The sequence below is a fragment of the Tsukamurella ocularis genome (genome assembly GCF_024807615.1).
Taxonomy (GTDB): Bacteria; Actinomycetota; Actinomycetes; order Mycobacteriales; family Mycobacteriaceae; genus Tsukamurella; species Tsukamurella ocularis.
Window position 1 is genome coordinate 1102508 of sequence record NZ_JANUCJ010000001.1, and the last position, 111807, is coordinate 1214314.

106 protein-coding genes and 2 pseudogenes (2 of these 108 only partly in view) are annotated in these 111807 nt (G+C 70.2%); 53 read left to right on the top strand and 55 right to left on the bottom strand.

What is annotated here, in order from left to right; translation table 11 throughout:
- The 5 genes from HNP44_RS05435 to HNP44_RS05455 all read right to left on the bottom strand — a co-directional run.
- Positions 1 to 190: the beginning of an MMPL/RND family transporter gene (locus tag HNP44_RS05435; RefSeq protein WP_259142229.1), read on the bottom strand. Its footprint begins 2687 nt before the window's first position; 190 of the gene's 2877 nt are visible here — the first part of the coding sequence; the start codon lies at positions 188 to 190; its stop codon lies beyond the left edge, outside the window.
- A gap of 65 nt (positions 191 to 255) precedes the next feature.
- Complete coding sequence (locus HNP44_RS05440) at positions 256 to 729, bottom strand: MmpS family protein (protein WP_259142228.1); 474 nt, start codon at positions 727 to 729, stop codon at positions 256 to 258.
- 360 nt (positions 730 to 1089) lie between these two features.
- Positions 1090 to 1419, bottom strand: a complete 330-nt coding sequence (locus tag HNP44_RS05445) for a hypothetical protein (protein WP_259142227.1) — start codon at positions 1417 to 1419, stop codon at positions 1090 to 1092.
- A 142-nt stretch (positions 1420 to 1561) separates the two neighbouring features.
- Positions 1562 to 2593 carry a hypothetical protein gene (locus HNP44_RS05450; RefSeq protein ID WP_259142226.1) on the bottom strand — a complete coding sequence of 344 codons (1032 nt, stop codon included), beginning with the start codon at positions 2591 to 2593 and terminating at the stop codon, positions 1562 to 1564.
- A 586-nt stretch (positions 2594 to 3179) separates the two neighbouring features.
- Positions 3180 to 3731, bottom strand: a complete 552-nt coding sequence (locus tag HNP44_RS05455) for a MaoC family dehydratase N-terminal domain-containing protein (protein ID WP_259142225.1) — start codon at positions 3729 to 3731, stop codon at positions 3180 to 3182.
- Between the two features lie 158 nt (positions 3732 to 3889).
- On the opposite strand from HNP44_RS05455, the gene HNP44_RS05460 reads away from it, so the two are divergent.
- The 5 genes from HNP44_RS05460 (at position 3890) to HNP44_RS05480 (ending at position 8589) form a co-directional block, all read left to right on the top strand.
- Complete coding sequence (locus tag HNP44_RS05460; RefSeq protein WP_259142224.1) at positions 3890 to 4852, top strand: cyclopropane mycolic acid synthase family methyltransferase; 963 nt, start codon at positions 3890 to 3892, stop codon at positions 4850 to 4852.
- Positions 4853 to 4947: 95 nt separating this feature from the next.
- The gene (gene metK / locus HNP44_RS05465; RefSeq protein ID WP_259142223.1) at positions 4948 to 6156 is read left to right on the top strand and encodes a methionine adenosyltransferase; all 1209 of its coding nucleotides are present in this window, start codon (positions 4948 to 4950) and stop codon (positions 6154 to 6156) included.
- A gap of 238 nt (positions 6157 to 6394) precedes the next feature.
- Positions 6395 to 7342: an SDR family NAD(P)-dependent oxidoreductase gene (locus tag HNP44_RS05470; protein ID WP_259142222.1), complete on the top strand. Its 948-nt coding sequence runs from the start codon at positions 6395 to 6397 to the stop codon at positions 7340 to 7342.
- 52 nt (positions 7343 to 7394) lie between these two features.
- Positions 7395 to 7829, top strand: coding sequence for an SRPBCC family protein (locus HNP44_RS05475; RefSeq protein ID WP_259142221.1), 435 nt, complete (start codon positions 7395 to 7397; stop codon positions 7827 to 7829).
- Between the two features lie 175 nt (positions 7830 to 8004).
- On the top strand, positions 8005 to 8589 hold the full coding sequence (locus HNP44_RS05480; protein WP_259142220.1) for a TetR/AcrR family transcriptional regulator: 585 nt from the start codon (positions 8005 to 8007) through the stop codon (positions 8587 to 8589).
- Between the two features lie 29 nt (positions 8590 to 8618).
- Here the strand turns inward: HNP44_RS05480 and HNP44_RS05485 are convergent, their stop codons facing one another.
- The gene (locus tag HNP44_RS05485; RefSeq protein ID WP_259142219.1) at positions 8619 to 9593 is read right to left on the bottom strand and encodes an alpha/beta hydrolase; all 975 of its coding nucleotides are present in this window, start codon (positions 9591 to 9593) and stop codon (positions 8619 to 8621) included.
- A gap of 402 nt (positions 9594 to 9995) precedes the next feature.
- Here HNP44_RS05485 and HNP44_RS05490 point away from each other — a divergent pair, with 402 nt between their 5' ends.
- From HNP44_RS05490 to HNP44_RS05500, 3 genes are all read left to right on the top strand, one after another.
- Positions 9996 to 10301 carry a hypothetical protein gene (locus HNP44_RS05490; RefSeq protein WP_259142218.1) on the top strand — a complete coding sequence of 102 codons (306 nt, stop codon included), beginning with the start codon at positions 9996 to 9998 and terminating at the stop codon, positions 10299 to 10301.
- A 97-nt stretch (positions 10302 to 10398) separates the two neighbouring features.
- Positions 10399 to 11313, top strand: a complete 915-nt coding sequence (locus HNP44_RS05495) for a metal-dependent hydrolase (RefSeq protein WP_259142217.1) — start codon at positions 10399 to 10401, stop codon at positions 11311 to 11313.
- Positions 11314 to 11393: 80 nt separating this feature from the next.
- The gene (locus HNP44_RS05500; protein ID WP_259142216.1) at positions 11394 to 12374 is read left to right on the top strand and encodes an NAD(P)H-dependent flavin oxidoreductase; all 981 of its coding nucleotides are present in this window, start codon (positions 11394 to 11396) and stop codon (positions 12372 to 12374) included.
- Positions 12375 to 12435: 61 nt separating this feature from the next.
- Here the strand turns inward: HNP44_RS05500 and HNP44_RS05505 are convergent, their stop codons facing one another.
- Together HNP44_RS05505 and HNP44_RS05510 are read right to left on the bottom strand one after the other, a co-directional pair.
- The gene (locus tag HNP44_RS05505) at positions 12436 to 14058 is read right to left on the bottom strand and encodes a hypothetical protein (protein ID WP_259142215.1); all 1623 of its coding nucleotides are present in this window, start codon (positions 14056 to 14058) and stop codon (positions 12436 to 12438) included.
- Positions 14055 to 15053: a hypothetical protein gene (locus tag HNP44_RS05510; protein ID WP_259142214.1), complete on the bottom strand. Its 999-nt coding sequence runs from the start codon at positions 15051 to 15053 to the stop codon at positions 14055 to 14057. The genes HNP44_RS05505 and HNP44_RS05510 overlap by 4 nt, the downstream gene beginning before the upstream one ends.
- Before the next feature lie 104 nt (positions 15054 to 15157).
- Between HNP44_RS05510 and HNP44_RS05515 the strand changes: the two genes are divergently transcribed.
- Entirely contained in the window at positions 15158 to 15796 is a 639-nt protein-coding gene (locus HNP44_RS05515) for a hypothetical protein (protein ID WP_259142213.1), read from the top strand.
- The gene (locus HNP44_RS05520) at positions 15793 to 16590 is read left to right on the top strand and encodes a WecB/TagA/CpsF family glycosyltransferase (RefSeq protein ID WP_259142212.1); all 798 of its coding nucleotides are present in this window, start codon (positions 15793 to 15795) and stop codon (positions 16588 to 16590) included. Before HNP44_RS05515 ends, HNP44_RS05520 begins: the two co-directional genes overlap by 4 nt.
- On the opposite strand, the gene HNP44_RS05525 is transcribed toward HNP44_RS05520, so the two are convergent.
- Positions 16550 to 17428, bottom strand: a complete 879-nt coding sequence (locus tag HNP44_RS05525) for a glycosyltransferase family 4 protein (protein WP_259256838.1) — start codon at positions 17426 to 17428, stop codon at positions 16550 to 16552. The two genes, HNP44_RS05520 and HNP44_RS05525, sit on opposite strands and share 41 nt — an antisense overlap.
- A gap of 257 nt (positions 17429 to 17685) precedes the next feature.
- On the opposite strand from HNP44_RS05525, the gene HNP44_RS05530 reads away from it, so the two are divergent.
- Genes HNP44_RS05530 through HNP44_RS05540 form a run of 3 tightly spaced genes read left to right on the top strand, consistent with a single transcriptional unit; the run spans position 17686 to position 22102 of the window.
- Positions 17686 to 19086 carry a flippase gene (locus tag HNP44_RS05530; protein WP_259142210.1) on the top strand — a complete coding sequence of 467 codons (1401 nt, stop codon included), beginning with the start codon at positions 17686 to 17688 and terminating at the stop codon, positions 19084 to 19086.
- Positions 19083 to 21065, top strand: coding sequence for a glycosyltransferase (locus tag HNP44_RS05535; RefSeq protein ID WP_259142209.1), 1983 nt, complete (start codon positions 19083 to 19085; stop codon positions 21063 to 21065). Before HNP44_RS05530 ends, HNP44_RS05535 begins: the two co-directional genes overlap by 4 nt.
- 8 nt (positions 21066 to 21073) lie before the next feature.
- On the top strand, positions 21074 to 22102 hold the full coding sequence (locus tag HNP44_RS05540; RefSeq protein WP_259142260.1) for a glycosyltransferase family 4 protein: 1029 nt from the start codon (positions 21074 to 21076) through the stop codon (positions 22100 to 22102).
- Here the strand turns inward: HNP44_RS05540 and HNP44_RS05545 are convergent.
- The gene (locus tag HNP44_RS05545; protein ID WP_259142208.1) at positions 22068 to 23147 is read right to left on the bottom strand and encodes a glycosyltransferase family 4 protein; all 1080 of its coding nucleotides are present in this window, start codon (positions 23145 to 23147) and stop codon (positions 22068 to 22070) included. The genes HNP44_RS05540 and HNP44_RS05545 overlap by 35 nt on opposite strands.
- 17 nt (positions 23148 to 23164) lie before the next feature.
- Between HNP44_RS05545 and HNP44_RS05550 the strand changes: the two genes are divergently transcribed.
- The gene (locus tag HNP44_RS05550; protein ID WP_259142207.1) at positions 23165 to 23731 is read left to right on the top strand and encodes a hypothetical protein; all 567 of its coding nucleotides are present in this window, start codon (positions 23165 to 23167) and stop codon (positions 23729 to 23731) included.
- Positions 23732 to 23749: 18 nt separating this feature from the next.
- On the opposite strand, the gene HNP44_RS05555 is transcribed toward HNP44_RS05550, so the two are convergent.
- Entirely contained in the window at positions 23750 to 25090 is a 1341-nt protein-coding gene (locus tag HNP44_RS05555) for a glutamate-1-semialdehyde 2,1-aminomutase (RefSeq protein WP_259142206.1), read from the bottom strand.
- Entirely contained in the window at positions 25087 to 26190 is a 1104-nt protein-coding gene (locus tag HNP44_RS05560; RefSeq protein WP_259142205.1) for a class I SAM-dependent methyltransferase, read from the bottom strand. Before HNP44_RS05560 ends, HNP44_RS05555 begins: the two co-directional genes overlap by 4 nt.
- Before the next feature lie 14 nt (positions 26191 to 26204).
- Between HNP44_RS05560 and HNP44_RS05565 the strand changes: the two genes are divergently transcribed.
- Entirely contained in the window at positions 26205 to 26759 is a 555-nt protein-coding gene (locus tag HNP44_RS05565) for a dTDP-4-dehydrorhamnose 3,5-epimerase family protein (protein WP_259142204.1), read from the top strand.
- 5 nt (positions 26760 to 26764) lie between these two features.
- Here the strand turns inward: HNP44_RS05565 and HNP44_RS05570 are convergent, their stop codons facing one another.
- From HNP44_RS05570 to HNP44_RS05585, 4 genes are read right to left on the bottom strand one after another with little or no spacing between them, the layout of a single operon-like run.
- A complete protein-coding gene (locus tag HNP44_RS05570) occupies positions 26765 to 27781 on the bottom strand; it encodes an NAD-dependent epimerase/dehydratase family protein (RefSeq protein WP_259142203.1) in 1017 nt (338 codons plus the stop codon).
- Positions 27778 to 28431, bottom strand: coding sequence for a PIG-L deacetylase family protein (locus tag HNP44_RS05575; RefSeq protein ID WP_259142202.1), 654 nt, complete (start codon positions 28429 to 28431; stop codon positions 27778 to 27780). Before HNP44_RS05575 ends, HNP44_RS05570 begins: the two co-directional genes overlap by 4 nt.
- On the bottom strand, positions 28428 to 29210 hold the full coding sequence (locus tag HNP44_RS05580) for a glucose-1-phosphate cytidylyltransferase (protein WP_259142201.1): 783 nt from the start codon (positions 29208 to 29210) through the stop codon (positions 28428 to 28430). Before HNP44_RS05580 ends, HNP44_RS05575 begins: the two co-directional genes overlap by 4 nt.
- Before the next feature lie 3 nt (positions 29211 to 29213).
- Positions 29214 to 30461: a class I SAM-dependent methyltransferase gene (locus HNP44_RS05585; RefSeq protein ID WP_259142200.1), complete on the bottom strand. Its 1248-nt coding sequence runs from the start codon at positions 30459 to 30461 to the stop codon at positions 29214 to 29216.
- A 439-nt stretch (positions 30462 to 30900) separates the two neighbouring features.
- Between HNP44_RS05585 and HNP44_RS05590 the strand changes: the two genes are divergently transcribed.
- From HNP44_RS05590 to HNP44_RS05600, 3 genes are read left to right on the top strand one after another with little or no spacing between them, the layout of a single operon-like run.
- Positions 30901 to 32442, top strand: a complete 1542-nt coding sequence (locus tag HNP44_RS05590; RefSeq protein WP_259142199.1) for a sugar transferase — start codon at positions 30901 to 30903, stop codon at positions 32440 to 32442.
- Between the two features lie 20 nt (positions 32443 to 32462).
- Entirely contained in the window at positions 32463 to 32876 is a 414-nt protein-coding gene (locus tag HNP44_RS05595; protein ID WP_259142198.1) for a hypothetical protein, read from the top strand.
- Entirely contained in the window at positions 32873 to 33232 is a 360-nt protein-coding gene (locus tag HNP44_RS05600) for a hypothetical protein (protein WP_259142197.1), read from the top strand. The genes HNP44_RS05595 and HNP44_RS05600 overlap by 4 nt, the downstream gene beginning before the upstream one ends.
- On the opposite strand, the gene HNP44_RS05605 is transcribed toward HNP44_RS05600, so the two are convergent.
- From HNP44_RS05605 to HNP44_RS05655, 11 genes are all read right to left on the bottom strand, one after another.
- Positions 33210 to 34274 (bottom strand): threonine aldolase family protein, encoded by a 1065-nt coding sequence (locus tag HNP44_RS05605; RefSeq protein ID WP_259142196.1) that lies wholly within the window; start codon positions 34272 to 34274, stop codon positions 33210 to 33212. The genes HNP44_RS05600 and HNP44_RS05605 overlap by 23 nt on opposite strands.
- Before the next feature lie 87 nt (positions 34275 to 34361).
- The gene (locus HNP44_RS05610; protein ID WP_259256839.1) at positions 34362 to 34946 is read right to left on the bottom strand and encodes an SDR family NAD(P)-dependent oxidoreductase; all 585 of its coding nucleotides are present in this window, start codon (positions 34944 to 34946) and stop codon (positions 34362 to 34364) included.
- The gene (locus tag HNP44_RS05615) at positions 34943 to 37039 is read right to left on the bottom strand and encodes a DUF6421 family protein (protein WP_259256840.1); all 2097 of its coding nucleotides are present in this window, start codon (positions 37037 to 37039) and stop codon (positions 34943 to 34945) included. Before HNP44_RS05615 ends, HNP44_RS05610 begins: the two co-directional genes overlap by 4 nt.
- A gap of 118 nt (positions 37040 to 37157) precedes the next feature.
- Positions 37158 to 37718, bottom strand: a complete 561-nt coding sequence (locus tag HNP44_RS05620) for a YdcF family protein (protein ID WP_259142193.1) — start codon at positions 37716 to 37718, stop codon at positions 37158 to 37160.
- Between the two features lie 105 nt (positions 37719 to 37823).
- Positions 37824 to 38945 carry a four-carbon acid sugar kinase family protein gene (locus HNP44_RS05625; RefSeq protein WP_259142192.1) on the bottom strand — a complete coding sequence of 374 codons (1122 nt, stop codon included), beginning with the start codon at positions 38943 to 38945 and terminating at the stop codon, positions 37824 to 37826.
- 366 nt (positions 38946 to 39311) lie between these two features.
- Positions 39312 to 40769 carry an NAD-dependent succinate-semialdehyde dehydrogenase gene (locus tag HNP44_RS05630; protein ID WP_259142190.1) on the bottom strand — a complete coding sequence of 486 codons (1458 nt, stop codon included), beginning with the start codon at positions 40767 to 40769 and terminating at the stop codon, positions 39312 to 39314.
- Complete coding sequence (gene gabT, locus HNP44_RS05635) at positions 40766 to 42130, bottom strand: 4-aminobutyrate--2-oxoglutarate transaminase (protein WP_259142189.1); 1365 nt, start codon at positions 42128 to 42130, stop codon at positions 40766 to 40768. The genes HNP44_RS05630 and gabT overlap by 4 nt, the downstream gene beginning before the upstream one ends.
- Positions 42127 to 43701 (bottom strand): APC family permease, encoded by a 1575-nt coding sequence (locus HNP44_RS05640; RefSeq protein WP_259142187.1) that lies wholly within the window; start codon positions 43699 to 43701, stop codon positions 42127 to 42129. Before HNP44_RS05640 ends, gabT begins: the two co-directional genes overlap by 4 nt.
- The gene (locus tag HNP44_RS05645; RefSeq protein WP_259142185.1) at positions 43698 to 44564 is read right to left on the bottom strand and encodes a universal stress protein; all 867 of its coding nucleotides are present in this window, start codon (positions 44562 to 44564) and stop codon (positions 43698 to 43700) included. Before HNP44_RS05645 ends, HNP44_RS05640 begins: the two co-directional genes overlap by 4 nt.
- Entirely contained in the window at positions 44561 to 46549 is a 1989-nt protein-coding gene (locus HNP44_RS05650) for a primary-amine oxidase (RefSeq protein ID WP_259142184.1), read from the bottom strand. Before HNP44_RS05650 ends, HNP44_RS05645 begins: the two co-directional genes overlap by 4 nt.
- Before the next feature lie 46 nt (positions 46550 to 46595).
- The gene (locus HNP44_RS05655; protein ID WP_259142183.1) at positions 46596 to 48023 is read right to left on the bottom strand and encodes an aminobutyraldehyde dehydrogenase; all 1428 of its coding nucleotides are present in this window, start codon (positions 48021 to 48023) and stop codon (positions 46596 to 46598) included.
- A gap of 114 nt (positions 48024 to 48137) precedes the next feature.
- Between HNP44_RS05655 and HNP44_RS05660 the strand changes: the two are divergent.
- Both HNP44_RS05660 and HNP44_RS05665 read left to right on the top strand, forming a co-directional pair.
- Positions 48138 to 48500: pseudogene (locus tag HNP44_RS05660) on the top strand (PucR family transcriptional regulator ligand-binding domain-containing protein); the annotation flags it as partial.
- A gap of 586 nt (positions 48501 to 49086) precedes the next feature.
- A complete protein-coding gene (locus HNP44_RS05665; protein ID WP_259142259.1) occupies positions 49087 to 49662 on the top strand; it encodes a helix-turn-helix domain-containing protein in 576 nt (191 codons plus the stop codon).
- Here HNP44_RS05665 and HNP44_RS05670 read toward each other — a convergent pair.
- On the bottom strand, positions 49633 to 50274 hold the full coding sequence (locus tag HNP44_RS05670) for a TetR/AcrR family transcriptional regulator C-terminal domain-containing protein (protein WP_259142182.1): 642 nt from the start codon (positions 50272 to 50274) through the stop codon (positions 49633 to 49635). The genes HNP44_RS05665 and HNP44_RS05670 overlap by 30 nt on opposite strands.
- Before the next feature lie 120 nt (positions 50275 to 50394).
- Here HNP44_RS05670 and HNP44_RS05675 point away from each other — a divergent pair, with 120 nt between their 5' ends.
- The 3 genes from HNP44_RS05675 to HNP44_RS05685 are packed head-to-tail and all read left to right on the top strand — an operon-like array spanning position 50395 to position 53174.
- Complete coding sequence (locus tag HNP44_RS05675; protein ID WP_259142181.1) at positions 50395 to 51372, top strand: nitrilase-related carbon-nitrogen hydrolase; 978 nt, start codon at positions 50395 to 50397, stop codon at positions 51370 to 51372.
- Positions 51369 to 52388, top strand: a complete 1020-nt coding sequence (locus HNP44_RS05680; protein WP_259142180.1) for an agmatine deiminase family protein — start codon at positions 51369 to 51371, stop codon at positions 52386 to 52388. Before HNP44_RS05675 ends, HNP44_RS05680 begins: the two co-directional genes overlap by 4 nt.
- A 42-nt stretch (positions 52389 to 52430) precedes the next feature.
- The gene (locus tag HNP44_RS05685) at positions 52431 to 53174 is read left to right on the top strand and encodes a sulfite exporter TauE/SafE family protein (protein ID WP_259142179.1); all 744 of its coding nucleotides are present in this window, start codon (positions 52431 to 52433) and stop codon (positions 53172 to 53174) included.
- Here HNP44_RS05685 and HNP44_RS05690 read toward each other — a convergent pair.
- The 9 genes from HNP44_RS05690 to HNP44_RS05730 form a co-directional block, all read right to left on the bottom strand.
- Positions 53171 to 53800, bottom strand: coding sequence for a TetR/AcrR family transcriptional regulator (locus HNP44_RS05690; RefSeq protein ID WP_259142178.1), 630 nt, complete (start codon positions 53798 to 53800; stop codon positions 53171 to 53173). The two genes, HNP44_RS05685 and HNP44_RS05690, sit on opposite strands and share 4 nt — an antisense overlap.
- A complete protein-coding gene (locus HNP44_RS05695) occupies positions 53797 to 54597 on the bottom strand; it encodes an MBL fold metallo-hydrolase (RefSeq protein ID WP_259142176.1) in 801 nt (266 codons plus the stop codon). Before HNP44_RS05695 ends, HNP44_RS05690 begins: the two co-directional genes overlap by 4 nt.
- Entirely contained in the window at positions 54594 to 55319 is a 726-nt protein-coding gene (locus HNP44_RS05700) for a dienelactone hydrolase family protein (protein ID WP_259142175.1), read from the bottom strand. The genes HNP44_RS05695 and HNP44_RS05700 overlap by 4 nt, the downstream gene beginning before the upstream one ends.
- Positions 55316 to 56095 carry an MBL fold metallo-hydrolase gene (locus HNP44_RS05705; RefSeq protein WP_259142174.1) on the bottom strand — a complete coding sequence of 260 codons (780 nt, stop codon included), beginning with the start codon at positions 56093 to 56095 and terminating at the stop codon, positions 55316 to 55318. The genes HNP44_RS05700 and HNP44_RS05705 overlap by 4 nt, the downstream gene beginning before the upstream one ends.
- Positions 56092 to 57657 (bottom strand): AMP-binding protein, encoded by a 1566-nt coding sequence (locus HNP44_RS05710; protein WP_259142173.1) that lies wholly within the window; start codon positions 57655 to 57657, stop codon positions 56092 to 56094. Before HNP44_RS05710 ends, HNP44_RS05705 begins: the two co-directional genes overlap by 4 nt.
- Positions 57654 to 58538, bottom strand: coding sequence for an SDR family NAD(P)-dependent oxidoreductase (locus tag HNP44_RS05715; protein WP_259142172.1), 885 nt, complete (start codon positions 58536 to 58538; stop codon positions 57654 to 57656). The genes HNP44_RS05710 and HNP44_RS05715 overlap by 4 nt, the downstream gene beginning before the upstream one ends.
- 219 nt (positions 58539 to 58757) lie before the next feature.
- Entirely contained in the window at positions 58758 to 60224 is a 1467-nt protein-coding gene (locus tag HNP44_RS05720) for a flavin-containing monooxygenase (protein ID WP_259142171.1), read from the bottom strand.
- A complete protein-coding gene (locus tag HNP44_RS05725) occupies positions 60221 to 61138 on the bottom strand; it encodes a patatin-like phospholipase family protein (protein WP_259142170.1) in 918 nt (305 codons plus the stop codon). The genes HNP44_RS05720 and HNP44_RS05725 overlap by 4 nt, the downstream gene beginning before the upstream one ends.
- A complete protein-coding gene (locus HNP44_RS05730) occupies positions 61135 to 62028 on the bottom strand; it encodes an SDR family oxidoreductase (protein WP_259142169.1) in 894 nt (297 codons plus the stop codon). Before HNP44_RS05730 ends, HNP44_RS05725 begins: the two co-directional genes overlap by 4 nt.
- An 81-nt stretch (positions 62029 to 62109) precedes the next feature.
- Here HNP44_RS05730 and HNP44_RS05735 point away from each other — a divergent pair, with 81 nt between their 5' ends.
- Entirely contained in the window at positions 62110 to 62733 is a 624-nt protein-coding gene (locus tag HNP44_RS05735; protein ID WP_259142168.1) for a TetR/AcrR family transcriptional regulator, read from the top strand.
- A gap of 35 nt (positions 62734 to 62768) precedes the next feature.
- On the opposite strand, the gene HNP44_RS05740 is transcribed toward HNP44_RS05735, so the two are convergent.
- Positions 62769 to 62912, bottom strand: a complete 144-nt coding sequence (locus HNP44_RS05740) for a hypothetical protein (protein ID WP_224644871.1) — start codon at positions 62910 to 62912, stop codon at positions 62769 to 62771.
- Between the two features lie 223 nt (positions 62913 to 63135).
- On the opposite strand from HNP44_RS05740, the gene HNP44_RS05745 reads away from it, so the two are divergent.
- The 8 genes from HNP44_RS05745 to HNP44_RS05780 all read left to right on the top strand — a co-directional run bounded on the left by HNP44_RS05745 (position 63136) and on the right by HNP44_RS05780 (position 71739).
- Positions 63136 to 64434, top strand: a complete 1299-nt coding sequence (locus tag HNP44_RS05745; RefSeq protein WP_259142167.1) for a lipase family protein — start codon at positions 63136 to 63138, stop codon at positions 64432 to 64434.
- 277 nt (positions 64435 to 64711) lie between these two features.
- A complete protein-coding gene (locus HNP44_RS05750; protein ID WP_259142166.1) occupies positions 64712 to 65401 on the top strand; it encodes a hypothetical protein in 690 nt (229 codons plus the stop codon).
- Between the two features lie 107 nt (positions 65402 to 65508).
- Complete coding sequence (locus HNP44_RS05755; protein ID WP_259142165.1) at positions 65509 to 66225, top strand: hypothetical protein; 717 nt, start codon at positions 65509 to 65511, stop codon at positions 66223 to 66225.
- Positions 66222 to 67571: an O-antigen ligase family protein gene (locus HNP44_RS05760; RefSeq protein ID WP_259142164.1), complete on the top strand. Its 1350-nt coding sequence runs from the start codon at positions 66222 to 66224 to the stop codon at positions 67569 to 67571. Before HNP44_RS05755 ends, HNP44_RS05760 begins: the two co-directional genes overlap by 4 nt.
- A gap of 10 nt (positions 67572 to 67581) precedes the next feature.
- Positions 67582 to 68037: a hypothetical protein gene (locus HNP44_RS05765; protein ID WP_259142163.1), complete on the top strand. Its 456-nt coding sequence runs from the start codon at positions 67582 to 67584 to the stop codon at positions 68035 to 68037.
- Positions 68038 to 68069: 32 nt separating this feature from the next.
- Positions 68070 to 68792 (top strand): hypothetical protein, encoded by a 723-nt coding sequence (locus HNP44_RS05770; protein ID WP_259142162.1) that lies wholly within the window; start codon positions 68070 to 68072, stop codon positions 68790 to 68792.
- 10 nt (positions 68793 to 68802) lie between these two features.
- Positions 68803 to 70635 carry a cytochrome c oxidase assembly protein gene (locus HNP44_RS05775; protein ID WP_259142161.1) on the top strand — a complete coding sequence of 611 codons (1833 nt, stop codon included), beginning with the start codon at positions 68803 to 68805 and terminating at the stop codon, positions 70633 to 70635.
- 78 nt (positions 70636 to 70713) lie between these two features.
- Complete coding sequence (locus HNP44_RS05780; protein WP_259142160.1) at positions 70714 to 71739, top strand: TPM domain-containing protein; 1026 nt, start codon at positions 70714 to 70716, stop codon at positions 71737 to 71739.
- On the opposite strand, the gene HNP44_RS05785 is transcribed toward HNP44_RS05780, so the two are convergent.
- The 3 genes from HNP44_RS05785 to HNP44_RS05795 form a co-directional block, all read right to left on the bottom strand.
- Positions 71736 to 73973 (bottom strand): heavy metal translocating P-type ATPase, encoded by a 2238-nt coding sequence (locus HNP44_RS05785; RefSeq protein ID WP_259142159.1) that lies wholly within the window; start codon positions 73971 to 73973, stop codon positions 71736 to 71738. The genes HNP44_RS05780 and HNP44_RS05785 overlap by 4 nt on opposite strands.
- Before the next feature lie 236 nt (positions 73974 to 74209).
- The gene (locus tag HNP44_RS05790; RefSeq protein WP_259142158.1) at positions 74210 to 75289 is read right to left on the bottom strand and encodes an alpha/beta hydrolase; all 1080 of its coding nucleotides are present in this window, start codon (positions 75287 to 75289) and stop codon (positions 74210 to 74212) included.
- Between the two features lie 46 nt (positions 75290 to 75335).
- Positions 75336 to 75743, bottom strand: a complete 408-nt coding sequence (locus HNP44_RS05795; RefSeq protein ID WP_259142157.1) for a DUF5313 domain-containing protein — start codon at positions 75741 to 75743, stop codon at positions 75336 to 75338.
- Between the two features lie 36 nt (positions 75744 to 75779).
- On the opposite strand from HNP44_RS05795, the gene HNP44_RS05800 reads away from it, so the two are divergent.
- Genes HNP44_RS05800 through HNP44_RS05815 form a run of 4 tightly spaced genes read left to right on the top strand, consistent with a single transcriptional unit; the run spans position 75780 to position 78918 of the window.
- Positions 75780 to 76391 (top strand): TetR/AcrR family transcriptional regulator, encoded by a 612-nt coding sequence (locus HNP44_RS05800; RefSeq protein WP_259142156.1) that lies wholly within the window; start codon positions 75780 to 75782, stop codon positions 76389 to 76391.
- Positions 76388 to 76903, top strand: a complete 516-nt coding sequence (locus tag HNP44_RS05805; RefSeq protein ID WP_259142155.1) for a GNAT family N-acetyltransferase — start codon at positions 76388 to 76390, stop codon at positions 76901 to 76903. The genes HNP44_RS05800 and HNP44_RS05805 overlap by 4 nt, the downstream gene beginning before the upstream one ends.
- On the top strand, positions 76903 to 77544 hold the full coding sequence (gene bluB / locus HNP44_RS05810) for a 5,6-dimethylbenzimidazole synthase (protein ID WP_259142154.1): 642 nt from the start codon (positions 76903 to 76905) through the stop codon (positions 77542 to 77544). Before HNP44_RS05805 ends, bluB begins: the two co-directional genes overlap by 1 nt.
- 36 nt (positions 77545 to 77580) lie before the next feature.
- Positions 77581 to 78918, top strand: coding sequence for a L,D-transpeptidase (locus HNP44_RS05815; protein WP_259142258.1), 1338 nt, complete (start codon positions 77581 to 77583; stop codon positions 78916 to 78918).
- A gap of 253 nt (positions 78919 to 79171) precedes the next feature.
- Here the strand turns inward: HNP44_RS05815 and HNP44_RS05820 are convergent, their stop codons facing one another.
- Positions 79172 to 80389 (bottom strand): MFS transporter, encoded by a 1218-nt coding sequence (locus HNP44_RS05820; protein ID WP_259142153.1) that lies wholly within the window; start codon positions 80387 to 80389, stop codon positions 79172 to 79174.
- 176 nt (positions 80390 to 80565) lie between these two features.
- Here HNP44_RS05820 and HNP44_RS20895 point away from each other — a divergent pair.
- Positions 80566 to 80625 (top strand): annotated as a pseudogene (locus HNP44_RS20895) (ArsR family transcriptional regulator); the annotation flags it as partial.
- Positions 80626 to 80677: 52 nt separating this feature from the next.
- Here HNP44_RS20895 and HNP44_RS05830 read toward each other — a convergent pair.
- Together HNP44_RS05830 and HNP44_RS05835 are read right to left on the bottom strand one after the other, a co-directional pair.
- Entirely contained in the window at positions 80678 to 81436 is a 759-nt protein-coding gene (locus tag HNP44_RS05830) for a DUF998 domain-containing protein (RefSeq protein ID WP_310437657.1), read from the bottom strand.
- Between the two features lie 9 nt (positions 81437 to 81445).
- Entirely contained in the window at positions 81446 to 82330 is an 885-nt protein-coding gene (locus HNP44_RS05835; protein ID WP_259142256.1) for a cytochrome c oxidase assembly protein, read from the bottom strand.
- 68 nt (positions 82331 to 82398) lie between these two features.
- Here HNP44_RS05835 and HNP44_RS05840 point away from each other — a divergent pair, with 68 nt between their 5' ends.
- From HNP44_RS05840 to HNP44_RS05850, 3 genes are all read left to right on the top strand, one after another.
- Positions 82399 to 83088, top strand: coding sequence for a response regulator transcription factor (locus HNP44_RS05840; protein WP_259142152.1), 690 nt, complete (start codon positions 82399 to 82401; stop codon positions 83086 to 83088).
- 5 nt (positions 83089 to 83093) lie between these two features.
- Positions 83094 to 84140, top strand: coding sequence for a sensor histidine kinase (locus HNP44_RS05845; RefSeq protein ID WP_259142151.1), 1047 nt, complete (start codon positions 83094 to 83096; stop codon positions 84138 to 84140).
- A gap of 69 nt (positions 84141 to 84209) precedes the next feature.
- The gene (locus HNP44_RS05850) at positions 84210 to 86360 is read left to right on the top strand and encodes a bifunctional SulP family inorganic anion transporter/carbonic anhydrase (protein WP_259142149.1); all 2151 of its coding nucleotides are present in this window, start codon (positions 84210 to 84212) and stop codon (positions 86358 to 86360) included.
- Between the two features lie 64 nt (positions 86361 to 86424).
- Here HNP44_RS05850 and HNP44_RS05855 read toward each other — a convergent pair whose 3' ends face one another.
- Positions 86425 to 86832, bottom strand: coding sequence for a MerR family transcriptional regulator (locus HNP44_RS05855; RefSeq protein WP_259142147.1), 408 nt, complete (start codon positions 86830 to 86832; stop codon positions 86425 to 86427).
- A 9-nt stretch (positions 86833 to 86841) separates the two neighbouring features.
- Positions 86842 to 88347, bottom strand: coding sequence for a SulP family inorganic anion transporter (locus HNP44_RS05860; RefSeq protein ID WP_259142145.1), 1506 nt, complete (start codon positions 88345 to 88347; stop codon positions 86842 to 86844).
- Positions 88348 to 88571: 224 nt separating this feature from the next.
- Here HNP44_RS05860 and HNP44_RS05865 point away from each other — a divergent pair, with 224 nt between their 5' ends.
- From HNP44_RS05865 to HNP44_RS05880, 4 genes are read left to right on the top strand one after another with little or no spacing between them, the layout of a single operon-like run.
- Entirely contained in the window at positions 88572 to 89222 is a 651-nt protein-coding gene (locus tag HNP44_RS05865) for a phosphatase PAP2 family protein (RefSeq protein WP_259142143.1), read from the top strand.
- Positions 89194 to 89895, top strand: a complete 702-nt coding sequence (locus HNP44_RS05870; protein ID WP_259142141.1) for a response regulator transcription factor — start codon at positions 89194 to 89196, stop codon at positions 89893 to 89895. The genes HNP44_RS05865 and HNP44_RS05870 overlap by 29 nt, the downstream gene beginning before the upstream one ends.
- Entirely contained in the window at positions 89892 to 91280 is a 1389-nt protein-coding gene (locus tag HNP44_RS05875; RefSeq protein ID WP_259142140.1) for a sensor histidine kinase, read from the top strand. The genes HNP44_RS05870 and HNP44_RS05875 overlap by 4 nt, the downstream gene beginning before the upstream one ends.
- 9 nt (positions 91281 to 91289) lie before the next feature.
- Positions 91290 to 92087 (top strand): glutamate racemase, encoded by a 798-nt coding sequence (locus HNP44_RS05880; protein WP_259142139.1) that lies wholly within the window; start codon positions 91290 to 91292, stop codon positions 92085 to 92087.
- Between the two features lie 159 nt (positions 92088 to 92246).
- On the opposite strand, the gene HNP44_RS05885 is transcribed toward HNP44_RS05880, so the two are convergent.
- The 3 genes from HNP44_RS05885 to HNP44_RS05895 form a co-directional block, all read right to left on the bottom strand.
- The gene (locus tag HNP44_RS05885; RefSeq protein WP_259142138.1) at positions 92247 to 92750 is read right to left on the bottom strand and encodes a hypothetical protein; all 504 of its coding nucleotides are present in this window, start codon (positions 92748 to 92750) and stop codon (positions 92247 to 92249) included.
- Positions 92751 to 93104: 354 nt separating this feature from the next.
- The gene (locus HNP44_RS05890) at positions 93105 to 94685 is read right to left on the bottom strand and encodes an ABC transporter permease (protein WP_259142137.1); all 1581 of its coding nucleotides are present in this window, start codon (positions 94683 to 94685) and stop codon (positions 93105 to 93107) included.
- A complete protein-coding gene (locus HNP44_RS05895) occupies positions 94682 to 95578 on the bottom strand; it encodes an ABC transporter ATP-binding protein (protein WP_259142136.1) in 897 nt (298 codons plus the stop codon). The genes HNP44_RS05890 and HNP44_RS05895 overlap by 4 nt, the downstream gene beginning before the upstream one ends.
- Before the next feature lie 65 nt (positions 95579 to 95643).
- Between HNP44_RS05895 and HNP44_RS05900 the strand changes: the two genes are divergently transcribed.
- The 4 genes from HNP44_RS05900 to HNP44_RS05915 all read left to right on the top strand — a co-directional run bounded on the left by HNP44_RS05900 (position 95644) and on the right by HNP44_RS05915 (position 103487).
- On the top strand, positions 95644 to 96105 hold the full coding sequence (locus HNP44_RS05900; protein WP_259142135.1) for a GbsR/MarR family transcriptional regulator: 462 nt from the start codon (positions 95644 to 95646) through the stop codon (positions 96103 to 96105).
- A gap of 31 nt (positions 96106 to 96136) precedes the next feature.
- Complete coding sequence (locus HNP44_RS05905) at positions 96137 to 97009, top strand: aldo/keto reductase family oxidoreductase (RefSeq protein WP_310437658.1); 873 nt, start codon at positions 96137 to 96139, stop codon at positions 97007 to 97009.
- A gap of 411 nt (positions 97010 to 97420) precedes the next feature.
- Positions 97421 to 102028: a glutamate synthase large subunit gene (gene gltB, locus HNP44_RS05910; protein WP_259172192.1), complete on the top strand. Its 4608-nt coding sequence runs from the start codon at positions 97421 to 97423 to the stop codon at positions 102026 to 102028.
- Positions 102021 to 103487 (top strand): glutamate synthase subunit beta, encoded by a 1467-nt coding sequence (locus HNP44_RS05915; protein WP_259142133.1) that lies wholly within the window; start codon positions 102021 to 102023, stop codon positions 103485 to 103487. The genes gltB and HNP44_RS05915 overlap by 8 nt, the downstream gene beginning before the upstream one ends.
- Positions 103488 to 103548: 61 nt before the next feature.
- Here the strand turns inward: HNP44_RS05915 and HNP44_RS05920 are convergent, their stop codons facing one another.
- A complete protein-coding gene (locus HNP44_RS05920) occupies positions 103549 to 104070 on the bottom strand; it encodes a DUF937 domain-containing protein (protein ID WP_259142131.1) in 522 nt (173 codons plus the stop codon).
- A 198-nt stretch (positions 104071 to 104268) separates the two neighbouring features.
- On the opposite strand from HNP44_RS05920, the gene HNP44_RS05925 reads away from it, so the two are divergent.
- Positions 104269 to 104409 (top strand): hypothetical protein, encoded by a 141-nt coding sequence (locus tag HNP44_RS05925; RefSeq protein WP_259142129.1) that lies wholly within the window; start codon positions 104269 to 104271, stop codon positions 104407 to 104409.
- On the opposite strand, the gene HNP44_RS05930 is transcribed toward HNP44_RS05925, so the two are convergent.
- On the bottom strand, positions 104372 to 105232 hold the full coding sequence (locus HNP44_RS05930; protein ID WP_259142127.1) for an alpha/beta fold hydrolase: 861 nt from the start codon (positions 105230 to 105232) through the stop codon (positions 104372 to 104374). The two genes, HNP44_RS05925 and HNP44_RS05930, sit on opposite strands and share 38 nt — an antisense overlap.
- 47 nt (positions 105233 to 105279) lie before the next feature.
- Here HNP44_RS05930 and HNP44_RS05935 point away from each other — a divergent pair, with 47 nt between their 5' ends.
- Both HNP44_RS05935 and HNP44_RS05940 read left to right on the top strand, forming a co-directional pair.
- Positions 105280 to 106101 (top strand): hypothetical protein, encoded by an 822-nt coding sequence (locus HNP44_RS05935; RefSeq protein WP_259142126.1) that lies wholly within the window; start codon positions 105280 to 105282, stop codon positions 106099 to 106101.
- Positions 106102 to 106108: 7 nt separating this feature from the next.
- A complete protein-coding gene (locus HNP44_RS05940) occupies positions 106109 to 106327 on the top strand; it encodes an RNA-binding S4 domain-containing protein (RefSeq protein WP_259142125.1) in 219 nt (72 codons plus the stop codon).
- Positions 106328 to 106331: 4 nt separating this feature from the next.
- Here HNP44_RS05940 and HNP44_RS05945 read toward each other — a convergent pair whose 3' ends face one another.
- From HNP44_RS05945 to HNP44_RS05955, 3 genes are all read right to left on the bottom strand, one after another.
- Positions 106332 to 107054, bottom strand: coding sequence for a MerR family transcriptional regulator (locus HNP44_RS05945; protein ID WP_259142124.1), 723 nt, complete (start codon positions 107052 to 107054; stop codon positions 106332 to 106334).
- A 64-nt stretch (positions 107055 to 107118) separates the two neighbouring features.
- Positions 107119 to 107610, bottom strand: coding sequence for a ribonuclease E activity regulator RraA (gene rraA / locus HNP44_RS05950; RefSeq protein WP_259142123.1), 492 nt, complete (start codon positions 107608 to 107610; stop codon positions 107119 to 107121).
- Positions 107607 to 108554 carry an endonuclease domain-containing protein gene (locus tag HNP44_RS05955; RefSeq protein WP_259142122.1) on the bottom strand — a complete coding sequence of 316 codons (948 nt, stop codon included), beginning with the start codon at positions 108552 to 108554 and terminating at the stop codon, positions 107607 to 107609. The genes rraA and HNP44_RS05955 overlap by 4 nt, the downstream gene beginning before the upstream one ends.
- 223 nt (positions 108555 to 108777) lie before the next feature.
- On the opposite strand from HNP44_RS05955, the gene HNP44_RS05960 reads away from it, so the two are divergent.
- Complete coding sequence (locus tag HNP44_RS05960) at positions 108778 to 110328, top strand: succinic semialdehyde dehydrogenase (protein WP_259142121.1); 1551 nt, start codon at positions 108778 to 108780, stop codon at positions 110326 to 110328.
- Positions 110329 to 110398: 70 nt separating this feature from the next.
- Here HNP44_RS05960 and HNP44_RS05965 read toward each other — a convergent pair whose 3' ends face one another.
- Positions 110399 to 111322 carry an SGNH/GDSL hydrolase family protein gene (locus HNP44_RS05965; RefSeq protein WP_259142119.1) on the bottom strand — a complete coding sequence of 308 codons (924 nt, stop codon included), beginning with the start codon at positions 111320 to 111322 and terminating at the stop codon, positions 110399 to 110401.
- A gap of 86 nt (positions 111323 to 111408) precedes the next feature.
- Between HNP44_RS05965 and HNP44_RS05970 the strand changes: the two genes are divergently transcribed.
- Positions 111409 to 111807 carry the 5' portion of a hypothetical protein gene (locus HNP44_RS05970; RefSeq protein ID WP_259142117.1) on the top strand. Its footprint extends 93 nt past the window's final position, so 399 of the gene's 492 nt are visible here — the first part of the coding sequence; the start codon lies at positions 111409 to 111411; its stop codon lies off the right edge, out of view.

Below are 111807 nucleotides of genomic sequence, written 5' to 3' on the forward strand. Positions count from 1 at the left end.
AGGACTGGGCATGCTTGGTGACCGTCGACTCCAATTGCGGGATAGACAGGTTCATCACCCCTGCGAGCACCAACCAGAAGCCGATCACAGGCACAGAACATGCATACAAGAACCTGGCGAACCGTGACCTACCAGCAGCGGGGCGCCTCAGAGTATCGCGCCGCACCGGATGAAGGAGCTCGTCGCTCATCCCCTTCACAATCTGGGAAACATTGTGTCGCAAAATTGCTGGCGATTTCATCGTGATGACCCCATCTATGCCACCGGCACAGCACAGTTGACCGCAGCGGTTCCCTCAGAACCTCTGCCGCGTTCGGACGCTCGCTCGACACCGTTCACCCGAACCGCGCACGAGACTGAGTTCGACCCCGAAGTCTGCGCCAGAACGCCGGCGGTGGCCGTGAATTCGTGCGAGGTCACAACCTTCCGCCACGGGAGCCTGACCAGTTCGTCCTGAGCACGGCCCGCCGATCCTAGGTACGACACCCGAGCCGATGTTCCTGCCGGGCCGGACACCACATACTCGATCGACTTCTGCCGCGGCACACCTGCTTCGGGCGCAGGCGATGAATGGCCGATAGCTCGATCCGGAATCTCACTCAGACGAAGCCTGCCGACATACGTTCCGGAGGTCACCATCACGACGACAACCGTGATGGTGATCCACCGCCAGCCGGGTTTACGGCGGTTCGTGTGCGAGGTTCCTGAAGTCACACCGTGCCTTGTCATTTCGCCACCTTCTGGTGAGTTGACGCCACGTAGGCACCGTAGTACACCAATTGGTCTAGCACCCTAACGGGAGATAGGATTACGTGCAAGTCCTATCACTTCTCGCGCGTTTGTCGAGGCGGCATGCGTCAGGGGCGAGGCGTTTGATGCCGCCGGATCGGTCGGTGCTGATGTAGTCGACCGGGCGGGTATGGGACAGATTCGGACTCGGACTCGGTGTCTGTCTGGGCCATGGTTGTACTCGCGATCGCATAACGGCTCGGCGTGGCGGGTGGCCCCTAGGAGAGCGGATCATCGCCCCGAGCCGGTCCAACGCCGACCACGGCTCCGCGAGTACCCGTTCCTCCACTCACCGCCGAGTCAGTCGGCGTTGAGCGTTCCCCCGGCCGCGGTTGACGCGGCTGCCCACAGCTTGCGCCACTGTGTCCTAGGCCATCCGGTCACGTTCTGGCAGTCCTGCCGCCTCGGGGTAGCGCAGGCTGTGGCCGCGGCCGCGACCTGGAGGTAGGCGATGAGGGGTTCGAGTTCCTTGAAGGTTGCGGGCAGGCTCGTGCCCGCTCGCCATTCATGGATCTGGTGCTCGGTGATGCCGATACCCGACTGCGCGACTTCGGTGGACGGTGGGGCGCCGGCTTCGGCGAAGGCTCGCTGTAGTGCGGACGCCAGGGCTGCCTGCGCGACGCTCACCATGCGGTCGCCACTTTGTCGCCGGTGTGAACCTCCGCTGAGTTCGTAGCATCGTCGGACTCGATCGCGTCGAACTGCGATGTCACACACTTCGACACGTCATGCTCCTGCTGACTGTGTAGAGGTTTCATCGCCGGCATCGCTTCTATTTCAGAGTGGGTAGGGGCACTCCGGCTTGGGCGAGTGCGACGACGCCGTCTGTGGTGACAGGGGACCAGTCTGACGGGCCGGGTGTGATCGTGGGGTTACCGCCGAGTGTTCCGACGTATTGGGTCTGCATCTCGTACTGGAACTGGTATCGGACGAGGGTTTCGGTGTCGCCGAGTGTGGTGGTGACGGGTCGTGTGCCGATCGGGGTTGCTTTGACTACGCGGAGGCGGACCATGCGTTCGACGCCGATCTCGGGGAGGCGTCCGCCCTTGCCGGGGACGCGTAGTTCACCGGGGGCGGTGGGGATCCGGATCGTTTCGGAGCGGCCGCCGCCGGGGCCGGGGAGGGCCCCGCCGGATTTGCCGAGTGCGTTGGGGACGATGAGATTCCCGGACCAACCTGCGGTTGCGCCGGCGTTGGCGCTGGGGTCGATCGTGCGTGGTGCGGTGCGTGGGTCTCCACCGGGGAACGGTCCGGCTGTGCCGGGGGGAATGGAGAAGACGCGATCGGTTCCCAGGTGGTAGGGGGATCGAGACGCCTGACCACCGGCGGGCAGTGTCTCGTTGAGGACGGCTGAGCCCGGCAGGTCCGGGGTGCCGCCCGTGCTGCCGATCTGCACGGTTGAGGTCGTGGGCGACGGAGCGGTCGGCGTCGCGGAGTTCGGTGGTTGCGGGGAATCCCCGGACGGTTCGGTGGCGGCGGGGTTGTCGTCGGAGCCGGAGTTCGGGTCGGGGAACTCCGGAATCGCGGTCGCGCTCGTGGAAGGTTGCTGCGGTTGTGTCGACGGTGGTGAAGGTTCGGCGGTCGACGTGGCGCTGGTGGAGCTCGTTGGCTTCGGGCCATCGGAGCCGCGATCACGATTCGGTCGATCGCGATCCTTGTCCTTGTTTTTGTTGTCGCCGGGTTTGCTCGAGTCATGAGAACCCGAGCCGCCACCCCCGGGGTCACCGTGCGCAACGGCGACGGGACCAGCCCCGACCGTCAGTACTACAGCTGCGGCCGCGATGAACGTGATCGTGCGCGACATAACGATCCCCAATCAGATCCGCCAATGTGGATGATGAATTCGACAGTAGGCGGAGTCAGTGAGGGGTGTCGCGGCGAAGCGTCGACAACGTGTCGGACATCACAGTGTAACCGGTACCCTCATTAAGCGCGCCCACCATATCGGGGCGTCAACGGCGCTCTGCAGGTCGCCGCTGGTAGATCAACGATCGCACCAGGTGCGGGGCGTGGGCCTGTCTCCATCGGCGTCCGCCTGAGGGACGGGGTTGCTCGCGTGTGCCGAGCAGAGGCAAGGCCCGGTTGATACGTTAGAGACAATCTGATTCATGCTCAGAAATCCGAGATGGATTATGAAACATGCCTTATGCAAGGACCCTTTTCGTCACAACGCCGACTGGATGGGATCGCCAGACGGTGCGCGAGTACGCCGAGCATCGGATCCGCCGAGACGACGCTGTGCAGGCTGATTGCAGAGTCACGTTACGTCTAGAACTCGACGCAGAGCAGCCGAATCGCACGACCCGCTGGCGTGTCACATACGTCGTCCATCAGCAGTGACGGATGCCCGCGACGATCCCCACCCGCCACAGCGAATGTTCTGGTTACCTTTACCGAGACTCGGTGTAGCTGTTGCTATCTGATGGTCCGGTTCCTGTGAGCATGATCTGGTCGGCGATGGTGTCGAGGTCGACTGCTGGGCCGGCGGTCATGGAGTGGGCGATGGTGAGGACTGCTGCTAGTCGCGGGGTGCCCTCGGCGTAGGCGGTGGTGTCGATGGTGATGATGTCCGTTCCTGCCTTGACGACGTGTGAGGACAGACGTGCGCCGATGCTGATGCGCTGGCCGATGCGCAGAGTGTTCAAAGCGGTGAACTGTTGTGCGGCATGGACGATGCGGGACAGATTGCAGTTCGGGATCTGTTGGCTGACGAGGGCTGCTGCGGCGTCGAACATGGGGGCGGCGAGCAGGGTGATCGGCACAGGGGCGTTCGGGTCGAGGATGCCGCGCCCCGCATAGACGACGTAAGGATCGCGGGTGGCCCGGGCGAAAGCCCTGACGGTCTCAGAACTGACTTCGTAGGCGTCTGGGTACCAGAGGTCCCAGGCGACGTTCTGCGGGGAATCTGCGGCGACGTGCTGGAGGCTGTTCGGTGAGTGCACGGGTTTGTTTGTACTAGATCTGGTGGACGATGTCGCGCGAAGCATTTATGTACACCGAAATCTAATTGTTGGTGCTGCGGCACGGAGCGCTCTGCGCTACTTTCGGCTGGTGTTCGTGCTGTACCTACGAACTTCCGGTGGTCGAACGAAAGGTTTTCATGACTAAGCTGGACCCACACTTCGAGGATGTGCAGGCGCATTACGACCTTTCGGACGATTTCTTCCGACTTTTCCTCGATCCGACCCAGACGTACTCGTGTGCCTACTTCGAGCGTGAGGACATGACGCTCGAGGAGGCTCAGCTGGCGAAGGTCGACCTGTCGCTCGGCAAGCTCGATCTCAAGCCCGGGCAGACCCTGCTTGATGTGGGATGTGGTTGGGGAACGACGTTGATCCGCGCGGTCGAGAAGTACGACGTCAACGTCGTGGGTCTGACGCTGTCGAAGAACCAGTACGAGACCGTCAACCGCCGCCTGGCCGGCCTGAAGTCCGATCGTTCCGCTGAGGTGCGGCTGCAGGGGTGGGAGGAGTTCGATGCGCCGGTGGATGCGATCGTCAGCATCGGGGCCTTCGAGCACTTCACTCATGAGCGCCATCTCGCGTTTTTCGACCGCGCTTTCGACATTCTCCCCGATGGTGGCAGGGCGATGATTCACACCATCATGACCTTCGGTATGGACACGTTCCGCGGCGATAGCAAAGTCACCCGCGCTGATTTCGATTTCTTTAGGTTCATCCGCACCGAAATTTTCCCGGGTGGAGAACTTCCTATTACCAAGTACTTCCCCCTTCTTGCGGAAATGGGTGGCTTCGATGTTGCGCAGGTGCAGAGCCTGCAGCCGCACTACGCGAAGACCCTCGACATCTGGGCGGCGAACCTGGAGGCAGCGCGCGTACAGGCTCTGCAGATTCACCCGGAGGGTGTGTACGACACGTACATCAAGTATCTAACGGGCTGCGCGGATGCATTCCGCCGCGGTCTGATCGACGTCCGGCAACACACGCTGGTCAAGCCAGCCCAGGGCGGTCGGCAGCGGTCGCTCGAGGAGGTGCTGGCGCTCCACCCTGAAGTCGACTCGGCTGCGGGTACCACCGCTGCACGGTTCATTCCAACACGGTAGTAGATCATTCTGGACAGAGGACCGTCTATCGCAGTCGTTCCGTCGTCGGCGTGGTGCCAAGTCCGCGTCTCGTCGCTTGAGGTGAGGTTAGTTGGATGAGTTCTGTCAGGCGGTTGTTCACCAGCGAGTCGGTCACCGAGGGCCACCCGGACAAGATCTGTGATGCGATCTCGGATTCGATCCTCGATGCCCTCCTGGCGGAGGATCCGACGTCGCGCGTTGCGGTGGAGACGCTGGTCACTACGGGTCAGGTGCATGTCGCGGGTGAGGTGACGACCTCCGCGTACGCCGACATCCCGCACATTGTGCGCGACAAGGTGTTGGAGATCGGTTACGACAGCTCCGCGAAGGGTTTCGACGGCAATTCGTGTGGTGTGAATATCGCGATCGGCGCGCAGAGTCCCGAGATCGCGCAGGGCGTGGATCGGGCTTACGAGCACCGTGTGGACGGCGCGCAGGACGAGATCGACGCGCAGGGCGCGGGCGATCAGGGTTTGATGTTCGGTTACGCCTGCTCGGACACGCCGGAGCTGATGCCGCTGCCGATCTCGTTGGCGCACCGGCTCTCGCGCCGGCTGACCGAGGTGCGGAAGAACGGCACGCTGCCGTATCTGCGTCCGGACGGCAAGACTCAGGTGACCATCGAGTATGCGGGTGAGCAGCCTGTTCGTCTGGATACCGTGGTGATCTCCAGTCAGCACGCCGCTGATATCGACATCGACGGCATGCTCGCCCCGGATCTGCGCACTCATGTGCTGAACACGGTGATCGCGGATCTGAACCTGCCGAGCTTGGATACCTCTGCGGTGCGGCTGCTGGTGAATCCGACGGGTAAGTTCGTGCTGGGTGGGCCGATGGGTGATGCGGGTCTGACGGGCCGCAAGATCATCGTCGACACCTACGGCGGTATGGCGCGGCACGGTGGTGGTGCGTTCTCGGGTAAGGATCCGTCGAAGGTGGACCGGTCGGCCGCGTACGCGATGCGCTGGGTGGCGAAGAACGCCGTCGCCGCGGGCCTTGCGGAGCGGATCGAGGTGCAGGTCGCCTACGCCATCGGTAAGGCCTCGCCGGTCGGCCTGTTCGTCGAGACCTTCGGCACCGAGCAGCTCGACCCGATCAAGATCCAGCAGGCCATCGCTCAGGTCTTCGACTTGCGTCCCCGCGCGATCATCAACGACCTCGACCTGCTCCGGCCGATCTATGCGCCCACCGCGGCGTACGGCCACTTCGGGCGTACTGATGTCGACCTGCCGTGGGAGCGCACCGACCGCGTGGACGCGTTGCGCTCCGCAGCCGGCCTCTGACCCCCGCCGCGTGCATGCCGCTTAGGCCTATGAGGCTGTGACCGTTGGCCCGCATCGTCAAGCGTCAACCAGCGTTCCAATCCGGATCGCCCCCTGCGTCGAATACCTCATGTCCAGGTACAGCTAGACCGTCTTCGTACGACGGCTGGCGTGCCGAGGCGGCTGCGCGTGTACCCCGCGGGTGGCCGTCCCCGGCCCTGGTGCGCGGCACCAGGGCGAGGAAAGGAAGGCCAGGAGAATGAGTCTGGTGGATGCGGCGCTGGATCGGTCGATCGCTTTCGGTTACTCGAACATCGGCTTCGCACTGCGCAAAGCGCGATGGGACGGCCGCGATCCGCGCGCCGAATCACTGGCGGGGTGCACCGTCGTCGTCACGGGAGCCACCTCAGGCATCGGGGCGGCGATCGCCGAGCAGGTCGTGGACCTGGGCGCGACGGTCGTCATCGTCGGGCGCAACAGTGGGCGCGCGACCGCGGTGCGAGACGGGATCCTCCGCCGCCAGCCGAACGCCTCCGTCATCGTCGAGCTCGGCGACGTCTCCGATCTCGATGCGCTCCCCGAGTTGGCCGCTCGCCTCGCGAAGCACGGCGTGGACGTGATCGTGCACAACGCCGGTGTGATGCCGCCGGAGTGGACGGCCGCCGGCAACGGCCACGAACTCTCTCTCGCCACCCACGTACTGGGGCCGGTGCTCCTGACCGATCTGCTGCTGCCGCAGTTGGCCGACAGTGCGGACGCCCGGGTGATCTTCATGTCGTCGGGAGGCATGTACACCGCGGAACTCCCCGTCGACGATCTCGACTACCGCGAGGGGGAGTACAAGGGGGCCAGCGCGTACGCGCGGAGCAAACGCGTCCAGGTCGCGATGGTGCCGGTCCTGGCGCGGCGCTGGCAGTCGGCGCAGGTGACCGTCGCGGGAATGCATCCCGGATGGGTGGCCACCCCGGGCATAGCCGACTCCCTACCCGGTTTCACGAAACTGGCGGGCTCGCTGCTGCGGAACGCGGACCAGGGTGCGGACACGGCGGTCTGGCTAGCGGCGACGACGCCGAAGCCGGAGAGCGGCAAATTCTGGCACGATCGTGCCGAACGCCCCGAGCATTACCTGCGGCGCACGGAGTTCAGCGACAGCGATCGTCGCGCGGTATGGCGCCAGGTGTGCTCCTTCGCGGGCATCACACCCTGATCCGGGGGCCCCGCGCCCCGAGCCACTTCGCCCAACTCCGGAAGGACAGACAGTGATCACCAAGCAGCAGACCGTGCGCACCGCGGCGCCCGTGGAAGTCGTGTTCGCCTACCTGGCGGACTTCACCCATGCGCAGCAGTGGGATCCCAACGCGGTCGCGGTCACCTGCCTGGCCGGTGACGGCGGCGTGGGCTCGACCTACCAGGTTACGAGCATGTTCGCCGGTGTACGCACCGATCTCGACTACGAACTGACCGACCTTGAGCCCGCCTCATTGATCCGGTTGCGGGGGCACAAGAGCTCGCTGACCGCAGTCGACACCATCACCATCGCGCCTGACGGGGCCGGGAGCGCGGTGACCTACGCGGTGGAGTTCAGCTTCCACGGCGCGTTCCGCCTCTTCGAGCCAGTCCTCACCCTCGCCGTGAACAAGCTCTTCACGGACGGGGCCCGCGGGCTCTCGGCGCACCTGGACGCGCTCGCCTGAACTTCGAACGAGCTGCCCTGGCATCAGAACCCCAGCGAGCCTTCGCCGGAGCCGGCGACCCGTCGGTCGTTTCCATCCGCGGCGGCGTCGGCTCCGAATGATCGGTGACCATGTTTCCGATCAGGAGGCGCCTCACCGTATGGATACGACGGCCCGCCAAGGTAGACCACCCCGCATGAGCCGGGACAAGATCGTCGCGACGGCGATCGAGATCCTCACGCACGAGGGCTACGCGAACTTCTCCATGCGCCGCCTTGCTGCCCGGCTCGGCTCGAGCCCCATGGGGATCTACTACTACTTCGACTCGAAGGACGAACTCCTCGACTACCTGTTCAACCGGCACGGCGGCGTGGCCGACCACCAGCGCGATCGTCCGTCGGACGATCCCTTCGAGCGCGTCGTGGAGTCCTCGGTGGCGGTGGTGCGTTTCCTCGAGGCCCGGCCCTGGGCGCTCGTGGGGATCCTGGACGGCTACATCGGGGTGGAGGAGTTCACCCGGGTCCACCTCCGGGACCTGGCCGACGGCGTGCGCGGCCTCGGTTTCGACGAGGAGGACGTAGCGGAGACAGTGCGCGGGATCTGGCGGATCGCGATCGGCGAGGCCGTGGTCGGCGCCTCGTCGACGCGGACTGCGCGCTCGCACGTCCCGTGCGCGGAGACGATCGAGAGCTACCTGGTGGGAAGGCTCAGCCGCGGCCGGCTCTCCGACCGGTTGGAGCTCTCCAACCGGATGAACGACTCCGTGCGGAGCGGTTCATGACTGCCCCGGTGGGCCTCCCGGACGCCCCCTCACGCGCGCTCCGCGAGGTGTTTTCCGGCGGAGCCGATCGCGGCGCGGGTGAACGCCCGCATCGATGTCGCGCGGGCGGCCAGGATGTCAGCGGCGTGGTACATCCCCGGCTCCACGAGCAGCTCCACCGGCGCTCCGGCGGCCTCCAGCCGACGCGCGTAGTCGACGTCCTCGTCGTGGAAGAGGTCCAGCTCGCCGACGCCGATCCACGCGGGCGGCAGGCCGGAGAGGTCGGTGCGACGGGCGGGCGCGGCGTAGGCGGGGACGTCCCGATCGGCGTGCCCGGCGCCGAGGTAGGCGTCCCAGGCGAAGGCGTTGGAGCGGCGAGTCCACACGAGGGCGCCGCGGTGATCGGCCGGCCGGGTCGGGGTGCGATCGTCGAGCATCGGGTAGACCAGTAGTTGGAAAGCCACGGGCAGGCCCTCGTCGACGGCGCGCTGCACTACGCCCGCGGCGAGTCCGCCGCCCGCGCTGGCTCCGCCCACGCCGATCCGTGTGGCGTCGATTCCGCGCTCGGCGGCACGGTGGTGCAGCCAGCGCAGTGCCGCGAAGCAGTCGTTGTGCCCCGCAGGGAACGGGTGCTCGGGCGCCAGCCGGTACCGGGTGCTGACGACGATCGTGCCCGTGTCCCGCGCGATCCGCACGCACCGCTGATGGTCGATCTCGGGCGCCCCGACGATGGTGCCGCCGCCGTGGATCCACAGCAGCGCACCTCCGTTCGGGACCGCGGGCGTGTAGACGTAGACATCCTGCCCGCCGTCGACGTTGTGCCTCCCCACAGTGACGCCGCCCCGCGTCGGCATGCCCGACGGTCCGCGCGCCGCCCGGACCGCCTTCAGCGTGACCGGCCCGACCGAGGGGATCATCGCCGCGGCGGGGTGCCGCAGTCCGGGCGCCGCTCCGCGGAGGGCGAGGGCTCTCCCGGCGGCCGATCCCGCGGCGGTACCCACCGCTCCGAGCACGGGTAGGAGCATCCATCGAGCCTTCATCGTCGCCTCCGTCGTCCATGCGGTCCGGTTCCGTAGGCACAACCCGGACAGCCCCCGTCGATCATCGCGCATTCCGGCGCCGCTCACCGGGGAGTCGGCGGACCTGCGTTATCGCAGTATGTGCAGAACGCCGGTGGGTGGTGATGCCCGAATTCGGGCGAAATTCGGGCGAAATTCGGGCGATTTCGCGTCAGCGTTGGTGTACGAGGTCCCGCCAACGCGTGGAGTGTGCTTATCCTCTCCTCACGAGATTGCGCAGAAGATCGCCATCGGCGACTGATGGCTGCACGATCGATATTCCGTCGAGCAGCCGGCGGGGAGCACGCGGACCATCGGCACCGGGTACGACACCCGGGCCGAGTAGCCCCCAGGGAAGGCACGAACGCCATGCGCAGGTCGAAGACCGAGACGGTCACCCCCGATCCCGAGGCTGCGGTGGACGCGGCAGCGAGCGCCCCGGCGAGGGTCGATCCAGCGCTCGCGATCGGCACGGAGGTCGTCGCTTTCGCCGGTTCGGACCGCGAGTCCGCGGGTCGGATCGTCGACGACTTCGGCGACTTCACCCCCGTCGCCACGGAGTACGACGGGGAGCGCATCGCCGAACCCGCCCGACGATGGGCCGTCCTCACGACGAGCGGTGACCTGCTCTTCGCCGACTCCGCCGACCTCACTGCCGAGCCGACGGCAAAATGATAGAAATCGGCGCTTGACATATCACCGAGCGCGCACCAGACTTCGGATCAGTTCCTACATCGTTGTACGAATCTCTCCGACAGGGCTGGAGTCGAGCATGGTGTCCCTCAGCAACAAGGCCGGTGTCGCCGCGTCCGCGGCGACCGAACCCGTCGGCGTGGAGATCCACGCCCGCAACGTCGAATTCGACTGGGAGAATGTCCCGCTGGAGTGGATTCCGGGACAGCCGGTGGCCAGCGACATCGTCAGCAGCATCCTGCACGTGATCCTGCCCGAGGGTGAGCGCTGGTTCTGCGAGGTCTACACCGAGGCGCTGCCGTATGTGAAGGACGAGGACCTCGCGCGCACGATGCGCGGCTTCATCGGCCAGGAGGCCATGCACGCCGAGTCGCACGACCGCGCCCTCGCCGAGTACCTGGAGCGCTGCGGCATCGACACCGCGCCCCTCGCTCGGCAAATGGAGTACACCTTCCGCAAGATCCTCGCCCCGCGCCGCTACCGCTCGGACCGCGCGCAGTACAACGACATGGTGCAGCGGCTCTGGCTCATCGCCGGCATCGAGCATTACACCGCGATCCTGGGCGTCTTCGCACTCAACAATGCGTGGGACGACTACGACGTCAACCCCGTGATGGCCGACATCTGTCGCTGGCACGGCGCCGAGGAGGTCGAGCACCGGTCCGTCGCGCACGACGTGGCGAACTACTTCGACCCCGGTTACCTGCACCGCGTACGGGCGATGCTCACCATCGTCTTCTTCCTGGGGGTCACGCTGCACCGCTCCTCCGGATTCCTGCTCCGCAAGGACCCGCATTTCAGCTACTCCTACCCGCGGCTGTGGTGGGAGTACCTCAAAGCCTCGCACAAGGGGCTGCTGCCGAAGATCCGCAGCGTCATCAAGTACACGCTGCTCTACTTCAAGCCGAGCTTCGATCCCGCGTCGATCGGGTCGACCGCGCAGGCTGTCGCCTACCTCGCCACGTCGCCTGCCGCCCGCGCCGCCGAGTCCTGACGACGAACCATGGCGCGCGCCACCCGTTTCGTCCAGACTGTGAGGGTTCACCGGCCACTTCGAGAGGACCACGACCGAGCATGATCAGCACCCGCATCACGGAGATGTTCGGCATCGACCACCCGGTGGTCTGCGGCGGTATGACGGGCCTGGGCACCGCCCCGCTCATCTCGGCCGTCGCCAACGCCGGCGCGCTGGGTTTCCTCACCGCGCTGACCCAGCCGAGCCCCGAGGCGCTGGCCGCGGAGATCAAGCGCACGCAGGACCTGACGGACAAGCCTTTCGGCGTGAACCTGACGATCCTGCCGACGATCAACCCCGTGCCCTACGACGAGTACCGCGCGGTCATCGTCGAGTCCGGCGTGAAGATCGTCGAGACCGCCGGGTCGAGCCCCGCGCCGCACCTGCCCGACTTCCAGGCTGCCGGCGTCAAGGTCATTCACAAGGCCACCAGCGTGCGGCACGCCCTCTCTGCCGAGCGTAAGGGCGTCGACGTCATCAGCATCGACGGCTTCGAGTGCGCCGGTCACCCGGGCGAGGACGATGTGCCCGGGCTCATCCTCATCCCCGCCGCCGTGCGGCAGTTGCGCATCCCCGTCATCGCCTCGGGCGGCATCGCCACCGGCAGCGGCCTCGCCGCCGCGCTGGCACTGGGCGCCGACGCCGTCAACATGGGTACCCGCTTCATGGCGACGGTCGAGGCCCCTATTCACGAGAACGTCAAGAACCAGATCGTCGCGAACTCCGAGCGCGACACCGTGCTCGTCTTCCGGAACTTCCACAACACGGCCCGGGTCGTGCGGAACTCGATCTCCGAGCAGATCGTCGCGATCGGCGAGCGGCCGGGCGCCGTCTTCGACGATGTCGCCGAGCTCGCGTCCGGTGCCCGTGGCCGCACCAACGTCCTCGCGGAAGGGCGCATGGAGGACGGCATGTGGTGGGCCGGCCAGACGCAGGGCCTCGTCGAGGAGGTCGACACCGTCGCCGCCGTCGTCGACAAGGTGGTCGCCGATGCCGAGGAGATCATGACCCGCCGCCTGCCGGGCCTCGTCCGCAACTGACCGATCCCCGGGCCCCGAGGTGCCAGGTGTCGTCGCGCGTGGAAGCGACCTCTGCGGGGCCTCAGTCCACCTGGAACCAGCCGGCAGAGTAGCCGCCGTCGTTGCCTCGCCCGTCCATCGCCAGCGCCATCGGCGGCAATGTCGTGCGGTGCGTGCCGCCGGGCTTGTGTTCGTCCCAGGTCACCATGACCCGCAGCATGTACCGGCCCGGCTTGAGCCGGGGCAGCACGACGGTGTCGGTCGACACCGACACCGGGGGTGCGGCAGTGAGGTCCTGGTACGGCTGGGTCGAAACCATGGACTTCAGGTCGGGTGAGCCGTCGACCTGTGCGACCTTGCGGCCGGACTCGGTGACCACCTGGTACGAGACTCTCCAGCGATCGTAGGTCGGCGCCGAGCCACGGTTGACCCAATGCACTGCCGCGCTCGGGCCCGAGCCGCCGGCGGTGACGTCCACCCGCTCCACCGCGTATCGGTAGCCGGCGAACTTCGTCGCCCGCTCCCACAGCGTGTACTGCTCGTCGGTCATCCGCTCCGGTCGGCTCTGTGCGGGGAATCCGGTGCTGGAGACGAGCGAGACATGGCCGTTCACCACATCGCGCAGGCCCCGACGGTAGTAGTCCAGCACGGTGCCGCCGGAGAGCAGCTGCGGCGGCCATTCCGTGATGACCGGCGCAGTACGGAACCGCGTGGCGAGCACGCCGATGAGGGGATCACGGTTCTTGACGTACTCCGACCAGCGGTTCTCCGCCCAGGTCGGGAGGATAGGCATGGCGCCGAGCGAGTCCGAACGGATGCCGACAGGGCGCCGCAAGGTCTTCACCTCGGGGCTGTCGCGGAGCAGGAGTCCGGCGATCGCGGGATTCCCCATCGTCGAGACGATCTGGGTCGACGGGAAGGCGCGCAAGGTCGCGCCCACCAGCCGCTGCGCCGACGCGTAGGTGAGGTACTGGTCGCGGTACTGGCTGTAATAGCCGAGGTCGGCCCGGCTCGACTCGGGGGATGGTGCGGGCACCTTCAGCGTATCCCGTGCGAAGGCGACGTGGTTCTCGCTGAAGTCGCCGTAGCCCGACATCTCGTACATCGCGACCCGCTCGTCACGGTCGTAGCGTCGGCCCAGCGCGGTGATCAGGGCTGCGAATCGGTCGAGGTAGGCGGCGCTGTTCCACTCCGGTAGGACGTAGTCCACGCCCTCTGCGCTGCGGGTGGTCGTGGCGCCCGGGATCGAGCGAAACCAGTCCGGCACCATCGATACCGTCTGGCCCTTCGTCGTCGCGTCGCAGCACGAGTCGAATGCGGTGATCCGGAACCCGAATTGCCGTCCCTGCGATGCCGCGCTTGCGATCTCCTTGTCCAGCGCGCTGAAGTCGTAACGCTCCGTGTCGGGTGCGCTCGCGGCCACACGGGCCGGATCTCTCGGTTGCAGCACGCGCCACGGAATCCGGACGCTCTCGAAACGTGTGCCGGGCCATGCGGGTCGGTCCCGATTCGGATCGCTCGATTGCGGGAACAGGGGTGTGAGGATGTTCTCGTACTGGCCGCGCATCGGATTGACGAGGTCCGGGCCGTCGAAGTCGACGGTGCCGGGTTCCGTTGGGCGCGAGGTGCATCCGCCGACGACGGCGAGGGTGAGCGCGAGTGCGACGACGCGCTTCGGTACGACGCCGGAACGCGCCTGTGTCACCCCGAAGTGCCGAGGCGGCGAGAGTCCTCGTCGTCGCCATCGATCGTGGGGAGCGGGAACTCGGATTCCTCGGAGATGACCTCGACGTGATCGCGCCACCGCGTCATCGCGCGCTGCTGCGCGCGGCCGGCGGGACGGGCCGGGCGCGGAGGGGCGGGGCGGGAGGCTCCCCCGTCGTCCTCTTCGCGCGGACGCGCTACCTCGAGGCGTGCCGCCGGAACGAGCACGGGTCCGGTGGGAAGCTTCGGCTTGGTGGTTTTCGTCGCAGCGGCGGACGGATCGATCGCGTCCGGGGCGGTCGACGTCGCAACCCCGCTGAGCGGACTCGACTCCTGGACCTCGGCCTCGCCGGCCGTGCGCCGCTTGCGCCGCGCGTCGAGACCGGCCGCGACGAGCAGGCTGATGAGGAGCCCGGCGAGACCGGCGCCCATGGCGAGCCCGCCGGCGTTGCTCATGGCAGTGCTGCCGACCTCGGTGCCGGTCGTGGGCTCCGTGGTCGTGCGGAGATCCGCGTAGACGCCCGGGGTGACGCCCGCGTCCTTCTGGATGGAGCGCAGTTGGTCTCGCATGAAGCCGATCAGCGCCGCAGCGCCGGCCTTCGCGGCGTCGGGATCAGCAGCCGGCACCGTGATCGTGACCTGCGGGGACAGCTGGGAAAAGCTGGAGTCACCGGCGACGGACCCGATCGTGTAGTCCGGCGAAGCGCCGACGCGGGCGACCAGCTCACGTGCCTGCACCGATTGAGCAGAGCTCGCCAGGACCCACGCGAGCTGCGTCGTGCTTCCGGAAAGATTGGTGAACGGGTTGAGCATGGCGTCGGAGGCCCCGGGCGTCGCTGGGATCGACGGAGGAACCACCAGAACCGCGGCGCGGGTCTCGTACTGGACCGTCGCGGTGCGGTAGCCGACCAGGCCGCCGCTGATGGCGCACACGACAACGACCACGATGACGAGTGGTTTCGTGAGCACCCAGCGGAGGAACGCCGCGACATTCATCCGTCCGACCCCGTTTCGTATCGTCGGCTGGGCAGTCATGTCCAACCTAGTAATGTGTGGAGTTGCATTCACAGCAGTCCGAGGCTTCATCATACTATGGCATGGTGAGTATCTTGAATCGTCGCGGGAGCCGTGCATCGGTGCAGCTGCCGGGGGCCTGTCATGCGGTCGACGACCATCGCTACGCTCTCCGCCGACCACGGCTCGGGGACTTCCCCACCTGGCGCGATGCGCGAATCGCCCATGCGTCACGGCTGGCGCCGGCCTTCGGAAAGTCGGGGCTGCAATGGGCCGTCGACAGTAGCGCGGAGGCCTGGGTGGAAGCGTTCGGGCGCTCGAGGGCGGCGGCGAGAAGCGGGCTAGCGCTCCCGGGAATCGTCACGGAACTGCATCCTGATCGCGGAGAGCGCGTGGTAGGCGAGGTGGGGATCTGCGCGGTCGATCCGGTGACGGCCACAGGGGAGATATCGGTGTGGTCGGTAGCGCGGCCGGCGAGCGTGGTGCCGTGGGCCGCCAGCGCGATCGTTCTCGCAGGATTCGATTTGCTCGGCCTCGCCCGGGTGGTCGCTCCCGTCGCCGTCGTCAACCGTGGGCCGCTGCGTGCGCTGGGGAGGATGGACTGGGTGCGCGCGGCGAATAGACGGTCGTTACGTGAGTACGAAGGCGTCCCGCGCGAGCACGGCATCTGGGTCCTCGAGAACACACCGGCGGTTCGTCGGCGGCTCGTAGGGCTGGCGACGTGAGTACGCGCACCGCGATGGTGGTCGACGACCAGCAGGTGGTGTGTGCCACCGACGCCGATGTGCTCAGCAGGATAGGGCTGAGGATCGCGATGGGTGGATCCCGGCCGCTCGCGATCTGCTCCGCCAACGTCGACCACTTCCACCACTTCGGGCGCGGACGGCGCAGGCTCGGTCGGGATGTGGACTGGCTCTCCGTGGCCGACGGTGCGCCCGTCGCGCGCCGGGGCGCGGCGCTCGCGCGTCATTCGTGGCCGCGGGTCACCGGTGCGGATCTCCTGCCCTCGGTGATCGCGATGGCAGAGGAGCGTTGCTGGAGCATCGGGTTCGTGGGCGGCACGCCCGCGATGCACGACAGGTTGGCCGGCGTCCTCGCCGAGCGGTATCCGGCGCTCGATGTCGCAGGTTACTGGGCCCCGGAACGCACCGAACTCGACGACCCCGCCGCATCCGCTTTGCTGGTGAACGAGATCCGGGAGGCGCGGCCCACCGTGCTCATCGTCGGTCTCGGCAAGCCGCGGCAGGAGCAGTGGATCGATGAGGCCGGGCCCGGGACCGGGGCGGAGGTGCTGCTGCCCTTCGGGGCGGCGGCGGACTTCATGGCGGGAATGGTGGTGCGGGCGCCGGCGGTCTGGCAGCGCGCCGGGGCGGAGTGGCTCTACCGGCTGTGGCAGGAACCGCGCCGGCTGGGACGCAGGTATCTCGTCCAGGGGCCGCGGGCGCTGCTCAGGCTGCGACGGGCCAGCCTCGAGCTGGTCACATGGCCCGAACCATCTCGGCCAGGTGGCGCACCATGACCGCGGTCGTGAACTGTTGTCGTGCGACCGCCGCCGCTCGTCGACCCATGTCGATCCGCATGTCCTCGTCGATCAGCAATGCGCCGATCGCCCGCGCCATGGCGTCGGTGTCGCCGGGCGGCACGAGGAGTCCGGTCTCGCCGTGCTGAACGTAGTCGGAGACTCCGGGATTGTCGGTCACTACGAGGGGGCGGCCGCTGGCCATCGCCTCGAGGACCACGGTCAAGCCGGAGCCCGTCACTGTGGGATGCAGGGCGATCGCGACCACAGCGGCACGGCGGTAGAGGTCCCGAATGCGGCCGTTGAGGCGTTCCGTGTGCACTGTGACGAGGCCCGCCGGCGCGTGGACGGGAAGGCTGGAAGCCAGTTCCAACGTCGCGGTCGGCACCGAGCGGCGGACCTGCTCGACCGCCCCGACGAGCGTCGAGTGGTCGCGGAAGCGGTCCTCGCCGGCGCTCATCACGACGTCTCCCACTCCGGGGACCGGCTGCTCGGCGTAGAAGTCCGTGTCGATCCCCAGGGGGATGAAGTGCAGGCGGTCCGGCGCGATCTTCCACTCGTTCCCGATCACGGGCAGAACGGCGGAGCTTTGCGCCCATACTGCGGCGGCTCGTGGCAGCGCGCGTGCGGCGAGCGCTCCGTGCACGCGCCCGGCGCACGCACGGGTGGTCAGCCAGCCGATGCCCGCCGCCACCGGTGCATCGCCGCGCAGCAGCGCGGGCACGCCGGTCCGCTCGTCGTAGGCGAGCACGGCGTCGGCGTCGTCGGTCGACGGCGCGCCCACGAATTCGTATCCGTCGGTGCGGTGGCGCACGGAGCGCGCGATTCGCTGCAGCATGCGCGAACGGTCATCGATTCCCGACGAGGCGAAGCGCACGTCGAGGCCGTGGTCGGCCAGCTGATGGAGGCCGTACGGTGAACGATCCGGAACCTCACCGGCCTCATGCCGGACCGACCAATCGGCCGGGGACAGTCCCCCCGCCAGCGGAATCACTACGCGCATCCGAACCTCCTCACGGCGATGAGATTAACGCCGAGGCCGAACCCTCGTTGCGCGGGCGTGCTTCCGGCGGGCGGATCGCGCGAGCGTTCAGCATGCAGTTCGTTGCCCGGATCCTCGGGCTCGTGGCGTCGATCGGCACCGTCGCCCTGACAACGCGGTCGCTCGGACCGGGCCCCTACGGGCAGCTCTCCGCGGCGATCATGTTCATCGGACTCTGGAGCAGTCTCACCGAACTGGGCATCGGCGCGGTGATCGTGCGCCGCGTGACTGGCGGCTCCGGAGATCTGTCGCGCCTGGTGCGGGTGAACGCCGGCTTCTCGTTGACGTACTGCGTCCCGCTCGGCGCGGCGGCTGCGCTTACCGGCTGGCTCATCTACCGCGACGATCCGCTGGTCGTCGCCATGATCGCGATCATCAGCTGCAGCCTCGTGCTCACGACGCTCAGCAGCTGTGTGCAACCGGTCTTCGTCACCGATGTCCGCTTCGGCGCGGTCGCGTTGTCGGACCTCGTCGGTCGACTCATGTCCTTCGGCCTGACCTTCGTCCTCGTCCACGTCGGGGCCGACCTGTACTGGTACGCCGTGGTCCAGTTGGTCCCGCCGCTGGTGGTGCTGCTGATCCAAGGCGGCGTCGCTCGCCGGATCATCGACATCCGGCCGATCTTCTCGCTCCGCGAGAGCTGGGAACTGGTCCGCGAGAGCCTTCCCCAGACCGGCGTCCTCGTCATCGCGGCGCTGTATTGGCGCTCGGACGGCGTCTTGCTGTCGGTCCTGAGCACCAAGGAGGAGACGGGCGCGTACAACCTCGCGTATACGGTCGCCTTCAACGCGACCGTGATCTCGAGCGTCTTCCTCTGGTCGACGCTGTCGACCATGACCAACCTTTTCGCCACCGATCGCGACGGGTTCGCCCGGTTCACGGAGCGCAGTATCCAGGTCATGCTGTTCGTGGCCGCGCCCCTCGCCGTAGCGGGCACGCTGCTCGCGCCCGAGCTGGTCAGACTGCTCGGCTCGGAGGAGTTCGTCGCTGCTGGCGGCAGCACCCTGGCGCTGCTGTTCGTCGCGGTCGCGATCCGGCTGGTCACGGGCACGTTGAGCCAGGGGCTGTTCGCGGCCCACGATCAGGTCTTCCTCCTGCGGCTCAATGTCGTGAGTCTGTTGGTCAACGTCGGCCTGAACCTCGTGCTGATCCCGCAGTTCGGTGCGAAGGGCGCCGCGGCGTCGCTCGTCGTGAGCGAACTGCTCGGCTTGGCGGTCGCGACGTGGCGGCTGACCGGCCGAACGCCGTACCGAACGCCGTGGATGTTCCTCGTACGTCTGGCCCCGCCCGTCGCGGCCGCAGCGGGCGTCTGCGTGGTCGGGCACTCCCTGCCGGTCCTGCTGGTGGGTGCCCTAGCCGCCGCGGCCTACCTGATCGTGAATCTGCTGCTCGGGCCCGTGCGCCTGCACGACGCCCGCGGCCTGCTCCGTTCCGAGGGAGGAAGCGACGAATGACCGCTGAACGCGTCCAACTGGCGGGCGGACTCCGGCAGGGCCCTCCGCCATCGGAACCCACGCAGCGCGACCTGGCCGTCCTGATCGTCGCCTACCGCGTCCCCCGCGACGTGGCGACCTGCCTCGACGCCGTGGCCGCCCACCTTCCCGGCGCGCCCGTCCTCGTCTGGGACAACTCCGGTCCCGAGTACCCGGGCATGGACGAGGTGCGGGAGGCGTATCCCACGGTCGAATGGCACGGCGACGGCCGCAATCTCGGCTTCGCCGCGGCGGTCAACAGATTGGCCGACCTCGTTCCGGGCCATGACCTCCTCCTTCTCAACCCCGATGCCGTGCTCTGCGGCGGGCTCGACGCGACCCGCAGCGCGCTGCGCCGACACGGCGTCGCGGCAGCGGCCCCCGAGGTCCACGATGCGGAGGACGCGGGTGGCCGGCGCCGCGGGTGGGACGTCGCCCACCGTCGGCGGGGCGTGCTGCGGGGTCTCGTCTCGCGGGCCGGGTACGCCGAGGTATTGCGCCGGACTCCCTTCTCGGACCTGTACGCGGAACCTCCGGAGCGCGTCGAGGGATACCTGACGGGAGCGTGCCTGGCGATCAGCCGGGACGCCTGGGATGCGCTGGGGCCGTTCGATGAGGAGTTCTTCCTCTACGGCGAGGAGACGGACTGGCAGCGGCGGGCGGTCGACGCGGGGTGGTCGCTGGAGTTGACCGATGATGCGGGCGTGGAGCATTCGGGCCACGGCACGGTCCGGGACGATGCCGTCGCCTGGCGCCGTTCCGCCGATCTGCTGCGCGCGAACATGGCCTTGAACATCGAGCACGCAGCGGGCGCCCGCGCCGCCGGTGCCTTTCTGCTCGGTGACTCGTTGCTCGACCGGTTGCAGCGCAGCAAGCGCGCGAGCCGCGGTGCCGTGGCGCGCGGGGACCTGCCGAACGTGGTCTTCACGGTGAACAGGCTGGTGTTCGGTGGCGCCGAGCGCCACCACCTCGTTCTCGCGGGAGAACTGCAGCGACGCGGCTATCCGGTGACGGTGGTCTGCCTGCAGCGTTTCGGGCCTCTGATCGCCGAGGCGCCGGACGGGGTGCGGGTGGTGCGCCAGCCGTGGTGGGGACCGCTGCTGGACCTGCCAGCGGGCCCCGCGATCCTGATCAGCGGCGATACCAACACCGAGACGGGCTTCGCGACCCTCTGGCGCGCAGGTGGGCGGGGCCGGAGGTGGCTCGTCGGCGCGCACATACCGCCGGAGACCGACGGCCCGACCTATTCGGCCCCGCTCGCCGCAGCGATGCGCCGCTCCGACGGTTTCGTCGCGCTCTCACCGGCGCACCGCGATAGCGTGTCGGCGCACCAGCGCGTGGCACGCGGCTTCTCCGTCGCGCCCAACGGGGTCGCGCGGCGCGCAGATCTCAAGGAGGTTCCCGCGCGCCGTCCGGTGGACCGCGCTCCGCGTCTGGTCATGCTGTCGCGGATCGTCGAGCACAAGAACCCACACCTGCTGGTTCAGGCGCTCGCGGGCCTCACGGAGTACGCCTGGGAGTTGGACATCTTCGGTGACGGACCCGACCGCGCCCGACTCGAGGCACTCACTCCGCCGGAGCTGGCGGGGCGGGTTCGGTGGCGCGGCTGGTCCCCCGGGCCCGAGCACGCCTTCGCCGACGCCGACCTCGTGTGCGTCCCGAGCGGGTCCGAGGCGTTCCCGATGGTGATCCTGGAGGCGATGGCCCGGCGTGTGCCCGTGGCCGCGTCCGCGGTCTGCGCGGTCCCGGACATGCTCGACGACGGGGCTGCGGGCGCCTTGGTGCACGACGTCACCGTGGCGGGCTGGCGGGAGGCCCTACGTGACCTGCTTTCCCGCCCCGAGGACTGGGCCGAGCTGGGCGAGCGTGGCTTCGCGCGTATGCGCGAGCACTACACCGTCGAATCCATGGCGGATGCGTACGAGGCGGCGTTCGCCGAAGCCATGGCGGTGCGTTCGTGACGGGACGGGTGCTGTGGCTCTCGCCGTGGATGCGGCCGCTGGCGCGGGTGTACTGCGAGCGATTGATCGCGGAGGGGTGGGAGGTCGTGCTGGTCACCTCCGATCGACATCCCGAATCCGACGCGGCGCGCCCCTTCGAATGGGTCCTGGACCCCCGGCCCAAGACGCCGGGAACCTGGCCGGAGTTTGCGCGGGCCCTGCGCCGGGCGCGCGGCTTCCGACCCGATGTGGTGGTCACCGAGATCGTGCGCGATCCGCGCTGGATCGCACTGGCGGGCACGGCGCCGCGGGTGAACATGGTCCACGACGACCGCCCGCACGGGGCGGACGAGGAGCTTCCCCGCTGGGAGCGCGCGCTGTTCGGCCGGTGGAATGCGGGGGCGGCGTCGACGGTCGCGTTCAGCGAGTACGTCGCGGACGCGGTGGGCGCGTCGGCCGTCGCGCCCCTGACCAGCGATCTCGATGAGTCCCTTGTGCCTGCCCTCGTCCCGGCGGCGGACCGCCGTGACTTCCTCGCCGTCGGCAGGCTGTCTGCCTACAAGAATCTCGACGTCACGCTCGCGGCCTGGGAGCGGCACGTCGCCGGGCCGAGGTGGCGGGGCGACGAGTTGGTTCTGATCGGCGATGGACCGGACCGGGAGCTCGGTACTGCGGTCCGGTGGCGCCGCGGGCCGTACTCGTACTCGGACGTGATGGCAGAGCTCGCCGGCGCGAAGGGCTCCGTGGCCCATTACCGGCGCGCGACGCAGAGCGGTGTGCAGGTCCTCGCGATGCAGCTCGGGGTGGTTCCGATCGTCTCCGACTCCGGGGCGCTTCCCGAATTCCAGCCGCCCGGCGAGCACGCGATAGCCGTCGACGACGTGGACGGGCTCGTCCGGGCCTTCGATTCGCTCGCAGACCCCGAAGCCGCCTATCGGCGCGGACGTGCGGCCCGCGAGCACTACTTGCGGAGCTGTGCGGCGAAGGTCTCCGCAAGTGCCCTCGGTGCGGAATTGGAGCGTGTCATCGCCGCGCGAGCGACGTCCAGAGCGCGGTGAGCCGGGCGTGCCACGCCGCGATGTCGAAGTCGGCGGCGCGGGCGCGGGCACCGTCGGACAGGCGGTGGCGCAGAGCGGGGTCCGTGACCAGGCGGGTGAGTGCCGCGGTCAGTGCGGGTACGTCTCCGGGCGGCACCAACAGGCCGTCGGCTCCGTCGGTGACGGCCTCGGGGATGCCGCCGACCGGCGTGGTGAGCGGCACGAGCCCGGCACCCATCGCCTCGAGCAGAGCCATGGGGAGGCCCTCGTCGTAGCTCGGCAGCGCGAAGATCTCCGCACTGGCGAGTAGTGCGTCGCGTTCGGCCGGGGCCAGCCAGTCGTGCACGGTGATCGTCCCGCCGAGCGCAGCCGCCGCTGCCCGGACCTCGGCGACTTCACCGTCGCCGGCCACCGTGACGTGCAGCCGGTCTCGCACGTCCGCGGGCAGGGCCGCGACCGCGGAGATCAGATCGTAGCTCCCCTTGCGTACGCCGAGCCGGCCGAGCGCCACCGCCGCCACCCGGGCATCGTCGCGCGCGGGGAACGGCACGGCGCGCACCGTGGCGGGTACCGGGTTGTAGAGCACTTCCACCCGCGCCGGGTCCAGCCGCAGTGCGTGGGTGTATTCGACGGCGAGCCCCGCTCCCAGCACCAGCCAACGGTCTGCGGGGAGGGCCGCCCGCACCAGCGACCGCGCGGGGGCGGGCAGCCGTGCCATCCATCCGCCGAAGTCGAAGCTGTGCCCGTGCACCACTGCAGGTATGCCGCGCAATCGTGCCGCCCAGAGCAGCGGCGACTTGCGCGCCACACTGCCGCCGTGTGATAGGTGCACGTGCACGACATCCACCTCACGGCGAGCCACGGCGAGGGTGCCCCGCGCCATACCAGCGAGGCCCGTGCGGATCCGCTGCGCGGCCGGAGCATCGATGTAGGTCGTCACGAGGCGAATTTCGACGCGGGGGTCCGTGGTCGCGGCCATGTGTCCGATCACCGTGGCCATGCCGCCGCGGCTCGTCGGACCGGGCGGGGCCGGACCGACCACGAGCACGCGCGTCTTTGCAGTCACACATCTACACTATCGGGGTGACTCGACTGCGACTCGACGACGTCCTCCGGCTGGCCGCCGCCGCCGTGCGGCTCGGGATGCGCGAGGTGCGCACTGCGGTGCGGCGCACCGAGATCGCACCGCCATTCGCACCCGGAGGTCGGATCGATGCGGGCGATGGCGCGGGGACCGTGCGCATCGCCGATCGGGCCGGCACCGACGCGATGGCCAGGGGCCTCGGGATGACAGGCGCGCAAGCCGCGCGCGCCTGGGCGGACGGCGTTCTCGTGGGGCTCACAGCCGTACCGGCGGCGAGCGTCCCGGTGGCCTTCCTCTGCAGGATCGACCGAGGGACGGCCAGCGCTGAGCTGCACTTCAGCCCGCGGGGAGCGATGCCCGACGGTTCCCATGCCGCGCTTCCGGTCGCGCGGGTCGGGGCGTGCCTGCTCGACCGAGTTCCTGAGCTGCGGCGAGTCGGTGTCACGATCCCTGACGGGCACCCGTTGGGCGCCGCTCTGGTCGGGGAGGGGTTCGTCGACGAAGGGTGGGCACCTCCTGTCCGCGGGACCGGTGACGCGCGGATGTTCACGCTGCTGCGTGAGTGACGGCTTCGCTGCGACGTCCTATCCGAGCAGTCGCCGCGGCGCGGCGGTCGCGCGCAGAGCGGGGGCCACGGGCCGGCCCTCCAGCAGTCCGTCGACGGTGCCCGCCTCCAACGCCTTCCGATAGGGCGCGAGTGCCTGCCCGACGGCGTCGACGGTGTGATTGACGTCGGCGTCGGTGTGCGCGGCGGAGATCACGAAGGACTGCCCGAGTACGCCGTGCCGCAGCAGCTCCTGTAGGAACAGCGTGCGGTACGCCTGCGATGGTGCACCGTCGGCGTCGCGGGTGGTGAACACGAGGCACGAGGGCCTGCCGACGGCGCGCACCGCATCGCCGACTCCCGCGGCCTCGACGGCGGCGTTCACGCCGTCGGCCAGACGGCGCCCGGCCCGCTCCATCGCCCCTACCGGGTCGCCCTCCCGGTAAGCCCGGGCCACCGCCCGGAACGCGGTGAGCGAGACCGACTCCGGGCCGTGCGTGGTGGAGAGGAGAAAGACGCGCTCGGCGTCCGTGTTCAGGCCGCCCAGCTCCATGAACTCGCGCTTGCCCGCGAGCGCGGAGATCGGGAAGCCGTTGCCCATGGCCTTGCCCCAGCAGGAGAGGTCGGGTGTCACGCCGTACACGGACTGCGCGCCGTGCGGCGACCAGCGGAAGCCGGTGATCATCTCGTCGAAGACCAGCAGTGCGCCGTGCTCGTCGCACAGGGCGCGGACGGTTTCGAGGAAACCGGGCTCCGGCTCGGCGAGCGAGGTGGCCGCCTCGAGGAAGACGGCGGCGATGCGGCCGGGGTGCTCGGCGAACCGGGCCCGCAGCGAGTCGGCATCGTTGTAGCCGAAGCGGACCGTGAGATCGCTGATCCCGGAGGGGATCCCGGCTGCCATGTCGGTGGCGCCGATGAACCAGTCGTCGACCGAGAAGAAGGGCTGCTCGCACACTGCCACGAGATCGCGGCCGGTGGCGGCGCGGGCGAGGCGCAGCGCCGCCGTGGTGGCGTCGGAGCCGTTCTTGCCGAATTTCACCATGTCCGCGGTGGGCACCAGCTCGAGGAAGTCCTCGGCGGCGTCGAGCTCGGTCGTCGTGGGCCGGCTGAAACTGAGGCCGTCGGTGAGGCAGGCGCGCACGGCGTCCACAACGGGCGGGTACGCGTGCCCCAGGGTCACGGCGCGCAATCCCATTCCGTATTCGACGTATTCGTTGCCGTCCGCGTCCCACACCCGCGCGCCGCGGCCGCGGGTGAGCACAGGCGGCATGAATTCGGGGTACTGGTCGGCACCGCGGGCGTAGGTGTGCGCGCCGCCGGGCACCAGCCGGTGCAGGCGGTCCTGCAGCGCGCGGGACCGGGCGAATCCGGGGTCGGTCATGGTTGGTTCACCAGTCTTCCGCGGAGTGTCGGCCAAGCCTCGAGCACCTCGTCATGCAGGTCGGGCAGGGTCAGCAGGACTGGGCCGTCGAGGGCGGTCAGGTGTTCGGGCGCGACGATCGGGATGTCGGTGCCGGGCATGCGGCGTCCCTGCTTCGACGGTGACGCGTCGGCCACGCAGGTCACGAGGGTCGCGTCGAGCCCCGCGAGCGCGAACAGAGCCACGGCACGCGAGGCGGCGCCGTACGCCGCGACGGTGCGGCCGGCGGCGGCGTGCCCCTGCGCCCACTCCCGCAGCGCGCGAGCCTGGTCGGCGGGCGCGGCGCTGAGGGTGCGCAGGCCCGCGGGGGTGTCGAGGCCGGCATCGGCCTCGGTGGCGAGGATCCGGCGGATGACGGGGTCCGCGGCGCCCGCGCCGGGCACGACGTCGACCGCGCCGCAGTGCCGCACCGCGAGGAGGACGGTGCCGCCGTAGAGGTCGAATTCGAAGGCGCGCGCCGGCTCGAGGCCTGCGGCGGCGAGCAGCCGAAGGAGAGCCGTCAGCGTGTAGTAGCCGAAGTGCCCGTGCCGCAGGGCGGTCCATTGCTGCTGGTCGACGATGCCGCCGAGCGGCTGGTACTGCAGGAGCAGCACTCCGCCGGGCGCGACGGCCGAGGCGCGCGCGGCGAAGGCGGCCCGCTGGTCGGGCTCGTGCATGATCCCGAAGCTGTCGAGCACGACGTCGGCAGGGCCGTCGGTCTCGTGGAAACCGCGGTCCGCGAGCAGCGGTACCCAGGTGCCGCCGTGCGGGCTGCCGAACTCGCGCACCGTCGAACCGGGGAGGAGGCCGGCGTCGGCGACCCTCGCCACCGCGTCGGCGGCCTGCTCGCGCAGGGCGCGCGGCTCCACGCCGCGCGGCTCGTCCGTCACGGTGTCGTCATCGGCGAGCTGCGCGAGGCCGCACGCCGCGCACAAGTCCATCGCGAGCGGGTGGGCGGATTCGCCGGGGTCCACCGGGGATCCGGCGGGCGGAAAGTGGTCCGCCGCGGGGACGCGGCCCAGGTCCAGCACCCGGGTGAGCTTGAGCGAGCCGCAGGCGCGGCACGCGCGGGCGTGTCTCATGGCAGCATGTCCTCATGCGCATCGAGCAGACCGACCTGGCCGACGTCCTGCTGCTGGTTCCCACTCCGCACGCCGACGACCGGGGGCTGTTCACCCGCACCTTCGATGCGGAGATCTTCGACGAGTACCTCGGGGAGCCCGGCGCCGCAGCGCGATTCGTGCAGGATTCGCAGTCCCGCTCCGTGCGGGGCGTGATCCGCGGAATGCACGGCCGATCCGGCCGCGGGGAGGCCAAGCTGGTGCGCTGCGCGCACGGCGCAGTGCACGACGTCCTGGTGGACGCGCGACCGTATTCGCCCACCTTCGGCCGGAGCCAGGCTTTCCGTCTGGACGACGAGGCCTTCCGCACGTTGTACGTGCCGCCGGGCTTCCTGCACGGCTTCCAGGCGCTGACCGATGTGGCTGACGTCTGCTACCGGATCGACCGGCCGCACGACCTCTCCGAGGATCTCGCGGTGCACCACGCCGATCCGGAGCTGGCGCTGCAGTGGCCGCTGGCCGCGTCGATCGTCTCGCCGCGGGACCGCGCGGCGGGCACGTGGGCCGACCTGCGTGCGCGCCTGGGCTGAGCCGGTCATCGCCGGCGCATCGACGCGTCGATCGCGCCCCCGGACTGCAGGTCCTTGAGGACGGCGAGCCGGGTGAAGTCGTCGTGGAAGGCGCGCTCGGTGAGCCCGTACTCGGTGTAGGCCTTGTGCAGCTCGGCTGCGCCGTCCGCCACCGCCCACTGCGCCTCGAAGCCGAGTTCGTCGCGGGCACGGGAGAAGTCGACGCGGTACGAGCGGGGGTCGTTGCCGGCCTCGCCGGTGATCCGGACCGTGGCTGCGGGCACCACGTCGACCACGGCCTGCGCGATCTCGGAGACGGTCACGTTGTTGCGCTCGGTCCCGATGTTGTAGGCGCGCGCCGAGATCGTCTCCTTCGGCGCGGTGAGGCACGTGGCGAAGGCGCGGGCGATGTCCTGCGCGTGCACCAGCGGGCGCCACGGCGTCCCGTCGGAGAGCACCAGCACCTCGCCGGTGAGCACCGCGTAGCCCATCAGGTTGTTCAGCACGATGTCGGCGCGCAGCCGCGGCGAGAAGCCGAAGGCCGTGGCGTTGCGCAGGAAGACGGGGGTGAAGTCGGCGTCCGCCAGGGCCGCGGCGTCGTCCTCGACCCGCACCTTGCTGATCGCGTACGGCGTGATCGGGTTGAGCGGGGCCTCCTCGTCGACGAGGCCGTCGCCCGCGGCGCCGTACACGGAACACGTGGAGGCGTAGAGGAACCGGGACACTCCCGCGTCCTTGGCCAGCCGCGCGAGCCGGCTCGACGCGGCGTGATTGATGTCGTAGGTGATCTCGGGTGCCAGCGAGCCCAGGGGATCGTTGGAGAGGGCCGCGAGGTGGATCACCGCATCGAAACCCTGCAACTCGTCGACGGTCACGTCGCGCAGGTCGGTGGTGATCGTGAGCGGGTCAGCCACCGCGGGCCCGAGGACGCGGTCGGCGAAGAGCCCGGAGTCGAGGCCGGTGACCTCGTGGCCCTCCGCGCGCAGGATCGGTGCCATCACCGTTCCCAGGTATCCCTGGCTGCCCGTGAGCAGGACCTTCATCGATTGCCTCCGAGTTCTACGATCGCTTTTTCCAGCATGAAACCCTCGGCGTAGGTCGCGCGACATTGGATGCCGCGCAGGCGCGCCAGGCCGAGGAAGGACTCATCGTCGAACCAGTCGTGGGAGACCTGCGAGGGATAGTGCTCCGTGAGCAGCCGCGCCTTCGCCATCGCGGCGTACGCTGAGAGCGGGTTGAAGACGGTGGGCCGCGGGGTATCGGTCTCCCACTTGAGGATCTCGTAGCCGAGGATCAGGTGGTCCCGGAACTCCTGGGGCACCAGCTCCGCGAGCTGGCGGTGGTCCTGGTGCGCGTCGCCCCGGTGGGGCGCGAAGACGATGTCGGGCGACGCCGATCGTTTGAACTGCGCCAGTAGGGATTTCTCGCGCTGCCAGTGCGCGGGCGCGCGCCCGTCGGGCACGTCCTGCACGGTGATGTGCAGTTCCGCCTCGGGCGCGAAGGCGGCGAGTGCCGCCCGTTCCTCCGCCTCCCGTGGGGTGCCCGCCCCGCTGGCCACGAAGACCCTTACGCGCAGACCGGGATTGGCCTCCGCCAACTGGAGCAGGGTACCGCCCATGCCGATCGCGATGTCGTCGCAGTGCGCGCCGAGGACCGCGATCTCCGAGATCCGTCCGGCGGAGAGACCGATCATCCGACCTGGTCCTTCCACACCATCCAGGGGCGGTCGCCGCGGGCGTAACCGGCGTCCAGATCGGCCCGTTCCTTGAACGTGTCGGCGGGCTTCCAGAAGCCGCGGTGCTTGTAGCCCAAGAGCTTCCCCTCCTTGGCCAGCGCGGTACACGAGTCCGCCACCAGGTCGCCGCCGGGCGGCAGGTGGTCGAAGACCTCCTGGGTCAGCACGAAGTAGCCGCCGTTCTCCCAGATCGGGAACTCGGAGACCGGGGTGATGCCGGTGACCTTGTCGTCGCCATCGACGTCCACGCAATGGAACGAGGACTGGGGCGGCACGAGCAGCATCGACGCGGCGGAGCCGGTCGCCCTGACCTGGTCGATGATGGTGTTCATCGGGGCGTCGCTGAGCACGTCGGCGTAGTTGGCGAGGAAGTACTCGTCACCGTCCAGGTAGGGCCGTGCTCGCCGGAGGCGTTCGCCGATGGCCGATTCCAGGCCGGTGTCGACGAAGGTGATCGTCCAGTCCCGCATGTCGGCGCCGAGCAGCTCCACCTCGCCGCCGCGGATCACGAAGTCGTTCGACTCGGTCTCACGGTAGTTGAGGAAGTAGTTCTTGATGTGCTGCGCGCCGTAGCCCAGGCACAGCACGAACTCGGTGTGGCCGAAGTGGGCGTAGTACCGCATCACGTGCCAGATCAGTGGCCGTGGGCCCACGAGCTGCATGGGCTTGGGCACCATATCGTCTGCAGTGTTGCGCATGCGCATGCCGTAGCCGCCGCAGAACAGGACAACCTTCATCGCTCAGACCTCCGTGGTGACGGCGACCGGCCGCGCGGCGTGCAACTGGGGCATGGGGTAGACCACCTCGGTGCCCTGGTCGATCAGAGGGCGCAGCTGCTCGGTGATCTCGGTCTCGAGGTTCCACGGCAACACGACGACCACGTCCGGCCGGTCGGCGTCAAGCCGCTCGGGCTCGTGGATGGGGATGCGCGTGCCGGGGGTGAACCGGCCGTGCTTGTAGGGGTTGCGGTCCACCGTGTATTCGAGTAGGTCGGGCCGGATGCCGCAGTAGTTGAGCAGCGTGTTGCCCTTGCCGGGGGCGCCGTAGCCGGCCACCCGCCTGCCGGCGGCGCGGCAGTCGAGCAGGAAGCGGAGCAGGTCCTGGCGGGCGCGGTCGGCCTGCGCCTGCATGCCGGTGTAGCCGGCGATCGTGTGCAGTCCAGCCTCCTCCTCGATTCGCAGCACCTCGCGGACCCGGTCCGACGGTGCCTGCGCGACCCCGTCGGGCCGCGCCCAGACGCGGATGGAGCCGCCGTGGGTGGAGATGGTCTCGACGTCGACCACCGTGAGGCCAGCCGTCGCGAGCGCGCGCTGGGCGGTCAGGACCGTGTAGTACTGGAAGTGCTCGTGGTAGATCGTGTCGAACTGGCCCTCGGCGACGAGCGCGAGCGCGTGATGCACCTCGATGCTCAGCCAGCCGTCGTCCGCGAGCAGGCCACGCAGGCCCTGGGTGAAACCCAGCAGGTCGGGGATGTGCGCGTAGACGTTGTTCGCGACCACCAGATCGGCGGGACCGTGCTCGGCGCGGACCTGCGCGGCGGTCTCCGGGCCGAGGAAGGCGGTCACCGTCGGGACGCCCTTGTCGCGGGCGGCCTGCCCGACGTTGACCGAGGGCTCGATGCCGAGGCAGGGCACGCCGGCAGCGACCGCGTGCTGCAACAGGTATCCGTCGTTGCTCGCGACCTCGACGATGAGGCCGTTATCGTCCAGTTCGAGGCGGCGGATCGAGTCGTCGACGAAGCGGCGTGCGTGGTCGACCCAACTCGCCGAGAACGAGGAGAAGTACGCGTACTCCGAGAAGGTTTCCTCGGGGAGGATCAGCGCGGGGATCTGGAGGAGCAGGCACTCCTCGCAGATCCGGAGGTGCAGGGGGTAGGTGGGCTCGGGCCCGTCCAGTTCCGCTGTCGTGAGGAACATTTCACAAGGTGGTGTGGCACCGAGGTCGACCACGCTCCGCAGCTGTGACGACCCGCACAGTCGGCATTTCATGATGACTTCCGTAACTCTCGGGGGCGCTTCGGTGATTGAGCATAGCGCTCACATCTTTTCTGGTTGCAAACGGTCAATACAGCTTGCGATTGCAATGTCGACCGTCTACGGTAGCAACCGACAGTCGCTCGCGTCCGCCGCGCGAGGCTCTCGGAAGTGAGGGAGTGTTTGCGAGTCGGATCGAGATCGGACGGTGAGAGTAAGGCCTGTGAACTGTATGAACGGTGTTTCACGCGCTACGCTCCGCGACGGTCTCGAGGGATGGCCCTAGGCGTCGTCACGGCTCCGAGGTGCAGCGAAGCGCCTGAGGGGCGAGATGCATGAGACGAGGCTCACCAGATTGAGAATTCGCAACTGCAATATGTAGATTGGCGATTCTGATCCGGGCGAAACGTCGCAGTCCGCGTCCGTCGCGGTGAATGGATGTGAGGAGCGGGATATGTCGATCGACACCTGGGCAGCGACCTCTGTCGCCCCGGCGGAGCCCTTGCCCGTCACCGTGATCGCGGCTGAGCCCGTCCGGACTCCCGCCGGCGAGGCGCCGGCCCTCGAGGTCGCCCGCCAGCGGCTGCCGGCGCGCGCCGTCGCTGGGGCGCACCGGAACCGTCTCGCCCGCCGGATCGTCGTTGCGGACGCCGTCGTGGCGACCGTCGCCTCGGTGGCGGGATGTGTCGTCGGCTACGCCGAGGGCGACAGCGTTCCCGAATTGGCGGCCCTCGTGATCGGAGTGAACCTGTTCTGGTTCCTCCGTCTCTGGCGCTCCCGGCCGATGGTCGTACCCCTCCTCCAGCTGGGTTCGCCCGAACTGCGTCGCGTGCTCGTCACCGCCCAGCTCGTCTATGGCCCGCTGATTCTCGTCGAGTTGCTCTTCCCCCAGATGCTTCCGCACGCGCTGTTCATCGCCTCGGCACCCGTCGCCCTGGCCGGCGCGCTCCTCGTTCGCGTCCGATTCCGGGGCCGCGCGGCCGCCGTGGCGCCGGTGCCTACCCTGGTGGTCGGCGGTTTCGCCTCGGCTACCGCGTCGGCTCGGAGCCTGCTCCAGGCGGACACCGCGGGCGTGGAGGTCGTGGGCGTGTGCCTCCCCGCGAACGATGCCGTCGTGGTCGACGCGATCGAGCTCTCCGGCAGGCGGATCCCCGTCGTGGGTACCGACCGCACGGTGATCGAGTCGGTGCGCGAGACCGGCGCGGCGATGGTGGTGCTCACCGCCACGGACTCGCTCGGACCCGATGACATCCGCGAGCTGATGTGGCAGCTCGCCGCGGAGGGCGTCGAACTGGTGGTCACGGCAGGCCTGCCGGATGTCGCGCGTGCCCGCCTCGTGAGCGGCTCCGTCGGGCGTACCCCGATGACGTACGTCGTCGCGCCGCAGCCCACGCGCTCCTACGGCCTCGGCAAGCGCCTCCTCGACCTCACGGTCGCCGGCGCCGGTGTCCTCGCCGCGGCGCCCGTGATGCTCGTGATCGCCGCCGCGGTCAAGGCGGACAGTCGTGGTCCCGTCCTCTACCGCGCCCAGCGCGTCGGCGCGGGCGGAGAGTTGTTCGACATGATCAAGTTCCGCAGCATGTACGTCGATGCTGATGTCCGGCGCGACGTCTTGGCGGACGAGAACATGGGCGCCGGCCCGCTGTTCAAGGTCAAGGACGATCCGCGTGTCACCAGGGTGGGCCGGTTCATCCGCCGGTACAGCCTCGACGAGCTGCCGCAGTTCTTCAACGTGCTCGGCGGGTCGATGTCCGTGGTCGGACCGCGCCCGGCGCTCGCACACGAAGTCGAGCAGTACCCGCCGGCCATGCTGCGCCGGATGCTGGTCAAGCCCGGCGTCACCGGTGCTTGGCAGGTCAGCGGCCGGTCGAATCTCAGTTGGGACGAGTCGATCCGGCTGGATGTGGGCTACGTCGAGAACTGGTCGCTAGGGCGGGACGTCGGCATCATCGCGCGGACCGTGCGGACGGTGCTCGCGTCCGACGGCGCGTACTGACGGGACGTATCGTCGTCGGAGTGCAGGAGATCCCTCCCCCTCCGACGGTGCCCGACGGTGTACGGCTGCCCACCGACCGCCGCACTCTGGCGTGCGTCGCGCTCGGCGGCGCTCTCGCCGCCGTGGCCGCGAGTCGGCTCTCGTCCGCGCCCACGTGGCGAGCGCTGGAGTTCGACGTCCGGATCGCGGGACTCGCGGTGCTCTCGCTCCTGACCGGGTTGCTATTCGCTCTCCGCGACGTGATCGGCGACCGCTGGTTCGCCTTCCTCGTCTTCGGGGTTCTGGCGGGCTTCGGCTCGGTGGGCGTCTACGGCCTGGTTTCCCTGCTCGCCATGCCCCCGTCGGCAGGGGTGCGCTTCCTCTTCGCGGCCCCCGTCGTCGCAGCTCTGGGGATCGCGGCGGGGCGGGCGACCGTGCGGAGGATGCGGCGATGACGCTGCTCGTCGCGCTCGCCGGCGCGATCGGGTCGGTGCTCGGCTACCGGCTCCTTGCGCGCGGGCCCCGTTGGACGCGGATGCTGTGCGTCACCATCGCGGTCTCGGTCGTGCTGGGCGGCACCGCGCGCTTGGTGCGTATCGTCGGCGACACGGGTTTCGCCGCGCTGCCCGTCGCGCTGTTCGGTCCGATCGTCACCTTCCTGGGGATCGGTTGGTGGCTCACCGAGGCGCCGCGCCGCGACGCCTGGCGGGCCGCCCTCGTGGTGGGCGGCGGCGTCGCCGCGGCGATCCTCGGCTACCTCTCGATCGACCTCATGGGCCTGGCCTACATCAAATTCCCGCGGTTCGGCTGAGCTCCTCGGCGACGAGGGCGGCGAAGCCGCGGACGTCGTCCGCCGTGGTGTCCCACGCGCACATCCAGCGGACCTCGCCGCGGATCTCGTCCCAGAAGTAGAACGGCACCCGCTCCATGAGCGCCTCGGCGGCGGCGTGCGGGAGCTCGGCGAAGACGGCGTTGGATTGCACCGGCTGGGTGATCGTCACCCCGTCGATCCCGCCGGTCAGGTCGGCGAGGAGCCGCGCCATCGCGTTCGCGTGCCCGGCGACGCGCAGGTACCGGTCGCCCGAGAAGAGGGCGAGGAACTGCGCGGCCAGGAAGCGCTGCTTCGAGGCGAGCTGCATCGACAGCTTGCGCACGTACTCGATCCCGGGCGCGGTGGCCGCGTCGAGCACGACCACTAGCTCCGCGCCGAGCAGGCCGCTCTTGGTTCCGCCGACGCTCACGATGTCGGCGCCGACGTCGGTGGTGATCGCGCGTAGGTCCGTGCCGAGGCTCGCCGCGGCGTTGGCGAGGCGCGAGCCGTCGATGTGCAGCAGCCAGCCGCGTTCGTGGGCGTACGCGGCCAGGGACCGCAGCTCGTCCGGGGTGTAGACGGTTCCGAGTTCGGTGGACTGCGCCACGGAGAGCACGCGCGGCTGCGCCCAGTGCACGTCGCCCGCGCGGTCGGGTACGGCGGCGGTGATCGCCTCGGGGGTCAGCTTGCCCTCGATGGTGGGCACGACGAAGAGCTTGAGCCCGGCGAGCTTCTCCGGGGCGCCGCCCTCGTCGACGTGGATGTGGCCGGTATCGGCGCAGACCACCGCGGACCAGCGGTCGGAGACGGCCGACAGGGCGACGACGTTGGCGCCGGTGCCATTGAAGACGGGGAAGGCCCGCGCCCCGTCGCCGAAGATCTCGACGATCCGCTCCCCGAGCGCCGCGGTGTAGTCGTCGGCGCCGTAGGCGCCCTGGTGCCCGAGGTTGGCCTCGGCGATCGCCTCCAGCACCTCCGGTAGTACGCCGGCATAGTTGTCGCTCGCGAATCCGCGCTTGGCGGGATCGTGCAGGCGAGTCATGCGGTCACCTCCGGTACCAGGGTGTCGACGGTGCCGTTGAGCTCGGCCGCGGGCGCGTCCCACAGCGCGACGAGACGGTCGGCCACGTCACCGATGGGCGTCGGCCTTCATCTGCGGCGTGAGTAGCGCCAGCACTCGCAGGACCGTCGCGGCCGCACCGGTGCCGGCGAAGCCGTCGGCGAGCGCGAGTGTCCACGCCTCGGCGGCCGCCTTGGCGGAGGCGTACATCGCGTTCTTTGCGGTCGGCTTCGCCACGGAGACCGAGGAGATCACCGCGACCCGAGCGTCTTCGCTTGCGGCGAGTGCCGGGAACAGGGGCTGCGAGACGTTCTGCAGACTGCGGATCAGGCCTGTCTCGAGGAAGTCCCAGTCAGCGGGGTCGGCCTCGTCGATCGGCGTGCCGCCGCGCCAGCCGCCCACCAGGTGCAGAAGGCCGTCGGCGCCCTCGTGCTCAGCGACGATGCGCTCGACGGCCGTGGCTGTGGCCGCCCGGTCGGACAGGTCCGCGCGGTAGGCGCTGACGCCCTCGAGGTTCGCGATCTCCTCCGCGGGCGCGCCGCGCGTGATCACCGCGGCCTTCGCCCCGGCGGCGACCAGTCGCCGAACCACCTCCTGCCCCAGTGCCCCGTTCGCGCCCGTCACTACGACGGTGCGCCCCGCCACTCCGCTCATGCCGGTACCTCCGTCGTTGTGGCCGCCGTGATGCCCTTCGCGCTCTCGATCACGGGACCCATCTTGCGCCGCAGCGCCTCGTAGAACATGTTGAGGGGGAACTCGTCGGCGAGGACGAGATCCACCAGGGCCTTCGGCGGACCGTCGAGTGGCAGGGCCGACGGGCCCTTCGCCCAGGTCGACCCGGGCCCGGGCGCGACGTAGCCGGAGACGAATTCGTAGCTCGCGAGCCACTGGCCCACCTTGGAGCGGTCGATGCCGGTGCGGTAGAGCTCCTCGATCTCCTCGGTGAGCCGGATCACCTGGAGCGGCAGCGCCTTCCAGTCGAAGGAGAGGCGGTTGTCGCGCCAGCGCAGCGCACCGTGTCGGTGCAGGTACGCGAAGAGCAGCTGTCCGCCGAGGCCGTCGTAGTTGCGCACGCGGTCGCCTGTGATGGGGAAGCGGAAGAGGCGGTCGCAGAGGATCGCCAGCTGTACCGGCAGTCCGTACGGGTGGCCCTCCTGCTGGAGGCGGTAGGCCTCGCGGAAGGTGGTCAGATCGCAGCGCAGCTCCTCGAGGGAGTACTGCCAGTACGGCATCCGCTGCTTGATCATGAAGGGATCGAAGGGCAGGTCGCCCCGGCTGTGTGTGCGATCGTGAATCAGGTCCCACAGTGCGAACGTCGACTGGGCGAGGGACTGTGAGGCGACGAGCCGTTCGCCGTCGGGCGGGAGGCGCAGCGAGAGGATCTCGGCGGCCGCGCTCGTGACCCTCCGGAAGCGGGCGGCCTCGCGGTCGCAGAAGATGGCGCCCCAGTGGAACTCCGGGGTCTGCGCGACGGTCACGGTCTCGGGGAAGAGCACCGCGGAGTGGGTGTCGTAGCCGGGCGTGAAGTCCTCGAACGTCACCGCCAGGAACTGCCGGTTGTCGAAGGCGCGCTCGGTCTCGGCCAGCCAGTCGGGCCACGCGACGCGCAGCAGCACTGCCTCGAAGACCTTGCCCGCGTTGCCGTTCTGCGTGTACATGGGGAAGATGACGAGGTGCTCGGTGCCGTCGACCCGTTCCCGGTCGGGCCGGAAGGCCGCGAGGGATTCGTCGAACTCGGGGCGCTCGAAACCGCCCTCGATCCACCGTCGGAAATCGAAGGGCAGCGCGGCGAGGTACTCGGCGTCATGCGGGAAGCGGGGGGCCAGCGCGGCGATCCGCGTCACGATCTCGTCGACCAGGTCGCCGGCCCGGGAGTGATCGGCGGGGTTCGGAACGGCGCCGGACTCGTCCTGCAGGCCGCGCAGGTCCTCCACCGCGGCCTTGAGAGCGAGCCAGTCGGGAGTGTTCGCGGTGCCGGAGTCGGCGTCGCCGGCGGGGTCCTCGTGCGCGCCCGCAGCCCAGGTGACGGCGTTGGCCCAGAGGGTGCGCTGGTCGAGGTCGTCGATCGAGTCGTCGCCGACGAGATCGGAGTCCGCGAAGACCACGACCCGCCCGCGGTCCACCTGCAGTGCCGCGGCGAGGGGCCGGCCGGCGGGCGAGGCGGTGTCGCTGGTGCGGGCCAGGATCGTCGCATCGGGCGCGGCGCCCAGGTCTAGGACGCCGGTGCGGTAGAAGCACGTGCCGTCGACGGCGGCGGCGATGCCCTGTCCGCCCAGCTCGGGAGCGATGTCGGAACGGACCCAGGTGGCGTTGCCGCCGTGCCGACGCTCGCCCGCGGCCTCCTGGACGACCACCGACTCCACGTGCACGCCGAACCGGCCGAGCAACTCGTCCAGGTTGTTGCCGGAGGTCGCGGTGTCGCATTCGGCGAGCACCACGAGCCCCCCGCCCTCGCGGACGTACAGCTCGATCGCGTCGAGCTCGTCGGTGCCGTAGACGGGGGGCAGGTTGCCGGTCACCCGCTCGACGCCCGGCCGCGCGAGGTGCGGCACCACGTAGACGTCGGCCGCCGCCAGCTCCGCCGCCCCGATGTGCGGGGCGAGGGCGTCGGTCACCGTCATACCGCGGCGGCGGAGCGTGTCGACGGCCTCGGCCAGGCTCGCGTCGGCCGGATTCGGGGGGACCATCTCACGGGCCCGGTCGAGCGACGTCGCCCATGCACAGCTCCGCGCCTGCTCCACCTGCACGCGAGGGAACACCGTATCCTCTGACATATCCGTACCGGCCTTTCACCTCTTACGCACGATCTTGACGCAACCTTAACGCCCGAGCGCTCTCGGAGGAAGCGGAACCGGCGCGATGGCCCTAGCCGCAGCCGCCTTGGATCACGGCCTTCGCCGTGCCCACGAACTGGTAGAGGTAGATCAGCTCCCAGTCGGCGGGTCCGTAGTTGTACTCGCGGGGCACCGCCCGCATGACGGTATCGCCGGAGAAGCAGTTGCTGTAGATGTAGCGCGAGCGAGTCAGGTGATAGCTCCAGCTGACCACCATCACCGAACTCCAGCCGTTCTGCCGGGCGAGGCGTTCGGTGAAGATCGCTTCACCGCGGGTGGTGCTCGGCACGGGCACCTCGCAGGTCACGGTGACCTCGCCGATGCGAGTGCCGCACAGCTCCTGCATCGTTCGGTCGGCGTGACCGTACGGGTTGGACAGGACGACGTTTTTCGACCACCCCTCCTGGGCGAGTCGGACGCCGTATCTTTCGCGGCCATCGTGCTCCCCGCCGAGCACGATGATCGCGTCCACCTTGCGCAGCGGATCTCCGCTGTCTCTACCGAACAGGAGGTAGCCGACGGAGCCGACGGTGGCGAGAGCCACGACGACGGCGAGCGTCAGGGCCCAGAGAAACTTTTGCCATCGCAGCACGCGTCGAAGCCTACCGATCCCTCGTCACGCAGGACCGCGAGCCCGACCGCGTCGCGCTGCACGCGACGGTCACCCAACAGGCCCCGTGGCGTTCGATCGCTTGACTCACCACGAACCGGCGTGGAGGCCGCGCGCGAGATCTTTGAGCAGGTTCGGTCCGCCGAAGCTCCCCGCTTTGATGACGACGGTGCGACGCGGATCGGCGGTATCGGTCCCTGCGACGACACCGGGCGCGGGCTCGGACCGCACGGTCAGTGCGGTGATGCCGCAGGCGTCCAGCACTGATCGAGCGGTGTCCCCGCCCGTCGCGATGAGGCCCACGCGGCCGGTGACCCGGCTGGAGACGCCTGCGACGGAGGAGATCCGATTGCGGACCTGATCGGCCGACTGTTCGGATGAGGTGTCAGTGAGGGTGACGATGCCACCGGCGCGGAGTCCCTCCAGGACGGCGCCGCGCGCGGCACTCACAGGTACACCGGCGAGATCGATCGCCGTCGCGATGGCATTGACATGGGTGAGCTGCGCTGCGCTCGCAGGATGTTCGCTGCCGACGACGACGAGCACAGGGCCGCCCTGCATCTGCCCGTCCGGTAGCGAGGCCGCGTTGCGGCGCGCGAGGGCACTGCACAGGCCGGGCGATCCCACCCAGAGGACGCGCGAGAAGTCATGGACCCGTGCCACGAGGTCGTCGAGATCCTGGTCGGTGCTCGCGTCGGCGATGACGATGCCGGTCGCGGTATCGAGGTCGTCGGGGGCCGAATACGAGCCCGCGAGCAGCTGGGAGAGGCGGGACTCGCGCACGGGATGTGTCCGATCCGACCCGAACGCGGTGAGCGCGACGGGTATCCCATTCACCTGTTGAACGCCGCCGACCGTCGTCCGTCCCTCGGCGGGAAAGGCGGGGGCCACGATCGTGAGTGGGCGTCCGGTCGCCTCCTGTGCCGCAGCGATCTCTGTGGCCACGTTGCCGCGCAGAGCGGAGTCGATCGTCTTGACGATGGTCGTCGCGGACGAGGAGGTCATCGCCTCCTTGACGGCGTCGGATGCTGGCCCCGGCGCCATGCGTCGGGTGCCGATGTCGATTCCCACGACCTGTGCGTCGACGCTCGACAACGCGGCGGTTCCCAGCCGGATCTGCGCCGGGAGACCGCGCGCGCCGAACGGCGCCACACCGTCCGCCGCGGACGTGAGGTCGTCCGCGACGACGAGGATGTCGGGTGTCTCCATTGTTCTTCTGCTCGTGCACACTCTGCAATGATCGCCTTCCAATAACTGCAGGTAAAGCGAGAATTATGCACACTATCAGTGCGTTTTACGCACCTATCGACAGGTCTTCGGGTGAGTCGGAGCCGGGCGAGCGTGTCCGCCGCGGGCGTCCGGCGCCTCGGCTCCTCGCTGCCGGTGTGGAGGTCTTCGCAGACCATCGCCCGGGGGACGGTCGGGATGCCCACGCCCGCGGTCGCCGCTTGCAGCGTGAGGTAGAAGCGCTTGTGGCTCTGCTCCCGTTCCTTGATTCGCTGGCAGCCTGTCACAGGCGGAGTCCCGATGAGGGCATGAACACGTGTGCGGCGGCGAGCCGTCGACGCAGTCCGGTCAGGATGCGGGGAGGGCGATGTACTTCGTGGTGAGGTACTCCTCGATCCCTTCGCTGCCCCCCTCGGAGCCGAGCCCCGACTGCTTGATCCCGCCGAACGGGGCGGCCGGGTCGGAGATGACGCCGCGGTTCACGCCGACCATGCCGGCCTGCAGCCGTCGCGCGACGCGCTGCGCCCGCCCGATGTTCTCCGTGAAGAAGTACGCGGCCAGCCCGTACTCGGTGTCGTTGGCCATCGCCACTCCCTGCTCCTCGGTGTCGAAGCCGACGATCGCGGCGACCGGGCCGAAGATCTCGTCGCGACGGATGCGGGCACCGTCGGGCAGGCCGTCGATGACGGTGGGCTGGTAGAAGAACCCGGCACCGTCGACCTGCTTGCCGCCCGTGCGGACGGTCGCGCCGGCGGCGACGGCCTCGTCCACGAGCGCGGTGATGGAGTCGCGCTGCTTGGCGTTGATGATGGGGCCGATCGCGGAATCCGCCTCCCAGCCCGGGCCGACCCGCATCGCCGCGACGCGCTCGGTGAGCTTCGCGGTGAAGGCCTCGCGGATGCCGTTCTGCACGAGGATGCGGTTGGCGGCGGTGCAGGCCTCGCCGCCGTTGCGCATCTTGGCGAGCATGGCGCCGTCAACGGCTTTGTCGATGTCGGCGTCGTCGAAGACGACGAACGGGGCGCTGCCGCCGAGCTCCATGGAGGTGCGGAGCACGTTGTTCGCCGCTTGCGCGAGGAGGATCTTGCCGACGCCGGTGGAGCCGGTGAAGGAGACCTTCCGCAGCCGGGGATCGTCCATGAGCCCGCCCACGACGGTGGGCGCGTCCAGCGTGGGCAGCACCGACAGGACGCCCGGCGGTAGGCCCACCTCGGCGAAGACCTGCGCGAGCAGCAGCATGGTCAGGGGGGTGTCCTCGGCAGGTTTGACGATCACGGTGCAGCCGGCGGCGAGGGCGGGCCCGATCTTGCGGGTGCCCATGGCGAGGGGGAAGTTCCACGGCGTGATCGCCAGGCACGGCCCGACGGGCTCTTTGACGACGGCGATCTCGCCGGTGCCGGCGGGCGCGGTCGCGGTGCGGCCGCCGATGCGCACGGCCTCCTCGGAGAACCACCGAAGGAACTCGGCGCCGTAGGCCACCTCGCCGCGGCTCTCGGGCAGGATCTTGCCCATCTCCAGCGTCATGAGCAGCGCGAAGTCGTCGGTGCGGGCGGCGACCGCCTCGAATGCGGCGCGCAGGATCTCGGCGCGCACGCGGGGCGCGGTGGCGGCCCACTCGTCGGCGACGGTGCTCGCCGCGTCCAGGGCGGCCGTTGCGTCGGCGGGCGTCGCGTTCGCGACGGACGCGAGGACCTGGCCGGTCCCGGGGTTGATCACGTCGAAGGTGCGGCCGGACTCGCTGTGGGTGGACGAGCCGTTCAGCCACAGGCCGGTCGGGACGGAGTTCAGTAGGTCGGTGGAGTTCACGCGGAGGCCTCGCGGATCGCCGTCTCCAGCACGGTGAGGGCGTCGTCGAGCAGGTCGTCGCCGATCACCAGTGGGGGCAGGAGGCGGATGACGTTGCCGTAGGTGCCGCAGGTGAGGATGACGACGCCAGCGGCGAGGGCCTTGGCCGCGATGGCCTTCGTCAGGTCGGGATCGGGCTCCGAGGTCCCGGGATGGATCAGTTCGATCGCGATCATCGCGCCGCGGCCGCGGACGTCGCCGATCACGCCGACCTCGTCTGCGAGGGCCCGCAGCCGGGCACCGGCCCGCTCGCCGATGGCGCGGGCGCGCGCCGGCAGCTGGAGGTCCTCCATGGTGTCCAGCGCGGCGAGCGCCGCGGCGCACGCGACGGGGTTGCCGCCGTAGGTGCCGCCGAGACCGCCCGCATGCACGGCGTCGAGCAGATCGGCGCGCCCGGTGATCGCGGACAGCGGCATGCCGCCCGCGATGCCCTTGGCCATGGTGATGATGTCGGGCACGACACCCTCGTCCTCGCAGGCGAACCAGGCGCCGGTGCGGGCGAAGCCGGTCTGCACCTCGTCGGCGATGAAGACCACGCCGTTCTCCTTCGCCCAGGCCGCGAGCGCGGGCAGGAAGCCGGGGGCGGGCACGATGAAGCCGCCCTCGCCCTGGATCGGCTCGATGATGACCGCGGCCACCGCGTCGCCGCCGATCTGCTTCTCGATCTGGCTGATCGCGCGGGCCGCTGCGGCCTTGCCGTCGGCGTCGAGGCCGGCGGCGGCGTCCCGGTACGGGTAGGACATCGGCATCCGGTAGACCTCGGGCGCGAAGGGGCCGAAGTCCTTCTTGTACGGCATGGTCTTCGCGGTCAGCGCCATCGTCAGGTTGGTGCGGCCGTGGTAGGCGTGGTCGAAGGCGACGACGGCGTCGCGGCCGGTGGTCAGGCGCGCGACCTTGATCGCGTTCTCCACGGCCTCCGCGCCCGAGTTGAACAGGACGGTGCGCTTGTCGTGGTCGCCGGGCGTCAGGGCGTTGAGCCGCTCGGCGACGGCGACGTAGCCCTCGTAGGGCGTCACCATGAAGCAGGTGTGGGTGAAGTGCTGAGCCTGCGTCGCAACGGCTTCCGCGACCCGCGGGTCAGAGGCGCCGACGCTGGTCACGGCGATGCCAGAACCCAGGTCGATGAGCGAGTTGCCGTCGACGTCCACGATGACGCCGCCGTCGGCGTCCGCGGCGTACACGGGCACCGACGAGCCGACGCCGCCGGCGACGGCGGATCGTCGGCGCTCGGTGAGGCGCGCCGACTCTGGCCCCGGGAGGGCGGTCACGAGGTTGCGGACCTGGGGCAGGCGGTAGGTGATCGAGGGGGTCGTTGCGGTCATGGGAGGGTCTCCTTGTCGACGTCGACGGGGGCGATGGTGCGGCGGAGGGTCTCGCCGCGGAAGAAGGCGGGGTGGGTCGCCCGCCGGACGAGCATGAGGACGGCGCCTAGCAGGAGCAGGCCGAACCCGATGTAGAAGACGAGCCCGATCCCGAACAGCGAGGAGCCGCTGCCGTTCTCGGGATTCAGACTCTCCTGCACCGAGATCATGAAGACGACCGCGAGGATCGTGCCGCCGATCAGCGGGAACAGGAACTTGAAGACGATGTTGTGCGGGCCGGTGAAGAGCTCGCGGCGGAAGAACCACACGCACGCGAAGGCCGTGATCCCGTAGTACCAACAGATCATGATGCCCAGCGCGGCGATCGTGTCCAGCAGGGCGCGGTCGGAGAGGAGCTTCACCACGGCGTAGAAGACGCCCGTGACGATGCCCGAGACCACCGTCGCGTAGGTGGGGACGAGGTACCGCGGGTGGATCGTGGCCAGCTTCGCGGGGAAGGCGCCGTAGGAGCCCATCGCGAGCATGGTCCGGGCCGCGGGCAGGAAGGTCGTCTGCAGGCTGGCGATCGACGAGGCGAAGATCGCCAGGAACAGCATGAGGCCGCCGAAGTCGCCGAGCACGGGGTTGGCCAGCGGCCGGAAGACGTTCTCGGAGTTGTCCGGATTGCCGAGCCCCACGCCCTCGGTCCCGACGCCCGCGTACATCATCACGGCGATGGCCACCAGCAGGTAGGTGATGAGGATCGAGACCACCGCGAGCAGCCCGGCGCGGCCGGGGACCTTCTTCGGGTCCTTCGACTCCTCGCCCAGGGTGAGGCACGTGTCCCAGCCCCAGAAGGCGAAGATCGATCCGGTGAGGCCGACCACGAAGGCGGCGATCGTGATGCCGGTGAACGGGTTGAACCAGTCGAGCGAGAACGACAACCCGGTGGGCACCCCACCGGACCGCACGATCGCCGTGACCGCGAAGGCCACTAGGACCACCATCTGGAAGCCGACGAGCGCGTACTGCACCTTGGCGCTGGTCGTGACGCCGCGGCCAGAGATGTAGGTGGCGATCACGATGAACACCAGCGTGGTCGCGATGTTGACGGCCTTGTTGGACGCCAGGTCCGCGAGGGAGTCGTTGCCCATCACCTGCGCGAGGAACAGGTAGAAGTAGTCGACGGCGATCGCCGCCAGGTTCGACAGCACGATGATGGTGGCCAGCACCATGCCCCACCCGCACATCCAGCCCACGTAGGGACCGAAGGCCTTGGTGGACCACGTGAACGAGGCCCCGCAGTCCGGCACCCGCGAGTTGAGCTCGCGGTAGGCGTACGCGGTGAGGAACATCGGGATGAAGCCGGCGATGAAGATCGCGGGCATCTTCAGCCCCACCGAGGCGACGATCAGCCCGATGCTGGCCGTGAGCGTGTAACCGGGCGCCACCGTCGAGATGCCGAGCACGGCGCCCGCGAGAGTGCCGATGCGGCCCTGGGCGAGGCCCTTGTCCACGATGTCGGCGCCGACGGCGGTGCGTACCTCGCCGGCCGCGTCCCCGGGGTCCTCGCGGCCCGTGCCGGCGGTCATGCGATCCCGGCCCGGGGCACGACGACCATCGGGACGTCGAGGACGCGGAGCATCTTGGCAGCGGTGGAGCCGAGGAACAGGTGCCGCGGCGCGGCGAGGCGGCTCGAGCCCACCATGATCAGGTCGCCGGCGTGCCAGTCGAGGCTGTTGACGGCGTCCTCGACGGTATCGCCGAGCACCACCACCGACTCCACGTCGGCGGTGGCGGGCAGGCGGTTCCGGGCATCGTCGAGCACGGCGGCCGAATGGCTGCGCGCCTTCTCGAGAGCCTCCTGGTCGGCCTGGTGCACGCCGGGCATGAGATCGACGGCGATGAGCGAGACGAGCCGCAACGGCACGCCCGCGCGCTCGGCGCCCGCGATGGCGGCGTCGAGCAGTTCCTCGGCGCCGGGGCGCGCGCCGACGGCGCAGGTCACCGACCGCACCCGCTCCGCCTTGCTGTGCCGCTGTCCGCGCGGCGCCAGTGCGACGGCGACCGGTGCGGAGTGGATGAGGTCGTTGACCACCGGCCCGAGCGAGTGCCGCCCCAGCAGGCCGCCGCCCGTCGCGCCGACGACCACGATCGTCGCGTCGAGGCGCTGCGCCTCGGCGATGACGCCCTCCGCGATCGAGTCGTACACGCCGATGTGCGTGGACACCTCGACGTCGCTCGGCACGAGTTCGCGCGCCTGGGCCAGCCACGCGTCGGCCTGGTCCGTGAGGACCTGGTCCACGAGGTCGCCGGAGACGAAGGCGCCGGTCTGGTCGGGCGGGACCACCATCCCGAGCGCGAGTTCCGCGTTCAGGGAACGGGCGAGCTGCACGCCGAGCGCGACGGCGTCGCGGCCGCCGTCGGTGGCGAGGTAGGCGACGTAGACCTTCATTTCTCTCCCTCACAGCCGGCGGATCCGGCGGCGGCACCGTCGGTCTCGGTGGAACAGCAGGACGAGGACTTCGCCGGGGTGGGCGCCACGTCGATCGACGGGTTGCGGTCGAAGAAGCCGAAGGGCTTGAGCCAGAAGCTCACCGTGTCGGCCGGCATGATCGGCCAGTCCTCGGGCCGGGTGATGTGGTGGATGCCGAAGGTGTACCAGAGCACCACGTCGGTGTTCTCGATCGACCGGTCGGCCGCGGTCCACGCGGGCAGCCCCATGCCGCCGCCGCCCTGGTTCACGAACTCGCCCGCGGGCCAGCGCTCCTCGCGGTCGTTGGGCGTCACCCACAGCGTGTGCTCGATCGCGCGGCAGCGGTCGAGGATGGGGGAGGCCGGGTCGAACATCGCGGGGACGTTCGCGGAGGCCACCAGTTTGTACGACGGGGACGTGCCGAGGCCGGTCTTCACGTTGTCGTTGACCACCTTCCACGAGCGCTGCGTCGGGTAATGGGGGTCCTGCTTGCCCTCGGATTCGGTGCGCAGCGGCGTGTTCACCTGCTGCAACGACAGCCCGTACGGATTGTCGGGTCCGGTGGGCACCATCCGCGTCTCGGACTGGTAGACGGTGTTGTTCTCGCCGTCCACGTCGAGGTCCATGCGCGCGACGATGAAGTGCTGGTGGAAGGGCGCGTAGGTGCGCTGGTCGACGAGGGTGCCGTGCGGGTGCGAGCCGCCCTCGGGGAAGTGGCTGACCACCATGATGCCGGTGGCCCGCACCTCGCACTCGATGTTGCCGTCCTCGTAGAACCGCCAGTAGGTGAGGTACTCGTAGTTCGCGACGGTGACGTGGAAGGAGACGGTCAGGCGGCGCATGCGGCGGACCTCGGCGCCGGCGTGGTGGTCGACGTGCTTCCAGAGGACGGCGTTGTCCTCCTCGTGGATGCAGATCGCGTTGGCGATGTCGTAGGGCTCGCCCTTGCTGTCGTGGAGCGTGGCGTCCAGGTACCGGATCTCGCCGAGGCAGTCGCAGCCGAGTGCGAGCGAGGTGGTCATGAAGCCGAGGCCCCACTCGCCGATGTCGAAGGCGGTGCGCCGGTAGTGGTCCTCGCAGTGGTCGCGGTACGGGACCATCATCTCGGCGAAGGAGAGCCGGTGCGCGATCTTGCGCACGTTCCCGTTGTCGTTGTACGTGATGGCGTGCAGGGTCATGCCCTCGCGGTAGTTGAAGCCCACCCGCAGCGACCAGTTCTGCCAGGTCAGCTTGTTGCCCTCGAGGGTGAAGCCGGGGCCCTCCGGCTGGGTGATCTCGAGCGGCTTGCGCTCGGGGCGCGTGCTCGCCTCGCGGATCTCCTTGGGCAGCATGCGTGGCACGTACTCGCCCATGATCTCCGGGCGGTCCACGCGGAAGGTGTCCTCGATGCGCAGCAGCTCCATGGTGTTCAGGTCGATCACGCAGTGGAAGCCGTTGACGGGCCCGGCGTAGGGGTTGGCACCGTCGGACGCCCGGACCCAGGTGTCGGACCAGCCGATCCGGCGCCCCGCGAACTCCTCCGGGATCAGCACCGCGCCGTAGGTCCAGGTGTCCATGAAGACCAGCGACATGTCGGTATGCCCGCGCGCGGCCAGCGCGGCGATGACGTCGGGGTGCGCGCGCAGGGCCTGATCGGCCTCGTCCCACTCGTCGACGGTGACGTTCGCCTGCACGCCAGGGATGTGGTCGAACGCGGTGACGGTGTCGGAGGTCAGCGAGAGGCGGACCTTGTAGGTGCGGTTCGCGGTGCGGTCGAAGAGGACCGCGACGGCGACGCGCTCGCACGGCGTCCCGTCGGTGTCGAAGGCCGTGATCTCGGCCTTGCTCGGCTCGAACATCTCGATCGAGGCGTAGCGCCAGTCGGCGGTCACGCCGTACTCGCGGGCGAGCAGCGCGGTGACTGCACGGATCTCGTCGGCGGAGAGGGGGTCGAGCGGGTGGGCGGCGGGGGAGGGGTTCTGCATCGCGGGGTGCCTTTCTCGGCGGGCGGTGGTCGGCCGGATCGGGAGGTCAGTCGTTGCTGCTCATGACGTGCTTGATTCGGGTGTAGTCCTCCAGGCCGTACGCCGACAGGTCTTTGCCGTAACCCGAGTGCTTGAATCCGCCGTGCGGCATCTCCGCGACGAGCGGGATGTGGCAGTTGATCCAGACCGCGCCCGCGTCGATCCGGATGCTCATCCGGTTCGCGGTGGCGTGATCGGTGGTCCACACGCTGGACGCGAGGCCGTACTGCACGCCGTTCGCGAGCGCGACCGCCTCGTCCTCGGTGGCGAAGGGCTGCACCGTGATGATGGGGCCGAAGGTCTCCTCCTGCACGATCGCGTCGTCCTGCCGCACGCCCGTGATCACTGTGGGCTCGACGTAGAAGCCCGTCTCGCCCACGCGCTTCCCGCCCGTCGCGACCGTCGCGTGCGCGGGGAGCGCGGCCAGCTTCTCCATGACGCGGCCGAAGTGGTGGACGTTGTTGAGGGGCCCGTAGAAGGCGTCCGGATCGTCGGGGGCACCGGGCCGCAGGGTCTGGGCCTGGGCGACCAGGGCAGCCACGAAGGCGTCGTACACGGACTCGTGCACCAGCGCGCGGGTCGCGGCGGTGCAGTCCTGGCCGGCGTTGAAGAACGCGGCCTGCGCGATGCCCTCGGCGGCGCGGGCGATGTCGGCGTCGCCGAAGACCACCGCGGGAGCCTTGCCGCCGAGTTCCAAGTGCGCTCGCTTGAGGTCCGTCGCGGCAGCGGTCGCGACGGCTATGCCTGCGCGGACGGAGCCGGTGATCGCGACCAACCCGAGCGCGGGGTCGTTGACCAGCCGGGCGCCGACGGCACCGTCGCCGAGCACGACGTTGAGGACGCCGTCGGGGAAAATACCCTGTGCGATCCGCGCCAGCACCAGCGTCGACTCGGGCGTGGTGTCGGAGGGCTTGAGCACCAGCGTGTTCCCCGCGGCGAGGGCGGGCGCGATCTTCCAGATCGCCATCATGAACGGGTAGTTCCACGGGGTCACCTGGCCGACGACGCCGATCGGCTCGCGCCGCACGTACGAGGTGAAGCCCTCCATGTACTCGCCGGCCGAGCGCCCCTCGAGCAAGCGGGCGGCGCCGGCGAAGAAGCGCACCTGATCGGCGCAGACCAGGACCTCCTCGGACTTGACCAGGGCCGCGATCTGGCCGGTGTTGCGGACCTGGGCGGCGACGATCTCGTCGGCGTGCTCCTCGATGGCGTCCGCGAGCTTGAGCAGCGCCGCCTGACGCGCGCTCGGGGTGGTGCGGCCCCAGGTGAGGAAGGCGCGCTCGGCCGCCGCGATCGCGGCGGCCACCTCCTCCTCGGTCGAGACCGGCGAGACCGCGACGACGGTCTCGGTGGTCGGGTCGACGATGTCGATCGACGCGGACGACGTCGAGTCGACGAACGCGCCGTCGATGAAGTTCTGGAGGCGGTCGGACATCGCGGCCCTTTCGGTGGGGGACGGGGAAGTCCTCTCACTGTGCGCTGGGTCACTGGATCGCGCATCTGCCAGAATGGCGAAACTAGTCGTATCGACTCGACGGATTGGAGTGGCATGGCGGTCACCGTGCGCTGGCTCCTCGAGCAGCGCGACCTCGGGCTCGGGTTGCGCGCGGGCGCGGCCGCCACCGACGTGCCGATCACCTTCGTCATCACCACGGAACTGGCCGATCCCACGCCGTGGCTCACCGGCGGCGAGATGTTGCTCACCACCGGGATCGGGATCCCGCCCGGCGACGAGGGCTGTCGTGACTACGTGCGGCGGCTCATCGGCCGGGGCGTCTCCGCCCTGGGCTTCGGCGTCGGCGTCTCCCGCGCCAGCGCGCCGTCGGCGCTGGTCGCGGCGGCGGACGAGGTCGGGCTCGCGCTCGTGGACGTGCCCCTGCCCACGCCCTTCGTGGCCGTCGCGCGCACCGTCATCGACGAGATCGCGCGCCGCGCGAACCGGTCCCAGGTGGCGGCGGGCCGCGCCCAGCAGCGCATGACCCGCGCCGCGGTGACCGGCGGGCCGTCGGCCACGCTGCGCGAGCTGGCGATGGGTTCCGGCGGCGCGGCGCTGCTCCTGGACCGTAGCGGGCGGGTCGTGCAGGCCCACCCGGCGGACGTGGACGCGGCCGTCGCGCGCGAGGTCGGCGTTCAGGCTCGGTCTCATGTCGCGGCGTCGGCGGTGGGGCCCGTGACCGCGCCGGCGGCCGAACGCACCGCCGTGCGCGGCACCATCGTGACCCAGCCTATTCGCGTGGGCGACCGCGGTCACGGCCATCTCGGGGTGGTTCTGCCCCGCGACCCGTCGGCAGCGGACCACGTGCTCATCGGCCATGCCAACTCCCTGCTCGCGCTGGACTTCGAGCGACCGCTGCGCTTGCGACTCGCGCAGTGGCGGATGAATGCGGCGGCCCTGCGCCTCGTCCTGTCCGCGGGCGGCGAGTTCGACGAAGCGGCGCAGCTCGTCGGCGAGGCCGCGGATCCTTCCGGGGTCCGCGCGTTCATGGTCAGAGGCGGCGATGCGGACGTTGTGGTCGCCGCACTGCGGGCGGCGTTGCACGACGCGGGCCGGCCGGTGTTCGTCTCCGAGGCGGCCGGCCCGGGCGGCGTGGTGGCACTCCTCGGCGGTGACGACGGCCTGGCCTTCGCCGACACCCTGGTCGCGGGGCTCGCTCCGGGTGAGCGCGGCCGGTTGCAGCTCGGGCTCGGGGCGCCGCACGCGCCGGGCGCGGTGGCCGAGGCGGTCACCGCGGCGGAGCTCGCGTGTCGCGCGGCCCGGCCGGGGGGGCGGCACCGTCGACGCCGCCGCGCTCGCCGGGCGCACCCTCTTCACCGACCCCGGCACCCGCGACGCTCTCGCGCGGCTCGACCGGGCTCTGCTCGAGCCGCTCCGCGCGCACGACGGCCTCGCCGAGGCACTCCGGTCGTACCTGGAGAACCACGGCCAGTGGGAGGGGACGGCCGCGGCGCTCGGGGTGCACCGGCACACGGCGCGGGCACGAGTCGCCCGCGCGGAGGAGTTGCTCGGGGTGGACCTCAGGTCGGCGCGGGTGCGCGCCGAGCTCCTACTGGCGCTGCTGCTCGGCGACGAGTAGCGCGCGCAGGCCCTCGATGAGCGCGGCGAGCCCCAGGTCGAAGGCCTGCAGCGAGCGGTCCGGGCCCGACGGTGCCGCCGCCAGCGCGCGGCGCAGATCGTCGGTCGCGGCCTCGTCGTCGTTCACGGCGATGGGGACCTCGGGCGCGGAGACGTCGAGCGCCGCGCCCAGGAGGAAGTTCTCCACGCCGACGACGATGCCCATGACCTGCTCGACCGGGAACCCCCCGCGCAGCAGGCCGGCGGTCGCGGCCGCGTACATCGCCAGGTTCTGCGGACCGCCGATGGTCTCGGTGGCGAGCAGTCGCACCGCGGACGGATGCGCGGCGAAGGCGGTGCGATACGTGCGGGCCCAGGTGTCGAGCGCCGTGTCCCAGGGCTGGGTCGCGAAGCAGGCCGCGTCGATATCGGCGGTCACGAGGTCGCGGACCAGGCCGATGACGCCCGCGCGCCCATCGACGTGGTGATACAGCGACGAGACCTGGACACCGAGGCGGCGGGCGAGCGCCGGCATGCTCAGGGTGCCCTCGCGGTCGACGAGCTCCAGGGCCGCCGCGCCGATCGAGGCGCGGTCGAGTTGCGGGGTGCTCGGCCGGCCGACGCGTCTGCTCACCTGCACGAACCTACCCGACGCTGCGCTTAATCGACAGTCTTTCGATTTGGCCCTTGTCGCGGCGGACTCCTCGGTCTATCGTTTATCGAAAGCCTATCGATAAGTGGAAGAGGACCCGAGATGGAGCTCATCGTCGCGCCGGAGATCCTGGCGTCGCCCGCCCGCGTGGACGCACCCGACCGGGGGCCGCTGCGCGTCGCGCTGGTGCAACACCGCTGGCACGACGACGCACACCTGCTCGCGGCGGAGCTCACCGATGCCATCGGGCAGGCGGCCCGGGCCGGAGCGAAGGTCGTCTTCCTCTCCGAGATCACGCTGCTGCGCTACCCGGCGTTCGAGCGGGGTGGCGTGCAGCCCAGCGGGCTCGCGGAGGATCTGCTCACCGGACCCACCTTCGCCTTCGCCGCGGCCGCGGCCAGGGAGCACGGCGTGGTGGTGCACGCCTCGCTCTACGAGCGCCACCCCGACGCGGAGCCGCTGGGCTACAACACCGCGATCATGGTCTCGCCGTCCGGCGACCTGCTGGCCCGCACCCGCAAGCTGCACATCCCGGTCACGGCCGGCTACTACGAGGACACCTACTTCCTGCGCGGCCCCGCGCAGGCCGAGGGCGCCGAGCCCTACCCCGTGCATACGCCCGCGGAGCTCGGTGGCGCTCGCTTCGGCCTCCCGACCTGCTGGGACGAGTGGTTCCCCGAGGTCGCGCGCGCCTACTCCCTGGGCGGCGCCGACGTCATCGCCTACCCCACGGCGATCGGCTCCGAACCCGACCACCCCGACTTCGACACCGCCCCGCTGTGGCGGCAGGTGATCGTCGGCAACGGCATCTCGAGCGGCACCTTCATGGTGGTGCCCAACCGCTGGGGCGATGAGGGCGCGATCACCTTCTACGGCAGCTCCTTCATCTCGGACCCGTACGGCCGCATCCTGGTCGAGGCGCCTCGCGACGCCTCCGCCGTGCTCGTCGCCGACCTCGACCTGGACCAGCGGCGCGACTGGCTGACACTCTTCCCGTTCCTCACCACCCGCCGCCCCGACACCTACGGCGTGCTGGTCGAGGGTGCCGAGGTCAGCGGCCCGCTCGGGGGTGCGAAGTGACCTGGCGCATGCCGTCGGAGACGGCGCCGCAGACCCGCACCTGGATGGCCTACCCGTCCGCCGGCTACTCGCTCGGGGACACCACCGAGGAGCAGCACTCCGCCCGCGCCACGTGGGCGGCGGTCGCGAACGCGATCGTCGACTTCCAGCCCGTCACCGTCGTGGTCGATCCCGCCGAGCGCGAGGCCGCCGACCGGTACCTGTCGGGCGAGGTCGAGATCGTGGAGGCGCCGCTGAACGACGCCTGGATGCGCGACATCGGGCCGACCTTCGTCGTCGACGGGGCCGGCCGGCTCGGCGCCGTCGACTGGGTCTTCAACGGCTGGGGCGGCCAGTCCTGGGCGACGTGGGACCGGGACAGTCGGATCGGGCGGTTCGTCGCCGACCTCGCCGGCGCGGAATACATCGGGTCCGAGCTGGTGAACGAGGGCGGAGGCATCAACGTCGACGGTGCCGGGACCGTCCTGCTCACCGACACGGTGCAGCTGGATCCGGGCCGCAATCCGGGCACGTCGAAGGCGCAGGTGGAGACGGAGCTGGCGCGCACGATCGGTGCGACGCACGCCGTCTGGCTGCCCTTCGGGCTCGCCCGCGACTCCGACACCTTCGGCACCCGCGGCCACGTCGACATCGTGGCGACCATCCCGTCGCCGGGCACGGTCCTGCTGCACGACCAGCGCGACCCGTCGCACCCCGACCACGCGCGCTGCTCCGAGCTGCGGGAGACGTTCGCGACGTCGACCGACGCCGCGGGCCGCTCGTGGAACGTCCTGTCCGTCCCCGCCCCGACGGTGCTCCGCGACGACGAGGGCTTCGTCGACTACAGCTACATCAACCACGTCGTGATCAACGACGCAGTGGTGGCCTGCTCCTTCGACGACCCGAACGACGCCGTGGCGGTGGAGGTCCTGGCCGCGGCTTACCCGCGGCGCGAGATCGTCACCGTCGACGCGCGGCCCCTGTTCGCCCGAGGCGGCGGCATCCACTGCATCACGCAGCAGCAGCCCGCCGTCTGAATCGACGCCGTTCGCGCAGTACAGTGCGACGATGGGGAGCCGATGACGGCGACGACGGCCGCCGTGATGGTGATCGCGGGCTTCGGCGCGGGTCTCATCGGCTACATCACCGGGCTCGCTTCGATCGTCTCCTACCCCGCGCTGCTCGCGTTCGGCCTGTCGCCGGTCGCGGCCAATGTGACCAACACCGTCGCGATGGTGGCGGTGGGCGGCGGGTCTATCGCCTCGTCGGCGTCGGAGCTCGCCACGAACCGCGCGCAGATGCGCTCGCTCGCCGCGCTGGCGATCGCGGGCGGGACCGCCGGATCCGCGTTGCTCCTGCTGGCACCGGGGAGCATGTTCGAGCGGGTCGTGCCGGTGCTCATCGCGATCGCCGCGATCGCGATCCTGCTGCAGCCGCTCCTGCACGAGCGCCCCGTGGTGCAGCGGCTTGCGCGGTTCTACTCCGTCGGGGTCTTCCTGGTCGCCGTGTACGGCGGCTACTTCGGTGCGGGCGCCGGCGTGATGATCCTGGCGCTCACCCTGCTGGCCACGTCCGAACCACTGTGGCGCGCGGCGATGCTGAAGAGCTACGTCCTCGGCCTCGCGAACCTCGCGGCCGCCCTCGGCTTCGCGGTGTTCGGGCCGGTGCACTGGCCCGCGGCCATAGCGATGGCGATCGGCGGCTTCGCCGGCGGCTGGTGCGGCCCGCCCGTCGTGGCGCGGATCGATGCCGGGAAGCTGCGCGTCGTGGTCGCGATCTGCGGCCTCGGCCTCGCGCTCTGGCTCGCCCGCGTGTGGTTCTAGGTGCGGCCCTCAGTGGGGTCGACGACGCCGAGGCCGCGCCCAAGGGTCCGGGCGGCGAACGCCACGGCGTCGTCCCAGCTCACGTCCAGGAACTCCCGGCGCTCTGTCGTGTAGTGGTTCGCGAGGCCGGTGACCTCCGACCACAGGACGGCCATCGCAGCGCGCAGATCGCCCTCGTACCCAGCGCGGACGAGGGCCTCCCCCAGGGCCCCGATGAGGCCGGCAGTCGCGTCCCGGAGGCCCTGTTCCACGGCGGGCTGCAACGCATCCGCGGTCTCGACCAGCGCGAGAGCGTCGAACTGCCTGCCGAAGACGGGATAGCCGTCGCGGTACTCGTTCGCCGCCGCCGTGAACACGTCGACGAAGTCGGACGCCTCCTCGAGCCGAGGGCGCAGCCGCTCCGTCATGCGCAGCACGTGCTCGGCGAAGACCCCGATGAAGAGGTTCTCCTTGGTCGCGAAGTAGGTGTACACGGTGCCGAGCGAGATCCCGGCGCCGTCCGCGACGTCCCGCATGCGGAGGGCGGCGTAGCCGCCGCTACGCAGCAGGTCCTCCCCCGAGCGGAGGATGTCGATCCGGCGCTGGTCGCGGTCGCCCCACTGCGTGGCGGGCCTGCCTGTCGTCATCCCCCGATACTGCCCCGCGCTGCCTCGGCGTACATCACCGGATCATGCGCGCACACCAGGCGGACGGATTCGGCACCGTCGCCGAAGGTCTCGGCGAGCCGGTCCCGGGTGTCCCGGGCCTCCCGCCGCCGGGTGGCGGAGACGAATTGGCCGGCGCGCAGCGCGAGGGGGACGGTCCCGCCGACAACGGCTGCGCGGTGGTAGAAGGCGTCGCCACAGTGCAGGAGCCAGCCGTCGCCGACCCGCACAGCGACCCCCGCATGGCCCGGCGTGTGGCCGGGTAGTGGGACCAGGAGCGCGTCGTCGCCCAACGGCGTCAACCGCGCCGCCGCGAATCCGAACCAGTCCTCGGGGAAGTCCTCGTACGCCGCCACAGCGGGCTCCGGGGAACGGCGCCACGGCCGGTAACGCACTGCGGCCGGAAGGCCTCGGGCACCACGGGCCGACTGCACTTCCGCCGCGGTGGCATGGACGGTCGCACCGGGGAAGTCGTCGATCCCGCCCGTGTGATCGGAGTCGAGGTGCGAGGCGACGATGTGGGTGACGTCGGACCGATCGAATCCGAGAGCCTCCACCTGGGCGACCGCGGTCTCCGCGGCGACGAAATCGGGTCGGATCACCCGTGCGAGTCCTCCGCCCAGCCTGGCTGCGGGCGCCGCGATGTCGGCTAGCCCGAGCCCAGTATCGACGAGCACGAGCCCCGCGTCGGTCTCGAGCAGCAGGACGTGGCAGACCATGGGTGGCGCGCCGACGGGCCGGAGGGTGCCGCAATTGAGGTGGTGCACCCGGCCGATCACGCGGCGCTTCCGTCCGCGAAGCGCGCCGCGAAAAAGGCGAAGACGCGCGACCAGGCATCGGCCGAGGCGGCCTCGTCGTACCCGAGGCCCAGGACCCGCAGCACCGCGTCGGGCGCCGACTCGATCCGGTTGGCGAAGCTGTGGCCGACGCCGGGATAGGTCTTGAGGTCGGACGGGACGCCGTGCCGGTCGAGGACGCGGCGCAGGCGCCGCTCGCCGAACGGGAGGAACGGGTCACGGGAGCCGAAGGATCCGACCACGGGGCAGGTGTCGGCGGTGACGGCGCGGTACGTGGTGAGGCTGCCGTAGAAGGGCGCCGCCGCGACGTACCGGTCGTCGCCCTCGAGGAGGGCGAAGCCACCGCCCATGCAGAAGCCGGTGATGGCGACCTCGCCGGTCGACTGGGGGTCGGCGGCCAGGGCGCCGCGGGCGCGCTCCAGCACGGCGAACGCGGGGCCTTTACCCGTGCCGAGCGAGCGCATCGTGGAGACGATGCAGCCCAGGCGATGCGGCCCCGCGGTGAACAGCAGCGGCGCCATCGCGAGGTAGCCCGCGTCCGCCACGATGCGGAGGTTCCGCTCGATGTCGGTCTCCGCGCCGGTGATGTCGTGGACGAGGAGCACGGAGGGGCGCGGGCCTTCTGGTGCGGACGGTCGAGCGATGAGCGCGTCGAAGGGTGCGGGTTCGGCGTCGATCGTGACGCGCTTGATGGTAGCGGTCATCGGGTACTCCGTTCGGTGGCCTCCGCGACGGCGAGCGGGAGCCGGGGTGGGTAGCGGTGCGACGAGATCGTGTGGACGTCGTCGCGGGCGGCGAGGCGCCGCAGCGTCTCCCGGGTGGACGCCTGGAGCTGCGGTGCGGCCATGGAGATCCGCTCGTACTGGGCGAGCGGGAATGCGGCGGGCGCGCCGGTGCGGGGGTCGCCGTAGCCGGCGTCGCCCGTGTGTAGGAGCCAGGCGTCGTCGAGTCGCACCGCCACGCCGCAGTGCCCGACGGTGTGTCCGGGGAGCGGCACGAGGACCACGTCGCCGGTGATCCAGGAGCAGCCGCTGACGCCGAGCCAGTCACCCGTCCCCGCGTGCGACCGCCAGCGCGGGTCGTGCGCGAAGAACCGGGAGCGGTACGAGACCCGTGCGCGCAGCGAGCCGGACCGGGAGGTCTCGAGCTCCGTCGCGGCGACGTGCACGGTGGCGTCGGGGAAGTCCACGATCCCGGCGGCGTGCTCGCTGTGCAGATGCGTGAGCACGATGTCGGTGAGGTCCTCGCGACACAGCCCGATCGACGCGAGACGGTGCAGCAGAGACGCTTCGGGGCGATGCGGCAGCCGGAGGAAGAAGCGCTCGAAGCCGATCAGCGTCGGGTCCTCGAAGACCGCGGACGGGAAGCCGACGTCGACGGCGAGCACGCGGTCACCGTCGACGACGACGAGCGACAGTGTCGGCACCTCGCCGCCGCCCAGCGGGCGCAGGGGCGCCACGTCGAACAGGTGGATCGTCATCGGGAGGCTCCTTCCACGTCGAGGCCCGCGAGCAGCGCGGCGGCAGCGCGCCGATCGACCTTGCCCGCGGCGTTGCGGGGGATCTCGCCGACGAACCGGATGTCGCGGGGCTGCTCGAACCGGGACAGGGTCCCTCGCAGGTAGTCGCGGAGCGACTCCTCGGTCAGCCGAGCGGGATCCGCCTCCACGAGCGCGACGAGGCGATGGCCGTACTGCGCGTCGGTGACGCCCAGGGCGCAGGAGTCCGCGACGCCCGCATGCGCGGCGAGGGCGTTCTCGACGGCGCGCGGGTAGACGTTCTCGCCGCCGCTGACGATCATGTCGTCGTCGCGACCCGCCACGTGCAGCAATCCGTGCCGGTCGAGATGTCCGAGGTCGCCGGTCGCGATCAGCGCTCCGACGCGGGCCTTGTCGGGGCCGCCCGTGTATCGGCCGACGGCCGCGCGGCCACCGACGAAGATCCGACCCGTGATCCCGGTGGGGGCGGGCGCACCGTCGTCGTCGAGGACCCGGACGGTGGCCCCTGCGACCGGCCGCCCGACGGTGCCCGGGGCGCGCAGCAGGTCATCGGGCGTGGCGAGGGTGGCGAGCGCGACCTCGGAGGAGCCGTAGCCGTTGAACAGGACATCGCCGAAGCGGGCGGTGAACCGGTCCGCGAGCGCGGGGAGCAGTGCCGAGCCGCCGCTCAGAACGACCGGCGGAACCCCTTCGCCGGGGGCGGCATCGAGGATCCGGGGGAGCATCGCCGGGACCACCATCAGTGCGTCGGCGCGGTGCGCGGCCGCCCGTGCCAGCGCCGGTGCGGGATCGAAGCGCGACTGGGTGATGACGGTGCCGCCCAGGCCCAGTGTGAGGGCGAGCGCGGCGAGGCCGAAGGCGTGGAAGAAGGGCACCGCCACCGCGGTGCGGTAGCCGACGTGCGCGCCGGTGCGGGCGATCACGCTCGCGGTCATCCCGAGCAGAGTCGACGGTGCCGCATCGCGCGGCACGCCGCGCGGGGTGCCGGTCGTCCCGGACGTGAGCAGGATGAGTCGCCCCTCGTGCGGGGCGGGATCGACGGTGCCCCAGCGGTCGCGCAGGGCGGACGAGGCGATCGCGGTCTCGGGGATTTCGTCCAGGACTCCGGCGAACTCCGGGTCGGCGATCACGAGCCGCACGTCGTGGCCCTCGAGCGATGCGGCGAGGGCGCGGCCGCGGAAGTCGGTGTTGAGCAGCAGGACGTCGGCTCCGAGGGTCGCCGTCGCGAGAAGGGAGACCACGAACCGTCGTCCGTTGCGGCACAGGACGCCGACAGTGTCGCCGGGACCGACGCCGTGGTTCCTCTGCAGCGCGGTCGCGGCTGCGCCGACCTCGGCGAGGAGGTCCCCGTAGGTGAGCGCTCCCTCGTCGTCGACGAGCGCGATCCGACGGGGCGTGCGCGCTGCCGCGACGCGCAGCAGGGTGCCGAATCCGGGCGCACCGGAGCCGAGGCCGCGGGCGACGGCGGGCCACCGGTGGGGCGGCGGCGGGACCAGCAGGCCGGACCCCAGCGCCGCGCGGACGACCTCGGGGACTGCGCTCATCGGAGGACCTCCGCGCTCGCCCGGGCCGAGGGCGAGTCCTCGCCGAACCGGAAGGCCAGCGTGTAGGCCGCGGAGAAGGCGCCGCCCGCGACGGTGGAGGCCACGTCGAGCGGCCAGGACCACCACGGCGCTAGTGAGCGCGGGCCGTCGACCACGGCGGCGGCCACGATCTGTGCCGCGTGCTCCGGGTGCAGGCCGGGGAGCCGTCGCATGCTGGGGGTGGGCGCGCTCATGCGGGTGTGGATCAGCGCCATGTAGATCGACGTCGCGCTGATGTTCCGGGCGTGGAGTTCCGGGGCCACGCTGCGGAACCACGTATCGAAGGCGCCCTTCGACGCCTGGTACGCGCCCCACCGCGGCCCGGGGTGCATGCGCACGCCGACCGTGGAGATGTTGACGATCCGGCCGCCGCCCGCGTCGGTCATGGCGGGGACGAGGCGCAGCAGGAGCCGGACGGGTCCCAGGTAGTTGATGTCGACGGTCCGCTCGAAGTCCTGCGGTCGGTCGAGCTGCAGGGTGAGTGAGCGGCGGATCGACTTGCCGGCGTTGTTGATCACGATGTCGGGCGCACCGTGACGCTGGAGGATCGCGGCGGCGAGTTCCTCGACGGCCAGCGGGTCGGTGAGGTCGGCCGGCACTACGTGGGCGGTGCCGCCGTCGGCCCGGATCTGGGCGGCGACCTCGTCGAGCTTGTCGGCGGTGCGGGCGACCAGCAGGACGGTGGCGCCGGCGGCGGCGAAGAGCTCCGCCGTGGCGGCGCCGAGCCCGAAGGAGGCGCCGGTGACGAGGACGGTGCGACCGCGGACGGCCTGCGCGAGGCGGTGCGGATCGGTCTCCCGGCGGGGGCTGGACAGGCGTCCGAGGAGCGAGGGTGCGGCCATGACGGCCTCCAATCTGAACGAGGTTCAGTATCTGAACTGTGTTCAGAATGGTGGTTGGCCGACACGATGTCAAGGGGCTGCGACACGACCGGGACGGAATCGGGACCGCGCGGAGGAGCGTTCGCCGCACGCGGATCGGAGGATCACGAAGGCCCGGTGCTGCTCACGCAGCACCGGGCCCTCTCCGTCCTGCGCGCCCGCCTCGGGACGCCGTGATCGTCAGGTGCGGTCGGCGGACCGTCGGACGTGGAAGTCCGCGTCGTCGGGTGCGGACAGCATGCGCACCATGGTTTTCCGGTCGAAGGGCCACAGGTCGATCGACCCGCCCTCGGTGAAATACCAGGAGTTGCAGCCGGTGTTCCAGACCGTCGGGCCCATGGCCTCCGCCACCTGCCGGTTGAAGGCCTCTGTGGCCTCCTCGGTGACCTCCACCGCGCGGACCTCGCCGCGGCGGAACCGATCGAGCCACTGCGCGATGAACTTCGCCGTGAGATCGGCGGAGAACTGCAGGGAGATGGAGCCCGTCGGGGAGTTGGGGCCGAGCACGGTGAAGAGGTTGGGGAAGCCGGGGATCGCCGTCATGCGGTAGGCCCGCGGACCCTCGGCCCAGGCATCGTCGAGCTTCACTCCGTCACGTCCCGTCACCTGCATGGGCCGCATGTAATCGTGCGCGCGGAAGCCGGTGGCGAGCACGAGGAGGTCCGCCTCGTGGAGCGTGCCGTCGGCGGTCCGGATGCCGGTCGTCTCGATCCGCTCGATGCCGTCGGTCACCAGGGAGGCGTTGCGGGCCTTGAGCGCCGAGTAGTAGGTGCCGGAGACGACCTGCCGCTTGCACAGCGGCTCGTCCTCGGGCGTGAGGTCCTTCCGCAGCGCCGAGGGCAGCTGTGCCCGCAGCGAGAGTCGGGCGTACGCCTGGACCGCGCTGCGCCGCCACGACGGCTTCGTCGCGATATCGGCGAGGATGCCCGAGCCCCAGAGCAGGCCCTGGTGCACTTGGTCGAGCACCTTCGGCGCCCGTGTGAAGAGCTCGGAGAGGAGCCTGATCTGGGGCAGCCGCATCGGCGCCCACAGCACCCACTGCGGTGAGCGGACGAAATGCGTGAGGTGCTCCGCCGTCGGCTGCAGCGCCGAGACCACCTGCACGCCGGTCGATCCGGTGCCGATGACCGCGATCCGCCGGCCCTCGGTGACGAGCGAGTCGTCCCAGCGGGCGGTGTGCACGACGTCGCCGTCGAAGTCCGCCAGGCCCTCGATGTCGGGGATCGCGGGGTTGTGCAGGACGCCGGTGGCGCAGATGACGAAGTCGGCGGTCATCGTCTCGCCGGTGTTCAGGGTGAGGGTCCAGGTGGCGGCGGCGTCGTCGAACTCGGCGGCGAGGACCTCGGTGTTGCAGCGGATCCGGTCCTGCAGACCGAGCTGCTCGACGACGTCGCGGTGGTACTGCTGGATCTGGGGGCCGGTGGCCCAGATGCGCTCCCAGTCCGGCTTCGGGGCGAAGGCGAACTGGTAGATCTGCGAGGGCACGTCGCAGGTGAGGCCGGGGTAGTGGTTCCAGTACCAGACGCCGCCCACGTCGGCGCCCTTCTCCAGGACGACCCAGTCCGTGAAACCCTGCTCCTGCAGGACGTGCGCGGTCGAGATGCCGGCGACGCCGGCGCCGATGACCACGACGCGGGGCTCGGTCATCGTGCCTCCTCCAGGCCACGGCGGACGGCGAGCGGGGCAGTGCGCTGCGCGGCCGCGAAGGCCCCCGCCCGCTTGCCCCTCGTCATGAAGTTCGAGCCGAGGCCCGCGAGATCGGCGCCGTCGGGGGAGATCACGGTGACCTTCTGTCCCCGGGCCCGCGCCACGGCGACCTCGTTCCAGAAGACGGTCGACATGGGGCGGCGCAGTGCGGCGTACTCGAGGAGGCCGCCGAGGCCGGGCCCGCGGACGCCGGGCGCCGAGGCCATGGAGACCACGGCGACGATCTCGTCGGCGTCCTGCGGGGCGATGAGGTCGACCGAGGCGGTTGATGCGGCGCCGCCGTCGACGTAGGTGCGGCCCTCGATCTCGACGGGCGGCATCCACGCGGGGATCGCCCACGACGCGCGGAGGGCTTCGCCCGCAGTGGCTTTCGGAGCCCCGGGTGCGCCGAAGGCGACGCGCTCGCCCGTGGCGGGCTCGTAGGCGACGAGCCGGGCCTTCGGCGGCACGAGCGCGCCCGGCCCGACGGTGGCGTCGGCGAGCTCCTGTAGCCAGGTCGCGTCGCCGCGGCCGCGCGGGGCGACGCCGGTCAGCGGGGCATGCCCGCCGCGGCGGGTCCACAGGGTCGACGGGTCCGTCGGCAGCGAGAACGGGATCCGCGGCAGGGGCGCCGGCGTCGCGGCCAGGTGACGTTGCAGGACGGGCGATTCCGCGCGACCTTCCTGCATGGCGACGAGGTCCTGGACCGAGAAGGCCTGCAGTGCAGTGATGATCTCCGAGCCGGCGGAGGTGCCCTGGAGCACGTCGAGGTCGCGCACGTCCGTGTCCAGTTGCTCCTCGAGCGCGGCCAGCGCGGCGATGGTCCACGCCCCGCCGATGGTGCCGCCGCATCCGATCACGAGTGCGCGGGTCACCGGGCGGCCTCCCCGTCGGTGAGGGCGGCGTGGTCCGCGTGGTCGGTGGCTTGCCGGGCGATGCGATCCGTGTAGGCCTGGCGGGCCTCGGCGTCGAGGTCGAGCGTGCGCCGGTCGTCGAGGAGTTTGCGCGCGAGCCGTTCGATCGGCTCGGGGACGAAGGCCTCGACGAGGCTCCAGCCCGGGGCGACCCACTTCGGGACGGAGGTGCGTGCCGCGCGGGTGCGGAGGGTGTCGAGGATCGCGGAGGCCACGTCCTCGGGGTCGACGGTGGGCAGGGCGCCGCCCAGCTGCGCCCCGGAGGAGAGCTCGGTGCGCACCGCCGACGGGAGGATCGCGCAGACGGAGACGCCCGCGACCTCGTATTCGCGGCGGGCGGCGAGCGACGCCCCGAGTGCGGCGAACTTGCTGGCGTTGTAGGTGACCATGCCCGGGATCGGGATCATCCCGGCCATCGACGCGACGTTCACGACGTGGCCGCCGCCGGCCGCGGCCATCCCGGGGATCACGGCGCGCATGCCGTTGAGCATGCCGCGCACGTTGACATCGAGGATGAGGTCGGTGGTGGTCTCGGACTCGTCCTCGAAGTGCCCGAGCGGCATGACGCCGGCATTGTTGATCAGGACGTCGACCGGGGCGTCGAGGTCGGCGACGAGTGCGGCCCAGGATGCGCGGTCGGTGACGTCGAGCCGCGCGGCGCGCGAGCCGGGAATCGTCGCTGCGGTGGTCTGCGCGACGTCGAGGTCGATATCCGCGAGGACGATGCGGGCGCCGTGCTGCGCGAACAGGCGGGCGGTGGCGGCGCCGATGCCGCGGGCGCCGCCCGTGATGACGACGAGCGCACCGTCGAGCCGGGCGAGATGGTCGCGGGAGGGGCCGAAGAAGGCCATGGTGGATCCTTTCGATCTGGTGCGACCGAGAGTATCCGAATACTGAAAGTTTTTGAATACCCAGTCGCGTATTCTTTTCCCGTGGCCAGGCTGACCAGGGTGGAACAACGCGCGCAGACCCGCGCTGACCTGCTGACCGCCGCGCGCGACCGCTTCCTGGAGGTCGGATACGCGGCGGCGAGCCTGGAGGACATCGCTGATCGGGCCGGCTATTCCAAGGGCGCCGTCTACTCGAATTTCGTCGATAAGCCGAACCTGTGCCGCGAGGTGCTGCAGGCCATCCACGACGAGAAGATCGGCGAGCTCGCGGGGGTAGTCACCGGCGAGGGGGAGCTGCAGGGCCGCATCGATCTGCTCGCCGATTGGGTGCAGCGGACCGCCGGTGACGTGGGCTGGACCATGCTCGAGCTCGAGTTCATCACCGTGGCGCGCAATGATCCTGACCTGCTCGCGATGATCGTCGAGCTGCGTGCCGCCGCCTGCAGCACCGTCGTCGAGATGCTCGTCGACCTGGTGCGCGGCGAATCGGGTGCGGATGAGATCGCGCCGGAACTTCGGGGAGTCCTCGAATCCGCGGCGGAGCTGCTGCTGTCGGCCGGCATCGGGCTGGGCATCCAGCGCGCTATCGATCCCACCATTGCCACCGAGCCCGTGATCGATTCGATGCGCGCGACGCTCTCGATGCTGGCCGCGGCCGGTTCCTGAGGGCGGCCCACCCGCAGTCGGGGCCGCGATCGGACTCAAAGGAGGACGAGGGCCTCGCGATGCACCGCCACGGCGCGGCCGTCGTCGAGCTTCACGGACACCGCCTCGTCGTCCGCACTGAGCACCGTGCCGAAGCCGAGCACCTCGTCGCGTAGTTGCACCCGGTCGCCTGGGGTCACGACATTCACCTCAATTCGTCATTAAGCGAACTGAAGATTAGCCGTCATGCGCCCGATCGCGGACGGATTCACCGGATGTTCACATGGTGCGCTAACGAGTGGTGCGAGCAGCGCCGGTCGCGGTCCCTGATTCTCCGCAACCGAACCACAATGGGACAGATTCTTCAGATCTGTCCCAAATGTGTGTACAGTCGCTCCGAACGCCCGATCAGGAGGACGCGACATGACGGCTGTGCAGAACAGCACGGAGCTCGCCGAGCTGTGGCCCGCACCTGCGGAACCGCAGATGGTGGGCATCGACCCGTTCTTCGACGCCCCGTCGGGCTTCGAGGACGCGCCCGAAGGCACTGTGCTGCGGTACCGCGACGTGAGCATCGGTTTCCTCGGCCGGATCAAGCAGAAGGTGCGTGCCACCCAGCTGCTGTACCGCACCGTCAACATGCACGGTGTCCCCGAGGTCACGGTGACCACGGTGATCAGCCCGCTGCGCGGCGCGGAGCCGGGTGCGCCGCTGGTCTCGTACCAGTGCGCGATCGACTCGCTGCACCCCAAGACCTTCCCCTCGTACGTGCTGCAGCACGGCGTCCGATGCGACGACGCCTCGTTCCCACAGATCGAGTACCTCTTCATCGCCGCGGCCGTCGCCAAGGGCTGGACCGTCTCGGTGCCCGACCACGGCGGCCAGACCGGTCGCTGGGGCATCCCCCGCGAGCCCGGCTACATGGTGCTCGACGGGCTGCGCGCCGCGCTCTCCCACGAGCCGCTCGGCCTCGCCGCGGATACGCGCCTCGGCGTCTGGGGCTACTCCGGCGGCGGCCTCGCCACCTCCTGGGCCGCGGAGATCGCACCGTCGTACGCCCCCGAGCTGAACCTCATCGCCGGGGCCGTCGGCGCGCCCGTCTCCGACCCGGGCAATGTCTTCGTCTACCTCAACAACACCCTGTTCACGGGTCTGCCGACGCTCGTGATCGCTGCGCTGGCTCGCGAGTACCCGACGCTGCGCGAGGTGCTCGCCGAGCACGTCGACGACAAGGGCCGCAAGCTCTTCTACGAGGACGCACTCGACTGGTCGCCGGAGCGGGCCATCCGCAAGATGGCGCACAAGGACTTCGGGTACTACTGCGACCTGCCCTTCGAGGACATCGCGCGGCTGCCGAAGCTACTGGAGATCTTCGACGACATCCGGCCCGGCCAGTCCGCGCCCTCGGTGCCGATGCTCGTGGTGCAGTCCACCAAGGACCAGATCTCGCCGGCCTCCGACGCCGAGGCCCACGTGGAGCGGTACACGTCCGGCGGCACGCACGTCGAGTACCTCACCGATCAGTGGAGCGACCACTTCTCCATGCACTTCCTGTCGGCGCCTCTGCTGCTCGGCTGGCTGGCCGACCGGCTCGACGGCAAGCCCGTCACCGACGCCGGACACCGGCACAAGCGCACCATCATGGCCTCACCGCGGCAGCTCGCCCGCACCCTGCGCCTCGTCGGCACGCTCACCCGCGTGGGCCTGGCCCGACGGATCTAGCGAGGCAGCCTGTTCCGCGTCGTCGTCGACGCGCGTCCCGCCGCAGACGCCTGCGATGGCGCGGGCGGCGGGCGCGAGCACCGTCGTATCCCAGTGCGTTCATGACGGACCCGTTCCGATCGGTCGGTTCCGCTGAAGCGCTGGCTCCATGACGCCGATCTACCTGGGCCCGGTCGACCCGAGGCCCGCAGTCGGTCACGGCGCGCGGGTTGGGCCGCGATGCGCGGCGCGCTAGAGTCGATTGCGATCGTGAAGTCTGAGCGGGTACTGAGGGAACATGTGGACGGATCTGGTTCGGTGGCTCCGCGGTCTGCGCGGCAGGCTGATCGCCGTCTCGCTGGTGATGGTGGTGGGAATCATTGGCGGGGTCGTCGGATACTCCACGACGTCGCCCTACTACACCACGCAGGGGACGGTCATCGTGATGCCGCCGGGTGCGGGCAGCATCGATGCCGGTCAGAATCCGTTCGCAAACCTGTTCAACTCGACCCAATTCACCGCGGTGGTGGCGACGAAGGTCCGGTCGGAGGAGATCCGCGACAGAGTGGTCGCGGCGTCCGGCGCCCGTCGCGGGTACATCATCGAGACCGTGGCGCGTGAGGTGCGTGCGAACTTCGCTCAGAACGTCGCGCAGATCGACTACGCCATCGACGGCGACGAGCCCGGCGCCGCGGAGCGCGGTTCCGAAGCCCTCGTCGCCGCGATCCGCGACGCGGTCCGCTCGATTCAGGCTGATGCCGGCGTCCCCACGGATCGGATGGCGAAGGTTCAGGTCGCAGTGCCTGCGCCCGCGGCGCACGAGGTCACCGGTGACCTCGTCATCGCCGCACTGATCTTCGGCACGGTCGCCGCTCTGGCAGCCGTGCTCATAGCGCTCCTGACGTGGAGAGCGATCCCGGTACTGCGCGCGGACCGAGGTACGCTGCCGGCGCGGCTATCGTTGCGATCGCGTAAGGCGCGAGCATGACGGCCGGTAACGGTGACGGGACGAACAACGTGAACGATGGTGCGATGGACATCGCGGGCATGGTCCGCGCGGTCTTCCTCCGCCGAGTCGTGGTGGGCGTTGCGATCGTGGCCGCTGTGGTGTGCGGGGCGGCCGGCTGGAAGTCGGTCACGATCGAATACGAATCGGTCGGCGCCGTCGTCGCCATCCCGCCGGGCGCCGGAAATCCGAATCCCACGTTGAATCCGTTCACCAATCTGTCGAACACCGCTCAGCTCGCGCACGTGCTCGCGACGGTCGCGACCAGTGAGGATGCTCGACGCGTGGTCGAGGCGAAGGGCGGTTCCCCGGACTACGTGGTGTCGACCGTGGCGGGTGAGGGCTCGTCGGCCCAGCTCTCGCCGCAGGTGTTGTTCGCCGTCCGAGCGCCGAACCAGTGGCTGTCCAGGGAGGCGGCGGTCGCCCTGGTCGATTTCCTCCGCATCCGGCTGCGCGACATGCAGCGGGAGTCGGGCGCCGTCGAGGGGACGCTTGCGGACCTGCGTGTGAGCGTCGAACCGCGGCCGGGCGTGCTCAGCGGTGCGGATCCGATTCGAGCCGCCGTCGGGTATGCGATGGGGGGGGTGTGCTTGACGATGTTCCTGTTCACGATGATCGCGGGCCTCCGGAGCGCTGTCCGAAACGAGCGCGCGAAGTCCGGCAGCGGGGCGGAATCACCGGCGGCGTCGGAGCCCGCGGGACCGGCCACCGGCGGCCCGAGCGTGTCGTCTGGCGTGGCAGGTGACATGGAGGTGGCAGACGATCCCGCCGCCGAAAGACATGATCCGGACCGAGTCTCGCCATGAGCAAGTTACGGGAGTCGCTGCCATTGGTCGACCCCGTCGATATCGGGTCGACGGTGGCGCGGCGAGTCGCCGAGAAGGTCGGTCCGCCGGGGGCGGTGTTCGTCGCGGCCTGTGGTTTCGCGCTGCTGTCGATGCGGCAGTCGATCCTGGTACCAGCGACCTACGGCATGACGCTTGCGCAGACGATGTTCGCGGTTGGAGCGGTGGTCTGGGCGACCGCGGCATTCACGGGGTACGCCCCGATGGTGCGCGACCGGACCGTCGTAGCCGCTGTCCTCGCCTATGCCTTCGCGTCGTTCATCTCGTACGGCGGCGCGATGGCACGCGGCGTGCCGAGTGGAATCACCGTCGACGCGATGGACCGCTACGTCATGGTCGACATGCTTTTGGTCGGGATGGTTCTACTCATCCTGGCGGTGGTCCGCTCGGAGCATCCGTTGCGGGTGGTGTTGGGAGGTCTGGTCCTCGGCGGGACAGTCAGTGCGCTGTTCGCGCTGGTCTACGCCGTGACAGGACTCGATCTCGCGCCCAACTTCAGAATCCCGGTGATCACCAAGGCCAGCGATTTCGTCCTGATCAAGAACTTCACCCGCGAGGGGCTCAATCGACCTCAGGGCAGCGCGGGGCACGCACTCGAACTGTGTGCGGTGCTTACGGTGCTCATTCCGTTGGGCGTCGCACTGATTCTGAGCGCCCGCAAGCGCGGTGTGAAGACGTGGCCATGGTCGCTCTGCACGGCGATCATCCTGGTCGCTGACCTCGCTTCCCTGTCCCGGTCGGCGGTGGTTGGCGGTGCCGCAGCGGTTGCGGTGATGTGCTGGCGGTGGCCGGTGCGCCGTCTGCTGATCATCGTTACCGGCGCGGTCGCGATGTTCGTCGTCGGGACCGTGTTCCACATCAAGATCATCACCGCACTGATCGCGACCTTCGCAGGATCCGGCAACGACTCCTCGCTCCAATCTCGCGCGGTGGGTCAGGCGTTCGTCGCTGAGAACGTGTGGAAGCGGCTGTGGTTCGGCCAGGGCGTCGGGGCCTATCCGACCCTGAAGCAGCCCGTGCTGGACAATCAATACCTCTCCCGGCTCATGGAGTCCGGAGTGTTCGGGCTGGTCGCCTTCGTGGTGGCACTCGCTCTCGCCCTGTACCTCGCGATCCGAGCGTCCGCGCGGGCGACCGGGCCTATCGCGGAGTACGCGAGTGGAATCAGCGGCGCCATCGCCGCGTTGATCGTGATCTGCCTCATCCTGGACACCTCCGGGTTCATGCAGATCTGGTACATGACCTGGATGCTCGTCGCGTTGGCGGGAGCGGTGTATCGACTTTCTGGTGAGGAACCGCCCAGGTAGGATGGCACGCGTGACGCACATGCACGCGGAGACCACGAACACGTCGCGCACCATCCGGATCTGGGGGTGGGTCGGCGCGGCCGTCGCGCTCGCCACGTCGCTGGTGCACCTGCCGATGCTCGGCGATAACAGCTGGGTGGTCTCGCTCATCGTCGCTGCGATGCTGATCGGCTGCGCGCACTGCTCGGTCTGCCTGTTCCGCAACCCGACGGTGAGCGCGTGGCTGCGGACCGCCGCGATGGGCGCCATCATGATCGCGCTGCATCCGGTGCTCATGTCGGCGATGGACTCCGGCATGGCCGGTATGGACCATTCGATGCCCGGTATGGACATGGGCGCGATGGGTCATTCGATGAGCTCGATGCAGCCCTGGATGACCCTGATGATCGTCTTCGCTGCGGCGGAGATCGTGGTGGCCGCGGCCGCCCTCGGCTGGATGGCGCTGCGCGGCCGCGTAGCGCGGTAACGCCGGGCCGACGAGAACCGATAGAGGATTCGATGAACGCGAAGACTGACCTCAAGCGAGCGGGCCTACGTCGCGCCGCCACTCTCACCGCCGCGACCGCACTGGTCGCCGGCCTGACCGGTGGTGTCGCCGTCGCCGACCCCGACACCACTACCAAGCCCACTGCGCCGTCGTCGGAGCTGCTGCTGAACTCCAGCGACTTCCCGAGCGGCTACATCGTCGTGCCGTCGCCGCAGCAGCGGCTGGCCAACGAGCTCGGAGCCGATCCGCTGACCCTCGCGAGCTCCGCGAAGGTCACCCCGGCGGAGTGCAAGAACATCCTCGCCGCCGCCAAGGGCGGCCAGGGCGATGGCGACACCGTCGCCGGTGTGCACGACCAGGACCGCAAGAGCCTGAGCGAGACGCTGGTCGCGAAGGACGTCGATATCGACACCGTCAAGGTCGGCCTGCTCAAGTTGTGTTCGGACGTGACCATCGAGACCAATGATCCGCGGGGCGGCACCATCACAGTGCGCGCCATCACCAAGGAGGTCTCCTCGGACAAGCAGAAGGCCACCTTCGAGATCGCGCTCGACGGCACCCGCACGAAGGGCGCCGACTCCTTCCCGATCCACCAGAAGGTCCTCGTCGGCGTGGCCTCGCTGCGCGGCTACACCGTCGCTGTGCAGGGCACCAAGCTCGGCGGCGACCCGGACCGCGGCGAGTTCAACGGCTTCTTCGACAAGTCCGTGAAGAAGATCAAGGACGCGAAGTAACTTGACGACGGTGGCGCTGGAGACCGACGCCGCTGCGATGACCGAAGGATCCCCGGGCGCACCGCGCGCGGGTGGCATCGCGGCGCTCGTCGCTGGCTCCCTCGCCGCCGTCGCGGTCGTGATCTGGCTGGTCGCCAGCGAGGGCGAGCTGCGCTACCTCGTCAACGGCAACGCCTACCCGGGCGCGCTCACCGCCTTCGGGGCGGCCGTCGGCCGCGTGATCGGCACCGTCGCCGCCGCCCTGACCTTCGGCGCGGTGGCCTACGCCGTCTTCCGGACCAAGGCCCTCGACACCGGTGAGCTGGGGCTGCGCGGGTACCTCACGCAGCTGCAGGCCCGACGGTACGCCGCCGTCTGGGCCGTCGTCTCGCTCCCGATGGTCTTCCTGGCGGCCGCGGAGAGCGCCGCGCAGAACCTCGTCGACACCTACCGCGTCGGCGGCCTCGGCATCCTGATCTCCGCATCGGACACCGCGAAGGGCTGGATCGTCTCCCTCGTGTGCGCCGTCATCGTGTACGCCGCGTTGCGCACGGCGATGACCTGGATGGCGCACCTGTGGATGCTGCTGCCCGCCGTCGTCGGCCTGCTCGCCACGATCGTCACCGCGAACGAGGCGCAGAACTGGAACCACGACTACACCACCGCGGCGCTCACCACCCTCGGCGTGGTCGCGGCGCTGTGGCTCGGCGGGCTGTGGTCCGCGGTGCGTCTGCCGGCCCGGCCGGAGCGGCGCTGGATCGGCCCGCTGTTCGCCGGGGTCGCGCTGCTCAACGGGCTTGTGATCGCCCTGGTCATGGCCCCGGGCTCCGACCTGTGGGTCACCTGGTACGGCCTGCTGCTCCTCGCCACCGGCGCGCTGCTGCTCGCAGCGGGTGCCGCGCACTGGCTGCGCGCCCTGCCCGTCGCCGCGGCACTCCTGACAGTCGCGTTCGGCACCGCGATCGCCGCGTCCGAACTGACGCCCCCGCCCTTCCTGCGCAGCCGGCCGACGGTGGGCGAGAACTTCCTGGGCTACAACCTGCCCGACCCGCCCAGCGCGATGGCCTTCCTGGGGAACTGGCGCCCCGACCTGAACCTCGCTCCCTTCGCGATCGCCCTCGCCGTCGGCTACCTGGTGCTGGTGCGTCGGACCTCGAACTGGCCCTGGTACCGGACCGTCTTCTTCATTGTGGGCTGCGGCTTCCTGCTCACGCTGACCAGCTCGGGTCTGCGAACCTATTCCAACGCGATGTTCAGCGTGCACATGGTGGTGCACATGCTGATGACGTCGATCGTGCCGGTCTTCCTCCTGCTCGGCGCGCCGATCACGCTGATGCGCGACACCCTGACCGGGGCGCCCGCGCGCTGGCTCTCGACGGTGCTCGAGTCGCGCTCCTTCGCCATCCTGATGCGGCCCGTCGTGCAGCTGGGGTTGTTCGCAGCGGTGCTCTACGGGCTGTACTTCACACCGCTCTTCGACAGCATCGGCCGGTATCACTGGGGCCACCTGGCGATCTACGCCGCACTGCTCTTCACCGGGTTCTTGTTCTACTGGCGCGTCTTCCAGATCGACCCGGTGCCGGGGGAGCTGCCCTTCATCGGGCGCATCGGCATGCTGCTGGCGATGATGCCGATCACCATGGTCTTCGCGCTCATCGTGATGACGATGGACGGGCTCGTCGGCTCGCGCTTGTACCTCTACCTCGACTTCCCGTGGATGACGGACCTGCACCGCGACCAATTCGTCGGCGGCGTGGTCGCTTGGGCCACGGACGAGGCCGCGATCGCCTTGGTCACCCTCGGGCTGGTGCTGCACTGGGCATGGCGGAACCGCGACGAGGACTCCGAGCCGGAGCTGCTCTGAGCCAGATCCGTTCCGATCGCGCAACCCATCTGTGGAGTCGTGTATTGCGAAGCCACGATCGCCAACTATCATTCGATCATGAATCGGATATTCGGCATGGTGTGCGCCTTGATCGTCGCACTGTGTGTCGGTGCCGGACCGGCCTCGGCCGATCCCGCCGGCGTCGTCGATCGAGCAGGGCTGTTCGGTAGCCGAACGGTCGATGTCCAGGCGGCGCTCGACGACTTCCAGGTGCGGACGGGCATGGTCGGCACGGTCGTCACTGCGAACGGCATCGGGGGCCAGGACATCCGCGCGTTCGCCACCACCGCGGGTGCCGTGCTTGGCCGGGACCGCGGCGAGGCGATCGTGATCGGCGTGGACCTGCAGACCAGGAAAGTCGGCGTCTACACCACACCGACGGCGATGGCGCGGATCCCCGACACCGACATCACCCACGTGATCGATACCGCGATCACGCCGCCCTTCCGCGCGGCCGACTACGCGAACGGCGTCATCGCCGGTCTGCGCGCGCTCACCGATGTCGCGTCCGGGGTAGCGCAGACGACCGCGCCCACGACGACGGTCGAGGAGACGACGGCGCCCGGCCTCGGAGGCTCGACGGTCACGGTCTATCCCGGCAACGGTCTCGGCGGATTCCCGGGCAACTACCGCACGTATCCCTCCGTGACCTGGCCGGAGACGCCGAAGCAGAGCGGTCCGGGCTTCGGCGTGTTCGTCGTCTTCGTGATCGTTCTGGCGGCTGTGGCGGTGATCGGGATGGTCGCGTCGGGACTACGCAGCGCCTCAGCGGACACGCCGGAGCTGCGGCGGCGACTAGCGGATCTCGTGGAGGGTGAGCCGGGCTATGCGAGCTGGTCGAATCGCCGGCGCTACGAGCACGCCCGCCGTCAAACGGGAGTGCCACTCGGCACGTGGAACACGATCTACCCGCAGTGGCACGTTCGGGATACCGGTTCGAGTTCGAGTTCGAGTGCCGGCGGATTCTTCGGCGGGGGCGGCTCGTCGAGCAGCTTCTCGTCGGGCGGATCCGGTTCGGACTCGGGGTCGAGTTCGAGCTCCGGTGGCTTCTCGGGCGGCGGTGGGTCGTCCGGAAGCTTCTAACGCGCCCCGAACCTCCGCAGGCGCAGACTGTTCCACACGACGAAGAACGAGCTGAAGGCCATCGCGGCAGCGCCGATCAGTGGGTTGAGCAGGCCGGCCACCGCGACGGGGATCGCGGCGACGTTGTAGCCGAAGGCCCACACCAGGTTCGTCTTGATGGTCTTCAGGGTCGCGCGGGCGAGGCCTAGGGCGTCGGGCACCGCGGACAGCTCCTCGCGCATGAGCACGACGTCGGCGGCGCTCTGCGCCACGTCGGTGCCGGTGCCCATCGCCAGGCCCAGGTCGGCCGCGGCGAGGGCGGGGCCGTCGTTCACGCCGTCGCCGACCATCGCGACCCGCAGCCCGGATTCCTGCAGTTCGCGGACCGCCGCGACCTTCCCGTCGGGCAGCACATCGGCGCGCACATCGTCGATGCCGACGAGCGCCGCGACCTTCGCCGCGGCGGCGGTGTTGTCGCCGGTCAGGAGCACGGTCCGGATCCCGGCCTCGTGCAGCCGAGCGACGGCGTCCGCCGCGTCGGCCTTGATCGTGTCGGCCACCTCGAGGACGGCGGCGACGGCACCGTCGACCTCGACGACGGCGACGGTCCGACCGGACCCCGCCGCGGCCGCGACCGCCGCGGACAGGACGCCCGGCTCGACGAACCGCGGCGAGCCGACGCGGACGGCGGCACCGTCGACCGTGCCGGTGGCGCCGAGGCCCGGGACCGCCCGGAAATCCTCGACGGCGGGCAGGTCGGAGCCGGCCCGCGCGACGACGGCGCGGGCGACGGCGTGCTCGGAGGCCGACTCGACGGCGCCGGCGAGCCGCAGGACAGCGTCCTCGGTGAACCCGGGTGCGACGCTCACCGCGGCCACCGAGAGCACGCCGGTGGTGACGGTGCCGGTCTTGTCGAAGACGACGGTGTCGATGGTCTCGGTGGCCTCCAGCGCCTGGTGCCCGCGGACGTACACGCCGAGCTGCGCGCCGCGGCCGGACGCGACCATGAACGCGACGGGCGTCGCGAGGCCGAGCGCGCACGGGCAGGCGATCACGAGCACGGCGATCGCGGACTTCACGGCGCTGTCGATTCCGCTGCCGATCAGCCAGCCCACGAAGGTCAGCGCGGCGATGGCGAAGACGCAGGGTACGAAGACGGCGGAGACGCGGTCCGCGAGGCGCTGCATCCGTGCTTTCGTGGCCTGCGCGTCCTCGACGAGGCGGAGCATCGCGGCGAAGGTCGTGTCCTCGCCGACCGCGGTCGCGCGCACCGTCAGGCGGCCGTCCTGGCAGACGGTGCCGCCGACGACTTTCTCGCCCGGCCCCGCGGGCACGGGCCGGGACTCGCCGGTCATCGCGGAGTTGTCGACGAACGCCGACCCGGATTCGACGATGCCGTCCGTCGCGATCGTCTCGCCCGGCCGCACCACGAAGAGCTGCTCCTCGCGCAGCTCCCCGACGGGGATCCGCAGCTCGGAACCGTCGCGGACCAGCACCGACACCTCGCGGGCACCGCGCGTCGCGAGCTCCCGCAATGCCGACGCCGCCTTGGCACGGGCCGAGGCCTCGAAGTACCGCCCCGCCAGCACGAAGACGGTGACGCCCATCGCGACCTCGAGGTAGATCGGGTCGGACTGGATGATCGCGTTCCAGAACCCGTGCGGATCGGGGCGCTCGCGGCCCGGCGTGAGCACGGTGACCACCGACCATGCGGTGGCCGAGATGATGCCGACCGAGACCAGCGTGTCCATCGTCGCCGCGCCGTGCCGCGCGCCCAGGAAGGCGCGCTTGTGCAGCGGCCAGGCGCCCCAGGTCACGACGGGCAGGCTCAGTGCGAGCAGCACCCACTGCCAGCCGGGGAAGCGCGTCGACGGGATGGTCGCGAGCACGATCGACAGGTCCGCGGCCGGGACGAACAGCACCAGGGAGACGATGAGCCGGCGCAGCACGTCGCGCCGTTCGCGCTCCTCGGCGAGGATCGCGCGCCGAGGGTTCGGGGACTTGGGCGCCGCGGTGTACCCCGCGGCCTCGACGGTGCCGGTCAGCTGCTCGACGGTGACCGTCGGCGCGTGCTCGACGGTGGCCGTCCGGGTGGCCAGATTGACCACGGCGCGCACCCCGTCGAGCTTGTTGAGCTTGCGCTCGACCCGCCCGACGCACGCGGCGCACGTCATGCCGCCGACGTCGAGGAAGGTGCGCCGCGCCTGCTCCGACTGCGCGGCGGCCGGAGCGGGGGCCTGGTCGAGATCCGTCACTCTTCCAGTATCCACCCCGGACCAGCGAGGCCGAAAACACGAAAGGCCTTGATACCGGCTCCCGGAATGGGGGGAGGAGGGGGAGCCGGTATCAAGGCTCAATCACGCAGCCACCGACGTGGGGGGAGACGTCATATGGCGGCCGCAGAACCCACGATACGGGGTATACGCGTACAGGTGCCACCTTTCGTGACATGCGTGTTCTCACGCAATTGCACTGCCAACAGTTGTTGTCGCTAACTGCGAACGAGCTCCTCCGTCAGGACGTCGAGCGCGGCGTCCACGTCGACTCGCGCATCAGCGCTCACGCCCACCATGTTGAGGAAGCCGTGCAACGCGCCCGGCGCGAGCTGGGTCGTGGCGTCGACGCCCGCGTCCCGCAGTCGCTGGGCGTACGCGGCGCCCTCGTCACGCAGCGGGTCGAATCCGGCGACCACGACGTGCGTGCGGCCGATGCCGGCGAGGCCGTCGGCGTGCCGCAGATCGAATTTCGGGTCGGTGTCCTGGCCCGGCTCCGGCGTGTACAGCTTCCGGAAGTTCTCGATGTCGGCCTCGGTGAGGAAGTAGCCGCGGCCGAAGGTGTCGCGGCTTCGGTTCGCCGGGTCCGCGCCGGTCACAGGGTAGAAGAGCAGCGAGAACGCGGGTTGCGCGCCGCCGGCCAGTGCCAGCTCGCGCGCCGCGACTCCGGCGAGGTTGCCGCCCGCGCTGTCGCCCGAGACCGCCACCCGCGCGGGGTCGGCGCCCAGCTGTTCGGCGTGCTCGATCGCCCAGGCGGTGGCGGCGACGGCGTCGTCGGCGGCCGCAGGGAAGATCGCCTCGGGTGCCAGCCGGTAATCGACAGCCAGCACCCGCACCCGCGCCCGATCGGCGATGTACCGGCACGGCGCGTCGTGGGTGTCGAGGTCGCCCAGCACGAAACCGCCGCCATGGAAGAACACGACGAGTGGCGACGCGGCCTCGAGCCCGGCGGGCGTGTACAGGCGCGCTGGGAGAGGTCCGGCGGCACCGTCGACCATGAGCCCGCGCACGCCGACCGACGGGGCCGTGCCCGCGCCGACGGCTGCGCTCAGCATGCGCATCGACGCGCGCGAGTGCGCGACGTCGCGACCGCCGGCGAGCCCGTCGACGCCCTGCGCCTTGAGCATGAGCAGGGTGATCTGGGAGTCGAGGTCCAGTTCGTTGCCCTCTACGGTCTGCGGTGTGCCGAGCAGTCGCTTGACCTGCACGGGCAGCCCGAAGAGCAGTTTCGCGCCGCCCGCGACGAGCGGCGTGGGGATCTTCAGGGCCAGCTTCTGGACGAGTTCGGTGAGCGCCATGTCACCGATAGTAGGACGTGCGTCACATATCGGCGCGCGGGGAGGCTCAGGTGTGGTGCGGGTACTCGTCGCGCGGGCCGTGCTTGGCGATGTACGCGGCGTGCAGGTCTGCCTCCTTCTCACGGGCGATCACGTCGACGAGCTCGGGGTCGAGGCCGTGGTGTCGCAGCCGGCCGCGCCGGTAGATCTTGTTCAGTGCGATGGAGAAGTACACGAACGGGATGAAGATCGGCAGCGTCATCGTCGCGCGATTCAGCACGGAGGTGTCGATGAACCAGAACGGGATCAGGATCAGCAGACACGGGATCGCGAATCGGACGACGGTCCGCAGCGCGGCGCGCGGCCCGGCGAGGTCGTTCGCGACCCACTCGTGCATCGACGGCGGAAGCACGCTCCTGCCGTAGGAGTACAGGACGTACTGCATCGGGTTGGGCTTGCTCGGACCGTCGTTCATGCCTCCATGGTCCCACTGCGCATAGAATCGGACGTTGTGAGTCCCGGCAGAAACGATCAGACCGCGCAGAGCATCCTGTCTGCAGCGGTGTCGAGCATCGGCAGCGTCGGCATTTCGCGGACCACGATGGAGAACGTCGCGAACCTCGCGGGCATCGGCGTAGCCACCGTCTACCGGCGGTTCAACCGCAAGGACAACCTCGTCCAGCAGGCCATCCGGTACGAGGCTGAGCAGCTGCTCAAGACCGTGGAACAGCAGGTCCAGGGCCTGAGCACGGTCGAGGAGGCGCTCACCGAGGGCTTCGTGGCGTTCTTGCGGGAGGCGCACCGCCGGCCCCTGATCCGCGGCATCGGCGACGGCAACGTCGTCGTCGGCCTGCCGATGATCGCGCAGGGCGGCGGCATGGTCATCGAGATCGGCCGCGAGTTCGCAGCGAACATCATCGCGGGCTTCCAGTCCAGCGGTGAGCTGCCGGAGTTCGATCCGAAGCCCATCGCGGAGATCTTCGCCCGCGTCGGGCACTCGGTGCTGCTCGCACCCGACGGCCTGATCAGCTTCGACGATCCGTACACCGCGGGCCGTGTGGTCCGCGAGTGCCTGATGCCCGCGATCGCGGCACAGGCCGCGGCGGCCGGGGGCGGCACGTGATCCGGCCCGCGACGCCGGCCGACGTGCCGGAGATCCTCGCGATGATCGCCGAGCTGGCCGCCTACGAGAAGGAGCCGGAGGCCGCCGTCGCCACGGCCGAGCAGTTGCACGCCGCGCTGTTCGGGCCCGCGCCCGCCGTCTTCGCCCGCATCGCCTCCGAGCCGGGGTCCGACGGTGCCGAGGCCGTCGTGGGGATGGCCGTCTACTTCCGCACCTTCTCCACCTGGACCGGCACCCACGGCATCTGGCTTGAGGACCTCTACGTCCGGCCCGGGGTGCGCGGTGGCGGCCACGGCAAGAAGCTGCTCGCCGCGCTGGCGCAGGAGTGCCGGGACAACGGCTACGCCCGCCTCGAGTGGACCGTCCTCGACTGGAACGCGCCCGCGATCGGTTTCTACCGCTCCATCGGCGCGGTGCCGATGGAGGAGTGGACCACGCAACGCCTCACGGGCGAGAACCTCGGGGCTCTCGCCGCGCTGGCCGACGGTGCCGCCACGGTCGACGGGGCCTGATGGACGTCTTCGAGGCGATCCTGCGCCGGCGCGACGTGCGCAACGAGTTCTCCGGCGAGCTGATCGACCAGGATCGACTCGTGCGGATCCTCGGCGCGGCGCACAGCGCGCCCAGCGTCGGGAACACGCAGCCCTGGGACTTCGTCGTGGTGCAGGAGCCGGAGACGCTCGCGCGCTTCGCCGGGCACGTCGGCGAGTGCCGCGAGGACTTCGCCCGGTCGTTGCCGGGGGACCGCAAGGACACCTTCAACCCGATCGTCATCGAGGGCATCGAGTCGTCGCGGACCGGCGTCGTGGTGACCTACGATCCCACCCGCGGCGGGACGCACATCCTCGGCCGGCACACGATCGACGAGACCGGCCGGCTCTCGGTCGCGCTGGCCATCCAGAACCTGTGGCTCGCGGCCACCGCGGAGGGCATCGGCGTCGGCTGGGTGTCCTTCTACCGGGAGCCCTTCCTGCGCGCCCTGGTCGACGTGCCCGAGCACGTCCACATCGTCGCGTGGCTGTGCGTGGGTCCCGTGACCGTGCTGCAGACGGTGCCCGACCTGGAGCGATTCGGGTGGCGCGAGCGTCGCCCGCTCGCCGAGGCGATGCATCGGGAGCGCTACTCGGAGGGCGATGTCGGGACTCATCGTTAGACTCGCATGTAATCAGCGAGGGGAACACGAGTGAGCATGTTCAACGAGCGCGTCGGTCGGCGCGCGGTCCTGGTCGGCGCCGCCGCGGCGGTGCCCCTGGTGGCCGCCGGCTGCACGATCGGCGACCTGACCGGTGGCGGCACGAGCGCGGGGCCGTCCACGCCGCCGCCCGACCCGGCCGAGGTCACCGTCGCCCCGGTCGACGGTGCGCAGGCCATCAGCCCGATCACGCCCGTCACGGTGTCGATCACCAAGGCCGTCCTCGGCTCGGTCACGCTGACGGACGCGAAGGGCGTCGCCGTGGAGGGCGCGCTCTCGACGGACCAGCTCACCTGGAAAGCGTCGAAGCCGCTCGAGTACAACGGCCAATACACACTGGTCGCGAAGTACGAGACGCTGGGGCAACAGCGCGAGAAGCGCACCACCTTTTCGACGGTCACTGTCGACGAGACGAACAAGACGCTGCCGTACTTCGAGAACACGGGCGGCATGTCGCTGAACGACGGTGCCGTCTACGGCGTCGGGCAGGTCGCGGTCGTCCATTTCGACGAAGCGATCAAGGACCGGGCCATGGCGCAGAAGCTGCTCAAGGTGACCACCACTCCGCCCCTGGAGGGCGCATGGATGTGGACCACCGACAAGACGGTGGCGTGGCGTCCCAAGGACTACTACCCGTCGGGCACGAAGGTGTCGATCGAGGTCAACGCCTTCGGCAAAGAGGTCAGCCCCGGGCTGTGGGGCGAGAAGGACATCGCGATCGCGTTCTCGATCGGCGAATCGCACGTCTCCATCGCCGACGACAACACCAAGCAGGTGCAGGTCTTCGTGAACGGCCAGATGGTGCGCTCGATGCCCACGTCGATGGGGCAGGGCGGCAACGAGGTGATCAACGGCAAGACCTTCCATTTCTGGACGCAGCGCGGCGTGTACACGGTGCTGGACAAGGCGAATCCCGTGATCATGGACTCGTCGACCTACGGCCTGCCGATCAATTCGCGGCTGGGCTACAAGCAGACCATCGGCTGGGCCACCCGGATCAGCAACGACGGCATCTATCTGCACGCGCTCGACAACATCGGCGCGCAGGGCGTCCGTAACGAATCGCACGGCTGCCTCAATTTGAGCCCCGCGAACGCGGAGTGGTTCTTCGGGCTGTCGCAGCCCGGCGATGTGGTCGAGGTCCGCAACACCGGTGGTCCCGCGCTGGAGCAGTGGCAGAACGGCGACTGGTCCGTGCCGTGGGCCACCTGGGTCGCCGGCGGTGCTCTGCCGCCCGGTGCACAGGGCGATGCGTCGGAGACCACGTCCACGGCACCGTCGCCGTCGACGGTGCCGTCGACCGACGCGCCGGCCTCGGCCACGCCCGGAGGCTGATCCTGCGGCGCTGCAGCCCCCTCCCCCATGGCGAGCCGTGGGGGGTACAGACGTCCCCCGCGCGGAGCCGATTTCCCTCTGGGACGCCGCATCCCCGTCGGAGATGGGCAGTCACTCCGTGTCCGAAACGGTCAGAATCCGAGAGCGGCAAGGCCGGTGCCATCACCTCGACCCACTGGGCGCCGGGCTCGTCGGCTGGCTTGCGACTCGCTCGTCGACGATGTCGACGCAGCCGGTTGCGCGCGCCCCGCGCCTAGGCGACGACGGCGGACCGTCGACCGCGCAGGCCGATCGCGGCGGCGCCGAGGCAGGCCGCGGCCACGGCGGCGGCGAACCAGGGGAAGATCGTAGCGGTGCTGTACTGCGTGGCGAGGTAGCCGGCGATCACGGTCGGCACGCCCATCGCGAGGTAGCCGAGCAGGTAGTAGGCGCTCATCACCTGGCCGCGGGCGTGCGCGGGCGCCACGGAGCCGAGGTGCCGCAGCGAGCCGCCGAAGGCGAGGCCGAAGGTGGCGCCGAGCAGGATCGTGTCGACCACGATGAGCCAGGTCTGGCCGTAGCGCACCGCCACCACGGCGAGGAGGAGCGAGGCGGCGAGGCCGATGTCGCCGACGATGGCGGTCGGTCGGGCCGGGTAGCGCCCGCCGATGAACTGCGAGATGGCGGAGGCGATGGCCATCACCGCGACGAGGCCGCCCGTGAAGATCACCGAGCCGTGCCCGGTCACGTGCTGCACCAGCGCGGGGTACAGGCTGAGGAAGACGCCGAGCACCGACCACGCGGTGATGATCCCGATGCCGGAGAACCAGAAGTCGGCGGTGATCTCGCCGGGCACGCCGGGGCGGCTGAGCCGGACCCGCTCGCCGGTGCGCCCGACGTGCGGCTCGATCAGCGCGATCACGCCGAGCAGGATCGCGAGTACCACGACGCCCATCGTCACGAACGGCGTGCGCAGCGGGTGCGGCGCGTACTGCGCGACGGCGGCTGCGCCCAGCGCGGTGGCTGCGATGCCCACGTTGAGGGCGACGCCGGACAGCATGCCGTTGCGGGCGCCGTCGGTCGGTCGGACGTCGAGGAGGGCTGCGCCGGCGACCACGGTGATCGAGCCGATGGCCGCTCCGTGCAGGAACCGGGCGAGGATCAGCTGCCACTCGGCGCCGGCGAACAGGAACAACAGCAGGCCCACGAGGATCGTGCCGACCGCTGCGAGCAGCACCGGCTTACGGCCGATGGCGTCCGAGATCGGCCCGACGGTGAGCGCCGCGCCCAGCGCGCCGATCGCGTAGACCGCGAAGACGATGGTCGTCGACAGCGCGGACATGTGCCATTGCTGCTGGTAGAGCGGGTACAGCGGCGACGGGAGTCCGGAGACACCGAGGGCCAGCGCGAGCAGCGTGAGCAGGAGAGCGAAGGACCAGCGCTGCGGGTGGACGTGGGTCGACGGTGCCGCGACCTGCTGCGTCAGGCTCATCCGTGCCTCCGGGTGTACGGTGGTGGTTCGACGATTGTCGAACCGTTAGCGAGAGTACACCCGGTTCGACAAAGATCAAACCGTTATCTCAGGGAACGAGAATGATGACCGACGCGACCGCCACCGTCCCGCTGCACACCGTGCTCAGCGCGCTGGCTGATCCGGTGCGCCTGGAGATGGTGCGGCGCCTGCATCGCGAGCGGCGGCCGCTCGTCTGTGCGGAGCTCTACGACGGGGTGACCAAGGCGACGGCCAGCCACCACTTCAAGGTGCTGCGCGAAGCGGGTCTCACCCGTCGTGACGATCTGGGCGCGACGGCCCGGCAGCTGCTGCTGATCGACGAGGTGAGCGCTGCGTATCCGGGCCTCCTCGAGGCTGTCCTCCGGGCCGCTGAGCGCGAGGCGGCCGAGCGTGAGGCCGCCGGGCCTGCGGCGACGTCGCGAGAAGCACCAGCCACAGCGTGAGCGTGAGCACCTGCGAGCGTTGGGCCAGCCCGAGGTAGAGCGCGGGTTCCAGCATCGCGGCCAGCGTCCAGGCGGTCGCCAGCAGGTACGCCATCCCCATGCCGAGGGGGAGTCGCGCACCGTCGAACCCGGAACTCCGGCGCCACAGCCCCCATCCGAGCACGGCGACCGCCCCGGCGAAGCCCGCGAGCCCCGACGAGACCGCGTGCCCGACGTGGGTCAGCGGCACCTGGCCGGCGGCCTCGCGCGCGGCGCAGGCGGCGTCGGCGGTGGGGGTGCAGGAGAGCGGCATGAGGGCGTCGCACATGGTCGCGGCGCCCAGGACGAACAGGCCCACGAGCGCGACCAGTGCGAGCTTCGGCATCGGCCGCGCGGCGCGGTGGGCGAGCGCCGCCGCGACGACGAAGGCGGTCCCGGCGAGCAGGTCCGTCGCGCGGAAGAACTGGGCGTTCGGCTGTCCCACGGACCCGGTCTCGCTGACGTAGGAGTGCAGCGGGCTCAGCTGTGATCCCAGCAGCGGCGCGACGATCCACGCGGAGTAAAGGACGCAGCCCGCGAGCAGGATGAGGCGGGCGCGGCGCATGGCCCAAGCCTACTGGCGGCGCAGTTCGCGCAGGTAGGCGTTGTACGCCTCGCGTTCATCCTCTTCCCGACGGTCCGCCCCCGCCCGTTCGGCGTCGCGCCGCTCGGACCGGCGCCAGCGCAGCGCGAACAGGCACGTCGTGATCATCGCGATGGGTTCGCCGTAGGACCATGCGAGCGCGCCGGCGATGGACTGGTCGCGCAGCGGGTCGATGCCCCACGCGGCGGGCGGCGCGGCGAAGAGGCCGACCATGGGCGTCGTCGCCATCATGAGGATCACGCCGATGAAGACGTGCAGCGGCATCTCGATGAAGATGTCGAAGAAGCGCATGAGCCAGGAGTCGCGGCCGGGCAGCGGCCCGATGGAGAGGATCGGGATGATGAACAGCAGGCCGGCGCCCAGGAAGAAGACCTGCAGCGCGGTGTGCCCCAGCCACGTCCCGCCGATCGCGTCGACCACGCCACCGAGGTAGACGCCGTAGTAGCTCATCAGGAACAGCGGGATGGTGAAGCCCGAGTGCAGCAGGATCCGCGGGGCGGGGCTGCGCAGCAAGCCGAGCGCGGCCCCGAGCACGATCCGGCCGAGCCCGCGGTGCGGCGTCGCGCGCAGCAGCAGCACGCCGGGCGCCCCGCCGACGAGCAGCGGCGGCACCAGGATCGACAGCGTGAGCTGCTGGAACATGAACGCACTGAACAGGTGCCACGAGTACGCCTCGATGCGCAGCCCGGTCACGCTCGCGAGCACGACGCAGCCGAGCAGGAAGCTCACTGCGCGCGCGACCGGCCACCGTCGGCCCTTCCGGCGCACCGTCCGCACCCCCAGCAGGTACAGCGCGGCCCCGACCGCCGCCGCCAGCGGTAGGACGGGGAGCGCGGGCGGATCCCAGGAGAGCATGCCCAGGATCGACGGTGCCGGCACCGGAGGATCTGGAATCAGCACATGCGCATATTACTATATAAAGAATGAACACCCACAAAGTACTCGTGATCGAGGACGAACCCGCTCTCGCCAGGCTCACCCAGGAGTACCTCACCCGCGACGGCTTCGACGTCACCACCGCCGCCGACGGCGAGCGCGGGCTGGCCCTGGCACGCGAGCTCGACCCGGCCGTGATCCTCCTCGACATCGGCCTGCCGCGCCTCGACGGGCTGGAGGTCTGCCGCGCCGTGCGGTCGTTCAGCGACGCCTACGTCATCATGCTCACCGCCCGCGGCGACGAGCTCGACAAGATCGTCGGCCTCTCGGTCGGCGCCGACGACTACCTCGTCAAGCCCTTCAGCCCGCGCGAGGTGGTGGCGCGGGTGCGGGCGATGCTGCGCCGCCCGCGCACCCTGCCCGACGGTGCCTCCGCCGCCCGTCGGTTCGGCGAGCTCACCGTCGATCCGCTCGGGCGCGAGGTCCGGGTGGGGGATAGGCTCGTCGAGCTCACGGCCACCGAGTTCGACGTGCTCGCGACCCTCGCGCGCAGCCCCAACGTCGCCTTCTCGCGTACCCAGCTCATCGAATCGATCTGGGGCGCAGGCTGGGTCGGCGACGAACGGCTCGTCGACGTGCACGTGGGCCGCGTGCGCCGCAAGCTGGGCGACGATGCCGGCGACCCGCGCTTCGTGCGCACCGTCCGCGGCGTGGGCTACCGGATGGGCCCAGGATGAGGCGGATGCGCGACATCGGGATGGGCGGACGCATGGGCGGCATGCTCATGGCCGTCTCGCTCGGGACGCTCGCGATGACCGCCGTCGTCGACTTCGTGGTGTGGCCGCAGATCCTGGGGCGCCCCGGCGTCGTATCAGTGAACGTGGTCGCCGTGCTCTTCGGATTCGGTTCCGCGGTGGCCTTCTCCGTCGTGGCGAGCGTCTTCATCGCGCGTCGCCTGGGTCGCACGATGGCCAAGCTGGAGGGCGCCGCGCGGCAGGTCGCCGACGGTCGCTCGGGGGTGCGCGTCGCCCCCGTCGCGCTGGGTCCGGAGGCGGACGGGCTCGTGTCGGCGTTCAACGAGATGGCGGTGCAACTCGAATCGAGCGACCAGTCCCGGCGACGTCTGCTCGCCGACCTCGCGCATGAGATCCGTACGCCGGTCAGCGTTCTCGACGGCTACCTCGAAGGCATCGCGGACGGGGTCGTCGAGCCGGACGCCGCGACCCTCACCATGTTGCGCACGCAGACCACGCGCCTCGCGAGGCTCACCGACGACGTGCTGTCCGTCTCGCACGCGGAGGAGGGCGCGCTGAACCTGCGGCCCAGCGCGGTCGACGTGGTGGAGGCGCTCGAGGCCGCGGCCGCGGCGGCGGCGCGGGCGTACGCGGATCAGGGGGTCCGGCTGCATGTGCGGATCGGCGCTGGGGCGCGTCGCGTGATCCGTGCGGACCGCCAGCGGCTCGACCAGGTACTGGCGAACCTGCTGTCGAACGCGTTGCGGCACAGCGATCCGGGTGGCTCCGTCGAGGTCGAGGCCGACGGCCATCCGCACCGTCGGATCCGGATCGCGGTGATCGATCACGGCGACGGTATCGCCGCCGAGCACCTACCCTGGATCTTCGAGCGTTTCTACCGCACCGACATCGCCCGGGATCGTGACCACGGCGGCAGCGGCGTGGGCCTCACCATCAGCCGCGCCATCGTGACCGCGCACGACGGTCACCTGTGGGTCGAGTCCGACGGTCCCGGCCGCGGCGCCGTCTTCGCGTTCACGCTCCCGGCGCCCTGACAGTCGTCTTCACGGAATCTTCACGGCATCGCGGTGGCGCGGCCACACCGCGCCAGCACAGTGGTGCCCATGCAGGAGAAACTCAGAGACATAGCGCGTTTCGACGGCCCGTCGTCGATCGTCGTCTTCCTCGTGGCGTTGCCGCTGTCCCTCGGCATCGCGCTGGCCTCGGGTGCACCGCTCATGGCGGGCCTCATCGCGGGCGTGATCGGCGGCATCGTCGGCGGCCTGATGGGCGGCTCGCCGCTGCTCGTCAGCGGCCCGGCCGCAGGCCTGACGGTGGTGGTCGCCGAACTCATCGCAACCTTCGGCTGGAAGGTGACCACCGCGATCACCGTTGCCGCAGGCATGGTGCAGATCGGCCTGGGCCTGAGCCGGATCGCGCGTGCGGCGCTGGCCATCTCGCCGGTCGTGGTGCACGCCATGCTCGCCGGCATCGGCGTCACGATCGTGATCCAGCAGGCCCACGTCCTGCTCGGCGGCGCCTCGCGCAGCTCGGTGCTGCAGAACCTCACCGAGCTCCCCTCACGGATCAGTGCCCTGCACTGGCCCGACCTCGCCGTCGGTCTGGTGGTGATCGCGGTGATGGTGCTCTGGCCGAAGCTGCCCGCGGCGTGGCGCCGCGTCCCCGGCGCGCTCGTCGCGGTGACGGCCGCGACGGTCCTCTCCCTCGTCGTCCCGATGAACGTTGAGCGGATCCGCCTCAACGGATCCATCATCGACGCGATCGGCCTGCCCGCCATGCCCACCGGGAACTGGGGCGCCGTCGCCCTGGGCGTCCTCACCGTTGCGCTCATCGCCAGCGTCGAATCCCTGCTCTCCGCGGTCGCCACGGACCGCATGCACGATGGCCCGAAGACGAACCTCGACCGGGAGCTCGTCGGCCAGGGCGCCGCCAACACTGTATCCGGTCTGCTCGGCGGCCTGCCCGTGACCGGCGTCATCGTGCGCAGCGCCACCAATGTCGCTGCCGGAGCCCGCACCCGCTGGTCCGCGGTCCTGCACGGTGTCTGGTTGCTGCTGTTCTCCGTTGCGCTTTCCGGCCTCGTCGAGAAGATCCCCACCTCAGCCCTCGCGGGCCTGCTCATCGTGATCGGTGTCCAGCTGGTGAAGATCGCCCACATCCGCACCGCCCGCCGCACCGGCGACCTGCTCGTCTACGCCGTCACCATTGGCGGCGTCCTGTTCCTCAACCTGCTCGAAGGTGTGTTCGCCGGGTTGGTCGTCGCGCTGGTCCTCGTCCTGTGGCGCGTCGCGCGGGCCCACATCGAGGCCGTGGTCGACGGTGCCGGCCGCTGGCATGTCACCGTCGACGGGACGCTGTCCTTCTTCTCCCTGCCCCGCCTGACGAGGGTCCTCGCCACCGTCCCGCCGGGGCAGGACGTCGCGATCGAGCTGACCGTCGACTTCCTCGACCACCCCGCGGCGGAGGAGATCCAGGAGTGGGCGCGGCGCTACCGGGCTGCGGGCGGAACCGTCACCGTCGACGACCTCGGTGGCGCGGCCCTCGACGCGGCGGCCACCGTGACGCCCCGTCGGACCACCGAACGGCCGGCCGAGCGCGGCCTGCTGCCCTGGCGCGCGCACGCCCGCGGCGGCCTCGCGGACGGGATCGCCCGCTACCACCGGCGGCACGCGGCGCTGCTCAGCGACGACTTCGACCAGCTCAGCGGCGGACAGAAGCCAGAGGCCCTGTTCCTGACCTGCGCCGACTCGCGGGTGGTGCCGAACGTCATCACCGGCAGCGGCCCGGGCGATCTGTTCACTGTCCGCAACGTGGGCAACCTGGTCCCGCCTGCGGGCACGGACCCGTCGCTCGAGGCCTCGCTCGCCTACGCCGTCGACCAGCTCGCGGTCCAGCAGGTCATCGTCTGCGGGCACTCGGCGTGCGGGGCGATGGGCGTCGCACTCACCTCGCCCGACGTCCCCCCGACGATCGAGCGTTGGATCGAGCACGCGGTCCCGTCGACCGCGGCCTTCCGCGCCGGGCACCCGGTCCGCGCCGCAGCGGCGGACCTCGGATTCGGCACCGCTGATCAGCTCTCCCTGGTCAACGTCGCCGTACAGGTGGCGGCGGTCGCCGAGCATCCGCTGGTGCGGGACGCGGTCGCCGCGGGCCGGGTCGAGGTCATCGGCCTGTTCTTCGACATCGCGTCCGGCCGAGTGCTGCGCGTGACGGACTCGGCGGTCGTGGAGGCGGACACCCTCACCCACGCCTAGCGGGCGCCGGCGCGGCGCCGCGGACCTCACCCCCGCGGCGTCGCGCGTTTCGCGGTTCCGATCGTCAGGGCCGGCGGGCGATCCCGGCAAGGGTGCTCGCGAACTCCTCGGCGATCGCAAGCTGTGCCCGGAGTTCGGCGCAGCGCTGCTGCGCGGCGTCCGAGCACTGGTCGACGAAGACCGCGGCGTCGGCGCGCACCTCGTTCGCCGCCGCGTCGTCGGCGAGCGAGTCCAACGCCGCGAGGAGATCCCGCATCTGCTCGAGGGTGAAGCCGAGGGGCTTCATGCGGCGGATCACGAGCAGGCGCTCGACGTCGGAGGAGGTGTACAGGCGGAATCCTCCAGGGCTCCGCTCGGACGGCGTGACCAGGCCGACTTCGTCGTAGTGCCGGATTGTCTTGAGGGAGAGGCCCGTGGCCTCGGCGACCTGCCCGATCTGGAGGAGGCGGCCGATCTCCGGTGCGTCTGCCATGCCGCGAGCCTAGTTGTCGCCGCCGAGGTGCCCGCTGAGGCGGCCGTGTCGCTCCGCGGATGCCGCGTCGAGTCCGACGAACTCGACCTTTTTGCCCTTGCCGCGGTACTTGGTCTCGATCGCATCGAGTGCCGCGACGCTCGACGCGTCCCAGACGTGCGTCGCGGACAGGTCGACGGTCACGTGCTGCGGGTCGTTGACGTAGTCGAACTGGTGGACCAAATCGTTGCTGGAGGCGAAGAAGAGCTCGCCCTGCACGCGGTAGGTGCGCGTCCCCGGGGTGGCGGACTCAGTGGGAACGACCTCGGTGAAATGCGCGACTCGCCGGACGAGCAGGAGTGTTGCGACGATGACGCCGCCGACGACGCCGTACGCGAGGTTGTGGCTGGCGACGGTGATCGCGACGGTGACGAGCATGACCGCGGTCTCGCTGCGCGGCATGCGCCGCAGGGTCGCCGGGGCGATGCTGTGCCAGTCGAAGGTGGCGACCGCGACCATGATCATCACCGCCACCAGAGCTGCCATCGGGATGCGCGCGACGAGGTCCCCGAGGCCGACGACGAGAATCAGGACGAACAAGCCGGCGAGGAAGGTCGAGATCCGCGTTCTGGCGCCGGAACTTTTGACGTTGATCATCGTCTGGCCGATCATCGCGCAGCCGCCCATGCCGCCGAAGAAGCCAGTCACCACGTTCGCCACGCCCTGCCCCCAGCCCTCGCGGGTCTTGTCGGAGTGGGTGTCGGTGATGTCGTCGACCAGTTTGGCGGTCATGAGCGATTCGAGCAGGCCGACGAGGGCCACCGCGAGGGCGTACGGCGCGATCAGCCGCAGCGTGTCCAGGTCGTACGGGACATCGGGGATCAACCACTGCGGCAGGGTGCTCGGCAATTCGCCCTCGTCGCCGACGTTCGGGACGGCGAGGCCGGCGACCATCGTGACCCCGGTCAGCAGGACGATCGCCACCAGCGGTGCCGGCACCGCGGTGGTGAGCCGCGGCAGGCCGATCATGATGAGCAGGCCAGCGGCGATCATCGGGTACACGAGCCATGGCACGCCGGTCATGTGCGGTACCTGGGCGAGGAAGATCAGGATCGCGAGGGCGTTGACGAATCCGACCATCACCGATCTCGGGATGAATCGCATCAGCTTCGCCACGCCGAGGGCGCTGAGCACGATCTGGAGGACGCCGGCGAGGATCACGGTCGCGAGTAGATAGTCCAGGCCGTGCTCGCGTGCGATGGGGGCGACGACCAGCGCGACCGCGCCGGTGGCGGCCGAGATCATGGCGGGCCTACCGCCGACGACCGCGATCGTGACCGCCATGGTGAACGAGGCGAACAGCCCGACGCGCGGATCGACACCGGCGATGATCGAGAAGGAGATCGCCTCCGGGATCAGTGCCAGCGCCACCACGAGACCCGCGAGCGTCTCGGTCTTGAGGCGCTGCGGGCTGCGCAGCGCGGCCACGACGTCGCTGTCCCGGACGAACCGCGCCGTGCGCGTGTGGACTGTCATCAATCGGATCCTTCGTGCATCGGTCGCACCACGCGGCAATGAGCCGGGTGCGGTGAATGAGCTGTGGCGCGGGTCCACCGCGCGAACAGACCGAACTCTACCCTCCCGTTAGGGAAGAGTTGTGCGCGCGTGGCCCTCGCCCGGCGCGGATTGCGACACGGCTGTGACATTCGCGGGGCGAAACGGAGTCGGGCCGACGACGATGGGGGACAATTCTCGACGTCATGTTCGCAACCACACGCCCTTGGACCGCCGCAACGACCGCCGTCGTCGCCGCGCTGGCCTTCGCCGGGCTCTACCTCGCGGTCGTCGGCACTGCATCGGGCCAGGACGTCGACCACGAGCTCATGCGGATGATCGCCGCCGCGTTCGGGGTCGAGAACCCCGTCGAGGGCGCTCTGGGCCGGTACCAGCTCCCCATGCTCGCGGCCGGTGGCCTCCTCGTGGCCGCGGTCGTCGCGAGCCGCAGGTCCAAGACGGTCGCCGTCTCGGCCGCGCTCGTCCTCGCCTCGACGGTCGCCGGCGCCTACCTGCTCAAAGCACTGATCGAGCGGCCCTCCTTCGGCATCGGCCCCGCGCTCAACTCGTTCCCGTCGAACACCGTGGCCGTGGTCGCGGCGCTCGCGGTGATCCTGGTCGGCTCCGCCGCGCGGCGCTACCGGGCCCTGGCGCTCCTCGTCGCCGTCGGCGCCGGGAGCGTGGTCTCCGTCCTCGTCGTCGCCCAACAGTGGCACCGCCCCGGCGATGTCCTGGGAGCATGGTTGGTGGCCGTCGGCTCCGCCGCGGTGGTCCGGGTCGGCCAGGCCGTCTGGGCGTGGACCTCCGACGTGGAAGGGAGCCTCACGGGTGGTCAGACTGCTGCTCATCGAGGATGACCCGGCGATCGTCGACGCGCTGACGCTCTCGCTCGGCCGGCTCGACCACACCGTCGAGCACCTGCCCGCCGCCACGGACGACCTCGAGGAGCGGGTGACCGGCGCCGACGCGGTGATCCTCGACGTGGGCCTGCCCGGTGAGGACGGCTTCGCGGTGTGCCGCCGCATCCGCCGCTCCAGCACCGTCCCGATCCTCATGCTCACGGCCCGCTCCGACGACATCGACACCGTCGCCGGGCTCGAGGCCGGCGCCGACGACTACGTGGTCAAGCCCGTCAGCCCGCGCGTGCTCGACGCGCGGATCAAGGCCGCCCTGCGCCGCTCCGCGCCGTCCGTGGACCCGGCTCCGCCGCTGCCGGCCGAGCCCGCGGTCCCGTCGAACGACGGCCCGCTGACCGTCGACCGTTCCGGCGCGGAGGTGCTGCGCGACGGGGCGCCTCTGCCGCTCACGCCCACCGAGAAGCGGCTGATGTACGCCTTCGCCGACCATCCGGGCCAGGTGCTCAGTCGCGAGCAGCTGCTGGCGATGGCCTGGAACCAGGACTTCCTCGGCGACTCCCGGCTGGTGGACAACGCGATCCTGCGGCTGCGCCCCAAGATCGACCCAGCTGACGGGTCCAGCCACATCGAGACGGTGCGGGGCTTCGGCTACCGGTTCCGGCCCACGCCGTGATCGCGGGCCTGCGCACTCGGATCCTCGCGATCATCGTGATCGTGACCTGCCTGACGGCGGGCGTGACCGGCGTCGCGGTCGCGATGGTGGTGCGGGACTGGGTGTATCAGGACGCGCAGGAAGCCGTGCTCACCACGTTCCGGCACGATATGGAGACCTTCGAGCGCCAGGGGATGCCGGCGCCGGGCAGCGGCGGGGTGTCGCCGGGAGGCCGATCGAGCATCGGTGAGTTTCTTCCGGGCGACTACACCGTGGAGGTCGACGGTGCGACCGTCCGCCAGGGCTCCGCGCCCCCGCAGGATTTCCCCGGGACGATGCGCCGCGAGCTCGAGAAGGTGCCGTCGCTGTACCGCTTCCAACGGTTGCCGGACGGCAATGTGCTGATCGCGCACAGCGTTCCCCGGCCATCGCTCTTCGACGCCGAGAGCGTCGTGGTCTACGGGGTGCAGCCGCTCGCGAACGTCGGGCCCAGGCTGAGCCGGCTTACGTTGCTGGTCGTCGTCGCCGTGGCAGGGAGCGCTCTGCTCGGCATCCTCGTCGCGCTGGTCGTCGCCCGCACGGTGACTCGGCCGCTCAGCCGGATCCAGTCCGTCGCCGCGCGGGTCACGGACGGCGACACCGAGGCCCGCTTGCCCGCGACCAACGTGACCGAGCTGCGCGATCTGACCGGCACCTTCAATTCCATGCTCGATCGGCAGAACGAGTCGATCGATGTACTGCGCCACCAGGATGCGCGGTCGCGGCGGTTCGTCGGGGATGTCTCGCACGAGCTGCGCAGCCCGCTCGCCGCGCTCGTCCCTGCCGCCGAGGTGCTGCGCGAGGAGGCCGCGACCCTCGCCGCAGACTCCGACCTGCGCCGCGCCTCGGAGCTCGTCGCCTCGGAGGTCGACACCCTCGCTGACCTCGTCGATGACCTGCTGGAGATGACCCGCCTCGACGCCGGGGCGGCCGAGGTGCGGAGCGCGCCATTCGAGCTGGTGGGAGCCCTGCGCGGTGCGCTCTCCGCCCGCGGCTGGCGCACCGTCGAGGTCGACGGTGCGCCGCTCACCGTCGAGTCCGACCGCCGCCGCGTGATCGCGGTGGTCACCAACCTGGTGGGCAACGCGGTCCGGCACGGCGCCCCGCCCGTGACAGTGACCGTCGCACCGTCGGCCGACGGTGCGATCGTCGAGGTCCGCGATCACGGGCCGGGCGTGCCGCCCGGCGACGAGGAGCGGGTCTTCGGCCGGTTCGCGAAGGCGCAGGAGGCGCGCTCGCGGGGCGCCGGCGGGGGAGCGGGCCTCGGCCTGGCGATCGCACGGGACAACGCCCGCCTGCTGGGCGGCGACGTCGACTACCGGCGTGAGGGCGCCACCACCGTCTTCCGGTTGCGGCTCGCCCGGTAAATTCGGGTCATGCGCGTTGCGGTGATCGACTCGGGTTTCGGGATGGTCAACTACGCCGACGCCCTCTCCCGCGTGCGGCCCGACACCGAGCTGGTGCTCGCCCGCGACCCCGACAACATGCCCTACGGCCTGCTGGAACCCGCACGGATCTCCGAGTGCGTCGTCGCGATGGCGGGGGCGGCCGCCCGGTACGACGTGGACGCGATCATCGTCGCCTGCAACACCGGTTCCATGTACGCGCTGGAGGCGGCTCGCGCCCGGTTCGAGCCCGCGATCCCCGTGGTCGGGGTGGTGCCCGCCATCCGTCCCGCGGGGTCGACGGGGCGGCCCTTCGCCGTCTGGGCGACGGCCGCCGCCACGGTGAGCGACTACCAGACCTCGCTCATCGACGCCTTCGCCGACCCGGCCCTCGCGCATCGGATCCCCTGCTACGGGTTGGCAGAGGCGATCGACTCCGGCGATCCCGCCCGGGTGGCGGCCGCGATCGCGGCCGCGGCCGCGGCGACCCCCGCCGAGATCGAGTCGGTGGTGCTCGGATGCACGCACTACGGGCTGGTCAGGGATCCGATCGTGGCGGCGCTGCGGGCGCGGACGGGGCGGGAGGTGGCAGTCTTCGACTCGCCGGAACCTGTCGCGCGGCAGACGCTGCGCCGGCTCGGCGTGGAACCCGGCGGACCGTCCGAACCGGGCGACGTGGTGGCCGTGCTGGAGTCCGGCAGGGTGGGCTCGCTGCCGGATTCGCTGGCCGCGTACCCCGCCGGAAGGCTGTTGCTGGAGCGTTGCATCCGCGCCGCGAAAACCAGGTGAGAAAAGAATCGCGATGAGATATATGCATGACCGCAACTCTCCTGTTATGCTGAGAGGGCACTGACCGCAGCTGACTCGCTCGCTGCGGTCAGTAGTCATTTGCAGGGCTTTTGATCTCTCAAGTTAGCCCCGGATCTCTCAGGTGAAGCGTCAACCGTCTCAGTCAATGAGATCCGGGGTGGCGGAGTCAGGGCGAAGCGCGGGAAGCAGCGCCACGGGGATGCCGAGGCGTTGCTTCGGTCGCACAGTGAGCACGGCGAGCGCACCGTTCCGCTCCACCGATTCGACATTGGCGCGGTCGAGCAGGATTGTGTTCAGCGGGTTCTCGATACGGATGCGCGTGGCGTCGCTGCCCGCGGCCCAGCGCGCACCAGCGGCGAGCCCCTTGCGGTTGTGTCGGTAGGCGGAGAACATGCAGACGAGAACGACCTCGAGGGTCAGGCCGAGGAAGAAGCACCCGCCGATCAGCAGTCCCAAGTGCCATCCGCTGCCGGTGGCGATGCAGACCGCGGCGACGATCACGCCGACCACGAGTCCGATCACCAGCGACCGCACCCAGAAGCGCCGTTGTCTCAGCACGGACAGGGTCGCGCGCCGGGCGTCGCCGGGCAGGGCCGTCCATTCGATGGTCACGGCGGGGATCTGATCGGCGTTGTCAGTCACGAGTGCAGTATCGCAGGGTGCTGATGCAGTGTGGTGTGCAGAAGGGCTCACAGGCGTGGCGCTGTACGCCGGGGTGGGGCGGTTCCGCGCTGCGCCTGTGTTGCTGCACGCAAAGCGATGCGTCCCATGCAGACCCTCCCGGATGTACCGGGTGGAGCGGGCGGCGGACCGCTGGGCCACACGGCGGAAGGTAGGCGCCGGACGCATCGCCCGGCCCGTCGAAATGTTCTTGAACAGCGGTTTTAGGGGTATGCGTGGGACGCATCGCCTGTCTGATCGACTTACGCAGCCCGAACGAGCAGGCTGAGCGCAGGTGGGCGGTGTCGGTGACACGTACCGAAGCCGGCGCGCGGCCTATGCGGCGAGGTCCCGACGGGACTCGGAGAACGCGGCCAGCATCAGGCCCGCGGCGGCGATCACGACCAGGGTGATCGTCGCTCCGGTGAGCACGGCCGCGCCGGGCTGCGTCGCGACGTGCTTGAACGGCGAGACCTTCGCGACCCAATCGGGGAGCTGCAGCACGTCGGCGATCATCGTGGTCACGCACAGCGCGAGCACGACCCAACCCACGGACGACCAGCGCGCCGAGATCGCGCCGGCGAGGGCGGCGATCGCCGTGATCACCCAGACCGCCGGCAGCGCGGCCAGCGCGGGGACGATCAGCCCCCGGCCCGCCGTGAGGGAAACGCCCACGCCGAGGGCGAGACTCACCACGGTCGTCGCGATCATGGCAGCGGTGAGATGCGAGGCGTACCAGCGCAGTCGCGCCACCGGGGCCGACAACAGGTACTCCGCGCGTCCCGAGATCTCCTCGGAGCAGGTGGTGTTGACGATCGAGATGCCCAGCGCGGCGGTCGCCATGCCCATGATCGAGAACTCGGCGCCGAAGAAGACGTCCAGCAGGCTGGAGCCGGATCCGCCGAGCCGCTCAAGCATCTCCCGCGTTCCCTCGTTGCCCGCCAGCGAGTCGATCGCGCTACCCATGCCGCCGAAGGCGAGGCCCACGGCCAGCATGCCGATGCTCCAGCCGATCAGCTGGCCGCGGTGCAGCCGCCAGGTGAGAGCCTCCACCGATCCGAGCACGGCGCTGCCCCGCTCGCGGCCCCGACCCACGGGGATCAGGCCCGCACCCAGGTCGCGCTGGGAGGCCAGCCGCAGAGCCACGCCGGCGAGCACCACCGACGCCCCGAGCAACAGCAGGATCGGCCAGGGCCGGTCGTCGGCGAACGGGCGGATCTGCTGCGCCCACCCGAGCGGCGACAGCCACGACGCCCAGCCGGGCTCGGCAGGCAGGGTCCCGTCGGTCCGGATGACGGAGACGTCGCCGGCGGCCCGGAGCAGGTAGGCGCCGCCGAGGCCCACGGCGAACAGGCCGCGCGCGGCGCGCGCACCCTCCGTGAGCTGCGCGCACAGCAGCGCGAACGCGGCGAAGACGATGCCGGTGAAAGCCCAGAGCGCGCCGAACATGATGCTGCCCTTGGCGTCCGCGCCCATGCCGACCAGCGTCAGTGCGCTGAGCATGCCGATGGCCAGGCTCAGCGCGGTGGTCTCGATGAGCGCGGCGAGCGGGGGAGCGGTGCGATCGATCGCGGAGGCGCCCAGCATCTCCCGGCGGCCGGACTCCTCGTCGGCGCGGGTGTGGCGGATCACCAGCAGGCCGGTGAGCAGCCCGAGGGCGGCCGCCATCATGACGACCATCTTGATCATGCCCACCGCGCCGGTGGTCGCCGAGTACACGGGGCCGAACATCGCGACGAGCGAGGGGTTCTCGCTCGCGGCCCGCGCCGCGGAGTCGAGTGAGGCCTGGTCGGCGTAGTTGGTCTTCGCCGTCGAGTATGCGGACGCGGCCATCGCCACGTACAGCAGCAGCCACACGACCAGCTGGATCCGGTCGCGCCGCACGACCAGCCGCAGGGTGGCGCCCAATCCGCTCATCGCTGAGCCCCGGCGGTGTCGTAGTGCCGAAGGAAGAGCTCCTCCAGCGTGGGCGGACGGCTGGTCAGCGACGTCGGGCCGGCGGCGGCCAGCTCGCCGAGCAGACGCCCGAGATCGGAGGACTCGACGCTGAACGAGACGCGGTCACCGTCGGTCTGCAGGTCGTGCACGCCCTCGGTGTTCGCGAGGTCGACGGGGCGCGCCAGGGTCGCCTCGACCCGGGTGCGGGAGAGGTGGCGGAGCGACGCCAGCGAGCCGGTCTCGACGGACGCACCGTCCTTGATGATGGTGATGGTGTCAGCCACCCGGTCGACCTCGGACAGGATGTGGCTGGACAGGAGGATCGACGTGCCAGCGGCCTTCGCCTCGGCGAGGCACTGTGTGAAGACCTCCTCCATGAGCGGGTCGAGGCCGGAGGTGGGCTCGTCGAGGATCATCAGCTCGGCGCGGGCGGCGAAGGCGGCCACGAGCGCGACCTTCTGCCGGTTGCCCTTGCTGTAGGTGCGGGCCTTCTTCGCGGGGTCGAGGGCGAAGCGCTCGATCAGCTCGGCTCGGCGCGCCTCATCGAGGCCGCCGCGCAGGCGCCCCAGGAGGTCGATGATCTCGCCGCCGGAGAGGTTGGGCCACAGGGTCACATCGCCCGGCACGTAGGCGAGGCGGCGGTGCAGCTCGGGGGCCTGCGACCACGGGTCCCCGCCCAGTAGCTCGACGGTGCCCGAGGTCTTCCGAAGCAGGCCGAGCAGGACGCGGATGGTCGTGGACTTGCCCGCCCCGTTGGGGCCGAGGAAGGCGTGGACCTCTCCGGGCGTCACGTGGAGGTCGAGCCCGGTGAGTGCCTGTGCACTGCCGAAGGTCTTGGTCAGGCCCTCGACCCGAACGACTTCAGTTGTCATGTCGCCGACGCTACGCTCAGTTCACAAATTTGTGAAGTGTCTGAATTGTGGCTATCGTGACCTGCATGGACGCGCCGGACTTCGTGGAGAACATGGCAGCCGCGTTCGTGGACGCGGGTATGCAGCGCATGGCATCCCGCGTCTTCGCCGCGGTCCTGACATCGCCGGAAGCGGCGCTCACACCGTCGCAGGTCGCGGAGCGGCTACAGGTGTCCGCCGGTGCCGTGTCCGGTGCCGTGCGCTACCTCGAGCAGACGAGCATGATCCGCCGCACGCACGTCCCGGGGTCGCGGCACAGCCTGATCACGCTCGGTGACGACATCTGGTACGAGGCCTTCGCCTCTCGCAATCCGATCCTGGAGCGGTGGCGCGACGTTGCGATCGAGGGGATCGAGGAGCTGCCGACGGGCGGACCGGCTGCGGAGCGGCTGTCAGTGATGCGTGACTTCTTCGAGTTCATGATCGGCGAGCTCCCCGAGATGATGGAGCGCTGGCGGAAGGTCCGCGAGGCCAAACACGGGCACTGACATCGGGCGATCGCGATGCAATGATGGATCCATGACTGCAACAACTCTGCCCGGCGGCACGTTCGACCTCGGCGGCGACCTCACGGTCACGCGATTCGGTTACGGCGCCATGCAACTCGCGGGGCCGCACGTCTTCGGCCCGCCCGCCGACCGCGAGGCGGCGATCGAGGTGCTGCACGACGTGATCGACCTCGGCATCACGCACATCGACACCAGCGACTACTACGGCCCTTTCGTCACCAACGAGATCATCCGCGAGGCATTGCACCCCTACCCGGAGTCCCTGCACATCGTGACCAAGGTCGGGGCCCGCCGCGACGACACCGGAGGCTGGCCGCCGGCCCTGGAGCCGGACGACCTGCGCCGTGCCGTCGACGAGAACCTCGAGCGCCTCGGCCTCGACGTGATCGACGTGGTGAACCTGCGCGTCGGCGACTTCGACACCCCCAGCGCCGGCTCGATCACCGAGCCCTTCACCGCGCTCGCCGAGCTGCAGCAGCAGGGGCTGATCCGGCACCTCGGCGTGAGCACAGTGACCGCCGAGCAGGTCGCGGAGGCGCAGTCGATCGCACCCGTCGCGTGCGTGCAGAACTTCTACAACATCGCCCACCGCGTCGACGACAACCTGGTGGATTCGCTAGCGGCGCAAGGCATCGCGTACGTTCCCTACTTCCCGCTCGGCGGGTTCAGCCCGCTGCAGTCGGACGCGCTGAACGCTGTCGCGGCCCGGCTCGGCGCTACGCCGATGGCGGTCGCCCTCGCCTGGCTGCTGCAGCGTTCGCCGAACATCCTGCTGATCCCCGGCACCTCTTCGATTGCGCACCTGCGCGAGAACGTCGCCGGCGCCGCGCTGGAGCTCCCGGAGGACGCACTCGCGGAGCTGGACGCCATCGGCGCCGCGTAGTCCGCGTGGGATCCTGACCGCGGAGCGGACACGATCCCACGCAGGGTGTCAGTAGTTCCGGGGTCCGGTCTCGTACCGGCCACCGCGGCCTCCGGCCTACGACACGGCGGCGCCCGTCAGGGCGAGGGCGACGAGCGCGACGGCGAGGCACAGGACCCCCCGTGAGAAGCTCGCCCGGACCACTTCCGGTCATGTCGTGGAAACTTAGCCGAAATGAGTGGCTCGCGCGGCTTCGCAGGTGCATCAGCGCAGGTCCATGGCGGTAAGGATGACCTTTCATTTGGTGATCCGAGGCCGGGAAACTAATATTTTCGGTACAGCCAACGATGCCTGAGGTGATCTGCAGTCCCGGATCGCCGAACCTTGAAGAACCCGTTCCGCCGTGAGGCGCTGCGTAGAGGCAGGTATTCGATGAGCCGATTCGTCCCCCCGGGCCCTCAGGGCCTGTACCACCCCGCGAACGAGCATGACGCATGTGGCGTCGCCTTCGTGGTGGACATGCACGGACGCAAGTCTCGGGACATCGTCGACAAGGCCATCACCGCGCTCGTCAACCTGGAGCACCGCGGTGCGGCGGGCGCAGAGCCCAACACCGGTGACGGCGCGGGCATCCTGATCCAGGTCCCGGATCGCTTCTTCCGCGAGGTCGTGGACTTCGAGCTGCCCCACCAGGGCGCGTACGCCACCGGCATCGCCTTCCTCCCGCAGGCCGCCGCCGAGGCGACGAAGGCCGCCGCGGGCGTCGAGGGCATCGTCGCCGAGGAGGGGCTCACGGTCCTCGGCTGGCGCGACCAGCCCACCGACGACGGCTCGCTGGGGGCGCTCGCCCGCGACGCCATGCCCACCATGCGGCAGGTCTTCATCGCGGGCACGGACGCCGACGGTGCGCCCCTCTCGGGCATGGACCTCGAGCGCCGCTGCTTCGTGATCCGCAAGCGGGTCGAGCGCGAGCTCGGCACCGACGGTGCCGGCGCGGGCTCGCAGGGCGAGGAGTCGGTGTACTTCCCGTCGCTGTCCGGCCAGACCTTCGTCTACAAGGGCATGCTGACCACGCCGCAGCTGCGCGGCTTCTTCGTGGACCTGCAGGACGAGCGCGTCGAGTCGGCCCTCGGCCTGGTGCACTCGCGCTTCTCCACCAATACCTTCCCGAGCTGGCCGCTCGCGCACCCCTACCGGCGCGTCGCGCACAACGGCGAGATCAACACCGTCGGCGGTAACGAGAACTGGATGCGCGCCCGTGAGGCACTGCTCGATGTCTCCGCCTTCGGCGAGGACGCCGGCGAGAAGATCTTCCCGATCTGCACCGAGGGCGGCTCCGACACCGCGCGCTTCGACGAGGTGCTCGAGCTGCTGCACCTCGGCGGCCGCAGCCTGCCGCACGCCGTGCTGATGATGATCCCCGAGGCGTGGGAGCGGCACCAGGACATGGACCCGGCCCGCCGGGCGTTCTACGAGTACCACTCCTCGCTCATGGAGCCGTGGGACGGGCCGGCCTCGGTCTGCTTCACCGACGGCACCGTCATCGGCGCCGTCCTGGACCGCAACGGCCTGCGCCCGTCGCGGATCTGGGTGACTAAGGACGGCCTCGTCGTGCTCGGCTCCGAGGTGGGCGTGCTCGACATCGACCACTCCGAGGTGGTCTACAAGACCCGCCTGCAGCCGGGCCGCATGTTCCTCGTGGACACCGCGCAGGGTCGCATCGTCTCTGACGAGGAGATCAAGACCGACCTCGCGGCGGCCGAGCCCTACCAGCAGTGGCTCGACGAGGGCCTGTTGCGCCTGAAGGACCTGCCGGACCGACCGCACCCCGTCATGCCGCACGACCGGGTTACCCAGCGGCAGCAGATGTTCGGTTACACGACCGAGGAGCTGGACCTGCTGCTCACGCCGATGGCGAAGACCGGCGCCGAGGCGATCGGTTCCATGGGCACCGACACCCCTGTCGCCGTGCTCTCGCTGCGCCCGCGGCTGCTGTTCGACTACTTCCAGCAGCTCTTCGCGCAGGTGACCAACCCGCCGCTGGACGCCATCCGTGAGGAGATCGTCACCAGCCTTGGCGGCACCATCGGCGGTGAGGGTGACCTGCTGAACCCGGTGGCGGGCAGCTGCCGCCAGATTCACCTGGACCAGCCGATTCTCAACAACGACGAGCTGATCAAGCTGGTCAAGGTCAACGACGACGGCACCCTGCCCGAGTTCCGGTCCGTGGTGATCCCGGGCCTGTACCACGTGGCCGAGGGCGGCAAGGGTTTGCGCGAGGCGCTCGACACCGTGCGCACCCAGGTCTCCGAGGCCATCGAGGGCGGCGCGCGCCTGATCATCCTGTCGGACCGCAACTCCGACCGGCTGCTCGCGCCGATCCCCTCGCTGCTGCTGACTTCCGCCGTGCACCACCACCTGGTGCGCGAGCGCAGCCGCACCAAGGTCGGGCTCATCGTGGAGTCGGGCGACGCCCGCGAGGTGCACCACATGGCCGCGCTCATCGGCTGCGGCGCCGCTGCGGTCAACCCGTACATGGCCTTCGCGACCATCGAGGACATGCACCTCCGCGGCGAGCTCAACGGCACCTCGCTGGAGAAGCTCAACGCCAACTACGTCAAGGCGGCCGGCAAGGGCGTGCTCAAGGTGATGTCCAAGATGGGCATCTCCACCCTCGCCTCCTACACCGGCGCGCAGCTGTTCCAGGTGATCGGCATCGCGCAGGACGTCGTCGACGAGTTCTTCACCGGTCTGCAGAGCCAGCTCGACGGCATCGGTCTCGACGAGATCGCCGCCGACATCGCTGCACGGCACAAGCGCGCCATGAACGACCGGCCCGAGGAGCTCGCGCACCGCGAGCTCGAGGTGGGCGGCGAGTACCAGTGGCGCCGCGAGGGCGAGTACCACCTGTTCAACCCGGACACCGTCTTCAAGCTCCAGCACGCGACGCGCACCGGGCAGTACAAGGTGTTCAAGGAGTACACGAAGCTGGTCGACGACCAGAGCGAGCGGCTCGCCTCGCTGCGCGGCCTGTTCCGCTTCCAGAGTGATCGCCCGTCGATCTCCATCGACGAGGTGGAGCCCGCGAGCGAGATCGTCAAGCGCTTCTCGACCGGTGCCATGAGCTACGGCTCGATCTCGGCCGAGGCGCACGAGACGCTGGCCATCGCCATGAACCGCCTCGGCGGCCGCTCGAACTCCGGTGAGGGCGGCGAGGATCCGCGACGCTTCACGCCCGACGAGAACGGCGATTTCCGTCGCTCGGCGATCAAGCAGGTCGCCTCGGGCCGGTTCGGCGTGACCTCGCACTACCTGAGCAACTGCACCGACATCCAGATTAAGATGGCGCAAGGCGCGAAGCCCGGCGAGGGCGGCCAGCTGCCCCCGCACAAGGTGTACCCGTGGGTCGCCGAGGTCCGTGGTTCGACGCCGGGCGTCGGCCTGATCTCGCCCCCGCCGCACCACGACATCTACTCGATCGAGGACCTGGCGCAGCTAATCCACGACCTGAAGAACGCGAACCCGCAGGCGCGGATTCACGTGAAACTCGTCTCGGAGATCGGCGTGGGCACCGTCGCGGCGGGCGTCTCGAAGGCGCACGCCGACGTGGTGCTCATCTCGGGACACGACGGCGGCACCGGCGCCACCCCGCTGACCTCGGTCAAGCACGCGGGCGCGCCGTGGGAGATCGGTCTCGCCGAGACCCAGCAGACGCTGCTGCTCAACGGACTCCGCGACCGGATCGTCGTGCAGGTCGACGGTCAGCTCAAGACGGGCCGCGACGTCATCGTCGCCGCGCTGCTCGGCGGCGAGGAGTTCGGCTTCGCGACCGCCCCGCTGGTGGTCTCCGGCTGCATCATGATGCGCGTGTGCCACCTGGACACCTGCCCCGTGGGCGTAGCCACGCAGAACCCGGTGCTGCGCCGCCGGTTCACCGGCAAGCCGGAGTTCGTGGAGAACTTCTTCCTGTACATCGCCGAGGAGGTGCGCGAGCTGCTCGCCGAGCTGGGCTTCCGCACCCTGCAGGAGGCGGTCGGCCAGTCGCAGATCCTCGACACCACCGCGGCGCAGGCCCACTGGGGCGACGCCAAGGCCGGCAAGCTGGACCTCTCGCCGATCCTGGCGCAGGTCGACTCGCCGTTCATGAAGCAGGACCTGTTCTGCAGCCAGCCGCAGGACCACGGCCTTGAGAAGGCTCTGGACCAGCAGCTGATCTCGCAGGCGCGCGTCGCAGTGGAGACCGGCGCGCCGGTCACCATCGAGACGCCGATCTCCAACGTGAACCGCACCGTGGGCACGATGCTCGGCCACGAGGTGACCAAGGCGCACGGCGCCGACGGCCTCCCCGAGGACACCATCGACATCACCTTCAAGGGCAGCGCGGGCAACAGCTTCGGCGCCTTCGTGCCGAAGGGCATCACCCTGCGCCTCGAGGGTGACGCCAACGACTTCGTGGGCAAGGGCCTCTCCGGTGGCAAGATCGTGGTCCGCCCGGCGCGCAACGCCCCGGAGGAGTTCGTGGCCGCGGACAACATCATCGCGGGCAACGTGATCCTGTTCGGCGCCACCTCTGGTGAGGTCTACCTCAACGGCAAGGCGGGCGAGCGGTTCGCGGTGCGCAACTCCGGCGCCGTCGCGGTCGTCGAGGGCGTAGGCGACCACGGCTGCGAGTACATGACCGGCGGCCGCGTGGTGGTCCTGGGCGACACGGGACGCAACTTCGGCGCCGGTATGTCCGGCGGCGTGGCCTACGTCTACAACGCCGACGGACAGTTCGAGCGCGACCTCAACACCGAGCTGGTGGAGCTGGAGTCGCTCGACGAGGCCGATATCGACTTCGTCCACGGTGCCGTGACCAACCACTACCGCTACACCGATTCCGCCGTCGCGGAACGGATCCTGGCCAACTGGCCGCGAGAGCGCCAGCTCTTCGCCAAGGTGATGCCGCGCGACTACAAGCGCGTGCTCACCGCCATCAAGCGCGCCGAAATCGACGGCCGCAACATCGACGACGCAGTGATGGAGGCCGCTCGTGGCTGATCCGCAAGGCTTTCTGAAGAACAACTCGCGCGAGACCCCGGTTCGCCGGCCCGTCCCGCTCCGGCTCCTGGACTGGAACGAGGTCTACAAGCCCTTCGACGGGACCACCCTGCGCAAGCAGGCCTCCCGGTGCATGGACTGCGGTATTCCTTTCTGCCACAACGGCTGCCCGCTCGGGAACCTGATCCCCGAGTGGAACACACTGGCGTACAAGGACCGTTGGTACGACGGCATCGAGCGGCTGCACGCCACGAACAACTTCCCGGAGTTCACCGGGCGGTTGTGTCCCGCGCCGTGCGAGGCGTCGTGCGTGCTGGGCATCAACCAGGACCCCGTCACCATCAAGCAGGTCGAGGTCGAGCTCATCGACAAGGCCTTCGACGAGGGCTGGGTCTCGCCGCAGCACCCGACCCGGCTCACCGGTAAGAAGGTCGCCGTGGTCGGCTCGGGCCCGGCGGGCCTCGCCGCGGCGCAGCAGCTCACCCGCGGCGGCCACACCGTGACCGTCTTCGAGCGTGCCGATCGCATCGGCGGCCTGCTCCGCTACGGCATCCCCGAGTTCAAGATGGAGAAGCGGCACATCGACCGTCGCCTCGCCCAGATGAGCGCGGAGGGCACCGTCTTCAAGACCGGCGTCAACGTGGGCGTGGACGTGACCGTCGAGCAGCTCCGCGAGGACTTCGACGCGGTCGTGCTCGCCAACGGCGCCACCGTCTGGCGTGACCTGCCCATCCCCGGGCGCGAGCTGGACGGCATCCACCAGGCGATGGAGTTCCTGCCCTGGGCCAACCGCGCCGCGGTCGGCGACGACGTCCTCGACGAGAACGGCCTGCCGCCGCTGCACGCCAAGGACAAGAAGGTCGTCATCATCGGCGGCGGCGACACCGGCGCCGACTGCCTGGGCACCTCGCTGCGCCAGGGCGCGACCACCGTGCACCAGTTCGAGATCATGCCGGTCCCGCCGCGCGAGCGCGCCGAGTCGACCCCGTGGCCGACCTACCCGCTGATGTACCGCATCAGCTCGGCCCACGAGGAGGGCGGCGAGCGCGTCTTCTCCGTCAGCACTGAGGAGTTCGTGGGCGAGGACGGCAAGGTCACCGGTCTCAAGGCGTACGAGGTCAAGATGGAGGGCGGCCGGTTCGAGAAGGTCGAGGGCACCGACTTCACCCTCGAGGCCGACCTCGTGCTGCTGGCCATGGGCTTCGTCGGCCCGCAGCGCGACGACCTGCTGGACAAGCTGGGCGTCGAGTACAGCGAGCGGGGCAACGTCGCCCGTGGCGACGACTTCCAGTCGACGGTGCCGGGCGTCTTCGTCGCCGGCGACGCCGGCCGCGGCCAGTCGCTCATCGTGTGGGCCATCGCGGAGGGCCGCAGCGCCGCGGCCGCCGTCGACCGCTTCCTCATGGGCGACACCGCGCTGCCCGCGCCGATCGTGCCCACCGCCGCCCCGCAGCGGTAACGCACCGTCGAACCACGAAGGCCGGCTCCCGCACGGGAGCCGGCCTTCGGGTGTTCGAGGATTACTTGCCCTTGAGCAGGCCGCCCAGGATGCTGCCCAGGACGTTGCCCGCGGCGTTGCCGCCTGCCTGCTGGTTGCCGCCGCCGAGCATGTTGCCCAGGATGCTGCCGAGCACGTCGCCGCCGCTCTGCTGCGGGGCCGGGGCCTGCTCCTGCTGCGGAGCGGCCGCGCCGCCGCTGGTCAGCTTCTTCATGACGAAACTGATCACGATGGGCGCGAGGATCGGGAGCAGCTGCTTGACCAGGCCGTCGGTGACGCCGGAGGACAGCGGCGCGGCGGCCGCGGCGGCCACGTCGTCGGTCTTCTCGCCGAACAGGCTGGAGACGATCTGCTGGCCGTCGCCGCTGTCGGCGGCCTGCGCGAGATCGGCCGGGGCCTCGGTGGTGTCCTGCGCCTGGAGGCCGGCGAGCAGGGTCGGCACCGTCTGGTTGACGGCCTCCGAGGCGACGTCCTCCGAGACGCCGAGCTGGGCGGCGATATCCGCGAGCGGGATGGACTTGATCAGGTCGTCGAGATCGGACACGGTTCTCCTTGGAGGATGTGTGAGGACGCAAATTGCTGCACGAACACCCACAGCGTAGCCGCGCGGTGCGCGGGCGCTCGCCGGAACCCGCATGTGAGGAGTGACACGCTTCGGGGGTGAGCGCTGGACCCGGGCGCGCGGGAGGAATACAGTATCTGTAACCAACCGTTCCGCATCGAGATCGCACCGGAGACACCCGTGAAGCTGCACCGTCGCACCACCCTGCTGGGCTCGAAGGCGATCTCTCGGTTGCGGAGCCGTCGCCTCGCGCGCACGCTCGCCGAGGACGGCGAGCGCCTCGTCACCGCGTCGGACCTGCGGGTTCTGCGGGTCGGATAGTCGCGTCCAGGATCAGCGCCGCCGTCTGTGCGGGCTGATCGACCATGGCCTGATGGCCACTCGGCGCGATCACCGCGAACCGCGCGTGCAGCACGTCCGCCAGCTCCCGCTGCTGCTCCAGCCAGTGTGTCGCCCACGGGGTGCGCCGCCCGGCGAACGCCGCGGCCACCGTGCATGGGGCGCCTGCCGGGAGCGTCCTCCGCTCCCGCAGATCGGCGAGCTCGCGCGCCAGCACGGGGTACCGGCCGTTCTCCAGGAACGCCGCGCGGAAGTACGCCTCGGAGGAGAGGATCTCCGCGTACTCCGGCGGCGGCGGGCCGGCGCCCAGCATTCGATGCACCAGCGGACCGAACAGGTTCATCCGTACCGCGGCCGCCGCGTCGGCCGACCGCAGGAGCGCGGCGTCACGCAGCTCGCCAGGCACCACCCAGCGGGGAGAGGTCTCGACGCTGCCGTCGAGGAGAACCGAGCCGGCTGTGCGGTGCGGGTGTTCGCGGGCGAACGCCTCGACGTAGAAGCTCGCCATCGAATGCCCCACCATCACCGCCGCGTCGATGTCCAGCGCGTCCAGCAACGCGCACAACCGGGTGACCTCGGAGTCCAGGGTGGGGAGGGCACCGTCGGGCCAGGGATCGGAGAGGCCGTATCCGGGCCGGTCCAGCCGGACGACGGTGCGGCTCGCGGTCAGGAGCTCCGTGACCGCGTCCCAGTCGAACCAGTTCCCAGCCAGGCCGGAGTTCAGCACGACGGGCGGCTCGGTCGCCGGGGCGATCGGCTCGTCGACCACCACGTGGGTGCGGGTACCCGCCAGATCGAGCAGCACACCGGCGAGGGTAGTACGGTCGGGGAATTCCGGCCCGGGGAGGAAACATGAGGTACGGAACTGCGGTCGCGCTCGTCACGCTCCTGGCGGTCGCAGCGTGCGAGACGAAGCCGATCGCTGCCGCCCCCGCTCCGTCGAGCAACGCGGCGGCGCCGTCGTCGACGGCGCGCAGCTACCCGGGGCTCTTCAACGAGTACTCGGGGACATTCCGGCCCGACCACTCCGACCTGGGCGGTCGAAGCAATGCCGCGCTGGCCGCGCTGTTGCCCGGGGCGGCCGATTTCCCGGGCGGGGCGGCACCGTCGACCAGCGTGGCGGACGAGGACGGCGCGGGGCTCGGTCTGCACGGCCAGACCGACGGTGAGACCCGGCCCGCGCAATGCCTGTACACCCCTTTCGGCAAGTCCTTCTCCCGCAGCCCGGACGGGTCCGATTGGAATCTGTACTACGCAGCGTCCACCACCTCGCAGCGCGACGACGCCTCCATCACGGTCTCCATCGAACGCGAACGGGAGGGCGCCGATGTCTTCGCGCTCACCGCGGCGTGGATCGCGGGCTGTCGGACGTATCAGCGGGCGTTCCCCAGTTTCGCGGCGCCGTCGAACAGGAACCGCGGCGTGACCGACACCTTCGGTCCCGGTGCGATGGTCTTCGGTCTCCCGTCGTACGTCTACACCTCGGAATCTGTAGACCTCGCGGATGATTCGTCCGCGGAGCCCCCGATGTCGAAGCTCGTCAAGGAGCGCCGAATCCTGCTGGCGAGGGTGCGGTCGGTCGTGGTCGTGGTCGAGGGCGCCGGGGCCGCTGCTCCCGCGGCACTCGACCGGCTGCTCGCGGCGACGGTCGAGCGGGCGCGCGGTGCGGCATGATGGTCGCGTGAGTGAGGCGATCGATGTGACCATCTCCGACGATGTGATCCGGCTGGGGCAGTTTCTCAAGCTGGCGGGTCTCATCGACTCGGGGGCCGAGGCCAAGGCGGTGATCGCCGAGGGCGAGGTGGCGGTGAACGGCGAGGTCGACCTGCGTCGTGGCCGGCAGCTCGCGGTGGGTGATGTGGTGGAGGTTTTCGGGCGGTCCGCCCGCGTCGCGCGCTGAGCCGTCAGTCCTCGCGCGCGGCTGCGACCGTGACCCGAGTGAGCACCTGCAGCTGCGCCGGGTTGTACAGCTCCGTCAGCGCGGCGAGGATCACCCGCTGCGCGGAGCGTTGATCGTGCCCGCCCTCGTCGGACCAGACGCCCAGGTCAGGGAAGTCCTCGACCTGATGCAGGACGTCGGGGACGAGGCGCGCGACGAGGTCGGCGATCGTGGCCTCGTCCGCGTCGGCGCGGAGGTTGTCGAAGTCGTCGGCCGCGTCGGTCCGGCTGTACGCGGTGAGCATGCGCGCGTACTCCTCGGCCCGGGCCGGTCCGACGAGCTGTGCGAGGACGGCGCTGAACTTGCGGTCCGCGGGGGAGAGGTTCCGGGCCGTCGCCGCCGCGGACAGCTCGGGCGGCAGGTCCGACGGTGCCGTTGACGTGCGCAGCACACGCAGTTCCTCGCGGATCGCCTGCAGCCGTTCGATGTCGGCGTACAGCTTGGCGTCGAGCTCGGCGGCTGCGGCGTCGTCCACGCCGTCCGCGTCCATCGCGGCGATCTGCGCGAGGCTGAAGCCCAGCCTTGTCATGCGGCGGATCCAGACCAGCCGCACCAGGTGCTCGACGCCGTAGGTCTTGTAGCCGTTGGACCGTCGCGCCGGTTCGTCCAGCAGCCCGACGTCGTGGTAGTGCCGCACGGTACGCAGGCTGGTTCCCGCCAGCTCTGCGACCTCGCGCGTGCTCCACATGATTGTTACCGGAGGACGCTGCCGTCGCGGCGCTGGAGGAGGGTGGCTCCGGGGGCGAGGTGCGTCACCGGAGGACGATGCCGTCCTCATCGCTGAAAAGAATGTCGCCCGGGTTGAACGTCACGCCGCCGAAGGTGAGCGGGATGTCGCGCTGGCCCTCGGCGGTCTTCGTGGACTTGCGCGGGTTGGTGCCGAGCGCCTTGACGCCGATGTCCAGCGTGCCGATCACGGCGGCGTCGCGGACCGCGCCGTAGGCCACGATGCCGGCCCAGCCGTTGCCGCGGCCCAACTCGGCGATGAGGTCGCCGACCAGCGCGGTGTGCAGCGAGGGGATGCCGTTCTCGTCGGAGCCGTCGATGACCAGCACGCGGCCCTCGCCCGGCTCGCCCAGGATCGACTTGAGCAGCGCGTTGTCCTGGAAGCACTTCACCGTGACGACCTCGCCGGCGAACTGCTTGCGGCCGCCGAACTGCCGGAACTGCGTGTCGCAGCTGCGCACGTCGGGGCCGATCTCGTCGACCAGGTCCGCGGTGGGGGTGAACTGCACGTTGTTCATGGTCGCCAGAGTATCCGGCTGGGAGAATCGGCGGATTTCGAGGTGGCGATCGATATCTGCGGCGCCGCGCCAAGATCGGCTGATTCCACGACGCGCACGGGTCCGCGATGGCGGCCGGTGCGCACGATGTCGAGGATCTCGGCGTAGATCGCCGGCCAGTTGCCGATCACCTCCGAGTAGTCGATCCGCATCACTCGGTAATCGCCGCGCATCGCGGCGCGATCACGTCGGTTGTCCTCCAGGCGTCGCGGCCCAGTGTGGCGTGCGGTGCTGTCGCACTCGATGATGAGCCTGTCGCCGACCAAGAGGTCCACGCGCCCGATGCCAGGAATCTCCACCTGGCTGCGGACCGTGATCCGGGCGTACTGCAGGCGGAATCGGACCAGAGATTCCGTTCCGGAACCTGCGAGTGGGTCCACGAAGTCCAGCAGGCGGAGAACCTGCTGCGACCTGCTGTCGAAGATCTCGCGGAGATCGCCGGCGGTGTAGCGATCGCCCACGCGTCGGAGCGTCGAGTCGAGAACCGCGACGAATTCGTCGGCGTCCAGGCAGTGCGCGGCACACCGGAGCGCGTCGGGGAGGGGATCGACGGCGCGGATCGGCGAACTCATCGGATGTCCGGCGTCGCAGTCCTGGTGCGCGGCCGTACGGCGGTGGCGTGCCCGCCGCACATGCGTCTTGGTCCGGTGCGGCGGGACCCACACGCCGGGGTGCAGTCGCAGCGCCGAGACGCAGGTGAGGACCGCGCCGCTCTTGACCGCTGCCACGACGACCGCGTCGGCGTCGGGGAGTCGATACCACCCGGGCCGGATCGCCACGATGTCGCCGGTACGTCGCAGACGCTCGATCGCCGCCGCATCGACGCCCGCCGCCAGCGCGCGCCGGCGGGAGACGACACCGCCGTCAGGAGCGGCCAGCGCCTGCAGGATCTCGTTGGTGTGCATGGCTCGATCATCGGCGGACTGTGGCCGATGCCCGGGCCAACGGACGGGGATCTGTGGAGGAAAGAGGTTTCATAACCTCACCTGTGGAGAAGAGCCTCGGAGAATCAGCGGATTGCCAGCTCAGAATGCATATCTTCGGCCCCGACGTGGATTCGGCCGATTCTCCGACCGCCGCCGCAGACCTTCTATTGAGTGCGCATCAACAAGCGGGTAATCTGGCGTCATGCCAGCACCTACCCAGGCCACGTTCGACCGTCTTCGCGCCCTCTCGGCGATCGACCACCCGGAGCAGCGCGAGGCGCGCGACGTCCTCGAGGCGTTCTCCGGCGAGAAGGTCACCACGATCCCCGTGGGCACCGTGGAGGACGTGGAGAAGGCCTTCGAGCGGGCCCGCCTCGCGCAGAAGCAGTGGGCGGCGCGCAGCGCCAAGGACCGCGCGGCCGTGCTGCTGACGTTCGCGGACCTGGTGAACGATCACCGCGCCGAGCTCATGGACATGGTGCAGCTGGAGACCGGCAAGGCCCGTCAATACGCCCAGGAGGAGTCGCTGGACGTCGCGATGACGGCCCGCTGGTACGGCAAGAACGCGCCGAAGATCCTGGCGGAGAAGAGCACCGACGGCATGCTGCCGGTGTTCACCAAGACCCGGGTGCGCTACCAGCCGAAGGGCGTCGTCGGCGTGATCGCGCCGTGGAACTACCCCATCACGCTCGCCGTCTCCGACGGTGTCGCCGCGCTGGCCGCCGGCAACGCCGTCGTGCTCAAGCCCGATTCGCAGACCCCGTACTGCGCCCTGGCGGCCGTCGAGTTGCTGTACCGCGCCGGTCTGCCGCGCGACCTGTTCGCCGTGGTCCCCGGCCCCGGTGGCATTGTGGGCACCGCGATCGTCGAGCGCGCTGACTACCTCATGTTCACCGGCTCCTCCGCCACCGGCGCCACGCTCGCTGAGCAGTGCGGCAAGCGCCTCATCGGCTTCTCCGCCGAGCTGGGCGGCAAGAACCCGATGGTGGTCACCAAGGACGCCGACATCGCGCACACGGCCGATGGTGCCGCCCGCGCCGCGTTCTCGAACTCGGGGCAGCTGTGCATCTCGATCGAGCGGATCTACGTGGAGCGGGCGATCGCCGACGAGTTCGCCCGCGCCTTCGCCGAACGCACCGCCGCGCTCGCACTGGGCGCCGGTTACGACTTCGAGAACGAGATGGGCTCGCTCGCGTCGAAGTCGCAGATCGATACCGTCGCCGCGCACGTCGACGACGCCGTTGCCAAGGGCGCGACGGTGCTCGCCGGCGGCAAGGCCCGCCCCGACCTCGGCCCGTTCTTCTATGAGCCGACCGTCCTCAAGGACGTGCCGGAGGAGGCTGTCTGCTTCAAGTCGGAGACCTTCGGTCCGCTGGTCTCGATCTACCCCGTCGACTCCATCGACGAGGCCGTCGAAAAGGCCAACGACACCGAGTACGGCCTCAACGCCAGCGTTTTCGCGGGCACGACGAAGCAGGCGCAGGCGATCGCGGAGCGGATCAACGCCGGCACCGTCAACATCAACGAGGGCTACGCCGCCGCGTGGGGCTCCACCGCCGCGCCGATGGGCGGCATGGGCATCTCGGGCGTCGGCCGTCGCCACGGCACCGAGGGCCTGCTGAAGTACTGCGAGTCGAAGACCATCGCGGAGCAGCGGATCATCGGCATCGGGGGCATCAAGGGCGTGCCGCGCAACGTCTTCCTGAACGTCGTCCCGTCGGCGATCAAGGCGCTCAAGCTGATCGGCCGCTAGCCGGCGCATGGCGATGGCCCCCTCCGCGCGGAGAGGGCCATCGTCGTTTTCGAGTCCGCCGCGGCGGCGGCTACAGGCGCGGGCCTGACGCCCGCACGGCGGCGGTGACCGCGGTGGCGACCGCCTCTCCCTCCTCGGGGAAGGGGTGCAGCGCGGCGGCGCGGGGCACCTCGTCGACGCCGTTGATCCACGGTCGCGCGCTGCACAGCTCGTGGCCCTTCGACGGTGCCTCCATGTCGACGTACTCGGCGCGGGCGTTCACGGCGGCCCGCCGGACGGCTCCGTTGAGCCGCTCTGTGAGAATGCTGCGCATCCACGGGATCGAGGCGGAGCGGAAGGGCGCGATCGTGGTGCAGGTCCGGTCGCCGGCGAACACGGCGGGGTAGCCCACCACGAGGATCCGCGTCCGTGGCGAGCGCTCGCGGACGGCGCGGATGATGCGCTCGTTGGCCGCGGTGATCTTCGCCAGACGGGAGGTGACGGCACCGTCGGACAGGCGGGCCGGGCGGGTGCGCTGATCGGCGGTGCAGCGGACCGAGGCCGATCGCGGTGTCACCGCGCAGGATTCGATGATGCTCGAGTAGAGGTCGCCGTCGTTGCCGCCGAGGGAGACGGTGACGAGCTTCGTGGCGGGGGTGATCCCGTCGAGCTGCGGCGCGGCGTCGTAGTAGCCGGTCTTCGCGGAGCCGGCGTGCTGGCTCGCGAAGGCGTCCCGCGTCTTGGCGCCGCCGCAGGTGTTGTCCCGCAGCGCGTCCGGGGCGAGGCCCAGCGACGCGGCCACCAGCTTCGGGTAGTTGAGCGTGGACCGCCCGCACGCGCGCTCCTGCAGCGAGGCGCCGACGGTGGCGTCGGCGGGGAGGGAGGAGTAGGAATCGCCGAGCGCGACGTAGCTGGGGGCGGGGGCCGCGTGCGTCGGCGCGGCGCCGACCACGGCCGTCGTGGCGAGCACCGCCGCGCCGAGCAGGGACAGGGACGGGCGGGCGCGCATCGACATGCCGCCACTGTATTGCGCGCGGCCGCGGCCCGCAGCCCGTCGAAAACCGGTTGCGGCGACCCGGGCGTGCGACGCACCCTGGGGGCATGGAGGTCACGTTCGTCAAGCGCAGGAATGGGTACGACGTGCGGATCGTGCGCGATAAGGGCCCGGAGCTGGCGCCCCGCGGCGGCCCGGGCGGCCGGCCGCCGGTGCCGCACGACGCGGCGCACCTCATCGTCGAATCCGAGGCGGGCCTGCGCGGCGGGGTGTTCGGGCGGATCGCCGACGCGAACGGGCTCGACGGGCTGTTCTGGCCCGCCGACCCGGGAGAGCGCCGCAAGGCGTCCCGCCGCAAGCGGCAGCCGTCGACCGCGCAATCCGCGGACATGGCGCGCTCGGAGTACCTCGCCTCGCTGACCGCAGCGCTGTGGGAGGTGGAGCGCGGGCACCGGAAGCCGGAGCCCTTGTGGCCCGGTGCCCTCGAGGACGCGGACATCGACCCC

What these genes read in the sequence shown, in the direction of transcription:
- metK (WP_259142223.1), top strand. Translation starts at nt 4,948, where the DNA reads ATGAGTTCTGTCAGGCGGTTGTTCACCAGCGAGTCGGTCACCGAGGGC.
- HNP44_RS05530 (WP_259142210.1), top strand. Translation starts at nt 17,686, where the DNA reads ATGCAGTTCGTTGCCCGGATCCTCGGGCTCGTGGCGTCGATCGGCACC.
- HNP44_RS05585 (WP_259142200.1), bottom strand. Translation starts at nt 30,461, where the DNA reads ATGAAATGCCGACTGTGCGGGTCGTCACAGCTGCGGAGCGTGGTCGAC.
- HNP44_RS05760 (WP_259142164.1), top strand. Translation starts at nt 66,222, where the DNA reads ATGAGCAAGTTACGGGAGTCGCTGCCATTGGTCGACCCCGTCGATATC.
- HNP44_RS05770 (WP_259142162.1), top strand. Translation starts at nt 68,070, where the DNA reads ATGAACGCGAAGACTGACCTCAAGCGAGCGGGCCTACGTCGCGCCGCC.
- HNP44_RS05495 (WP_259142217.1), top strand. Translation starts at nt 10,399, where the DNA reads ATGGTGTCCCTCAGCAACAAGGCCGGTGTCGCCGCGTCCGCGGCGACC.
- bluB (WP_259142154.1), top strand. Translation starts at nt 76,903, where the DNA reads ATGGACGTCTTCGAGGCGATCCTGCGCCGGCGCGACGTGCGCAACGAG.
- HNP44_RS05445 (WP_259142227.1), bottom strand. Translation starts at nt 1,419, where the DNA reads ATGGTGAGCGTCGCGCAGGCAGCCCTGGCGTCCGCACTACAGCGAGCC.
- HNP44_RS05555 (WP_259142206.1), bottom strand. Translation starts at nt 25,090, where the DNA reads ATGACCGACCCCGGATTCGCCCGGTCCCGCGCGCTGCAGGACCGCCTG.
- HNP44_RS05780 (WP_259142160.1), top strand. Translation starts at nt 70,714, where the DNA reads ATGAATCGGATATTCGGCATGGTGTGCGCCTTGATCGTCGCACTGTGT.
- HNP44_RS05700 (WP_259142175.1), bottom strand. Translation starts at nt 55,319, where the DNA reads ATGACCGCTACCATCAAGCGCGTCACGATCGACGCCGAACCCGCACCC.
- HNP44_RS05905 (WP_310437658.1), top strand. Translation starts at nt 96,137, where the DNA reads ATGACTGCAACAACTCTGCCCGGCGGCACGTTCGACCTCGGCGGCGAC.
- rraA (WP_259142123.1), bottom strand. Translation starts at nt 107,610, where the DNA reads ATGAACAACGTGCAGTTCACCCCCACCGCGGACCTGGTCGACGAGATC.
- HNP44_RS05650 (WP_259142184.1), bottom strand. Translation starts at nt 46,549, where the DNA reads ATGCAGAACCCCTCCCCCGCCGCCCACCCGCTCGACCCCCTCTCCGCC.
- HNP44_RS05705 (WP_259142174.1), bottom strand. Translation starts at nt 56,095, where the DNA reads ATGACGATCCACCTGTTCGACGTGGCGCCCCTGCGCCCGCTGGGCGGC.
- HNP44_RS05860 (WP_259142145.1), bottom strand. Translation starts at nt 88,347, where the DNA reads ATGACAGTCCACACGCGCACGGCGCGGTTCGTCCGGGACAGCGACGTC.
- HNP44_RS05820 (WP_259142153.1), bottom strand. Translation starts at nt 80,389, where the DNA reads ATGAGCCTGACGCAGCAGGTCGCGGCACCGTCGACCCACGTCCACCCG.
- HNP44_RS05880 (WP_259142139.1), top strand. Translation starts at nt 91,290, where the DNA reads ATGCGCGTTGCGGTGATCGACTCGGGTTTCGGGATGGTCAACTACGCC.
- HNP44_RS05525 (WP_259256838.1), bottom strand. Translation starts at nt 17,428, where the DNA reads ATGCTGCAGCGAATCGCGCGCTCCGTGCGCCACCGCACCGACGGATAC.
- HNP44_RS05965 (WP_259142119.1), bottom strand. Translation starts at nt 111,322, where the DNA reads ATGTCGATGCGCGCCCGCCCGTCCCTGTCCCTGCTCGGCGCGGCGGTG.
- HNP44_RS05560 (WP_259142205.1), bottom strand. Translation starts at nt 26,190, where the DNA reads ATGAGACACGCCCGCGCGTGCCGCGCCTGCGGCTCGCTCAAGCTCACC.
- HNP44_RS05600 (WP_259142197.1), top strand. Translation starts at nt 32,873, where the DNA reads ATGACGCTGCTCGTCGCGCTCGCCGGCGCGATCGGGTCGGTGCTCGGC.
- HNP44_RS05655 (WP_259142183.1), bottom strand. Translation starts at nt 48,023, where the DNA reads ATGTCCGACCGCCTCCAGAACTTCATCGACGGCGCGTTCGTCGACTCG.
- HNP44_RS05565 (WP_259142204.1), top strand. Translation starts at nt 26,205, where the DNA reads ATGCGCATCGAGCAGACCGACCTGGCCGACGTCCTGCTGCTGGTTCCC.
- HNP44_RS05935 (WP_259142126.1), top strand. Translation starts at nt 105,280, where the DNA reads ATGAGGTACGGAACTGCGGTCGCGCTCGTCACGCTCCTGGCGGTCGCA.
- HNP44_RS05610 (WP_259256839.1), bottom strand. Translation starts at nt 34,946, where the DNA reads ATGAGCGGAGTGGCGGGGCGCACCGTCGTAGTGACGGGCGCGAACGGG.
- HNP44_RS05510 (WP_259142214.1), bottom strand. Translation starts at nt 15,053, where the DNA reads ATGAATGTCGCGGCGTTCCTCCGCTGGGTGCTCACGAAACCACTCGTC.
- HNP44_RS05835 (WP_259142256.1), bottom strand. Translation starts at nt 82,330, where the DNA reads ATGCTCTCCTGGGATCCGCCCGCGCTCCCCGTCCTACCGCTGGCGGCG.
- HNP44_RS05685 (WP_259142179.1), top strand. Translation starts at nt 52,431, where the DNA reads ATGACGGCGACGACGGCCGCCGTGATGGTGATCGCGGGCTTCGGCGCG.
- HNP44_RS05815 (WP_259142258.1), top strand. Translation starts at nt 77,581, where the DNA reads ATGTTCAACGAGCGCGTCGGTCGGCGCGCGGTCCTGGTCGGCGCCGCC.
- HNP44_RS05890 (WP_259142137.1), bottom strand. Translation starts at nt 94,685, where the DNA reads ATGAGCGGATTGGGCGCCACCCTGCGGCTGGTCGTGCGGCGCGACCGG.
- HNP44_RS05745 (WP_259142167.1), top strand. Translation starts at nt 63,136, where the DNA reads ATGACGGCTGTGCAGAACAGCACGGAGCTCGCCGAGCTGTGGCCCGCA.
- gabT (WP_259142189.1), bottom strand. Translation starts at nt 42,130, where the DNA reads ATGACCGCAACGACCCCCTCGATCACCTACCGCCTGCCCCAGGTCCGC.
- HNP44_RS05460 (WP_259142224.1), top strand. Translation starts at nt 3,890, where the DNA reads ATGACTAAGCTGGACCCACACTTCGAGGATGTGCAGGCGCATTACGAC.
- HNP44_RS05640 (WP_259142187.1), bottom strand. Translation starts at nt 43,701, where the DNA reads ATGACCGCCGGCACGGGCCGCGAGGACCCCGGGGACGCGGCCGGCGAG.
- gltB (WP_259172192.1), top strand. Translation starts at nt 97,421, where the DNA reads ATGAGCCGATTCGTCCCCCCGGGCCCTCAGGGCCTGTACCACCCCGCG.
- HNP44_RS05710 (WP_259142173.1), bottom strand. Translation starts at nt 57,657, where the DNA reads ATGAGCGCAGTCCCCGAGGTCGTCCGCGCGGCGCTGGGGTCCGGCCTG.
- HNP44_RS05470 (WP_259142222.1), top strand. Translation starts at nt 6,395, where the DNA reads ATGAGTCTGGTGGATGCGGCGCTGGATCGGTCGATCGCTTTCGGTTAC.
- HNP44_RS05580 (WP_259142201.1), bottom strand. Translation starts at nt 29,210, where the DNA reads ATGAAGGTTGTCCTGTTCTGCGGCGGCTACGGCATGCGCATGCGCAAC.
- HNP44_RS05440 (WP_259142228.1), bottom strand. Translation starts at nt 729, where the DNA reads ATGACAAGGCACGGTGTGACTTCAGGAACCTCGCACACGAACCGCCGT.
- HNP44_RS05845 (WP_259142151.1), top strand. Translation starts at nt 83,094, where the DNA reads ATGCGCGACATCGGGATGGGCGGACGCATGGGCGGCATGCTCATGGCC.
- HNP44_RS05715 (WP_259142172.1), bottom strand. Translation starts at nt 58,538, where the DNA reads ATGGCCGCACCCTCGCTCCTCGGACGCCTGTCCAGCCCCCGCCGGGAG.
- HNP44_RS05900 (WP_259142135.1), top strand. Translation starts at nt 95,644, where the DNA reads ATGGACGCGCCGGACTTCGTGGAGAACATGGCAGCCGCGTTCGTGGAC.
- HNP44_RS05480 (WP_259142220.1), top strand. Translation starts at nt 8,005, where the DNA reads ATGAGCCGGGACAAGATCGTCGCGACGGCGATCGAGATCCTCACGCAC.
- HNP44_RS05795 (WP_259142157.1), bottom strand. Translation starts at nt 75,743, where the DNA reads ATGAACGACGGTCCGAGCAAGCCCAACCCGATGCAGTACGTCCTGTAC.
- HNP44_RS05750 (WP_259142166.1), top strand. Translation starts at nt 64,712, where the DNA reads ATGTGGACGGATCTGGTTCGGTGGCTCCGCGGTCTGCGCGGCAGGCTG.
- HNP44_RS05675 (WP_259142181.1), top strand. Translation starts at nt 50,395, where the DNA reads ATGGAGCTCATCGTCGCGCCGGAGATCCTGGCGTCGCCCGCCCGCGTG.
- HNP44_RS05865 (WP_259142143.1), top strand. Translation starts at nt 88,572, where the DNA reads ATGTTCGCAACCACACGCCCTTGGACCGCCGCAACGACCGCCGTCGTC.
- HNP44_RS05590 (WP_259142199.1), top strand. Translation starts at nt 30,901, where the DNA reads ATGTCGATCGACACCTGGGCAGCGACCTCTGTCGCCCCGGCGGAGCCC.
- HNP44_RS05720 (WP_259142171.1), bottom strand. Translation starts at nt 60,224, where the DNA reads ATGACCGAGCCCCGCGTCGTGGTCATCGGCGCCGGCGTCGCCGGCATC.
- HNP44_RS05570 (WP_259142203.1), bottom strand. Translation starts at nt 27,781, where the DNA reads ATGAAGGTCCTGCTCACGGGCAGCCAGGGATACCTGGGAACGGTGATG.
- HNP44_RS05625 (WP_259142192.1), bottom strand. Translation starts at nt 38,945, where the DNA reads ATGGAGACACCCGACATCCTCGTCGTCGCGGACGACCTCACGTCCGCG.
- HNP44_RS05450 (WP_259142226.1), bottom strand. Translation starts at nt 2,593, where the DNA reads ATGTCGCGCACGATCACGTTCATCGCGGCCGCAGCTGTAGTACTGACG.
- HNP44_RS05855 (WP_259142147.1), bottom strand. Translation starts at nt 86,832, where the DNA reads ATGGCAGACGCACCGGAGATCGGCCGCCTCCTCCAGATCGGGCAGGTC.
- HNP44_RS05955 (WP_259142122.1), bottom strand. Translation starts at nt 108,554, where the DNA reads ATGCACACCAACGAGATCCTGCAGGCGCTGGCCGCTCCTGACGGCGGT.
- HNP44_RS05490 (WP_259142218.1), top strand. Translation starts at nt 9,996, where the DNA reads ATGCGCAGGTCGAAGACCGAGACGGTCACCCCCGATCCCGAGGCTGCG.
- HNP44_RS05690 (WP_259142178.1), bottom strand. Translation starts at nt 53,800, where the DNA reads ATGACGACAGGCAGGCCCGCCACGCAGTGGGGCGACCGCGACCAGCGC.
- HNP44_RS05665 (WP_259142259.1), top strand. Translation starts at nt 49,087, where the DNA reads ATGCGGACGTTGTGGTCGCCGCACTGCGGGCGGCGTTGCACGACGCGG.
- HNP44_RS05830 (WP_310437657.1), bottom strand. Translation starts at nt 81,436, where the DNA reads ATGCGCCGCGCCCGCCTCATCCTGCTCGCGGGCTGCGTCCTTTACTCC.
- HNP44_RS05535 (WP_259142209.1), top strand. Translation starts at nt 19,083, where the DNA reads ATGACCGCTGAACGCGTCCAACTGGCGGGCGGACTCCGGCAGGGCCCT.
- HNP44_RS05945 (WP_259142124.1), bottom strand. Translation starts at nt 107,054, where the DNA reads ATGTGGAGCACGCGCGAGGTCGCAGAGCTGGCGGGAACCAGCCTGCGT.
- HNP44_RS05895 (WP_259142136.1), bottom strand. Translation starts at nt 95,578, where the DNA reads ATGACAACTGAAGTCGTTCGGGTCGAGGGCCTGACCAAGACCTTCGGC.
- HNP44_RS05730 (WP_259142169.1), bottom strand. Translation starts at nt 62,028, where the DNA reads ATGGCCTTCTTCGGCCCCTCCCGCGACCATCTCGCCCGGCTCGACGGT.
- HNP44_RS05645 (WP_259142185.1), bottom strand. Translation starts at nt 44,564, where the DNA reads ATGAAGGTCTACGTCGCCTACCTCGCCACCGACGGCGGCCGCGACGCC.
- HNP44_RS05605 (WP_259142196.1), bottom strand. Translation starts at nt 34,274, where the DNA reads ATGACTCGCCTGCACGATCCCGCCAAGCGCGGATTCGCGAGCGACAAC.
- HNP44_RS05850 (WP_259142149.1), top strand. Translation starts at nt 84,210, where the DNA reads ATGCAGGAGAAACTCAGAGACATAGCGCGTTTCGACGGCCCGTCGTCG.
- HNP44_RS05575 (WP_259142202.1), bottom strand. Translation starts at nt 28,431, where the DNA reads ATGATCGGTCTCTCCGCCGGACGGATCTCGGAGATCGCGGTCCTCGGC.
- HNP44_RS05840 (WP_259142152.1), top strand. Translation starts at nt 82,399, where the DNA reads ATGAACACCCACAAAGTACTCGTGATCGAGGACGAACCCGCTCTCGCC.
- HNP44_RS05500 (WP_259142216.1), top strand. Translation starts at nt 11,394, where the DNA reads ATGATCAGCACCCGCATCACGGAGATGTTCGGCATCGACCACCCGGTG.
- HNP44_RS05790 (WP_259142158.1), bottom strand. Translation starts at nt 75,289, where the DNA reads ATGGCGCTCACCGAACTCGTCCAGAAGCTGGCCCTGAAGATCCCCACG.
- HNP44_RS05960 (WP_259142121.1), top strand. Translation starts at nt 108,778, where the DNA reads ATGCCAGCACCTACCCAGGCCACGTTCGACCGTCTTCGCGCCCTCTCG.
- HNP44_RS05485 (WP_259142219.1), bottom strand. Translation starts at nt 9,593, where the DNA reads ATGCTCCTACCCGTGCTCGGAGCGGTGGGTACCGCCGCGGGATCGGCC.